We start from the raw sequence: 115,343 nt of genomic DNA on the forward strand, positions 1-115,343 counted from the left end.
CTGGGAGATCCAACAAAAGCGAAAACGTTATTAGGTTGGAATCCAATAAAGACATCATTTGAAGAGCTTGTTCGTATTATGGTAGTGGAAGACATGAGGAAGGTTGCGAAGGAAGAAAAGCTAAGAAAGATGTTTGATTAATATCCTGTTTTTTATTTAAAACATAGTTTTAGAAAAAGACTTTAGCAAGGATTTGTTTTTGAGAATATATAGAAAGTTTGTACAAAAGATAAGTTTATTATTAAACTTATCTTTTGTACTTTAATATAATGGTGAAAAAATGATTAAACAAAAGCAAATGAGAATGTGTTTATTTTTTTCTTTTATAATAGGGATCCTAGTGCCTATATATATTTATTACTCTAATTATGGGTTTTCTTTTGGTTATGGATATATATGTATATTAATGTCTAGTTTTATTATAGCAATTTCAATAGGCTATCATGTGAGAGTACAAAAAACCTTCGATATATTTTCTCCTTTTATTATTCCAAATGTATTGTTTATTTTTATATACATTTTGAAACCTGTATATATTCTGTTTACTGGCGAGGTAGGTGTAGGGGAATTTGACGTACATCCTATAACTGATGTTGAAATTAGGGCATTTAATGAGGCAAATCTCTATTGTCTAATATCAATATTTGTTTATAACATAACACTACATTTCTTCCTATCGGCTAAAAGACATGACTATTTTGAAAAAATAAAACCTAAATTTAAGGAGAATTTGTATTCTGTGTTACAAAGTAGGATTTTAAATATACTTGGTGTAGTTTCAATAATCTTTACATTAAGTACAATCCTATTTTTATTTGAAAGAGCTGGTGGTATAACAAATTATTTAGATTCCTTGGCATTGAGGAATGTGTATTTGAAAGATTTAGGATACTTGTTAATGATTGCAAATATGTCGAAAATTTTATTGTTTGTGTACACTGCGAGGATATTAAGTGAAAGAAGATATAATAAAAAAAACCTGTTAATATGGCTTATATTTTTAATAGTTTCAATCGCCCTATTGCTGTTAACAGGTGGAAGATCCGCAATTTTATACGGAGTAATGACACTTTTTATTATGGTGCACTATTTGAAGAAGCAAGTAAGTGTTACAACCTCAATTATAGGTGGTGGCACGTTATTTTTTTTCGTAGTAATAGTATACCGTGTTGTTTTGAGAGATAAGTATTTCAAAGCTAATGATGATTTATCAACGTTTACGATCTTAATTAATGCAATTAAAGATTTCCCGAGGTACTTCTTTGGAGGATATGATGTTTTACAGTTTGATGCTTTATTGACTTTACTAGCGAATAAGGCACAATATACTTTTCTATACGGCGAGACTTTGTTAGCTGCATTAGTATCACCAATACCTCGAAGTTTATATCCGGAAAAAGGGCATGGAGCTATGGCATATTTCACAAAAACCTTTTTCCCGCATTTTTATTATCCTAACAATGTTGAAGTGAATGTTTCTTATATTGGAGAGATGTATTTAAACTTCGGCCTATTGGGAATAATAGTAGGAATGTTCATTTTGGCTTTAGTTTTAGGAGTAATGTATAAAAGATTTATCATGAATCAGAGTGTAATTTGTTTCTTTATTTATACCATAACTATAGTAAGGGTTATTAGTTTAATCCGTGGGGATATATTTAATTTCTGGGTTTATTATATACAGGATATAGCACCTATAATCCTAGTATTGCTTTTCTTAGGAATTGGTAATAAGAAAAAGAAGACAGAATCTATGGTTAGGATGAATACAGATGTTAATGCTAAAGCTCAAAAAAATATTACTTAATAAAGGGTTAATCGAACAATCCTTAACTTCTCTATTGAATTTTATTATCATAATAGTTTACGGAAATTTGTTGAATCCTAATGAATTTGCAAAATTTATTATTATATTTTCAGGTATAGGTTTAGTTTTTTTAATTGTGACGGGTATTTGGGCTTCTCCCATTTTAGTTTTTTTACCAACAAAATTCAAAAGTATGAAAGAGCTATATATCAAAAATTTATTGCTTTTTAATATAATCAGTAGTTGTTTTTTTGGTGTAATTTCATTATTAATTTTGCATGTATTTGTCAAATCAATGGATATATATGAAATGCTTTTTGGGATTTTGATCGTTATTGTGTGGAGCATATATGAATTAATACGCAAAGTATTTTATGCTATTGATAAACTAGTGTACATACTAATTGGAAGTATTACGTTAGTTTTAACATTCTTATTGGGAAATATAATTATGCAAACAAAATTAAATGTTAGCAGCAGCTTGTTCATTTTATTTATAAGCTATCTTACTGCTATCTTAATAGTGTTTATTTTAGTCAGACGTGAAAGGAAAAGAAATGGAGGAGAAGGCTCTACTTTTAAACCTCAAAAGAGAGTCTTATTTATACATTGGGAGTATGCTAAATGGACTGTGATTGGTAGCGTATGTTATTGGGCGTGTACGCAAGGATATTTCGTTTTAATAGCTAATATTATATCGGATGTTGAACTAGGTGGATTACGTACAAGCATGAATTTGTTAGGTTTAGTAACAATTTTACTAGTGCTTTTTGAAAATAAGGCTACACCAAAAGCTTCAAAGATTGTTTTTAATCAAGGTACTTTGGAATTGAAAAAATATATTAATAATTTTTATAGAAATAGGATGTTCCCCCTGTTTATAGTTATTGTAGCTGCGACAGTGATAGCTTATTTTATATATCCATTCTTATTTGGAAATAGTTATGGTGAATTTGCTTATTTAACAATTTTCTTTGGTCTATATCAACTTTTATTAGGAGCGAATAGACCATCAGTAATTGGGTTAAGAGCGATGAATATTACTAAGCCATTTTTTGTAGGAAATTTGTTATGTGCATTTATTACGCTAAGTGCAGGCGTTTCTTTGACTAGCTTATATGGCATAAACGGGGCAATTATAGGGATTTTAATAGCAACTTTCATATTAACTGGATACTTTATTTTGATTTTTTATAAAGTCATCAGTGTTCGTAGTTAGTTTTGCTTACGTTATAGTTAGTATAAATATATGAAAAAGGTAAAGGTGTAAAATGAAAAAAAAGAAATACTTACTTGTAAATGCTTATTCTGTAAATAATAGGGGAGATGCAGGGATAGTTGTATCAATGATTCATTTAATTAGGGCATATGATAAAAATGCTGAAATTTACGTAATGTCGTCCCATTGGAAAGAAAATGAAGAATTTTATAAAGAGTATGATGTTCATTCAGTCCCAGCAATTTGGGCATTAAATAAAAATGAATCAAGCTTACAAAGATACTTTAGTGGTTTAAAGAAATATATGAAATTTTCAATCAGTAGGAATTCAGACGTCTTAAAATACTATGAACAGGCAGATATAGTATTTAGTGTGGGGGGAGGATATATCTATTCCTCAAGAAAAGGGCCATTAGGAGTAGGTTTACTTAATTCTTTATTTCATGTTTGGCTTGCTAAGAAGATGAATAAAAAAGTTATCTCTTTCCCCCAAAGTGTAGGACCATTACCAAGTAAAATTGATAAACTGCTAGTAAAAACAGTATTGCAAAATGTGGATACATTTATTAGTCGGGAAAGAATCACTACAGAACTTTTAGATAACTTAGGGTTGGAAAATGTAAGGCAAATTCCTGATATTGGTTTTATTTTGCCATCCAGAGAAGTTAAATGTACAGAAATTGAGACAGATACATCTACATATAAGGTAGGCTTAACACTTTTAGATTGGAGATTTGCTAGGAAAAATTCTGATTTTAATGATATAGAATCATATGTTAATAAAGTCGCTGATTGCTGTAAAAGTTTAATAGAAAAATATAAAAATGTAAGTTTTTATATTTTTCCACAAGTTACAGTGGGTGAAGGAGATACTGATGTAGAGGTTTCAAAACTATTATTAAATAAAATTGGTAGCGATAAATGCTCTATTATAGATTTAGATAAAATAGTTGATGTGCCAGAACAATTAGTAAATTTATATGGAAAAATGGATGTGTTTATTGGAAGTAGAATGCACTCTACAATATTTGCCTTAGCTAGCGGAACACCTACACTAGCTCTTGCTTACCAATATAAGACAAAGGGTACTTTTGAATTAATGGGCGTAGGAGACTATGTTTTTGATGTCCAAGAATTTTCATCACGAGAGGTTTATGATTCAATTATTAATATACTTGAAGCTGGAAATTATCCAATTGATAATGTACATCGAGAAATTTCAAATATTCAATCGGAATTATTACGAGAAATTGGTAGGAACGAAGCGTAATACACGGTATATTAAAAAATAAGGAGAATAGTCTTGAAAAAAATATTGGTTATCGGTCCAGTGCCCCCGCCTATTCATGGCGAAAGTGTAGCAATTAATTCTATAATTCAGTCGGCTGATATAAAGCGTAAATATAATGTGAATATTTTAGATACAAATAGAAAAAATGTAAAAAAAGCAGGGAAATTTTCTGTAGGAAAAATCTTAAATGATCTATTTTTGATAGTTAAGTTATTTAAAATATTGTTATTTAGTAAAATTGATATTATGTATTTGTCAATATCTCAAACAAAATTAGGGTTAATAAGGGATTTAATCATGTTAGTTTTGGGTAACCATTTTTGTCAAAAAACAGTTACTCACTTGCACGGAAATAATTTAGGACATGTGTTAGATAATTTATCTAATAGGGAATTTAGGTTTGCTAAAAAGGTGCTTGGAAATGTTAGTGTGGGAATTGTGTTAGAAAAATCACTTATTTCTAATTATAGAGGATTAGTAAAGTGTGTCGAAATAGTTCCTAATGGAATAGATGAGAATTTCATAAAAGAGGAAGAGAAGAGTACCTATCAAAAAAATGATTATTTTAGAATTGTATATTTGAGCAATCTTATGAAAGAAAAAGGATATATTGAGCTAGTTAAGGCTGTTATGGATTTGACTAAAGAGGGATATAAATTAAAGCTTGACTTAGCTGGTGGTATTCATGACCAAGAAGAATTTAATGAGATTTGGAGATGTATAGAAGAAAAAAATCTAAATGCTTTTATTACATATAAGGGGATTGTGACAGGACAAGAGAAAAAAGAATTGTTACTCAAATCACATGTAATGATACTACCATCTAATTATCCTATTGAGGGACAGCCGATATCAATAATTGAAGGTATGGCAGCGGGATTACCTATTATTTCAACAAACAGAGGAGCCATCCCTGATTTAGTGGAAGATAATGGGATTATAATTGAGCAAGGAAATATAGAGTCAATAAAACAGAGCATTTTAAAACTCATCAATGATAAGGATTTATTAGATAGATATGCCAGTAATAGTAGGTTAAGATTTCAAAGGGAATATACAATGAAACAATATATAGGTAAGATCATACAAATACTTGATAGGAATTAAGAGGGAATTGAAGTATGAAAAAGAAAATTGTATTTGTTATTAATTACTTTTATCCAGACTTTGCATCAACGGGACAATTAATGACGGAACTTTGTTTAGAGTTACAAGATAAATTTGATATTACAGTAATTGCAGCTCAACCAGGATACGCTGGAGAGGCTATAAAGACTAAAAAAATCTTCGAAGAAGATAAATTAGAGAAGATAAATATTGTACGCGTTCGCGTCCCTAAAGTGGATAAAAAATCAAAAATGAGTAGGGTGAAATATATTTTATCTTACTTCACATTAGCTACTATAGCATTATTAAAACAAAGGAATGTTGATATAATCTATACTATTTCACAACCACCGGTCCTAGGTGGAATAGTTGGTACTATAGGGAAATTCTTCAAAAAATCAAAACATGTATACAATATCCAGGACTTTAATCCTGAACAAGCTGAGGCAGTAAGTTATACTAATAAAAAATTTATTTTTAATATTGCTAGAAAAATAGATAAAATAAATTGTAGTTATTCTGATCACGTTATAGTTGTAGGGAATGATATGGCTAAAACTTTAGAAAAACGATTTGATGGCAAAAAAGTTCCAAATCATTCTGTTATTAATAACTGGACTAACGAAGGTGAAATTGTTCCAGTAAGTAAAGATAATCCTATGGTAGCTCAGTTTATTAAAGAAAATAAGTTAGACAATAAATTTATAGTTATGTACTCAGGAAATATAGGGTTATTTTATGATTTAGAAAATATAATTAAAATAACTAAGGAATTTAGTCATTATGAGGATTTAGTATTTTTATTTATTGGCGAAGGAGCTATGAAGGAAAATATGAACGCCTTTGTGATGGAAAATGGAATAGAGAATGTTCTATTCCTTCCATATCAGCCTAAAGAGTTTATAAAATACTCTTTAAATGTTGCGGATATACACCTAGTTGTTAATCAAAAAGGTATTAAGGGTGTTTCAGTTCCTAGTAAAATTTACGGAGTTATGGCTGCAGGAAAGCCAATTCTTGGTGTACTAGAGAGGGAAAGTGAAGCAGAAATATTAATAACAAATAGTGACTGTGGTGTTGTAGTTGAACCTCAAGATTACAATGGAATTATAGAAGCAATTAAGCATTTTTATAATATGAAAGACCAGGAAAGAAAAGAAATGGGTATAAGAGGAAGAGATTATTTAGAACAGAATCTAAAAAAAGAAACTTCAATTCAAAAATACAATGAAGTTTTACAATCTCTATAAAAAGGACTATGTTAGATAGTCCTTTTTATATTTTGGGAGGTCATTATTAATGAAATTAATTCTTTTATCGGGTGGTTCTGGAAAACGCTTATGGCCACTATCAAATGACACTCGTTCGAAGCAATTTCTAAAAGTTTTAGAAAACGAAGAAGGTATGCGTCAGTCAATGGTACAACGCGTATGGGGACAATTAAAATCAGTTGGTTTAAATGAATCGGCAGTTATTGCTACATCAAAAACCCAAACAGAGATGATTCATAACCAATTAGGAATGAACGTTCCGTTAATTGTTGAACCGGAGCGTAGAGACACATTCCCGGCAATTGCTCTTGCTAGTGCTTTTCTATTTTCTGAACAACATACTAATTTAGATGAAACGGTTATTGTATTACCAGTAGATCCATATGTTGAAGATAGTTTTTTTGAAAGAGTAAAAGATTTAGAGCTAGCGTTGCAAAATTCAGATGCTGATTTAGCGCTTATGGGAGTCGAGCCCACGTATCCATCTTCTAAGTATGGTTATATTGTACCAACTGAAGAAGTTACTGCATGTGAACATTTTAATGTATCGCGTTTTACAGAAAAACCTAGTGAAGAAAAGGCCATAACATTAATTGAACAAAAGGCTTTATGGAACTGTGGCGTATTTGCCTTCAAGCTACGTTATCTTATTAATATTTTGGAAGAAAAGAATCTTCCAATTTTATACCATGATTTATCTAAGCATTATAGTGATTTACCCAAAATTAGTTTTGATTATGAAGTGGTAGAAAAGGCAAATCATATTGTTGCTTTACCTTATAGTGGATATTGGAAAGACCTAGGGACATGGAATACATTAACGGAAGAAATGGCTACAACCCAAATTGGTAAAGGTGTAATTAGTGAGGACTCTCAAAATACACATGTAGTCAATGAATTAGAGGTCCCAGTAACAGTTGTTGGACTTTCTGATGTTGTTGTTGCAGCGAGTCCAGATGGTATTTTAGTCTCAGATAAGGCTTCTAGTCCAAAAATTAAAGATTTAATTGGTTCATTTAATCAACCACCGATGTATGAAGAGCGCATTTGGGGATGGTCAAAGGTGCTAGATTACGCAAAATATGAAAATGAAGAAATGGTAACAAAAAGAATTTGTATAGAAGAAAATCAAAATTCTACTTATCATTACCATAATCTGAGGAATGAAGTGTGGACAATTATTCGTGGTGAAGGAGAACTTATTTTAGAAGATCATATTCGCCGTGTAAAGGCGGGTGATATTGTACATATTCCGGCTGGTAAAAAGCACTCTATTCGTGCATTGAGTGAATTAGAATTTATTGAAGTACAAACGGGGAAAGAAGTAGTGGATACAGATTTCGTTCGCTTGTATACAAAGTGGGACGATATTTTAAAACATTATTATCAATCACAAGCGCAAGTAATTATGTAACAGCTAGTATATTCTAGCTGTTATTTTTTGAGGGTAAATTTATGAAAACATTTGTTTTTTATGTTTCAGAATATGGATTTGGACATGCAACAAGGTGTATTGCACTTATTCGAGAGATGTTGAGTGTAAGAAATGATGTACAGATTATTGTTTGTAATTCATTTGCCTTACAATTTATTCGCACATCATTAACTGGGTATGGAGATAGGGTTATCTTTCATGATATGGAGACTGATATTGGTTTTATTCTAAAAGAGCATTCGTTAAATTTAGATATAGAAAATTTGGAACAGTCGTATGAAGAATTTTGTGCGAAATTACCACAGAAGATTAATGATGAAATTGATTTTTTAAGTGCTTTTTCTGTGGATTGTATTATTTCTGATATTTCACCAATTGCTTTTGAAATAGCAGATAAGTTGGGAGTCCGGTCTATAGGTATTTCTAATTTCACGTGGTATACAGCTTATAAAAATATTATTCCGGATAATTCGCTTCAAGTATTTAAAAATATGTATAAAAAAATGGATTACTTTTATACGTTAGCGGGAAGCAATGAAGAAAATTTTGCAAGGATAAATACATCTCCGTTTCATTTTTATAGTAGAATAATTAACCCCTTAGAAGTAAAGAAGCTAAGGACAAATTTAAATCCGACAGGTGAAAAACAAATTATATTTATACCATTAGGAATGAAAATTGATATAGGAGATATAACTACATTTCCACTTTGGGATGATGAAAGATATGTTTTTATCGTGTCTCATAATATGAAAATTGAACATAATAATGTGCACAAAATCCAAAGGAACTATACGGAATCACAAAATTATGTAGCAGCAGCTGATTGTATTATTTCAAAAGCAGGTTGGGGTACTGTTAGTGAAGCGATTCTTCAAAATAAACCGTTATTAATTATTGATAGAAAAGGCATGAGTGAGGACCAAAACACGATCCGATTTCTAAAAGATAATAAGTTATGTAACTTAATTACTTGGGAAGAGTTGCAGAGTATAGATATTGGAAGGTACATGGATACCGAGCGTTCTATATATCAAAATGAGGTTCATACTGTTGTATCGCACATTTTTGAATCTGTTATATCTTAATTTTTAGTAGGAAAGAAGGTTTTATACAAGAATGAAATCACCGTTATTTTTACAACCTATTCTTCAAGAAAGAATTTGGGGAGGTAAATCACTACAGAAATTTGGTTATGATTTATCCTGTGAATCAATTGGAGAATGCTGGGGGATTTCAGCTCATCCGAATGGAATGAGTGTTGTAAGGGGAGGCCTGTACGAGGGGAAAACTCTTGGGGAATTATGGGTAGAAGAAAAGCATCTTTTTGGAGATTGCTCATCAGATAAATTTCCATTACTAACAAAGATATTAGATGCTAATAAAAATCTATCTGTACAAGTGCATCCAAATGATGAATTCGCAAAGGTTTATGAGAATGGAGAGCTTGGGAAAACAGAATGTTGGTATATTATTGATTGTAAAGAAGATGCTCAATTAGTATATGGCCATAATGCTTATACAAAATCTGAATTTGAAGAGATGGTTAACGATGGGAACTGGGATGATTTACTTCGTAAAGTTTCTATTAAACCAGGCGATTTCTTTTATGTACCAAGTGGAACAATCCATGCTTTATGTGAAGGAACAGTAGTATTAGAAACACAACAAAGTTCGGATACTACGTATAGAGTATATGATTATGATCGAATAGGTGCGGATGGTAAGAAAAGAGAATTGCATTTAGATAAAGCTATTCAGGTTACAAATATTCCACATGAAGATTATCACATTCAGCCAGAAATTATTGAGAGAAATGGTGCGTTAATTACAACTTATGTGCATGAAGAATATTTCTCGGTATATAAATGGGAAATTGAAGCGGAAGCATCATTTCAGCAAAGGGAAATCTTTCAATTAGTGAGTATAATTGAAGGGGAAGGCGTATTGGTCACTATTGATGGCGAGTTTTCTATTAAAAAGGGTAATCACTTTATTTTACCAATAACAATTGAAAACTTTATTATAAAAGGGACCATTGCCGCTATTGTATCTCATTTGTAGAATGATAAATTCTCTTTTATTTTTAGTCAGTCTTAAGGTAATATAATGAGGTAGTGAAAAATTATTGTGTTATTTATAAATATTGATAAAGAAGGTAAAAAATATGAAGAAGAAAATTTTATTTTGGATTTTGGGTATAATAGGTTTTCTGGTAATTGCAGGAGGGGCATATGCATACTATGTGTATTCTAATGTGTCAAATACATTAGATGCAGTGCATAAACCATTAGATCGTGATAAGTCGGATAAACGTTCAGAAAAAGTTGATGTATCAGATAAAAAACCTATTTCTATTTTAATGATGGGTGTTGATCAGCGTGGTGCAGATCAGGGGCGTTCAGATTCATTAATGCTATTCACACTAAATCCTAAAACAAAATCAATGAAGATTACTAGTATTCCACGTGATACTTACACAGAAATTGTTGGAAAAGGAAAGAAAGACAAAATTAATCACGCTTATGCTTTTGGTGGGATTGATATGTCTGTAAAAACAGTAGAAAACTTTTTAAACGTACCAGTTGACCATTATATTGAAGTTAATATGGAAGGTTTTAGAGACATTGTAGATGCTGTTGGTGGAATTGATGTTTATAATGATTTAGAATTTGTACAAGAAGGTATGCATTTCTCAAAGGGAGATACTCACTTGAATGGGGAGCAAGCTCTAAAATATACTCGTATGAGATATAATGACCCACGCGGTGACTTCGGCCGCCAAATGCGTCAACGACAAGTTATCCAAGCGGTAATTAAAAAAGGTGCAAGTGTATCTTCTCTAGCAAGTTACGGTGATGTATTAAAAGCAATTGAGAAAAATGTTAAAACAAGTTTAACGCAAGATCAAATGTTTGATATTCAAAAGAACTATAAAGATTGCATGCAAAACAGTGAAGAAATCCAAATTCCAGGTGACGGTCACAAAGCCGCTGATGGTATTTGGTACTACTATGTTCCAGATGCAGCGAAACAAGATATTACGAATAAGTTAAGAGCGCATCTTGAAGTGACGAAGTAATATGTAATAACCCAACTCCTTTGGTAGGAGTTGGGTTTATTTTTGCGTGAATATATATTAGTATTATATATTGTGAGATTAATAGATGAGGTGAATCGATGAATAAGAAAGCAGTACTTGTCCTAGTTATTTTTGTATTGTTTGTCGCTTCGGTTGTGAGCGGTAAATTGTACTGGAATAAGAAGATTGCAAATGCGACGGGACAGACGAGTGAAGTAACGAACACGAAGTCTGAAGTGAAAGATAGCGGAGCGAAGAAAACAGAGAAAAAACAAGATGCGAAGTCATCTTTTAATGAAGCATATGCGAAGAATTTACCAGATGCAGTGAAAGAGAAGTTAAAGAAAGCTGCTGAGGATAAGAAGGCAGTAAATCTTGTTATTGTTGGTGATGAAGCTTCTTCATCTGAAAAAGATGCTTGGGCAGCTAAGTTAACGGCTAATTTAGAGACTGCTTACGGTAAAGGTTTATGGAATGTGACGGTAAAGGAATATAAGGGTGAAAGCACAGAAGAGTTAATCGCAAATAAGCGTGATAAAGAGATTGCGAAAGATAATCCAGATGTGATTTTATTCGAGCCACCATTTATTACTGACAATGGTAAAACTGGTAATGGAAATTCTGTTGCGAGTACGCAGAAATTTGTTCAAGCACTTTCTACTAGTGCAAAGGGTGCTACGATTATGATTCAACCACCAAACCCAGTGTATGGTGCGAAGAATTATCCGAAGGCGATTGAGGCGTTAAAGCAATTTGCAACGCAAAATGGTTATACATATGTGGATCATTGGAGAGCATGGCCGGATGCATCAACGAAGGCTATCCTACCATACTTAACAGAAGAATTCGGTTTCCCAAGTGCTAAAGGGCATGAAGTTTGGGCACAATATGTAACGGATTATTTCGTTGCTAAGTAATAAAGGTACACAAAAGGTATACGAGCAATCGTATACCTTTTATAATAAGAGAGTGAATAATAAATCCTAATATATGTAGGAGGAAGACAATGAATTCAATTCTAATCTGCGGCGGAGCTGGTTATATCGGTTCTCACGCTGTGAAAAAATTAGTAGACGAAGGTTTATCTGTAGTAGTAGTAGATAACTTACAAACGGGTCATGAGGATGCAATTACGGAAGGTGCGAAGTTTTATAATGGAGATCTTCGTGATAAAGCATTTTTAAGATATGTTTTTAAACAAGAGAGTATTGAGGCGGTTATGCATTTCGCAGCTGATTCTTTAGTTGGAGTTAGTATGGAGAAGCCTCTTCAATATTATAATAATAATGTGTATGGCGCGCTTTGCTTATTAGAGGTAATGGATGAGTTTAAGGTAGATAAGTTTATTTTCTCTTCTACTGCGGCAACGTATGGCGAGGTAGATGTAGAACTTATTACTGAGGAAACGATGACAAATCCAACGAATACGTATGGAGAGACGAAGTTAGCAATCGAGAAGATGCTTCATTGGTATAGCCAAGCTTCTAATTTACGTTATAAGATTTTCAGATACTTTAACGTGGCTGGTGCAACTCCAAATGGTATTATAGGGGAAGATCACCGCCCAGAGACTCATTTAATTCCTCTTGTACTGCAAGTGGCGTTAGGTCAACGTGAGAAGATTATGATGTTTGGTGAGGATTATAATACACCAGATGGTACTTGTATTCGTGATTATATTCATGTTGAAGATTTAGTTGCAGCTCACTTCTTAGGGCTTAAAGACCTACAGAACGGCGGAGAGAGTGATTTCTATAACTTAGGAAATGGTAATGGTTTCAGTGTAAAAGAAATCGTTGATGCAGTTCGTGAAGTTACAAATCATGAAATTCCTGCTGAGGTAGCGCCACGCCGTGCAGGAGATCCAGCACGTCTAGTTGCTTCTTCTCAGAAAGCGAAAGTGAAGCTAGGTTGGGATCCTAAGTATGTAAATGTGAAGACAATCATTGAGCATGCTTGGAATTGGCATCAGAAGAAACCTAATGGGTATGAGAAGTAATAATTTTTTAAACCTCAAAAAGTAGTTTTAACTACTTTTTGAGGTTTTTTTGTTTATGTAAAAATGAATAAATTTCAAACAATAGAATCTTACATTTCATGAACCTGCCGATATGTTATGATAAATGCACTAAGTTAGTAACATATTGGGTACAAAGGATAGAAGAAACAGGTGAAGCAGATGAATAAAAGACAACAGGAAATTTTACAAGTTTTATTATCTGAGTCTAATGAGTATTTGTTAGTGCAGGAGCTTGCTGATAGGATAGGCTGTTCGGAGAAGACGATTCGTAATGATTTTAAGGTGATTGAGGAATATTTAGAGAAGTATTCAGATGCACTTCTTATTCGGAAGCCGGGTTTAGGTGTCTGTTTAGAAATTAAGGATTATGATAGGACGAGTTTGTTTAATAAATTGTATGCTGTAAAACAGAATGTAAGCTATGCATCAGACGAGGAGAGAGTGTTGCAAATAGCGTATAGTTTGTTGATGAATGTTAAGCCAGTTACGGTGCAGGAGCTTGCTGAGCAGTATTTTGTTAATAGAGCTGCAGTTAAGAAAGATTTAGATAGAATTGAAAAGTGGCTTGAGGAACTGGGATTAGAGTTAATTTTAAAGCAGAGGGTAGGCTTAACGGTAGAAGGCGATGAGAGAAATAAGAGGAAAGCATTAGCTAAACTATCAGATTTAATTCATAATCGGGAATTAATGAACCAATTTATTAAGGAGCAGTTTTTGTATCATGAAATTGAATTTGTAATGACTGAATTGAAAGCGTTACAAAAAAGATACGCTATATTCTTTACGGATGATACGTTAGAAAATCTTTTATTACATACGTTAATCATGGTGCGGAGGATGAAGTTAAAACAACCAATTTCAATGTCTACAGATGATTTAAACATTGTGCGAGAGACGAAAGAGTATGGGTGGACATTGGATTTCTTAACAAGGTTAGAGTTTGTTTTTACGGTTCATTTTACTGAAGAAGAGATAGCTTATTTAGCCATTCATATTTTAGGTGGGAAGTTTCGCTATCAAGATGAATGGGAAAAAAGTAAGCTAAATGTGGGTAGCCCCGTGCTTTCACAAGTTGTATCGCATTTAATAGATCGTATGTCTAGGTTGAATGAAATCGATTTCGATAAGGATACATTTTTAGTAGAGGGATTACAGATGCACCTGTATACTACATTAAATCGTTTGCAATATAATCTTTCTGTCTCGAATCCGATGCTTCATGAAATTAAGCGTATGTATCCGTATATGTTTGATATGTTAATTCATGAGCTAGATGATATTAATACATCATTAAGTTTACAAATCCCTGAGGAAGAGGCAGCCTATCTTACTTTACATTTTCAGGCGGCAATAGAGCGTTTGAATGATAAAAAGGTATCAAAAAATGTGATTATTGTTTGTCATATGGGGATAGGGATGTCGCAATTATTACGGACAAAAATTGAAAGGAAATTCCGGCATGTCCATGTAATGGATTGTATCGCAAAGTCCGATTTGGAAGAATACTTAATGAAAAATAAAAAGGTAGAGCTTATTATTTCTACGATAGATCTTCCACAGTTAAAGATTCCTCATTTTGTTGTATCTCCTTTATTAGAGCGGAGTGAAGAAAGTAAGTTAGAGGATTTTATGAAGAAATTAGATGAACTACCATCTAACGAAAATAAGGACTTTGTTTTATTGAATTATACAACTCCTTTTTTAGTTTTTTTACAACAGGAAATAGAGCATCGTTACGAGTTAATTGAAAGATTGGCGAGATCTCTTTATGAAAAGGGATATGTAGAGAAAGAGTATATTGTAAGTGCGATTGCTAGAGATAGAATGTCAGCAACGACAATTGGTGCAGGAGTCGCCATTCCGCACGGAAGTCCTAAGTTAATTAAACAATCCGCAATTGCAGTGGCTACGCTTAAGGAGCCGCTAGACTGGGGAGTAGAGAAAGTATCGCTTGTATTTATGTTAGCAGTTAAGAGTGATGGTAAGGAAGTTACGAAACAGTTATTTCATGAGTTGTCTTTTATAAGTGAACAGCCTGTTTTTGTTCAGAAGCTTATAAAGGAAAAGAATATAATGAAGTTTTTATCTTATTTAAGATATGAATAGGTAAGGCGAGAAGCCTTACTTTTTTATTTGCTTCGGTAAAATAATGTTTTTTCCGGAGGTTACGGTAAAAAAGAAAACTTTTATGAATCAAATATTGATATATAGTATTTGTAGGCGCTTACATAAGGGTTGAGGAGGATTAAAATGAAAGTACTAGCGATTACATCGTGTCCAAATGGGATTGCCCATACGTATATGGCTGCAGAAAACTTGCAAAAAGCAGCGGATAAATTAGGAATTCAAATGAAAGTTGAAACACAAGGTGGTATAGGTGTTGAAAATGAACTTACTGAGCAAGAAATTCGTGAAGCGGATGGCATCATTATAGCTGCGGATCGTGCTGTAAATAAAGATAGATTCATAGGTAAAAAGGTACTAGTTGTAGGAGTTAAAGATGGCATTCGTAAACCAGAGGAGCTCATTCAAAAAGTAGTAGAGGGTAATGTTCCTGTTTATCATTCAGATGTGAAAGAGGCAAGGGATGACTCGCAAGGAAAAAAACAAAATCCTATATACCGCCATTTAATGAATGGCGTATCATTCATGGTTCCTTTCATTGTTGTAGGAGGATTGTTAATTGCAATTGCATTAACACTTGGCGGCGAAAAAACTCCTGGTGGTTTAGTAATACCAGAAGGTTCTTTTTGGAAAACAATTGAGCAAATAGGTGGAGCTTCATTTGCATTTATGGTTCCGATTTTAGCTGGTTATATTGCGTATAGTATAGCTGATAAGCCTGGACTTGTTCCTGGTATGATCGGTGGATATATTGCAGCAACGGGAAGTTTTTATGGTAGTGAGAGTGGAGCGGGTTTCCTAGGCGGCATTATCGCAGGTTTCTTAGCTGGTTATGTAGCTTTAGGGATTAAAAAGTTAAAAGTGTCAAAAGCGATTCAACCAATTATGCCGATTATTATTATTCCGGTATTTACATCACTTATTGTTGGTTTAGCATTTGTATTTATTATCGGTGCTCCTGTAGCACAAGTATTTGAATCGTTAACGGCTTGGTTAGCTGGTATGCAAGGTTCAAGTTCAATTCTTTTAGCATTAATCTTAGGTGCAATGATTTCATTCGATATGGGTGGTCCAGTAAATAAAGTGGCATTCTTATTTGGTTCGGCAATGATCGGAGAAGGAAATTATGAAATTATGGGACCGATTGCAGCAGCAATTTGTATACCGCCAATCGGGATGGGACTTGCTACATTTATCGGAAAGAAAAAATTCCAAGAGTCTGAAAAGGAAATGGGGAAAGCCTCATTTACGATGGGCTTATTCGGTATTACAGAAGGGGCTATTCCTTTTGCAGCGCAGGATCCATTGCGTGTTATTCCAAGTATTATGGCTGGTTCTATGACAGGTGCAGTTATTGCAATGATTGGTAACGTAGGAGATAGAGTAGCACATGGTGGACCAATTGTTGCGGTACTAGGAGCTGTAGATAACGTATTTATGTTCTTTGTTGCTATTATTGCAGGTTCTCTTGTTACAGCAGTTATTGTGAATGTATTAAAGAAAGATATTTCGAAAGTTGAAGAAGTCCAGGAATTAAAAGAAATGAAAGAAGTTTCAGCAACAAAGGAAGTAACGGAAGTTCAAGAGCAAGTGATAGAAAAGAAAGATGAAAAGATTGAAATTCAGAAGTTAACAGATATAACGAGTCTGGAGTTAATAGATATTCATTTAGCAGGAGAGACACGTGACGATATTATTGATGAAATGATTGGGAAATTAAATGCTGTAGGTGCTTTACATTCTGATTCGGAGTTTAAGCAAGCTATTATGAGTCGCGAAGCAGAGAGTAGTACAGGTATTGGAATGAATATTGCGATTCCTCATGGAAAGTCAGATGCAGTAAAAAAACCGAGTGTTGTATTTGGGATTAAACAATCGGGGGTAGATTGGAACAGTTTAGACGGAACGGATGCAAAGTTAGTATTTATGATTGCAGTTCCAAAAGAGAGTGAAGGAAATGAACATTTGAAGATTCTTCAAATGCTTTCACGAAAACTTATGGATGATAGTTACAGAGAGAGATTAATATCTGTCCAAACGAGAGAAGAAGCACATAAATTATTAGACGACATCGTATAAAATGGAGGATTTTAATCATGACAGAACCGTTATTTTTTGCACCCATTTTTAAAGAAAGAATTTGGGGTGGTACGAAATTAACTTCTTTCGGATATGAAATACCATCAGAACAAACGGGAGAATGTTGGGCTTTTGCAGCACATCAAAATGGACAAAGTGTAGTGAAAAGTGGAAAGTATAAAGGCTTGTCTTTAGGACAATTGTGGAATAATCATCGAGAATTATTTGGGGATATTGAGGGGGATCGCTTTCCTCTCCTTACAAAAATTTTAGATGCAAATCGCGATTTATCTGTTCAAGTGCATCCGAATGATGAATATGCACGTATAAATGAAAATGGTGAGCTAGGAAAGACTGAATGCTGGTATGTCATCGATTGCAAAGAAGGTGCTGAGATTATTTATGGGCACCATGCAAAAACAAAGAATGAACTAGTAAATCTGGTTGAACAAGAAGAGTGGGACAAGCTATTACAACGTGTAAAAGTGAAACCGGGTGATTTCTTCTTTGTTCCAAGCGGCACAGTTCATGCAATTGGTGAAGGTATTTTAATATTAGAAACGCAACAAAACTCTGATACTACTTATCGATTATATGATTATAATAGAAGAGATTCAGAGGGGGAATTGCGTGAACTTCATCTTGAGAAAAGTATGGAAGTAATAGAAACACCATTTGTTTCAAAACAACAAGTTGTACAATATGAAGAAATAGAAGATTTACATGTAACAAAACTTATTGAGTGCTCTTATTTTTCAGTGAGAAAATGGGAATTAGACGGGACGGTTAACTTAACACAAAATAGTCCATTTCTTCTCTTAAGTGTAATAGATGGAGAAGGAGAGCTAATACATGGGACTGAAAAGTATCAAATTGAGCAAGGGGATCATCTCATATTGCCAAGTGATTTTGGGGAATATAGAGTTGTAGGACGTGCTGAATTTATTATTGCGAGCGTGTAAGCGAAAAATATAAGTGGAGAGAGTATCGTCGACAAAATATGTTCGACAATACCCTCTCTTTTTTTGTATGATTTTTGCTATACTAAACTGTACTATAATACGAGATGGAAGGAGGAGAATAATGAAAATACTTGTAGTTGATGATGAATCGAGTATTCGTAATTTGATTCGGATGCAGCTTGAGATGGAAGGATATGAAGTGCTCACGGCGGCTGATGGAAGAGAAGCTTTAGCGAAATGGAATGAAGGGCCGGATGTACTGATTTTGGATGTTATGCTTCCAGATACAGATGGGTATGAGTTGCTTCGCTTGTTTCGTGAGCAGAATAGGGATATTCCAGTGCTCATGTTAACTGCAAAGAGTCAGATGAATGATAAATTGCTTGGTCTGCAGCTTGGTGCGGATGATTATGTGACGAAGCCATTTAATTATGCTGAGCTTATTCTTCGGATTAAGAATATGACGCGGCGTGTGATGAAGGCAGAGGTAACGGTAAGTCATGAAGTAATTGGGGCAGGAGAGATAACGATTTGTCCTAAGGAAAGAAAGGTACATGTTAGTGGACAAGAAATTCAGTTAACGTACAGAGAGTTTAATTTATGTCAGTTGTTTGTTTCCAATCCGCAGCGTGTATTTATGAGAGATGAGTTACTTGAGAAAGTATGGGGGTTTGAGTATATCGGAAATACGAGAGCGGTTGATATTATGGTGCAAAGACTGCGGAAGAAGCTAGGGAATAGCGGGGAATATATTAAGACAATTTATGGCGTTGGCTATAAACTAGATTGTTAAGTGGTGATGGTATGTCTTTAAAAAGGAATATGGTGTTTGGAATAGTGGGACTGTTAATCCCGATTTTTGTTCTTTTGTACGCAGTTGTTTATATTACGTTAGAAAAGAATATGTATCATAACGCGGCAAATTCTTTAGAGAAATTAAGTGTAGAAGCACAAATTTATACGATGAATTATTTAGAGAAGGAAGCAGAGGTAGAGACGCTCGGTCCGAATTCACTTTTAATTGCTTCGTATTTAGCGAAGCGCATGGATGTACGTGTACAGATGATTGGGAAGAATGGAGATGTTGTTGCGGATACGCAAAAAGGAGCACTTCTTCATCGGAACATTGATATTGAGAGCTCTTTGAAGGGGAAGAAGTCTTATGTTTTTGAAGAGGGAGACCCAGCTCCAATTCTTTTGTTTTCAAGCCCAGTTTATTATGGAAACGATGTCATCGGAAGTGTTCGTTTTATAAATGAGTTAACGGGTGAGAAGGAAGTTTTAACAAATGTTGGCTGGACGTTCTTAATGACGTCTCTTTGTCTAGTAGCTGCGGGTATTTTCTTTGCAATTCGTTTGGCAAAGTCTCTTCATAAGCCGATTGATCAGTTAAGACAAATGGCAAAGCGGCTTGCGAATGGGGATTATAAAAGCAAGATTGAGCTAAATGAATATGTGGAAATTGCTCAGCTTTCAGCATCTTTTAATGCGATGGCTGATGGAATTGAACTGCATATTAAGCAATTGAAAGAGGAGAAAGAGAAGCAGAAAGATTTCTTAGACCGCATTACGCATGAGCTAAAAACACCGTTAACGGCGATTATTGGCTATGTGGATTTAATTCCGAAGTTAAAGGCGAAGGAAGATGTAAAAGAGAGCCTGCGATATGTGGCTGTAGAGAGTGAGCGTTTATTATCACTTGTAGAGGAATTACTTAAGTCTTCAAAGTACGGGACGAGTACGTTTGAAGTATCACCTACAGTTGTGAACATAAAGGAATTAGCAGAAGAAGCAGTTTCAATTGTGAAACCTCGTCTGCAGAAATTTGAGATTGAAGTGATAAATGAGTTAACCGATGTACATGTCGTTGCCGATTTCGATAAGACGAAACAGATTTTCTTAAACGTGCTTGATAATGCGATAAAATATAGCGATGCTACACAAATTCGTATGAATGTAATTGTAAATGAATGCGAGGCAAAGGTTTTTGTTCATGATGATGGCATTGGTATAGATGAAGGTGTGCTTGCAGAGTGGAATGAATCACCAGAAGGGAAGGTACTGCCTTCTAGTTACGGGAATGGTTACGGTTTGTATATTTGTCAGGAGATTATGAATAAGCAGGGCGGAAGTATGCGAATTGAGAGTAGTGAAGAGATTGGTACTACAATATTTATTACATTTTTGCTTCCGAGACGGATGGAAGACATAAAAAACTTGAAAGCGGTTAAATGATACATTTATGAAACAATTATGCGGTATTTTCGAAACAACGTTTTTTTATCTTGGAGGTAGGCAGAAATGAAAAGGCTATCATTTCAAATTCTTATGTTTGTTCTTTGTATAATTGTTTCTCTTATTTTGTTTTATGTGATGGAGAAGCAAATATATAATCGGATCACAATAGTGAATGACAAACAAACTGTTTTACAAAGAGTGAATGAATCCCTGCCTACTGAAATGAAGGTTAGGCATGAAAAGTGGGGAGAAATTGTTATAACGGATGAAGTTCGTTTGCATACGATTGTTTCATTCTTTGACCGAATTCAAATAGAACCGAGAGAAGCTAAGAATCAAGAACAAGTATTTACTGGAGAAGTAACGTACTTGAATGGAAATAAACGTACTTTTGCAGTAGGTGACTTGTTCCAGTACGGGGCTGATATGTACGGAAAGAATGGTACGGATCCAATGATTTCAGCATTTCAAACGTATTTGTTAAGCCTGTATTATACACCAGAACGTATTAGTGATTTTTTTGCGTCAGCGCAGGATGTCATAGTGCGCCAAGGTGATGTAGAACGTGCGATGAATCTTACCCACATACTTGATTCGATCCGGTACGCAAAGCAAATTACAGATTACGGAGAAATACAGAAATTATTACAATCACAGAATGAACCGATTGCTTATATTACCGCTTATAAAACAAGGAAGCGTATAAAGAATGAGCGGGAAGACATTCTTACTATTTCTGTATATCCATCGTACTTTGTTGTGCAATATCTCGGCGATAATAACGGGAATGTTATGTATATGAAAAGCTCCCTCGCAAATTTATTTGTAAAGGAGAATGTGTCATGAGAAAGATAGCCTTTTTCTTCTTTTTGCTAGTAATTGGAGGAGCGATGTCTAGTTGCTCTCGAGATACAACCTCTATTAAATATAATAAAAGTGGTCTCCCTGTTTTGGATGATCGTCATCTTGTTGCGTATGTAGCAGCTCGTGAGGAAGTTGGTGAAGCTTTGCTTTCATCATTTTGTAAACAACGCGGCTGTACGTATGAATTTATTCGTCTTTCGACGGAAGAGCTTCTTCGGAGGGTAGAAGAGGAAGCTGGAAATCCGAAAGCAGATATTATTATTGGTGGTACGGTAGACGCGCATCAAATGATGAAGCAAAAAAATCTATCTATTCCTGTTATGAGTCAGCATGCGAACCGTATTTCAAAAACTGTTAAAGATAAAGACGGTTATTGGTACGGTTATGAAGTGGAGAAGCTGGCAATTGCGATCAATAAAGAGCGGTGGAATGAAGAAATAGCGCCGCTCGGACTTCCTTATCCATCAAGGTGGCAAGATTTATTAAATCCAGCATATAAGGGAAAGGTTGTAATGCCAAATCCAAATGTCTCAGGAACAGCATATACGTTTTTTCAATCACTTATTGATACTGTAGGTGAAGTAGAAGCGAAGGAATATGTGAAGAACCTTGCAGGGCAAGTTGGTGAAGTAACGGTGAATGGTTACATACCGGCAGAACTTGTTGCAAGCGGTGAGTATATGATAGGCATCAATTTCATGGGAGATCAGAGAATGCTTCAAAAACAAGGCTTTCCAATTGTAAGTATTGTACCTGAGCAAACAGGGTTATCTGTTAATGCGATTTCGAAACTAAAACGTGCACCGAATGGTATTATTGCGGATTTATTTATTGATTATTGTTTATCAGAAGAAGCGGGTCACATTTTAGAAAAAGTTTCGTTTGGCGTACCAACGATGTTTGCGAAGAATGAGCAAGAAATAGAAGGACAGCCGGTTAGAAGAACAAATAAAAATATATCAAATAGCGGAATAATCGAGATATGGAATAGACAGCGTCTCTCTCAGAAGTGAGAAAAGGAGACGAAAATATATGTTTAAATGGCTTAAGCCAGCACCTGCAATTGAGAGATTGCCAGCGGATATGATTGATCGAGTATACAAATTATTACGTATTCGTGTATTGATGGGAATTTCAGTTGGGTATGCTGCTTATTATTTAGTTCGTAGTAACTTTACGTTATCAAGTACGTATTTAGTACAAGAATATGGGTTTAGTACAGCTGAAATTGGACTACTAGGTTCAATTATGGCAATTGTTTATGGGTTTAGTAAGTTCTTTATGGGGAATTTGTCAGATAAAGCTTTCGCCCAGCGCTTTATCGCAGTCGGTTTATTCTTATCAGGACTTGTAAATATTTGTTTCGGTTTTGCATCGTCATTTGGAATGATTGTTACACTACTTGTTCTAAACGGTATTGTACAAGGTATGGGAGCACCCCCTTGTAGTATCGTTATGACGAAATGGTTCTCGAAGAAAGAACGCGGTACGAAAACAGGTATTTGGAATATTTCACATAACGTTGGCGGAATGCTTGTGCCACCACTTGTCGGAATTGGTGTAGCTATTTTTGGTGAAAATCATTGGCAAGGCGGCGTGTTTATTTTCCCTGCGATTATCGCAATGGTAATTGCAGTTCTTGTTTGGATTAATGCGAAGGATACACCAGAATCAGAAGGTCTTCCTCCAATTGATGAGTATCGTAATGACTATGAAAATCTTGAAAAAGCAGATAATGCTAACAAGATGTCACCAAAAGAAATTTTAATGAAGTATGTAGTGAAAAATAAATTTGTATGGTTCTTATGTATTGCAAATGCATTTGTGTATTTAATTCGTTTCGGCGTTATTAACTGGGTTCCGCTTTATTTAACGACAGTTAAAGGCTTCTCAAAAAATGAAGCACACGCGGCATACGCAATCTTTGAAGGTATGGCAATTCCAAGTTCATTAATCGTTGGTCTTTTAAGTGATAAATTATTTAAAGGAAAACGTATGCCATTATGTATCATTAGTATGGTCGGAGTTGTTATTGGTACGTTTGTATATTGGCAAGCAACTAGCATACTTGTTGTAAGTATTGCAGTTTCTATTATCGGTTGTTTAATTTATGTACCACAGTTCTTAATCGGTTTAAGTGCGATGGAATTAGTACCGAAATTTGCAGTAGGTACGACAGTTGGTATGTGTGGTCTGTTCGGTTATGTAGGTGGAAGTCTTGTAGCAAACGCAGCAATCGGTGTTATTGTTGATCGTTCTGGCTGGGACGGTTGCTTCATCTTACTATTAACAGGTGCAATTTTATCAACAATCTTCTTGTTCATCGTTCAACGTGGACATGAGGGGAAAAAAACTAAAGTAGCATAATATTTTGTCTAAAAAGCTATCCAGTTGTTATATTGGATGGCTTTTCTTATATTCATATAATCTTTCCTTAAATCTATCTTAAAAGACAATATGTCATATTTCTAATCATTGGAATTTTTGTTACAATATAAATGGATGTGTAAAACTTTGTAAAAAGAATGTAATAATATGTAATTTATTTTCAGAAAGTTTTATACAATTTTTATATTAAACTATTAAGTTATAAAGGGAGCGAGAAAATGATACCAAATACGGTTCGTACTCCAAACAAGAAGAAGAAATGGATTATTATCGGGGTTATTGCACTAATTGTTATTGTAGCAGCAGTTAATATTTTTATTATGCAAGGTAAGAAGAAGGGAGCATCAACATCTGCTGATGCTGTAAGCTTTGAGAAAGTAACGGAGCGAAAGCTTAATAATACGAAGTTAATTTCTGGTCAGGTGAAGCCTGGGAATATTGAAAGTTTTTATGCAGATCCAACTAAAGGAAAAGTGAAAGATATTGAGGTAAAAGAAGGACAAGAGGTTGAGAAAGGTGCGAAGTTATTCTCTTATGATAATGAAGAGATTAATTTGCAAATGAAGCAAGCTGAGCTTGATCAGAAGATGGCGGATATGCGTTATGATCAAGGGAAGAAAAAGATTGATTCGCTCAAGAAAGAAATTAAGAAGGTGAAAGATAGCGGAGCTGGGAAAGAAGTAACAGATCCGATGGAAGAGCAAGTAAGTGAGTTAGAGATGGCGCAAAAGACAACTGATCTTGAGAAAGAAAAAGGGAAGTTGCAGAAAGAAGAGTTAAGTAAAAAGCAGAAAGAGCTTACGATTTATAGTAATTTTACTGGTGTCGTTCAAAAGTTAGATAAAGATGCGGCGCAAAGTTCATCTCAAGCGTTAGGCGGTCAAGGGAAAGCATTTTTACAAGTGGCGTCTAAAGATCCATTCCAAGTGCAAGGGACGTTAACTGAGCTTCAAAAGTCACAAATTCAACCAGATCAAACATTTACTGTCACTGCGAAAGCAAATAGTAAGAAGAAGTGGACAGGTAAAATTACAGAGGTAAGTGAATTCCCAACGAGTGCAGAGATGGCTCAAGCTGGTGGTATGGGTGAAGCGACTCAAAATATGTCCCAATATACATATAAAGCAAGTCTTGATAGTCAAGATGGTTTATCTCCAGGTTATCACGTTTCTCTGCAAGTAAATTTAGAGAATAAGACGATGATTGCTGTTCCAACTAAGAGCATTGTAGAAAAAGGCGATGATGCATTTGTTTATATTGAAGAGAAAGGGAAGCTTCGTAAACAAAATGTGAAAAAAGGTTCTACTGATGGAGATTGGACAGAGATTGTTGAAGGCGCAAAAGTGGGGCAAAAGGTGGTTAAAAATCCTTCCGACGACGTGTATGACGGAATGGAAGTGAAAGAGAAATGATTACGTTAAATAATATTGCTAAAACGTATTATCAAGGAAAGTTGGCAGTGCCGATCTTACATGATATTAGTTTAACGATTCAAAGCGGTGAGTTCGTTTCGATTATGGGACCGTCTGGTTCTGGTAAATCAACGCTTATGAATATTATCGGTTGTTTAGATCGTCCAACAGAAGGCGAATATATGCTGAATGATGTGAATATCTTAACAGCAGACGAGTCAAAGCTTGCTTTAATTCGTAATGAATATATTGGCTTTGTGTTTCAGCATTTTAATTTGCTGCCGCGTCTTTCAGCAGTAGAAAATGTTGAACTTCCGCTCGTATACGGTGGTGTGAAGAAAGCAGAGCGTCGCCAAAGGGCTCTAGAAGCGCTTGGTAAAGTCGGTTTGTCAGACAGGGTTCACCATTTACCGAATGAGTTATCAGGTGGACAGAAGCAGCGTGTAGCGATTGCAAGATCGATTGCGAATAATCCAACGTTCATTATGGCCGATGAGCCTACAGGCGCGCTTGATACGAAGTCCGGTGAGCAAGTTATGGATATTTTCACGAAGCTTAATGCAGAAGGTACAACGATTGTTATGGTTACGCATGAAGAGGAAGTAGCAGCGTATTCTTCCCGCCGCATTGTACTGCGAGATGGGAAAATTACAGAAGATAGAAGGTGTGCGGTATGAGTTTACTAGATAGTATAAAAATTGCCCTATCTTCTATTTTAGCTCATAAACTGCGTTCAGCGCTTACGATGCTCGGTATTATTATTGGGGTCGGTTCAATTATTACTGTCGTTGCAATCGGGCAAGGCGGGGAAGCCATGCTGAAATCGAAATTCGCAGGTTCTGGTGGTAATAACCTTATGCCAATTCAATTTAAACCAGATATGAATGATGAGTTTGCTATAGGCGGATTTGAAATACCGAAGTTAACGGAAGAGGATATTTTAGAAGTAAAACAAGTGAAAGATGTTTCACATGTTATTACGACAAATTCGACGACAGAGATACTAGATGTAAATGATAAAAAAGCAAATCTGAATGTTATTGGTCTTGATAATGAATATTTTGCGGTTAATAAAGTAAAGGTCGTAAAGGGACGTACTTTAAATGAATCAGATATTTCTCATGCAAATAACGTTGTGATGATTAGTACAAAAACAGAAAAGACGTTATTTAAGGACGTAAACCCAGTTGGGCAAATTATTGAGATGAAAGGACAACCGATGCAGATTGTCGGTGTGTATACATCTGATAATGAGTTTATGGGATTTGAAATGGAAGAAGCGTTAATCCCCCTTACATTATGGCCTGTTTTATTCGGAACAGATGATATTCAAAATATCGCAATTCAAGCTAAAAATGTAGACGATTTAGAAGCAGCTGGGAAACAAGCTGTTGATGTATTAAATAGTCGTAAGCCAAGTGAAATTCCAGGTAAATATGAACTAGTGAATTTAAAAGAATTCCAAGAAAATGTTTCTAAAGTAACTGGTATTATGACGATGATTATCGGTGGTATCGCGGGTATTTCATTAGTCGTTGGTGGTATTGGTGTTATGAACATTATGCTTGTATCTGTAACGGAGCGTACGCGTGAAATTGGGATACGTAAAGCGCTTGGGGCAACACGTAGTAAAATTTTATTACAGTTTTTAATTGAAGCAGTTATGTTAACGCTTCTAGGTGGTTTGATCGGAATTGGTCTTGGATATGGTGGGGCATATATCGTTTCCACATTTGCGAAATGGCCACCACTCGTTTCATGGGAAGTTGTTGTTGGAGGCGTACTATTCTCTATGACACTTGGTATTATTTTCGGATTAATTCCAGCGAACAAAGCTGCAAAGTTAGATCCAATTGAAGCATTACGTTATGAATAAGTTAGTAGTGTAGTAGAGAGTGGGCTCTCTACTATACATTACCGTTCTAGTGGGCGGTTCGTAGCCTCATGTGAGGAAGTGAACCACCCACTAGAACGGATTATATAAATAGAAGGAGGCGTTATAATGGAAGCGAATTTGAATACACAAAAAGCTGGCGGAGAGAAGCCATCATTGTTTGGAATGATTACCTCTCCTAGTTTACAGTTTGAGAGAATGAAGACGAGCGAGAAAGTTTGGGGTATGTTCTTCTTAATGGCGCTATTACAAGGGCTGTTAAGTGCTTTTACTACATACGTTACGAATACGTCACCTGAGATGTTGAAAGTGAAAAAAGAACTAGGTGAATTTGCAGGACAGAGTTCACTGACGTCCGATGTTATTTCCAGCATTGTGTCTGGTACTATAGGGGGTATGTTGGTAACGTTCGTTGTTGCAGCTATTTATAAAGTATTTATGATGTTCTATGGGAATGATACCTCTTATAAAAAATTAGTAACGATTATTGTATATGCGAACATTGTTGTTATTATTGGTGGATTTATTAATGGTAGTATAGCTTTAATTTTAGGTGTCGCACCAACTGCATATACAAGCTTAGGACCACTATTTGAGCAAGGTTCAGTTGCTTATGGAATAGGGAGTTCGATTGAAGTATTCTATTTATGGAATATCGTTTTAATTTGGTTAGGACTGCAAATTACAGCGGGAGTAAGTAAAGTGAAAGCAGCAATTCCAATTATCGTTTTATTCATCATTAAAGCGTTATTCTTAGCAGCGATTGTTATGTTAATTACAGCATTTTTACCAAATATGCCAGTATAAATAAGGGGGCGTTATAATGGAAACGAATATTAATACGCAAGATGTAGATTCGAAAAAGCCGTCATTATTAGGGATGATTACATCTCCAGGTGAACAGTTTGAGCGAATGAAGACGAAAAGTCCGGTTTGGATAGCTTTCCTTTTATTTGTTCTAATTGGGACGGTTACGACAGCTGCGGTATTTTATTTATCAGTGGTTAATACCCCAGAAGTGGCAAAAGAAATGAATGGCCAAGATGGGGAAATGATAAAATGGTTTGCACTTGGTGGCGGAGCACTTTTCGGATTATTTGGAACACCTATCGGCCTCTTTATTGCAGCAGGTTTCTATAAAGTGATTATGATGTTAATGGGCAATGATACTCCTTACATGAAGATATTATCTATTTACTTATACGCTAATCTTGTTTTCTACATTGGGAGCTTGTTAAATGTAGGATTAGGTTTGATTTTTGAAGGAAATGGAACGGATGCTTATACAAGTTTAGCTCCTTTATTTGAAAAAGGGACAGTTTTAAATGGCATTGCATCTTCAATTGAGATTTTTAATATTTGGAGTTTAATTTTAACAGGATTAGGGTTACATATTGTGGCTGGTTTAAGCAAGAAACAAGCGACAATTTTAATTGTAATTTTCTTTATTCTAACAATAGGGTTAGGTTTTTTAAAGGGTTTAGGAAACAGTTTTGGCGCATAATATATTTTTATGAAAAGGTGGCTCTCTCGGGAGTCACCTTTTTTATTTTTACCCTTATTTCAAATACGACCAGCAGAATTTCAAATTCTACTTCGTGTAATTTAAAATTTCGGCGATAGTATTTGAAATTACTCACAGTGAAATCACTTCTTTATTTTTATATTGTGGAGGTACCGGCGGAATAACAAAGAGGTATACCTTTTAGAAGTGGGTACTGTGTGAAACCAGCAACTTTTAAAGAGGCAGTTGTTTTGTATGAAGGTATGATTGTAAATCAAATAAAGAAGTTAGGTATTTATCAAGATCATGAAGAGTATTATCAATGTGGTTTAATTGGTCTTTGGTATGCATATGAAAGGTATGATGCGGAGAAAGGAAGCTTTCCTGCATATGCAGTTATAACGGTGCGTGGTTATATATTAGAAAGATTGAAGAAAGAGTTTGCAGTGCAAGAAAAGTGTGTATATGTAGGAGAGTATGAGGATATCTTTCATTTTGAAGATATTGAAATGAAAGCGAAAGATTTTATGAGTGTGTTAGATGAGAAGGAGAAGTACATTATTTTTGAACGCTTTTTTGTAGGGAAGACGATGGGGGAGATCGCTAGTGAGATGGAAATGACTTATTATCAAGTGAGATGGGTGTATCGGCAAGCACTTGATAAAATGCGAAATAGCTTAAGAGAATAAATAGTATCATAAGAATGGAAGGCAAAGTATATTGCTTTCCATTCTATTTATTTTTGTTAAGGTAGTAAATGTAATAAGAGGTTTTTGAATTGTAGTGAATCTTGCATGTTCATACGTGATAATACGTATCCAGCTTTTAATAATTGTTGTTTTAACTTATGGGGACTGATATGTATTGTTGTAGTAGTGCCATTTGAAAAATGAATGTTAGTTTTTTTGCTCTTTTTGAAAAATTCTATGTCATCTATATGGTTATAAAATAGCCATATACAGTTTGGAGAAGAAGGAGATTCTGTCGGGAAAGCACAAATATATTCTCGATGATTAATTGGAATTGGGACATTTTGTTTGAATTTAAAGTTTGTTTGGACTGCATTACGTCTACCTTGATAAGTAGAGTGAACATTGGTTAGACAAGATTGCTTGATGAGTTGGAGAGCAGTTTGACAGGAGTAAAGATGGTTCCCGCTACTGTCGATAATTTTGGTGCGATAATAAGGGTGCTTGTAAGGTTCCAGCATCATTGTAGAATTAGAAATAATAATATCATTTTCTTCATTCATAAATTTGATTCCTCCCTTATAAATGATAGTAATACCAAATATAATTATATACGAATTAAGTAAATTGATTATTAATATTCTGTTTCATATTGTAAATTTTGACTATTCGTTTACAATCAATAGATGTTAGTCTTTCTAATTTGCATCGCTTGTACATATATATGAAAATAGAAAAGAGTAGGCGGTGAGATAGTATGAAGAAAAAGTATATTATTATGGCTCTAGTTGTTGTTCTTCTAGTATATTTAGCAAATAGTAATCCGAGTAAAGGTGAATATACGGATTGGGCAGCGAAGCAGTTTATGAAACGTAATGATGTAAGTAAGAAGCTAGACGAAGTTCAAAAGGAAAATGAAGAAGGTCTCCTTGGCGATTTAGCATCGGCTGGTAAGAAGTTGGCGAAAAAATATGTTGAGCCACAAGTTGGATTATTAATCGAGAATTATACAAAGCGAAATGATTATATTTTCTTCTCAACATATACGACCGAGTTTGATATAGGCGGAGAACATTATAAATATGTATGCGTCGGTTTTTCAAAAATCTTTATTCCGATTGAAATGCCGAAGAAAAAAGACGAATCTGCAAAATGATGCAGATTCGTCTTTTTGTTTATAAGTTAATTGGAACTTCAGATACTTTCTTTTCTACGAGACGGGCTCCTTTTTTTCGGGTATTTTCATTAATTGATGAAAATACAGATGAGGCAAGGATGGTATCCATTACTTGATTTACGACTTGTGCATCGACGGGTGTGATAGGTTTCTCGATAGAAAAAACAACTGTTTTTCCATCTTCTTTCGCGAAAATTAATTCTAGTACTTGCATACTTTATTTCCTCCTTTTTATTTATCGTGTTATATGCGGGTAGGGCGATCGGTGTAATCAGCGGAGGATGCCCGCCACTGATTAAAGTTCCACCTTATAGGGTAGAAAGATCTGATGTGCTAACAAGTTGTATAGCGTGAAGCGGTGATGCTTGTAAAGAAGCAAGAGCACGTGCTACGTTTTGTACTTGCTCTAAGTTTGCGTTTGTTTTAACACGCTTAAATTGTTTTTGCTTAAAAGCTGTTTTTCCGTTCTGATCTAATCCATTGTTTAAGACAAGACGTAAAGTTAAGTCCGTTACGATTGTTTCGACTGCCATGTTTATCACCCCCTTTCACTTTATAAATAGGGTGCAAATGTCATGTTTTGGCGTGAAATTTATTCTTTTTTTTGGTACGCTTAAAAGACTAAGAGAGGGGTTTCGGAAGAATGAATCGTAAATGGTTATTTTGGATTCCTGTTTTACTATGGATGGGGTTGATTTTCTATTCCTCGGCACAACCATATAAAAAGCAGGATATGCGTTCGGATATTGAACAATATGTAAATGTTGAGTTTGTGAAAGAGCATTTCTCGTGGGTATCTATCGATTATGGTGGTGGTACACCTGTTAGCATTGCAAATAAAGGTGTAGGCGGATTTATTGAGTTTTTCCTTCGTAAAGGTGCTCATTTTATGGTGTTCTTTATGCTCGGTTCATTGACGTATTATGCTTTTCATCGATCGGGTTATTCGAGAAAAAGGTGCTTCCTATACGCTCTTCTATTCGTTGCGGGATATGCAACATTTGATGAAATTCATCAATGGACTACGGGAGATCGTACACCGATGTGGCAAGATTCATTACTGGATACGTGCGGCGGATTAACAGGAATTATAATAAGCAATTGGTTTTGGAGTAGAAAAAGGAGCTAATCTTTTGAGATTAGCTCCTTTTGTTTATCCCGCTTTAATGGGCAGTAAGACCCCCACCTCAAAATTCAGCGAGAGCAAAGAAGTTAGGTGGGGGATCAACTGCCCATAAAAGTCCGATTGGTTCAACTAATAATCAGTGTGGGATGAAGAAAACCCCCACTGATTAAAGTTTCACTTTATACACCAAGCAATTCTTTTAGTTCATCTGTAGATAGTTCGGTCATCCAACTATCGGTTGTAATGACGGCATTGTTTAAGGATTGCTTTCTTTCTAACATTTCATCAATTTTCTCTTCGAGTGTCCCCGTTGTAATAAGTTTATGAACGTGAACGAAGCGTTTTTGACCAATACGATATGCGCGGTCTGTTGCTTGGTTTTCTACAGCTGGATTCCACCAACGGTCGTAGTGAATGACATGGTTGGCAGCGGTTAAGTTTAAGCCAGTTCCACCTGCTTTTAACGATAAGATGAAAATGTCATACGTTCCGTTTTGGAACTGCTCGATCATTTTGTCACGTTCCTTCTTCGGTACACTACCGTTTAAGAAGAGGACGCGCTGACCGAAATGTTCTTCTAACACATTTTTTAGCATGTTCCCCATACCGATGTATTGTGTGAAGATTAAACAACTTTCATTTTGATCTTTTATATTTTCAATTAGTTCCATTAGTGTGCTCGTTTTCATGGAACGTTCGATGATGTCTTTTGGTTCTGTTTCTTTTAAATAAAGAGCAGGATGGTTACAAATTTGTTTAAGTTTGTTCAGCATGAGTAATATAAATCCGCGTCTTTCAATCCCGCTTAATCCTTCTACATTTTGCAATGTATCTTGAACAAGTTGTTCATATAAGGAAGCTTGTTCACCAGTAAGTGGACAGTACGCTTTCTGTTCTTGTTTATCAGGCAAGTTTAATGCGACGGTTTGATCTTTCTTCGTACGACGCAGTAAAAACGGCGAGATAAAACGTTGAACTTGTTGGATTTTTCCTTCGTCACGGTCCTTTTCAATTGGTGAGACGAAGCGGCGCTGGAATTGTCCTAAGCTGCCGAGATATCCATGATTAATGAAGTCAAAAATAGACCAAAGCTCGGCAAGTCGGTTTTCCATCGGTGTACCGGTTAAAGCGATTTTGTGATTTGCTGGCAAGTTTCGTACTGCTTTCGACTGTTTCGTATGTGGGTTTTTAATATTTTGTGCTTCATCCAAAATAACAGCATCCCAGCATAACGTACTAAGTTCTTCTTCATCAAGCTGAGCTAATGCATAAGATGTTAATACAACATCTGCTGATTGAAGGAAGTCTTTAAATGATTCGCCTTTCGCTCGGTTACTTCCATAATGTAACTGAACACGTAAATTTGGTGCGAAACGCTCAAATTCTTTTTGCCAATTTCCAAGAACAGATGTCGGTGCCACGATTAAAGCAGGGCCTGTTTGGAGATTGTTCTCTTTTATATATAGTAAGTAAGTGATCGTTTGAATGCTTTTTCCAAGTCCCATGTCGTCAGCTAATAATGCTCCGAATCCAAGCGTTCTTAAATATAATAACCACTCAATGCCATGTTGTTGATACGGACGGAGTGTTGCGTTTAGTGCAGAAGGGACATCTACTTTTGGAATATCTCCAATGTGCAATAGTTTTTGGAATAGCTCTTCATAATATCCATCTAGCTCGATTTCAATATCGGTAAATGGATTATCTTCTTCTACAATTTCTGTTTCAGCAGTGTTTGATAAATGTTGCTGAAGGACATCTTTCATTTCGAGTCCATATTTATCGGCACGGTTCATAAGCTTTCGTACTTCTTCGATAAAGGCTGGGTCCAGTCTCATCCATTGACCATTTATATTGAATAATCGTTTGTTTTGTTCAACGAGTTCGAAAAATTCGTTTTCTGATAAATCAATGCCGTTCGTTGAAATTCGCCAGTCAAAATTAACGAGTGTATTCATGCCAAAGAAAGATTGCGTTTGCGTGGCATTTTGCTTCAGTTGCACACGTAATTTTGGTTTTGTCGCTTTTAAATTTTGCCACCAGGATGGCAGTAAAATCGTAATACCTGCAGCGAGTAATTCGTTACTTGCTTCTGTTAAGAAGTTCCACGCTTCTGTTTCAAAGAGCTCACTTCGGAATGCATCGCCTTCTTTTAACCACGGTACGAGCTTACTGAATCCTTCTTGTGTTTCAAGAATACGTTCTTCATAATCGTGCCATCGTTTTGGCAAAGAATCGATACTTTCATATACATATATGCGATGTGCCCCGCGCTTTGGTGTAACAATTGTCTCAAGCTTCCACATTTCAAATTCTTCTTGCGGCTCTTGTAGCCGTAGTCCAATTGTAAAGGGAAGGTCATCTTCAATGTAACCGATTTTTCGAAGCCAATCTTCTTCATGTAGTGCTGCATCCAATTGTCTTTTCGTAAAGTCGTAATGTTCATAAAGTCTCTTTGCATCTTCCCATCCATCGTTTGAACGGTTATCTTGTAATATGCTTTCATTTACCGCGGCCGAGAAAAGAGATGCCAATGTGTCATCTTCGATTGGGGTATTTTGCACTTTCCAAGATGGTTGTTTGGGCCAACGCTCCATATCAGGTACGAAGCTACCGCTTGTGAAGGCATCCCATAATTCGTTCGCATCTTTCGTAAGTGCTGTAATAGGGCCATTCATTTGAATATGGGCAAAGGAGTTCATCGGTTTATTAGCGATGTATTCAAATGCTTGTGCGTTTGTTAGCATAACACCTTGTTTTCCTTCAAAGGTTGCTTCCTTTAGAAACGTGCCGTAGAAGGAAGTGGAGTGCCACGTAAATGCATTTCGTTTCCAACTTGTTACGGATAATGGAGTACCGCTGTCATCTTCTCCCCAAAGGAACCAACCTTGACTAACGTGCTGGAGCCTAATTGTTACTTCAGTTTGATTGATCATCGATTAATTTTCCTTTCCGTAATTCCTCTTGTAGTGCACGCAGACGTGAATGTAAGTTTGCGATGTGAATAATGAAAGCATCCCATTCATCAGTGCGCTTTAATCGTTTATATAATGTACGTAATTTCTTTAAGTAACGAACTGCACGTCTATATGATTTGCGGTTTCGCTCTTCAATGGCCTCGGTAGCAGCAAGGTGATAAAGAGGAAGGGCTGCTTCTGGTGCTTCCTTTTCAATATCTTTCAGCGGCTCTTTCAAAAGTTCAATTGCTTCAAACCCATGTAAGAGCTGAAGTTCTGCCCATGTACGATATTGCTTTTTCGCGAGTACGTATTGCTCATAGTTTGCGAAACTATATGGTAGTAGCTCTTGCAAAATCATTTCGAGTCCGGCTTGTTCATTTGTATGGGTTGCATACGTTTCATACATGATGACAAATAAGCGAACGATATCTTTTATGAAAATCGTATTTTCGTGCTCATGTATCGTTTTCTTCACTTGTTTATACGTAAAGGAAAGCCAGTTTTTCGCACGATCCCACTCCATTGTATTTAATAGCTCTTCTAACCAATAGAAGTACAGACTTACAACAGAAGCAGGCTGTTTTTTTAGTAAGTCCATCGCTAATAGGTCTTCGTCATTTAAAAAGAGTAGGTGAGAAGATGCTAATGCTTTGGAAAGTGGATTGATTTTCGTATCTATGCGCTTTTCTTCTTCTTGCAGTTTCTCTTTATTGTGTAAGAGTTCACTCCATATGTGACGATAAATAAAAAATCTTTCTTGCGTATAGGCGTCAGTGGAGAAGAATACTTCGTGAACGAGACGAGCTGTTTCTTGCAAAATTGCTTCAGACTCTGAAGGAATCGCTTCTGATTGTAAGTCCCGAACGATGGATTCCACTTTATCTACAAATAAGCGAACGACGTTAACAGGCTGGTGATAAGAATACGTTTTATTTGCTTCGAAGTCCTGAATTTCTTTTAATAATTTTTGAAAGCAATAAAGCGCTGCGTGTAGCCTGAACAACTCATGTATCGCAACGATACGCGGAGCTTTCCGCTCGAGTTTCGTATAGAAGTCTGTAAAAATACTCATAAGAAAATACATTTGTTTATAAGTAAGCCGAGCTTGTTCTTTTTTAAATGATTCATATTCGTTGTCAAAATACGATTGCCAACTTTTATAATCCGTTTCTTCAAACGCTGATGATTGCAATACTTGTCTTGCAGTTCGAATAGGAGGAAGGGAAGGTTTCGTATTATTTTTAAATAAAGTTAATACATCCCCTACTTGCCCGAAACTAGATGCTGCAGATAGTAAAACAGCGAGCATATGCTCACATTGCGTTGGTGCAAAGCAATCGCAATAGCTTTCAGCGACGTTACGAATCGGGATATGGACGCTATATACGCTGCCTGCAGCATCTACAGTTCCTGATAGCGTATAACCATCAAAGTCAACGTTGTAGACAACACCACTACGATATAGGTGCCGAGCTGTAGCGACATGTTCCTGATCAGCTGTTTGCTGTGGATCTAGTCCTTGAACGAACTCATTCGCAATCATCATAATTTCATCTTTCGTAATTGAGTGTTGCAGCATAATATTCCTCCGTACACATATTTCTTTCCTTTACCATTATAAACAAAAAATGCTCAAAACAGAAAAAATGAAATTTGGATTATCATATTGTAACTGTGAATGGAGATGGAAAGGTGTTTTTCAATATTTTTGAACGGCATCTTTTTTGTAGTTTACTTCTCTTGTCAATCTTTGTCGGTAAATCGATATTTCGTGTCGAACCGTTAATATATTTTTCTCTACTCTTGTTTACGAAGGAGAAATAAAAAGGATATCACTTAGCCGAAAAAATCCGGCGAGGTGATATCCTTTTTTACAATTATGAGCGCGTTTCCTTTAATATCGCTTGCACATATGGATCATGTAATATTTGTTCTATAATTGGTAACATGTTTTGTTCGAATGGAATATCGATAGGAAATGGCTTTTGTGAGCCGGGTTTGATTCCATATTGGATAATTTTGTAATGTGTATTTTCTTCAAAGCTGAGCACAATTAATTTATATCGATTGTCATCGCCAGCGAGTGAAAAGTCAATGGAAGTAGCGTCGTATGTTACTTCATCTTTATATATATACGGTTTTGGTGTACCGATCCAGTCTATTTTTGCTTGTACATTCATGAACATAACCTCCTTATAGTTATTATAAAAAAATAAAAGCCAGCTCTCAACAAAGAGAACCGGCTTTAGCAGTCATTGGTTATTTTAAAATTTTCACTTTAACAGTTTTGCGTCCCCATTTTTGAGCAGCGCTATCTGATCCAAGTAGAATGTCGATACGGTTACCTTTAATTGCACCGCCAGTATCTCCAGCGATAGCTTCTCCGTAACCTTCAACCCATACTTTAGATCCTAATGGAATTACTTTCGGGTCAACAGCGATCATTTTCATGTTTGGGTTCGCTGTTAAGTCATGACCCATTGCAGTTAATACACGGCCACCGTATGTGCCACCGTTTTCGCTCGGGTGAGCTGTATATGCTGTAGCTACAACTGTTAACTCACGACCATTAGAAGGTTCGCTAGTCTCAGCAGCTTTCACAGCAGGCTTAGCAGCTGGTTTTGCTTGTGCTGCAGGTGCTTGCGCTTTAGCTGGTGCTACAGTTTTAGCAGGAGCAGGTTGTTCTTGTTTCTCGATAACAGGTGCTGTACCTGTTAAGAAAGGAACGTGAACATAAGCTGTTTTCCCGTTATATTCAAATTGTAACCACTCATTTTGTACTTGGTTCGTTGTTTCGATCATATCGTCTTTCTTCAACGTTCCAAGAATTTCTGAGTTTGTGTTCGCTTCAGCACGTACGTTTAATACGTTAGCTGTTACGTAGTAGATGCTTTTTGTAAACTCTGTACTTACGAATGCGTCTTTACCATCTAAAGTGATTTTTGACCATCCGTTCTCTGTATTTTGAACATCTATTTTATTCCCGTTTAGTAATTTACCGACAACTTTTGATTCCGTAGTAGGGTTTTCGCGTACATTTAGTACGTCTGTTGTTACAACAGTTTCTGCATTAGCAGATGATGTGAAAATCCCAAGACCAAAAACTGCTGCTGTTGCTATTCCAATTAATTTTTTCATGATAGCCTCCATTGCGTTTGTTTTCGTGTCCTCATTATAGCAACAGATTTTTTCGGATTTCGGGAAAACACACAATTACAAACCATTCGTAATCAGTCGTTAACATCCTGTAATATAACAAAAAATATAGGAAAGCGTTTTTCATTCTATGTGATTAGTAGGTTTCTACTTATATTCAAAATATTTAATACAACATATATTTTTCGGCGTAAATAAAAATATTACAGGAGTGTTACATAATGTTTACTAAACGGTTACATTCCTTGAGTATTTTGCCGTTTTATGGGTAATATAGTTATATAAACATAAACATTTCGTTTGTGAAACTATAAACACGTGCTATATACTAGCAAAAAAACCGCATAATTGTTACAAAAAGAAAGGGTTGCAAGGAAGAAAAATGCCCTTTTTTACATCTGTAACACATCCTTTTTTGGGAAAATACATTCCCATCCGCATTTTTCTCACACAATTTGACAGCAGTATTTCGATCTTATAGCTCTTGCAGAGTGAAAAGGTTATACGGAAGGTAAGGCTGTCCATAAGAATTCGAATTGGTGAAGGTGAAAGTAAGAAAATCACCGTAAAATTATAGTTTTCTATCCGATTTTACATATCGGAATTTATGTTATTTACAAAAGTGAAACCTACGAAGGGGGATTTGATGAGGAAACTGACAAAAACATTCATCGTTTCATTAACATTATGTATTGCATTTACAATTTGGGGGATTATTCCCGAATCTATTATTGGAAAAGGTAGCCTAGGAAATGTGACGACTGCGATTCAAACGGTATTGGTTAGTAAGTTTGGATGGTTCTATATTATTTCTGTTTCTATTATTTTAGGTGTGTCTATCTTTTTAATTGTTTCGAAATACGGTTCTATTCGTTTAGGTAAAGATGATGATGAACCTGATTATAGTTATATGACATGGTTTGCTATGCTATTTAGCGCTGGTATGGGTATTGGTTTAGTTTTCTGGGGCGTTGCCGAACCATTAAACCATTTGTACGCACCTCCGTTTGGAGAAGGTGCAACTGAGGAAAGTGCGCGTCTTGCACTACGTTTTTCATTTTTCCATTGGGGATTACATCCGTGGGGACTATATGCATTTGTAGCGCTGTGTATTGCTTACTTTACTTTTAGAAAAGGAAAAGCAAGTACGATTAGTGCGACAGTAGGTCCGTTATTTAAAGGTGGGGAACATGGACGTATTGCTCATTCATTTGATGTGTTAGCTGTTTTCGCAACTGTGTTTGGTGTTGCAACATCATTAGGTCTTGGTGCGAAACAAATTGCTGGTGGTGTTAGTTATTTAACATCTATCCCGAATTCATTGCCGACACAGTTAGTTATTATTGCAATCGTAACCGTGTTATTTATGTTATCTGCGCAAACAGGTCTTGATAAAGGAATTAAATATTTAAGTAATGCGAATATTATTTTGGCGTTTGCACTTATGATTATTGTATTATTTGCAGGTCCAACAAACTTTATTATGAATTACTTCACTTCAACAATCGGTTCTTATATTCAGGAATTGCCAAGCATGAGCTTCCGTTTAAGTCCATTAGATGAAGGCGGAAATCAATGGGTTCAGTCATGGACAATTTTCTATTGGGCATGGTGGATTGCATGGTCACCATTCGTAGGTACATTTATTGCCCGTGTTTCACGAGGACGTACGATTCGCGAGTTTGTTATCGGTGTGTTACTCGTACCGACTGTAATCGGTGCGCTTTGGTTCTCTGTTTTCGGCGGGACTGGTATTCATATGGAACTGTTTGGTGATGCACATATCTTTGAAAAAATTAAAGAGATGGGAACAGAAGTAGGGTTATTCGCTATGTTTGATCAGATGGGAAGCTTTGGATCGGCTTTATCTGTGCTAGCAATTCTTCTTATTTCTACATTCTTTATTACATCTGCAGATTCTGCGACATTCGTTTTAGGAATGTTAACGACACATGGTAGTTTAAATCCACCAAACCGCATTAAAATGATCTGGGGTATCGTTCTAGCAGCGTTAGCTTCTATCTTATTATATGTAGGGGGATTAGAAGCCTTACAAACGGCAGCTATCATAGCAGCATTCCCATTCGTCTTCGTTATTTTCTTTATGATGGCAGCATTATTTAAAGAGTTACAAAAAGAAGGACGTATGAAGCGTCATTAATAATAGAAGGAAAAGGAGCTGATTATGTATCAGCTCTTTTTTATATAGAAGGAATTTGAACTCCACGTAAGGGAAATAAAATACTTTACTATATAAGTAGTATGCCTTTTATACGAAGATAAATCGATGAATTTCGACAATGTTCGATATCTTGCGGATTCTATTTGTATTTTTGACAAAAAATTGTCGGAAATGTGTTGTCACGTTTATGTATATGTGCTATATTATTTCCTGTAAGCGATTTCAAATAGTTTTAAAGCGCATTCAAGGGGGACATCTAGAATAATGAAACGTTACGAAAGAAAGTGGAAGCATATTTGTTTGAAACGTGTGGCACATCGTAGTGTCCAAGAAAGCACGGAACCTAAGACTGAAACGCGCAAAGAACAGCAAGAGAAGCAATTGGTTCTACAAAAATAGCAATCACTTTTTCGTATATAAATGAAGGTCAATCGTTCGTTGGGGGATGGACGTGAAATTACTTTCAGCTAAGGGGTATTGTCTGATATATATAATTTATACGGCAATAAATCAGCACAGAGCATACGGCGCTCTGTGCTGATTTTTATTTACAAAATAAAAATCAGTGGGAGAACTCCCACTGATTAAAGTTTTACTTTTCTTTTTTGAATCGAACTGTTTTATCCCAGCCAATGACTTGTTTCTTGCTCTTTGCACGTAAGTATAAAATTAAGCTGCGAATGAATAAGTACGTAAAGAGCTGTGCGTACGTAAAGTACATGATAACACTAATAAAAATATTAGTTGGTGTAAAGGTTCGTTCCACACTCTGGGCACTAAATAATTGAGAAACATATGTAATATATGCGACATACCACATAAATAGTAGCGGAATGCTATATTGAATTTGGAATATCCCGAGTAACCCAATTACAAACCAAACGTTCGAAATGATTAAGAATAGCCAAAATACAACATACACTAAAACTTGTTGTAAGGAATGGACGAGAAGTTTTCCTTTAAAGAAACTTAAGGAAGAAAACATTTTTTCTAAAATGTACAAGTTCCCTTGGAGCCAACGTGTACGCTGCTTAATAAGGATTTTTAAATGCTCAGGTTCTTGTTCCCATGTAATTGATTCTGGAACGATCGGTAAGAGATAGCCTTTTTGTGTAATTCGTAATGTTAATTCAGCGTCTTCTGCAATTGCATACGGGTCATAGCCGCCAAGTTCTTCTAATGCAGAGCGACGAAGAAGCATATTTGTTCCTGTTAGTGAACCTGTTTGGAATAGTAACCAACGTCCTGATTGCATAAGGAGCTGGAAGATTTGAAATTCTAATGAAATCATTCGTGTTAGCCAGTTTCTGTTTTCATTTACAGTACGAACGTGACCAACAGCTCCAACAGCATCCTCGGTTGTTTCAGCGTGTTCTACAAGCATTCGCAGTGCATGTGGTTCAGGCTGGTTATCTGCATCATACACACAGAAGTATTCACCATCTGAAATACTAAGACCATAGTTTAATACACGCGATTTCCCTTTTGGTTCACCCGCCGGAACACGAATGTGACGAATATGAGCATAAGCTTTGTCAAAATCGTCACCAATTTCAGGTGTCTCATCTTGAGAGTTATCGTTTAATAAATAAACAGTTAGTTTACCTGGATATTCAATCTTTGCCATCGCCTCTAAGGTATCTTTAATAACGACCCCTTCATTGTGGGCTGGTATTAAAATGTCGACGCTTGGATAATGTTCTAGCGTACGATCCTTTCGTTTACTATTTCGGTGAACTAAACCTGCGAGTGTTAAGAAAGAATAGTAAACAAGTAAGGCAGAGAATAGAAAGGCTGTAAAGATAAGTATATACTTAATCGAAAATGTGATACTAATCCAAAAAACGAGTACGCAAAACAGAAGGAATAAAAGCAGTATAACGAGTGTCATCATAATAACGTCTTTCCTTTGTTCCCAATTTGCTCGCGTGAAATTTGTATATCTTGGATCGCTTCAGCAGCAAGCCATTGCTCCATTTTTGGCTTTAGACGGTTCATTACAATGTCAGCACCGGCTTCATTTGTGTTTTGTAATAAAATAACTAGCTTATTATTATCGTATTCAGCAGCAAGATCAAAGTCATCTCTTATCGTTTCAACTAATAATGAAGCTACACGGTTCATAACACTTTCCTTTGTATATTTACTAAAGGAATTGAAATCAAAGTAAATAATAACACCTGTTTCATTACGACGATTCATTGCAGTGATTAATAATGCTTGTCGTCTTTCGAATTCTTGTCTTGTTAATAATTTTGATTCTCCAATGTATTGTTCTAATATTCTCACACGTTCGGTTAATTCTTTATTTTCATGAATAACCTTCTTTAATAAATGAGTGGAGATATATACGATGAAGAAGTTTGCTGCCATTAGGAAGTGAGTAATAATGTATTCCCATTGTTCTGATGTGCTCCATAAGTAAAGCCATGCTTGGTAGAACAGATAGAATACCGAAGTAATGGTTCCTAATATAAAAAGAACAAATGCGGTTTTATCAGTTAATAATAGAAATAGTACATTAACAATTACATATATAATTGTAAAAATGAGAGCATGCTCATATTGCGTTACATGTACAGTTGTAAAATAAAATAAAATTTGTAAAATCCACATAGAGAGGACTTTATAGAAATTATTTTTCACAAAACTTTCCTCCTTAAAGGTAATTCATGCAAGGATACTTGTAGTATGCGCAATTATTAAGAAATAGACCGGATGACTAGGTTATTTTGGAGAGCAACAACAAGTAGTATCTCTCTTTTGCAAGAAAAAATAAACAGACTTATTAATTATTGTATCATAATGTTCTTATATTTAAGCATAAAGTATTTAATATATACCAAAAAAATATACAACATATAATAAAAAGCCCCCTCTTTAGAAAGAGGAGACTTTGCGTCATTTTATAGGAACATCATACCTGCAACTGCTGCATTTAAGAAGTTTGCTAATGTACCAGCGATAACTGCTTTAATCCCTAACTGTGCAATTTGTTTACGGCGAGTAGGAGCTAACGTTCCTGTTACACCTAATTGAATTGCGATAGAAGAGAAGTTTGCGAATCCACAGATTGCGAATGTTAAAATTAAGTTTGTTTTTGCAGAGAACTCTGCCATGTGTGGTCCTAAGTTTGCATATGCAACGAATTCGTTGATTGCAAGTTTTTGACCGATAAAGCTTGCTGCTTGTACAGCTTCACCAGGAGAAACCCCGATTAAGATTGCAAATGGTGATAGTAAGTAACCAAAGATTAAATCAAGGCTAAGTTTAATATGGAACAGAGAGCCAATTAATCCTAACAGACCATTTAATAAAGCGATTAATGCGATGAAAGCCATTAACATTGCTGCTACGTTAATAACAAGTTGCATACCTTCAGATGCACCACGTGCCGCTGCGTCAATAACGTTTGCATCTTCACGTTCTGTAGAAAGCTCAACGTTATTATCTACTTCTTCTGTTTCTGGCATAATTAGTTTTGCAATTAATAAACTTGATGGAGCTGCCATAATTGCTGCTGCTAATAAGTGTTCTAACGGAATACCCATTGCTGCATAGCCGACAAGAACTGATCCGGCAACAGCTGTCATACCGCTTACCATAATAGTGAAGAATTCACTATTTGTTAAACGTGCTAAGTAAGGTTTAATTAAGATTGGAGCTTCAGTTTGTCCTAAAAATACAGTTGTTACTGAGTTTAAACTTTCTGCTTTAGAAGTTCCAAGAAGTTTACTTAATGCGCCACCAACGACACTAACAAATCTCTGCATAATACCGAAATGATATAAGATTGCAACTAATGAACTAATAAATACGATTGGAAGTAGTGCTTGAATGAAGAAAACAAATCCCCAAGGGCCTTTTGCGTTGACTAAATCCCCAGCAACGAACTTAATTCCCTCGTAAGAAAAATTAATTAATCCTTGAACGCCATCTGCAGCGTATTTTAAACCTGCTTTTCCGGCATCCCATCGTAATACGATAAATGAAAATGACATTTGTAATGCTAGCGCGATTAAAATTGTGCGCCAATTAATAGCTTTGCGGTTGGAAGATAGTAAGAAAGCAATTGCTAATACTCCAATCACGCCGCCAATTCCCCATAAAAGATTCATGCAGTGTATGCTCCTTCCTCATAGTAAAAAAGTGTATAAACCAGTTGTCTATACGTTTACGAATATAACATCTTAAGTAACTTATCATAATGGACATCGGAGGTCAAACGTCTAACGAAAAGTTTAAATAAAAAGAAAATTCTTTAAAAAAACACATATAAAATGATTAAACATGAAATAGGTTATGTTTTTTATGTAAAAATATACATTATGATAACGTTATGGAGTATTTTTGTAGAATATAGTGTATGAAATAGGGAAATAGATACATTATTTTTTTCGGGGATATAGGTGACATATATTAAAAAGAGCCTTCTAGTAATCTAGAAGGCTCTAAAATATAACTTAAGGTGCTTTCGTATAACCTAAGAAGTGCTTACTCCAATAAGAATTGCTTAATGAAGCGATTGCGACACCTTTATCTCCGGCTTGGATAAATGATCCGCCCCCAAGATAAATACCGATGTGAGAAGGTCCTGCTGTATAAGTATTTTGGAAATAAATTAAGTCACCTGGTTGTGGATTTGAAGTTTTCGGTAAGCTATTCCAATATCCTGCAACATTTGTACGGCTCATTTTATGACCAAATTTCTTATATACGTGGTAGATATAACCACTGCAGTCAACACCGTTAGCAGAACTACCGCCCCAAACGTATGGTACGCCTTGCATTGATTTTGCATATGCAAGAATGGCAGAAACATCACCGCTGTTATTACCTGTATTGTTGTTATTGCTTGTATTATTGTTATTTTGATTAGTATTGTTGTTAGGTTTATTATTTACAGCGCCGCCAACTGGTGTTTTTGATAGGAACTGTGTTCCGATGTAACCAGTTTTACCACTGTAGTTAATTTTACTCCATCCAGAGTTTTCAGAGATTACTTGCACCTTCTGTCCTTGTGAAAGTGCTCCTATGATTCTATAATTTGTACCTTCGCCACTACGTACATTTAGTGCAGAAGCATTAATGTAGTAGTCACCAATTGCGCCTTGGTTAGGCTTTTCAGGTTGTTTTGGTTGTTCAGGAGTAGCAGTGCCACCTTTAACGAATTTTACAAACTCGCTACTAACGAAACCTGTTTTTCCTTGATAGTTTACTTTAAACCAACCGTTTTCAGATCCAACTACGTTTAATGTAGTCCCATTTAACACGCCACCAATTACACTATGGTAAGCAGCAGGGCCTGTACGAACGCGTAGAGATGTTGCGTTAACAACGTAAGTACCACCAGTTTGAACGGTTACATTATTATTTTGTTCTTGTTTGTTACCTTGTGTAACGTTGTCGCTAGAACCGCCTTTTGTTACGTAGTCTTTGCTTACGTAAGCAGCTTGTCCAGCGTAATTGATTTTGAACCAATCTTGAACTTCGCCAACAACTTGTACAACTTGTCCTTTTGTAACAGACCCTACAGTTGTGTGAGAAGTGCTAGGACCTGTACGAACACGAAGGGAAGATACATTTACTGTATAGTTTCCGCTTGCTGGTTTTACAGATTCTTGGTTGTTATTATTCGTATTGTTGTTTGAAGAACCTGCATTAGAAGAAACACCAGATACGAATTCGCCACTTACATAGCCAACTTGTCCATTATGGTTGATTTTCACCCAACCATTTTCTTGACCAATTACGTTTAATGCTTGTCCTTCATATACACGTCCTGAAACAGAACTAGAAGTGTTAGGAGCGGTACGTACACGTAATACATCAGCAGTAACTTTATTGTTTCCACCTGTTGTACTTACATTGGAATTGCTTGCACCATTTTTTGATACAAATTCACCGCTAACAAAGCCTGTTTTTCCATTAATGTTAATTTTGAACCAACCATTTTCTTCGCCAATCACGTTTAGTGATTGACCGTTATAAACGCGAGAGATGATGTCGTGAGAAGTACTTGATCCTGCACGAACATGTAATACGCTAGCGTTTACCGTATAAGATGAGCTGTTTGATGCAGAAGCTAGGACAGTTGTAGCAGCTTTTTGTGTATTTTGTTCAGGGGCAGCTTGAACACTATCAAGTGTAGGTGCTGCTCCTCCTGCTACAGACACTGCCGCAAGACCGGCAAGGTATTTTTTCATAATTTGTCGATTCCTTTCTGTCTGTAATGTAGTTAAGAAATATTTACCAACTGTTAAAAATTCTAAAGAGCATGTCGATTACTGTCAAGACTTATGCGGGAATCTGAATATGACAAAAAGATTACAAGAAAAAATCAAGGCATAAATTACACCTTGATTTCCATTTAAATACATATATTGAATGTAGAAAGGTTAGAAATTATTCGTATTTAAGAAGATGACATATTGGATTGTAACAAGCTTTGAGAAAATGACCTTTGTAGCATTTTTGTGATAGGGCCAACTTGACCATCTTGAATTGCAGTTCCATCAAGGTGAGTCATCGGCAAAATTTCAATCGTCGTTCCTGTAAAGAAACATTCATCCGCTTGATAAACATCGCGAATGCTAAACAGTTCTTCTTTTACCGGAATGCGAAGGGTTTTCGCTAAAGAAAGGACATACTGACGAATGATGCCATTTAAAATAAGGTGATTGGCTGGATGTGTGTAGAGAGTTCCGTTTTTTATGAGAAAGAAATTAGAACAGCTTCCCTCAGTTACAGTACCATTTCGTACGAAAAGAGCCTCTTTACAACCTTTACGTTCAGCTTTCGTAGCGGCTAATACATTAGGTAATAAATTTAATGATTTGATATCACAGCGTAGCCAGCGCGTATCTGGTTCTGATATAGCACGTACACCATATTCAATCCATAACGCTGGTCTTTCTTTCTTCGTAATATAGGCATAGATTGTCGGAGGGACGTCATATGAGAATGTGTGGGTACGAGCTTGTACACCGCGAGATACTTGCAAATAAATCGTTCCATCTTCGTAGAAATTATTATTTTCAATTAGTTTGTAAAGTAGGATAATAAGTTCTGCTTTTGAGAAAGGGAGTGATAATTCTATTTCTTCCATGGAGCGATATAGTCTTGTGATATGCGGATCTAATAAGTGAAAGTTTCCTTTATATAGGCGAATAACTTCGTAGACACCATCTCCAAACTGCAAGCCTCTTTCTTCAAGTTCTATGTACGTTTTTTGTTTCGTTGTATCAATAACTGCATCATTCCAAAGTACAAATCTTTCATATGCCAATTTCCGTCCCATCCTTTCGTAAGTGCATAAGTAAAGTGAAGCTTTCATTCGGAATAAAAATCACTATAGTAATTTCTATGTGAGTACTTCTTTACATATGACGTATATGTATTTGTAAATGGTAGAGAAGTAGTAATGATTTACCTCGCTATTTGTGGGCAGTAAAACTCCTGCTAAAAATTCGGCTGGAGCAAAGAAGTGAAGAGGGCGAATAACGGCCCGTAAATGCCCGATTGGTGAGGGCTGATTAAAGTTTCACTTTTACAGCATTTTGTATATACAAATTCGAAAATGAGAAATAAGAATCCTGCTTTTGAATAAAAAAAAGCAACATTCTGATGGAATGCTGCACAAGGAGGGTAGCTATCTTTCATAGGGACATCGTCTTATTGAATGTTTTGTGTATGGAAACAAAACATATTGAAAGACAATTATAAGAAAGTAGAAATAAACGATTCATATATTTCTTTAAGGGATCTTATTACAAATGAGAGATAAGAAATATATAGAACCTTGCTTACATATTTTATTATAGAGATGTTTCGTTAATCCTATGTTAATATTTGGTAAAGGTTATGTAATGTTAAAGTTAATGAATATAAGTGATTGTATGGAGAAATATAAAAAAAAGAGGCTGAGATTACTCAGCGCTCTTCTTTTCTTCTTTAATAGCCGTCTTTACTTCACCAGTTTTGGTCTTATTACTTTCAGAGAAGCGAAGTAAGTCACCTTCAATGATTTTGTCAGACATGTTCAATTCATTTTGGGCACGATCAATGAGTGGTTGAGATTCTTCTTTTGGTAATTGTACAACTTCGCCAGTAGTACGGTCGTAGAATGTACTGTTCGTGTACATGTACTTATCTGTAACGAAGCTACCGTCACGAAGAACAACGAATCCTTTATTATCAGGTGAGAATACATCATGACCGAATTGAACTTGATTCGTAGAATCTACACCAAGTAAGTTTAGAATTGTTGGTTTAATGTCAATTTCACCAGTTGGTTTTGAAATTGTTTTACCTTCTTTTTGACCTGGAACGTGAATAAACATCGGTGTTTTTTGTAAGTTCATATGGTCAAATGCAGTGATTTCTTCTTTTCCTAAGAACTGTGCCATTGCACGGTTATGGTTTTCAGAAATACCGTAGTGATCACCGTAGAATACGATAACTGAGTTGTCGTAAATGCCTTCTGCTTTTAGACGCTCAATAAAGTGTTTCATTGCTTCGTCTAAATAGCGAGCAGTTACCATGTAACGGTCAAATACGCCATCACCAGAATTGTATTCATCGATTAATTTCGTGCTGTCATCATAAGTGAATGGGTAATGGTTTGTTAAAGTAAGGAAGCGAGTATAGAACGGTTGCTTCACTTCTTTTAACATATCGATAGATTGATCGAAGTATTCGATATCTTTTAATCCCCAATTTAATTTTGTTTCTGGCGTAATCTTGTAGTCAAGCTCGTTGTAGTAACGATCATAACCAAGTGCCGGATACATAATGTTACGGTTCCAGAATGTTGCGTTGTTCGCGTGGAATACCGATGTGTGATATCCTTGCTCACGTAAAATTTCTGGTGTTGCTGTATATTCGTTATTACCGTGTGTGAAGAATACAGCACCACGGTCTAGTGGATACATGGAAGTATCTACTAAGAATTCAGCATCAGATGTTTTTCCTTGCCCAGTTTGATGGAAGAAGTTATCAAAGTAATAACTTTCTTTCGTAAATTGGTTTAAGAATGGTGTAACTTCTTGTCCGTTAACTGTTGCACCAATTAAGAATGTTTGTAATGACTCAAGAGAGACAACAATTACGTTTTTCCCTTTTGCAGTACCAAACATATTTGGATCTGGTTTGCTTTGCGTTGTTTTTACGTAGTTCTCTGTTTCCTGTAATTTACTACCGTCAGCAAAAGCTTTTTGTGAACTTGATTTTGCTTGTAAGCCAAGATCATACACTTGGTGTACATATAAACCTAAGTTTTTAACAAGCATAACGCGGTCGAATGAACGTGTTAATAGTTCAGGACGTTCAGCTTCTGCAAGTCCTAAGTTTGCGAAGAAAATAGCAACTGTTGACACGAAGTATAGGGAACGCATTGGGCGTGCTACACGTTCTGTCGGTGCAAAATTCTTCATCTTCTTCAATAAAATGAAGAATACAATAATATCAGCAAATGCAAGGATAATTTTGTAGTTAAACAATTCTTTCACACTAGAACCTAAACTTCCAAAGTTAGATGTTTGTCCTAGTACTGGTAAAGTAACGAAGTCATTGTAGAATCCGTAGAACATTACGTTACCAACAAGAACGATTGTTAAAACAAAATTAATTCCAAGTGCTATATAGTTACGTTTTTTCCCTTTTGCAAATAATGCAAGACCAACAAGCAGTAATGATGCTGCTAATGGGCTAAGGAATAAAATGAATTCTTGCATGAAAGATTCAAGTTTTAAATCAAAGCTTGTGCGTGTAATAAGATACGTCTTCAGCCATAAAGCTAAAGCTACGAATACAGTGAAACGCACATTTTGAAATTGTGATTTCAAGGTTTCTTTCATTCATTTCCACCCTTTCTCTATCAGGCTTGGTCGATTTTGGAGCGAAAAATGCTAAAATAAAAAATACATAGTTTTCTTGGCCATAATTAGAGGTTCTATATTCACCCATATACGACTATAACTATGCATACCCTTTTGGTTTCTTGTGCTGCTCATAAGCATAACGTCATTTCTGTATTATACAACAAAATTCATTTCTGAGAAACACTATAACATTTTACATTTTTTGTATGAGATTTGTCACTACCAGAGAAAACTTTAACATTCGTTTATATGTCCGTCAACTAGAAAATATAACAAAGGTAGAGCAGAATGTTCAGTGAAAGTGAAAATTTTCTTGTTGAGAAATAAGAAATGACAATGGGTGAGTGGTTATCTAGAAACCTATTATATGAAGGGAAGTATGTAAAAATTAACGAACACTTGTTCTTTTTTCGTTTGTTTGTTACAATGAAAGTTCATTGATAGATTATGTGTAATTTTGATGAACTTTTACTGATAACATATTGTAGCTTATTTCTTTAAAAAAATAGGGAGGCTTTTACATGGAACAAAAATTTTCAGTTGAAGCGTTTTGGAAGAAAGCAAAACATGTTTCAAAGCAAGCGGGACAGTCGGTCATTTATGCAAGTCTATTATTGTTTTATGTTTTGCAAAGACCTGATGTTCCAAAGCGAGTGAAAATTATTGTGATTGGAGCACTTGCTTATTTTATTGCACCAATTGATGCCATCCCAGATTTCATTGCTGGAGTTGGTTATACAGATGATTTAGGGGCGTTAATGGCTGCTCTATTACAAGCGTCGTTATACGTCAATGAAGAGGTGAAAGATAAGGCACGAGTGAAGTTGGCAGAATGGTTTGGTTCGGATATAGACACATCCTTTATCGATCAGAAATTAGATCAATAGGTGAGAACTGTCATATGGTGACAGGGCGAACGTAAGCGAGGAAGTGCATTATGCCATCAGGAAGAACGCATACGAAAATAAACTTAATATCCCTTCCGGTTGTTTTGTTTATGCTCTTTTCGTATGGATTAACAAACTTGGATTTTTTATTAACTTTTGCAATTGGCTTTTTAGTAGGTACTTCATTTTTAACGCCGGATTTAGATACATATAGTAATGCGTATAATAAATGGGGGTTCCTACGTATATTTTGGTATCCGTATAAGAAGGTCATGCCGCATCGATCCTTCTTTACACATACAATTATACTTGGTGATGTGATTCGTATTGCATACATGTTAATTGTGTTTTCTCCGTTTTTATTCCTATTAAATGTAATCGCGCTTGATGGGAATTTAATAGAAATTGCGAAGGAACATGAAGTTGAAATTGTAACGTTCATAATGGGAATTGTTGTGGCAAGTACGCTTCACATTATAGCGGATAAAGTGAATACGCGCCGCAAGAAAATGATGAGAAAAAAGAAGAGACGCAGAAGATAAAAAAACCGTCCCAAAAGGTATTTTGGGACGGTTTTTTTCTTATTAAAAGATTGTCGTATCGCCGATAAAACTTCATTTATTATGATGCGTACTGTTTTAATCAAACGTTTGTTTAAACTTAAGCTTTCAGCACTTTAATACCTTTTACGATGTTCCAAATGAAGTAGTATAAGCTAATAATGCCGCAAATACATAAGACAATCATTGCTCCAATGCCAAGTGTTACGTCTGGTTGATTCGATCCGATACCCATAATTCCTAGAATAATAAATCCAATAAATGCCGCGATGGTTGGAATGATGTGTGTCCATAGAGCGCGTTTTGCGTGCGGTTTCGTTTCAGAATCGCCCACAATCCACACAATGATAGGGAATAAGATAGGGGCAAATAATACACTAAAGTATGATAAAGCTGCTAATATTTTGTTTCCATTCATATATATCACCTCATAAATAATATCCGTTGTTATACCTTTATTATGCAGGAAATGTAGCGAGCTTCCTATCGATGAACATTACAAGAACGTGACGTTTTTGTAAGATTTCCATGATAAATAATAAAATTTTCAAAAAAATCTTTTTTAGTGGAAAGTGTTGTGATAAAATTAATGAAAACGTTTTCTTTGGCGTTTTTTTATTTTTAGGCTTAAAGGTATGATGACCTGATAGTCTATTGATGAGGTTATTCTATTTAAAAGGGGATTCTTTAGGGGGAGAGAACAATGAACACATGGACACAAGTTTATGATCCGTTCGGAAACATTTGGATTTCGGCAGTGGTCGCACTTATTCCGATTATCTTTTTTTTCTTAGCTTTAGCAGTTTTCCGCATGAAGGGGTATGTGGCAGGATTTATTACAGTTGTACTTACAATTTTAGCTGCATTATTCGCTTATAAGATGCCGTTCACGATGGCGATGGCAGCGACGGGATATGGTTTCTTATACGGACTATGGCCAATTGCTTGGATTATCATTATGTCGGTATTTTTATATAAAATATCTGTGAAAACAGGTCAATTCGATGTGATTCGTGCATCTGTATTATCCATTACGAATGACCATCGTTTACTCGTTATTTTAATCGGTTTTTCATTTGGAGCATTTTTGGAAGGGGCAGCAGGATTTGGTGCACCAGTAGCGATTACCGCAGCGCTTCTTGCAGGTCTTGGGTTAAATCCTTTATATGCAGCGGGTCTTTGTTTAATCGCAAATACGGCACCCGTAGCGTTCGGAGCGATGGGAATTCCGATTACAGTTGCTGGACAAGTAACAGGTATTGATCCGCATAAAATTGGACAAATGGCTGGGCATCAATTACCGTTCTTATCATTATTTGTTCCGTTCTTTATCGTATTTTTAATGGATGGATTTAAAGGGGTAAGACAAACATGGCCTGCTCTATTTGTAGCAGGTAGCTCATTTGCAATTACGCAGTTCATTACAGCGACATTCTTAGGACCAGAACTTCCGGATATTACGTCAGCACTAGTAAGTTTAGTGAGTTTATCGCTATTCTTAAAAGTTTGGCAGCCGAAAGAAATTTATCAGTCTAAACAAGCAAATAGTGAAGTAGCTGCGACAACGACGGCAACATCTATGCCAAAACTAACGGTAGGAAAAGTAGTAAAAGCATGGTCTCCATTCATTATTTTAACTGTGATGGTAGTCATTTGGAGCCAAAGTTTCTTTAAAGCGTTATTTGCTCCAGGCGGTGCTTTGGAAAGCCTTGTGTTTAAGTTTGAAGTTCCAGGCTTACACAATTTAGTAATGAAAGCAGAGCCAATTGTAAATAAACCGACGCCTTATGAAGCAATCTTGAAATTAGATATTTTATCAGCGACGGGAACAGCAATTTTAATTGCTTGTATCATTTCTATCTTTATTTTGAAAATGAGTGCAAAAGATGCAGTAGTAACATTTAAAGAAACGTTAAATGAGCTTAAGATGCCAATTCTATCTATCGGATTCGTATTAGGATTTGCGTTTATCGCAAACTATTCTGGTCTATCTTCTACATTAGCATTAGCACTTGCAGGAACTGGCGGACTATTCCCGTTCTTCTCACCATTCCTAGGCTGGATCGGTGTATTTTTAACAGGATCCGATACGTCAGCGAATGCACTGTTCTCGAATTTACAAGCGATTACAGCGCAGCAAGTCGGTGTATCTGAAGTACTTCTCGTTGCAGCAAATACAACGGGCGGTGTAACAGGAAAAATGATTTCTCCGCAATCGATTGCAATTGCTTGTGCGGCAGTTGGACTTGCTGGAAAAGAATCAGATTTATTCCGCTTTACAGTGAAGCATAGTTTATTCTTCGTAATTATTGTTGGTATTATGACGTATGTACAGGCATATTATTTAACGTGGATGATTCCATAAACAACAAAAGAAATAAAGTTTGCATTTTTCAGATTATAGTGTATGATGGGAAAGTATTGAAAATTAAATCAGTGATAAACTAGGGGTGCCTAACGTATGCGTAGGCTGAGAGAGAAGCGTGTGAACTTCTTAACCCTTTGGACCTGATCTGGCTCGTACCAGCGTAGGGAAGTTAACGGCTTTACATAATGATGTCTTTATGAGCCAGGTCCTTATTTTTTTATGGACCTGGCTCTTTTTATTTTGGCATACGCTGGCCATATCTCGTCCTTGTCACGTACAGGGGGGCAACAAAGGTTATGAAACAGCCTGTTTCAGCTGAGCAAATTGAATTGAAATCGAGTTTACCAGGAAGTAAGAAAGTGTATGTGGATGGACCATGCGCGGGTATGAAAGTGCCGATGCGTGAGATTGAACAAAGCGAAACGAACGGTATTCCGAATCCGCCAATTCGTGTATATGATACGAGCGGTCCTTATACTGATCCTGCGTATAAGGTGGAACTGGAAAAGGGATTGCAGGCGCCGCGCCACTCTTGGATCCTGGAGCGCGGAGATGTAGAAGCATACGAAGGGCGCGAAGTGAAACCAGAGGATGACGGTGTGAAAGTGGCTTTGAAACATACGCCTGTTTTCCCGCAAATGGATCGTCAGCCGCTTAGAGCAAAGCAAGGGGCAAACGTTACGCAAATGCATTATGCGCGTAATGGCATCATTACGTCTGAGATGGAATATGTTGCGATTCGTGAAGGAGTAGAGCCTGAGTTTGTTCGTAAGGAAATCGCGGAAGGTCGTGCCATTTTACCGGCGAATATTAACCATCCGGAAGCAGAACCGATGATTATCGGCCGTAACTTTCACGTGAAGGTCAATGCAAATATCGGAAACTCTGCTGTATCTTCTTCAATTGCAGAAGAAGTAGAGAAGATGACGTGGGCAACGCGCTGGGGTGCGGATACGATTATGGATTTATCTACAGGTAAAAATATTCATACGACGCGTGAGTGGATTATTCGTAACGCGCCTGTACCAGTTGGGACTGTACCGATCTATCAAGCGCTGGAAAAAGTAAACGGAATTGCAGAAGATTTAACGTGGGAAGTGTATCGTGATACGTTAATTGAGCAAGCTGAGCAAGGTGTTGATTACTTTACGATTCACGCGGGCGTATTACTTCGTTACATTCCGATTACTGCAAAGCGTACAACAGGTATCGTTTCACGTGGTGGTTCAATTATGGCACAGTGGTGTTTATTCCATCATAAAGAAAACTTCTTATACACTCATTTTGAAGAGATATGTGAAATTATGAAGCAGTACGACGTTTCGTTCTCTCTTGGAGATGGATTACGTCCAGGTTCGATTGCAGATGCAAATGACGAAGCACAGTTTTCTGAGCTTGAAACACTTGGTGAATTAACGAAGATTGCTTGGAAACATGATGTGCAAGTGATGATTGAAGGACCTGGGCATGTACCGATGCATTTAATTAAAGAGAATATGGAGAAAGAGCTTGATATTTGTCAGGGTGCGCCGTTCTATACACTTGGGCCGTTAACGACAGATATTGCACCAGGTTATGACCATATTACATCGGCAATTGGAGCGGCGATGATTGGCTGGTTCGGAACGGCGATGCTTTGTTATGTAACGCCGAAAGAACATTTAGGTTTGCCGAATAAAGATGATGTTCGCACGGGGGTTATTACGTACAAAATTGCTGCACATGCAGCTGATCTTGCGAAAGGGCACAAAACGGCTCATCAGCGTGATGATGCACTTTCAAAAGCTCGCTTTGAATTCCGTTGGCGCGATCAATTTAATTTATCTTTAGACCCTGAACGTGCGATGGAATATCACGATGAAACATTGCCAGCAGAAGGCGCGAAAACGGCTCATTTCTGTTCAATGTGTGGACCGAAGTTTTGTAGTATGAGAATTTCAAATGATATTCGTGAATATGCGAAAGACAATGATTTAGAAACGACAGAAGCAATTGAAAAAGGGATGAAAGAGAAAGCGAAAGAATTTAAAGACACTGGTAGTCATTTATACCAATAATACGTTACACCTCTTTACTTGATTGATCACACTGTAGTACCTAACTTAAATATAGAAGAAGCCCCCTTTGCTAAGACGGTAGCAAAGGGGGCTTCTATTTTCTATAAGGCGAAGAATAATTGTACCCAGTAGTATAAGAGGAATAATGTGACGGCTGTTGTAAGTGGGATTACGATGAGAGATACGCTTAAATAATCTTTCCATTTCACTTTAATTTTGTTTTGTCTTAGGATATACATCCAAATGAGGGAAGCTAGCGTACCGATTGGTAATAATAGTGAACCGATGTCACTACCGATGATATTTGCGAGATAGATAGTTTTTAATGTGACTGGATCTAGGCCCATTTCTGTTAACGTAATGGTACCAATCATAAGTGCAGGGTGATTATTAAAGACGTTAGAGAGGATAGATACAAGTCCGCCCATTGCAAAGCTAGCATAGAGTAGATGCTGACTTACAACTGGTTCGAGCCAACTTACAAGCGCCGCTGTTAACCCTGCATTGTGAAGCCCGTAAATAATTACATACATAGAGAATGCGAAAATTAAAATGTGCCACGGTGTCTTTTTCAAAATATCGACTGGGTTTGTTCGTAAGTAGTACCATCTCCAGATGAGAAGAACGAGTGAACCGAGTACAGCAACAATTTCGATTGGAATCGATAAGAAGGATGCAACGAATAGAAGGCAGCGCATAAGGAAGACGAAGCCTAATACTTTTAGCATGAATCTTGTCCGTTTTTGTTTCGTATCAACTGAATTTTTTCCTTTTAACGGATGGAAGTTTTTCGTGAAGAATATTTCTTCGATATCATATGAAGAAACAGGTAATTTTTTTGGAAGTTTTTTCTTTAACACTGTATACATAAGCCATGACATAAACAATAGTCCTAATGTTGCAGGTACAAACATCATAGCAGTATGCATGTAAAGAGTCATATTCACGATATTTAATGCGATTAAGTTTACGATATTACTTACACCAATTGGTGCACTAGATGCAGTAGCGATTAAAGCACCACTTAATAAATAAGGAATTTGTTGATGTGGTTTTAATTGAAGGTTTTTTAGAAGAAGAATTAAAATTGGAGTTGTAATTAAAATACTACCGTCGTTATTAAATAAAAGAGTCATAAGAAAACATAATAATTGAATATACCAGTATAGACGGCGACCAGAGCCTTTTGCTAAATTTGCAAGTTTCGCTGCGGACCAGTGGAAGAAGCCGAAGCTTTCTAATATAACCGCCATAACGATGGTCGCTAATATTGTTATAGAGGCACCGCCAATTTTACTAATAATATCTATGACGTCTGGTCTTGATACAAGTCCAGTAATCAGGATAATGCCAGCGCCAATTGCTGCCGGCCAAGCCTCATTTAAGCCACGGGGTCGCCAAAAGATAACAATCATCGTTAAGAAGAATACAATAATAGTAATCCATATTTCAATGCTCATATTTTACCTACCTTTCTACTTTTCCTTAAACCAATGTAGCTTGTCTCAAGGTCTGTATTGGTAGTATATTCAGCAAAAAATAAGAAGAACTAGGCATATAATGGAATGAAGTGAATATGTGTTTTTCAAGCGAAAGGACAAGTGTCACGAATAGTGAAATAACTATTATGAGAGGAGTCTATAAATTAGATTGGCAGTAAGATAGTAAATGAAATTTATATGGGCGATTATGGAGATATATTGGTGCAGCTTAAAATATATCAGCGCAACTCAAAATATATTAGCGATTTTTAAAATATATCGACTTATCGACAAAACATGACAAAAGGAGCCCATCCCAAATGCCTTTTGGAACAGACTCCCCCGAATATATTATTTTCCCTTCAAAAAAGTTCGATCCTTCAAGAATAAATTCCAGAAGAAAATAAATCCTGGTAGTAAAATTGCGATTCCAATTGCGTATAGGATAAGCAATGCATAGAATGTTTCTGTCGTTGTAAAACTTGTAAATACAGTTACATCAGGATAAATAATATAAGGTAAATGCGCGACACCGTAAGCGTAACTTGCAAATGCATATTGAGCGACGACCGCTAAAACGGCGATGCGAGGGTATCCTAGTGTGCCGTACTTCTTGTTTGTCCACCAAAGAGAAGAGTATCCGATAACGAATAAAACGATAGAAACTGTAAACCATGGGAATTGCTTTATTAGTCCTTGCATAAGCCAGTGTGTTTCCGGATCCATTACAACGAGGGCGATAATCGCCGTAACGAGTGTTGCAGGACCGAGGATGATGGCGTTTCTTCTATAAATTCTATACGAATCTTCTGAACCTTGCTCTCTCGCAAAATCAGCAAGAAAGAGAGAGGAGAGAAATAGTTCCGAAGTTAGCCCAAAGAGCATATAGCAGTAGATAACCGGGCTAGAAAGAAGTTTTCCATACAGGAGTACTTCTTTTCCTTCAGAAATTGTAATATAAGCCCCCTCTGTAACGGGTAAAACAGTAATTAATAAGGCTGGAATTAAGAGCCCAGTAATACCTGAAATCACCCGAAGGAGGAATTGATACTTTGGCAGAGAGTAAGCAAATACCATGAATGTACTGCGAATTGCAATGAGTATTAAAATTAACATAACTGGCACGAACATCACTGTCGCAAGGGTGAAAGCAGCTTTCGGAAAGAAACCGAGAAAAGCGACAACGACAAAAACGAGAAATGTATTTGTTACTTCCCAAGTTGGTGATAAGTATCGATTGGCAAGTTTGGCAGCGAGCGTTGGATGTTTTGCGTATACCATGCCCCAAAAACCTGCTCCAAAATCGATGGACCCTAATATACTGTATACGAAAATAAGAGCCCATAAGATGATGATTGCAATACTTTCCTCATGCACGAGAATCGCCTCCTTCGTGATGTAAATCATTTGTAAGCGGATGTTTCTTAAAGAATGTCCGTAGTACAAAAACTGTTAAAATGCCGAGTCCAATATATAAAATGATGAATAGAATAAATAAAGGACCGACAAAATCAGCGCGTGTAGAAGCGTCCACTGTCCGTTGCATACCATAAATGGTCCATGGTTGACGACCACTACAGCTGAAAATCCACCCGAATTCAATACCGAGCATCATAATTGGTCCACATGCTGCAGCTCCCCAAAGAAGCCACTTCGGTAATTCTGCACCTTTTTTTCGGTAAACAAAGTACCAATATAAGAGGGCGATTGCTGCAACTGCAAAAGTAAAGGCAGCGGTGCCGACCATTAAGTTGAATAGTGTATGTGTGTAAAATGGTGGCCATGTTTCTTGTGGGAATTCCTTTAGTCCTTTTACGACGGTGCTAGGGTCGAGTCCCACTAGTAGGCTAAGCATGTTCGGGATTTCTAGTGCATAGTTTAGTTCAAGTGTGTTAGGGTCTACAACTCCGCCAATTGATAACGGTGCATGTGATGTCGTTTCAAATAAAGCTTCAGCAGATGCAAGTTTTTCAGGAGAATGCTTATGTAAGGCAATCGCCGATTCGTGTCCCGAAAGCCACATCGTAGCACCTGTAATAAATGTCACGACGAGTCCTAACAGTAGTCCCTTTTTATGATAAGCAATTTCACGTTTACTTAAGTTCTTCTTTAATAATTTAAATCCAGCGATAGAGGCAATGACGGCAGCTCCAGTTGTATAGGCTGTAATCACAACGTGGAATGCGCTTGTACCAAAACTCGGATTAAAGAAAGCTTTCCATGGATCAACGTTAAAAACTGATCCATCTGGCCCCATTGAAAAGCCTGCGGGTGTATTCATCCATGTATTTGCTGATGTAATAAGCACGGCAGATGCCGTGGCACCAATCATGACGAAGAATAGCGAGATTAATCTCATGAATGGAGGTAGTTTGTCAGCTGCATATACATAAATAGACATGAACAACGCCTCTAAAAAGAAGGCGAAAATCTCAATTTGAAAGGGAACAGAAATAACCTGCCCAACAATTTTGGCAAAACCAGGCCAAAGAAGTGAGATTTGCACACCAACAATTGTTCCAGTTGGAATTGCTACACCGAGAAGGATGGCAAAAGCCTTCGTCCATCTTTTCGCCATAATGGCGTAATCGGAATCTTTCTTCCAGTGATAGAGTATTTCACTTATAAAAATCATTAATGAAAGTCCGACACCAAGTGTTGCAAAGATAATGTGAAATGCTAATGAAGAACCAAAAAATGCTCTTGCTAATGTTACCGTATCCATATGTAAACTCCTCTTCTTTTTGCCATTATTTTCTGATTGAATTGGAAGATTTATTCAGAAAAACTACCAAAAATATATATGTATTTAAAAAGTGGATATGGTAATATAATGTTTGAATATTCTAAATAGAAAGAAGTTAATTTTTAATAATATTTTGTTTGTTTTTTAGTAAGGAATATTTTATAATCTTTTATGCGAACATAAGTTCTGTTTTTCGAGGTGAAGAAGTTTATGTGAAATGGAGAGGATGTTTTATGTATCCTGAAGTCATTAAAAAGATGGCATTTTCAAAAGAGCATAGAGATTTATTATTGAAGCTGTATAATAAAGAGATTACGCGTCGTGAATATGATCGACTTGTGGCATCGCTATATAGACCTTCTAAAGAGGCTTGTGAGGGATAGAGGCAAGGGAGACAATCTAATAGATTGTCTTTTTTAATTTTACGTATGTTCTGGTAAAATTAAGGCTAGCCTTATTAGGGAGGTGAAAAGATTGCGGAAACGTTTATATATAGGGATTGGAGTTATTCTCTTAATCGCTTTAGGTGGCATTGTATTTTGGTCAGCTATACAAGGAAACCGTACAGAACATTTTATTTTAAGACATATGGTGAATGAAAATGGGACGCTTGCCACATATCGTTTAGCGGATACAAAGGCAGGTACGGGTGAAGCGAAAGGCCGTGAAGCTTTATCGGAATCAGCAGGACTGTGGCTACAATATACATTGGATAAAGACGATCAAGCGTTATTCGATGAACAAGTTAAGGTTATTCAAAATAACTTTGTACATAAGGACCAAATTGTTTTATGGAAAATCTCTGAAAAGGGAGAAATACAGTCAGCTACAAATGCACTTATAGATGATCTTCGTATTATAGAACAATTATATCGCGCTTATGAAATGTACAAGGAAGAGCGTTATAAAAACTTGGCAGATCAATTGAGTGACGCTGTAATTCGTTATAATAAGAAAGATAATTATTACGTTGATTATTATGATGCAGATGCAGGTAAACAAAATAATTTTGCAACAACATCATACTTAAATCCGCACGCATTCTCGTATATGAAAAAGTACGGGAAAGTTTCTGATCAGCAATATCAGGACGTGGTTCAATTTTTAGCGGATTACCCAAGGCATGGCTGGGCATTCCCGAAAGAGTATAAAGAAGATGGTACTTTTACGTACGATAAAGAAGTGAATCTTATTGACCAATCATACGTCGCATATCATCGTAGTTTAGGTGGCCTTTCATCAGATGCTTACATGGAATTTATAAAGAAAAAATTCCATGAGGATGGAAAGCTATACGGTCGTTACAATTTAGAAACGGGAAAACAAACTGTGAATTATGAATCGCCAGCTGCATACGGACTAACGATCTTGTACGTACTACAAACAGGTGATACAAAGTTTGCAAAGGAATTATATAATCATATGGCCACATTCCGAAATGACAACGTATTTAGTAGATATTACGGTGGATACGTAACAGGCGAAAATAATAATACACATATTTTCGATAACGTATTGCCACTTTTAGCGGAAATGGAATTAGAGAAGAGTAAGAAATAGAAGGTGCTATCCTCTGAAGGTGGCACCTTTTATTTTTTACTAAGTCGATATAATTTTACGTTCTAATATTGGAGAAGTAGTCAATTACGAATTTACGGAATTGCTGAGCGGTTTTTGATAAGTAGCGTTTCTTCGACCAACTTAATCCGATAGTTCGCTCGCAATTCGGTTCAATAATACGTAACTTATTTAATGCTAAAGTAGAGTTTTTTAATAAAGTTAAACTTGGGACGAAAGCGATGCCGAGACCTTGCTTAATAAGGTCGCTAATTACGGTTGGTTCATCTACTTCAAAAGCGATATGTGGAGTGAACCCAGCTTCCTTGCAAAATTCATCTGTTAAGTGCCGAAATCCGTAACCAGTGTTCATACTAATAAATGGTTCATCTTTTACTTCATGCAGGTGAATACTGTCGCGTCCTGATAAACGATGACCTGAGGGGACGACTAAGAAAATTGCTTCTGTAATAAGTGGTTCCCACATAATTTCCTCGCCTTCAATTGGCACAGAAGAAATGCAAAAGTCAATTTCTATATTATCTAGTTGTCGTTTCATAGAAGGAGTAGATGCGAGAAACTGTTGGAATCGAACGTTAGGATGTTCTAGTAAAAAAGAACCGAGTAGTTCTGGTAATATTCTCGGAATAGAAACTGCCAGTGTAATAGAGCTTTGTTGTAATTCAGCTAAGTCTTTAATTTCTCGTTCGCCTTCACTTAATTCATGAAAAATGCGCTCTACTCGTTTTAAAAATACTTTCCCAAAAGAGTTTAATGTAATGTGTCGACCTTGGCGATCAAATAGCGAGACGCCTAAGTCCTTTTCTAATCTAGCGATTGTTTTGCTGAGCGAAGGTTGTGCGATATGCAATTCCTCAGCCGCTTTTGTCATATGTTCTAATCGTGCGACTGTCTGAAAGTATTTTAGTTGCAGAAGTTCCATTTTGACTCTCCTTTCTATAGACCAAAAGGAATGAATTAATAATTAAATATGTATTATACAGTATGGAAAGTGGCGTGTATAGTAAATCTGTTAAACCATTGTAATGGTGTGAAATTAGGAGAAGGAGTATGTTTCATGAAGGGTAACTAACTGTTACGATTTATTTAACCAATTATAACGAAAGTTAATTAAATATATCAGTAAGCCCTGCTAGTCAAGTGATTGGCTAGTAGTGAGGGTTAACTGCGGGCAATCCCTAAAGCTGATTGAACTACAACGTGGCTAGAAATGGTGAGCGTGAATGTCGCGAAAGCAGAAAAAATCAATCAGATGGTGCAAGGTTAAATCCTAAACACTAGAACAATGGGTCTTCCGCCTCGAATCATCTAAGTCAAAATGGATAAGATGAACGTTCAACGACTATCTCGTATAACTGACGAGAGTACATCACAAGCCTATGGTGATGGAAAAATCCTCTATCTTTAAGTAGATAAACATATAGTCTGCGCTCATGTGAAAACATGAGAAGTTCATAAGAGAACTGGCTAAGGAATTGCGCCCTTAGTTGAACAAGATAAATTTTATTGAATCTATCAAACTTCATTGAAAATACCGAACGTACGTGCTATGTTAGGTTCAATGAGGTGAGAATAATAATGAAATTTTCACGAGTTAGTCAAGTATCAGAATTAACAGGTTTGCATCCGATTAGTCTAAGGAGAATGCTGGTGGAACACGCTACTATTCAGAAGAACAAATCTTTCATGCAATGTTTATCATACAAGTGCGAGAAATATGGCATTGCGTATGTAAAAGCTGATAAATGGTTCGCCTCAAGCAAGATTTGCTCATGTTGTGGAGTAAAATACGACCATTCCGTTCAACCAGAAGGACAGTGGAGTTTAAAAATACGTGAGTGGCGTTGTGCTTCATGCAATAGCCATCATGATAGGGATGCAAATGCTTCGATAAATTTATCAAGATGGGTAAAATAAATGCTTGATAATAGGAGGTAACGATACTGCCTCGTGTGGAGTGTTATACCCCTCGTCCCTTCGGGGTTGCGAGAACACAATGAAGCACTAACTCGTGTAAATTTGATTGAATTGTATAGATTTAGTTAAGTTTATCGTATCGGAATTCAACTTATATTTAAAGATTGGAAAGCGATGTGGCACCATAAACATGGACGTATCGCTTTAATTTTTCTATTAATCGTTCCTTTAATTTATTCAGGATTCTTTTTAGCTGGATACTGGGATCCATATGGAAAATTAGATAAATTACCTGTTGCGATTGTAAATTTAGATAAGGGTGCTGCGATGGATGAAAAAACAATTCATGCAGGAGATGATTTTGTAAAAAATTTAAAAGAGAATAAGGAACTAGCTTTTCATTTCGTATCAGAAAAACATGCTGATGAAGGGTTAAAAGAAGATAAGTATTATATGGTTGTTACGATTCCAGAGGATTTCTCTCAAAAGGTAAGTACACTAATGGATGAGAAACCAGAGCCAGCACAGCTTCAGTACAAAGTAAATCCAGGTAAAAACTTTGTAGCAGCTCAAATTGGAACGACAGCTGTTGAAAATATGAAAACAAAAATTTCAAATAGTATTACGAAATCTTATACAGAAGGTGTCTTTTCAAAGTTTCAAGACTTAGCACAAGGATTGAGTGATGCAAGTAATGGGGCTGAGAAGTTACATGAAGGAACGACAGATGCAAGAAACGGAGCCAATCAGCTTGCAGATGGTATTCATCGTTTAAGTGACGGGACATCCAAAGTGAAAGAGGGAAGTGAAAAACTTGCTGCTAGCCAATCAGCCTTAACTGGCGGAGCAAACGAGCTAAGTCAAGGAGCAAACTCGCTTCATAGCGGGATGGAATTATTGGTGCAAGGTGAAAAAACTCTACAATCAGGGGTTAGTGAATTAAGTGCGGGTACAAATGAATGGGTGAACGGAAGTGAGAAACTTGCTGAAGGGCAAGTGAAAGCGGACAATGCAGCAAATAGTGTAAAGCAACAATTAGAAGAGTACGTGAAAAGTCATCCAGAAGTGCAACAAGATCCTGCTTTTCAAAAGATCATTGCTACTTCTAACGGATTAGCTAAAGCAGCAAACACTTTACATAATAGCCAACAACAATTGACACAAGGTGCGAAGAAGCTTGCTGACGGTCAGAATAAGATTGAAGAAGGTATGAATATATTCGGAGTTAAGTTAAACGAAGCTACTGCTGGAACGAAAAAGATAGCAGATGGTGCAGCGAATGTAGCTGACGGATTTACGAAATGGGGAAATGGATTTACATCATTACAAGAAGGTGTAAATCACCTTGCGAGTGGCGGAACAGAGCTGAATCATGGTGCTGATAAATTAACGAACGGACTTGTTAAACTTGACGATGGTGCGAAAGAACTTTCTACGAGATTGGGAGAGGGCGCAGAGAAGATAGCGGATGTTCGCAATGATGATGCACGCAATACGATGTTCTCAGAGCCAGTTCAGTTAGTGAAGTCAACAGTTTCGGACGTACCTAACTACGGTTCAGGTATTGCGCCATATTTCTTATCCCTTGCATTTTATGTTGGCGGAATTATGGCATCGAATATTTTACCTCTTGGCCGTAGACAAAATATGAAGGTAAGCGGAACAGTACATTTTATTAATAAACTAGGATTGGTATATTTAATTGGACTTATTCAAGCATTACTTGTGGATGTGGCTGTGCTAGGAGTTATGAAATTAGAAGTTGCAAGTGTGCCACTCTTTGTTTTATCAAGTATTGTTATTTCCTTTACGTTCATGACATTTATTCTCATGTTAGTAACGGTATTTGGTCTTGTTGGAAAATTTTTAGCGGTAACGCTTCTCGTCCTGCAATTAGCGACGAGCGGGGGTACTTTCCCAGGAGAATTAAATATAGCTGTTCTTAGCAAGATTGGACAATTTCTTCCAATGTCCCATTCTCTTAGAGGGCTACAAGATGTGATTTCTTTAGGAGATTGGTTGCAATTACAAATGCAAATTTTAATATTGTTATGCTATCTCGTTGTTGCTGGCGGAATTGCTTGGATCACGAGTCATATACAACATAGGGAAACAAATGCAGAACAAGTTTCTTAAAATGAAAGAAGCTATCCGAAAAAACGGATAGCTTCTTTTTTATTTGCGTTCCATTACCGCAAAGTAATTGTTTTCATTATCAGCAAAGTTGAATGCTCTACCAGTAGGTAAATCTACAACTTGTCCAACTGTAACGTTTTTCTCAGAAAGATCTTTATACAGTTGATCTAAGTTATTAGAGAAGAACATAAGTGAAGGTGTATGTAAGTTTAATTCAGGTTGCATCTTCGCAATTAACGCTTTATCGTGAAGGACGATGCTTGTGCCTCCTTCTTTCGTTGGTGCAATTTCAATCCAGCGAAAGCCTTGTCCGTTATTTTCTTCCGCAATAATTTGGAATCCTACTGTCTCAGTCCAAAATTGTACTGCTTCATCTTGATTATTTACATATAACATAATTTGTCCAATTTGATTAATCATAGGTGTGTCCTACTTTCTTTTCTTGTATGGAATTCTATTATATCAAAGATATGGTTTGAATACCTTTTCGTGATTTTTCTGAAGTACAATCTTAGCCCATTTCACATTTTTCGTAGGAGAAGGTCCTGTAATCCATGTATGAAATGGTAGTGTACTACAAATGACCATTGCTGAAATTGAGATTGTGGCCGTTATTGTAAATAATAATAGGCTATATAATATTGTGTTTTCTTGCAGTGTGAACAAAGAAAGGAATTTTGTACATAGTTGCAAGAAGAAAAAATGAGCTAAATAAGCACCATACGTGTAACTCCCAATAAATCGTAAAGCTTTATATAAGAAACCTCGTCGTTGTACGATTGTAATAGACAGCACGTAAAGTATAATAATTTCGCATACGATATATATAAACATAGACGGTTTTAAATAAGTCGAAACGGTTAAATGAATAGAGTTTGCTCCGTAAAAACTAAATAACTCATAATTGATGAATAGAAATAAGACGAAAAATAACATTGTTATAAGCGGGATATGTTTCATGACAAATGTACGCCACGCTTTTAGTGCGACAGCAGCGATTCCTCCCATGACGAAATAGAATGAGTAGAAGAAGAAGGAACGATCTGTATAATGTAAAATGGTTGAGCTAGTCAATTTCTCTCCATTAAAAATGTAGTGGGAAGAATACCACATTAAGAGGAAATATAGACAAGCAAAGATGGTCATATATTTATATATGTCTTTTTTATTTTCTGTTCGTTTTTGAAACCAATAAAATAGTGTGCATAGCAAAGGGAACAATAAGTGAATTTGGAACATCATAATAACGTACCAAAGATGGGGCGCGGCTGTTCCGAGTAATAAACTTTTGATTCCGCTTTGTAGTGTAATCATATCGTTTGTTGTTAATAAGTAAAGAATAGACCAGAAGAAATAAGGAATGAGTAAATGTGCGGCTTTTTCATAAATATATTCTGTGTAGACCAGTTGCTTCGTATATTGCCGAATTAAGTGAAAGCCAACGATAAATATGAATGCAGGTGCCGAAAATTTTGCAAGGTTGAATAGCATGCCCATAATGAGGGATTGCTCAAGTGAAACATTTCCTTGATTCATTGTATATAATAAGGAACTTTGCAAAACGACAGCGAGGAATGCAATGCTTTGCAAAACTTTAAATTCTGGTGCGCTTTGAGTCATATTGTCCATCTCCTTTTCCATACATGATTATAGTACGGAGAATGGATAATGAGTGTGGAATATTTGTGAAGGTTTTAACAAATTTGTGGCGGAATGGATTATATCGACTTATCAACAAAAGAGGATGCTCAAAATGAGCATCCTCTTTCTATTTATTAAGCAAATTTATTTTTGATCCAGTTCTTACCTTCTACAAGGCGAGCTGTCATTACGGCACAAGCGTTATCTCCTGTTACGTTTAACACTGTTGCAGGAGGGTCAATGATTGTACTAATTGCTGCGATAATTGGCAATGCTTCTGGCGGGAAGCCGTATAGAGAAACGATTAACATTTCACCAATCATACCACCACCTGGGATAGCGCCCATTACTGTTCCTACTAATAGAGAAACAACAAGTGCAATTGCTAATGTTTTCGGTCCTTCGAATTCCATGTTGAAAATACCGAATAAGAAAGCAATTTTTAATACGCCACCTAAAACAGATCCATCTTTATGAAGTGTAGATCCAAGAAGGACAACTGTTTCACGAACGTCAGAAGAGATACCCATTTTCTTCGTTGCTTCCAAGTTCGCTGGAATACTAGCAGCACTACTACAAGTTGCTAGTGATGTAACTGTAGGAGAGACCATGTTCTTCCAAAAGATTTGTACACCTTGTTTGCGACCGGCAAGGTATGCATAGAACGTGAAGAATACAAAGAAGTAAATGAGAGACGCTGGATAGTATACCATTGCTGCTCGGAAGTAAGTTCCAAGAAGTTGTGGTCCAAATTCACCAACTAATGCCGCGAAGTAAGCAGCAAGTCCGATTGGAGCGTAGTACATAATGAAAGATACAACTTTCATTGAAATTTCTGCACCAGCTTGTAAGAATGTAGCGAATGGCTTTCCTTTTTCACCAACTGCTGAAGTTGCAACCCCCATTAAAATAGAGAAGAAAATAAGAGCTAACATATTTTCACGAGATAGTAACTTCGAGAAGTCAGATACTGTTATAATACCAACGATTTGATCCGCAACACTAACCGCTTTTTCAGCCTTGTCAGGTTGTGTTAGTTCTAATACAACACCTTGTGCTGGTGGGAATACTTTCACGACAATAATCATAAAAATAGCAGCTAAAATACTTGTAAATAAGAAAGTCCCAGCCATACTCGACATAATTTTACCGAAACGTTTTAATCCATCCATATTAGCAATAGATGACGCGATGCTAAAGAACACTAAAGGTACAACAATTGTAAACATTAAGTTTAAGAAAATGTCACCAAGCGGCTTTAAAGCAACTGCATCGGCACCCATGAAATAACCAATGAAACCACCAATTAGGATAGAAGATAATAAAATAAGTGGAAAGCGATATGCCTTCATAAATATATCCTCCTATCAATTAAAAAAATCATACTGAATTATTATAGCGAGTTAGAGTCCTCTTTACTAGGAGAATAATGATAGATGGAATAGCGTGAAAACCGAGAAATTTTTGTTTTTAAGCTCGGCATACAGCAGGAAATCTAGACATATATATTTGTAACCTAGTGGTGGCAAAGGATGCACCGTAACTTAGGTTTGGAAAAAGGGGGAGGGAAAAGGGATGAATATTTTACTTTGCTGTGCAGCGGGAATGTCTTCCAGTTTGATTGTTACAAAAATGGAGAAAGCAGCAGAGGCAAAAGGGATAGAGGTAAAGATTTGGGCTGTATCAGGTTCTGAAGTCAATAGTCACATAGATGAAGCTGATGTACTTTTACTAGGACCGCAAGTACGTTATTTATTACCGAAAATGAAAGAATTATGTAAGGAGAAGGGAATACCTGTTGATGTCATTCAATCTGTCCATTACGGGCTTTGTAATGGAGAAGCTATCTTGCAAGCAGCTTTGTTAATGAAACCATGAGGAGTGTGGGATAGATGATACGGTTTTTAGAGAAATATGTAATGCCAGTAGCGGGGAAAGTTGCAGAACAGAGGCATTTGCTAGCAATTCGTGATGGACTTGTTTTGACGATGCCGTTCTTAATTATAGGATCAATTTTTCTTATTATTAGTACATTACCAATCCCCGGTTATAATGAATTCATGGCGAGTTTGTTCGGGAAAAATTGGAACGTAGCATTAGGGTATCCAGTTAGTGCAACTTTTAATATAATGGCTTTAATAGCTGTTTTTGGAATCGCTTACAGACTTGGAGAGTATTATAAAGTGGATGCTTTAGCATCCGGGGCATTGTCACTTGTGACATTTTTACTTGCAACTCCATTTCAAGTTGCATATATCGTTCCAGGTACGAAAGAAAGTATACTGGTAGATGGCGTAATCCCAGCAGCATTAATGGGAAGCCAAGGTTTATTTGTAGCGATGATTATTGCAATTATATCTACTGAAATATACCGATTTCTTGTGCAAAAAAAGATGATTATAAAGATGCCTGAGACAGTTCCACCAGCAGTAACGCGTTCATTTGCAGCACTTATTCCGGGATTTATTGTTGTGACAGTTGTTTGGATTATTAGGTTAATCTTTGAACACACGACTTTCGGTAGTATTCATAATGTTGTAGGGAAGCTTTTGCAAGAGCCACTTAGTATACTGGGGGCTAGTCTTTGGGGCGCAGTAATTGCAGTTATTCTCGTTCATGTCCTTTGGGCATGCGGAATTCATGGGGCTACAATTGTAGGTGGTGTAATGAGCCCAATTTGGTTATCGTTAATGGATCAAAACCGAATTGCTTTTCAGGCTGGGCAAGACGTACCGAATACGATTACCGCACAGTTTTTTGACCTATGGATTTATATGGGGGGATCTGGTGCCACACTTGCTTTAGTTGTCGGAATGTTATTGTTTGCGCGAAGTCAGCAATTAAAAAGTTTAGGACGTTTGTCGATTGCACCTGGTATTTTTAATATTAACGAGATGGTGACCTTTGGTATGCCAATTGTCATGAACCCACTGTTACTAATTCCATTTATAGTAGTTCCAGTTGTATTAACGGTTGTTTCTTATTTTGCAATGGAATGGGGATGGGTAGCTCGCCCAAGTGGTGCTGCTGTAACATGGACTACACCTATTCTATTTAGCGGATATTTAGGATCGGGCGGAAAAATTTCAGGTGTTATTTTGCAACTTGTGAATTTTGCACTGGCATTCTTTATTTATTTACCATTCTTAAAAATATGGGATAAACAAAAATTAGCGGAAGAAAAGGGGGCATAAAGAACTAAAATGGATACGATAGAAACGAAGGCCTTTCATTTAATTTTGCATGGGGGAAATGCGAGAAGTTGTTCAATGGAAGCAATTGATTGCGCAAAGCGTGGAGAATTTATAGAAGCAGAAGCTAAATTACAAGAAGCGTTAGAGGAATTAAAAGAGGCGCACCGTGTACAAACGGAGCTTATACAGAAAGAAGCTGGTGGTGAAAAGACTGAAGTTACCCTTCTGATGGTGCACGCGCAAGATCATTTAATGAATGCAATAACGGTGAAGGAATTAGCGAGTGAATTTGTAGAATTATATAGGAAGATGTCGATGTCTGAATGAACCTTGCGTATGCAAGGTTTTTTTATGTATGTGTCTGTACCATCAGTGGAGTGTTCGTTCCACTGATGGTATTTATAATCCTCCTTTTTACAAATGAGTAAGAGTGATATTTAATCGGTAGTAACAATCTCCCCTATACCACGGATTAGCTTTTTTATATGCATCTCATTTGGTTTTAATATACTTACGATATAATCAATCGCTATTTGCGGTTCAACGGTCGTACCACACGTATAACAGTCAATGGCTGCAAAGTTTTTTTCTGGATAAGTGTGAATAGAAAGGTGGCTTTCAGATAGTAAAACTAAAACAGTAACGCCATGCGGATCGAATTCTTTTGTACTTACGTTTAAAACAAGTGCACCAGAGCGATCAGCAGCGGTAACTAAATGATATTCTAAAAAGTGAACATCATCTAATAAAGAAAAGTCCACTCCCCATAAATCTACTATTATATGCTTACCGAAAGTAGAGTATTCCATAAGGTAGCACTCCTCACTATAATATCGTCAAAACTCCATTTCTTTTTTGTAACATTGATGTAGGATAAGGTTTGATTCTGAGTTTAAAAGAGCGAGATTACGTTGTTCTAAATGTTCTTCTTGAAATTGAAACAAAGGAGCAAGAAGAGAAGGTAATGTTCGAGGAGTTGGCACAACATATAATTGTTCAATTTGATCGAGTACATAGGCAGAGTTAGCAGCAATATGAAATCCCCAGTCAGTTCCGAAAGAAGGAACGATTGTATGATAACTTTTCACAGTCAATCCAGCATGTTCGATTGTGTTACCGATGCTCCAATATACAAGAGGTGCATCAGCAGGTGAATTAGATTGGCAGACGAATGCTCCATCTTCTGTTAAAAATGTAGCTATCCGAGCAAAAAGTTCGCTTGTATATAAAGTACTTAAAACTTCTGTTGCTGGATCAGGAAAATCAATAATAATTACATCGTATAGAGGGGAAGAAGAATTTAGAAATTCTTTTGCATCGCATACGTGTACATTTACACGACTATCAAAAAATGCACTTTGATTTAAAGAAACTACTTCCGGAACATTACGTGCCATATTAATCATTGCCTCGTCTAAATCAACAAGATCTACATGTAGCAAAGTTTCATATTTTAAAACTTCTCGCAGGGCAAGACCATCGCCACCACCTAATATAAGAACACGTTTTGGATCAATTACCTTTGACATAATTGGATGAACAAGTGCTTCATGATAAATTTGCTCATCGACGGAACTAAATTGTAATTGCTTGTCCAAATATAAACGGACATCACTTACTTGTAACAAAGTAATATTTTGATAATTACTTTGTTCTGCAAATAAATTTGTATGCTCACCAGCTTGTATTTCTTTAAGAGAAATTTCATCCCATATATCTAAGCTGTGTGAATTTGTGGGTACTATGATTACATTTTCCGATTGTTCTTGTTTGTTCTGCTTATCCTGTTTATCTTGCTTGTCCTGTTTATTTTCCATTTCCTGTTGTTCTAGTTCAAATTTATCAGAGTCTAATTCAGAGCGCTTGTCTTTTTTATAGCTTGTTATTCTATAAATCTTTATTTTGTTCTTTTTTCTATGTTTTGGCATAGGAATCCCCTTTCGAATTGTGTTATTTTATTCTATGTAATTTAGTAGAGTCGGCTTGGACAATAATAGATAGAAGAGTGTGTTTAAGAGGGATTTATTTTTTACTAGATTTTCACGCTAAAAAAATTTTTTAGCGTTTTTTTGTTTTAAACACAACTAGACAACTAAACACTAATCTATTTTCATACAGTTATGTGTTAAAAGCGTGTTGTTTTATAACACACTGTGTGTTTTTTAGGTGACACACTAATTGAAAGCGTTAACACACAAAGAAAACAGTCGAAAAAGTGCTGATTTTAGTGGTTTTAAAAAGTTGGCACGCTAATTGCATTAATAAATAGCGTAAAGAAAAATAAATAAACATAAATTTTTTATACTACACAAGGGGGATTTTCAAATGAATATTTTATTATGTTGTTCAGCAGGGATGTCTACAAGTTTACTAGTTACAAAAATGGAAGCGGCTGCAAAAGCTCGCGGTCTAGAAGGAAAGATTTGGGCTGTATCTGGGGATGCAGTAAAAACAAATATCGATCAAGCAGATGTATTATTACTAGGACCACAAGTTCGTTACATGCTTTCTTCAATGAAAACGCTTGCTGATGAGAGGAACGTTGGAATCGACGTTATCAATCCAATGCACTACGGCATGATGAATGGAGAAGCAGTTTTAGATCACGCGTTAACACTTAAAAAATAATTAGGGGGGAAGCGAAATGCAAAAGTTTATTGCATTCATGGAGAAATATTTAGTTCCGGTCGCAGGAAGAATCGGATCGCAACGCCATTTAGTTGCAATCCGTGATGGTTTTATCGCAGTTATGCCTCTTATTTTAGTTGGATCGTTTGCAGTACTTATAAATAATCTACCGGTTGATGCATTCCAAAAACTTATGAAGGGTGCATTCGGAGATGTTTGGAAAGATATCGGCGGTGGTATGTGGACGGGGTCCTTTGCAATATTAGCTCTCATAGCCGCAGTTGGGATAAGTTATAATTTAGCGAAATCTTACGGTGTAGACGCGTTGTCAGCAGCAATTATTACATTCGGTGCATTAATTATTATATCTCCGACAACGCCGAAAGAAGGCGGTATTGATTTAGCCTGGACAGGATCACAAGGTTTATTCGTTTCTATCATTGTAGCTCTTCTTGTAACGGAGGTATTTCGATTCTTTGTTCAAAGGGATATTACAATTAAGATGCCAGACGGTGTTCCACCAGCAGTAATGAAGTCCTTTGCAGCATTAGTACCAGCATTTGTTATTTTAATCGCAACAGCAAGTATTCAGTTAGCAGTGAAATTAGCAGGAACAAGTATTCATAAATTCGTATTTGAAACAATTCAATTACCATTACAAGGTTTAGCAGGTACATTACCAAGTGCAATTATTATCGCATTACTTATTCACGTACTATGGTTCTTCGGATTACATGGTCCTAATATTATCGGTGGTATTATCGACCCAATCTATTTACCAGCACTAGAAAAGAACATTAAATTATTTAACGATGGTATGTCTGCATATGATGTACCACACATTTTCACAAAGCCATTCTTTGATGTATATGTATACATCGGTGGATCGGGTGCAACATTAGCATTCCTAGTAGCGGTAATGCTTGTTGCAAAAAGTGCACAGCTTCGTGGTGTAGGCCGCGTATCTATCGGTCCTGGTTTCTTCAACATTAATGAACCAGTTATTTTCGGTACACCAATTGTATTAAACCCAGCGTTAATCATCCCATTTGTACTTACACCAGTTGTATTAGTTATTACTTCTTATACAGCAATTTCTTTAGGATGGGTACCAAAAACAGTTGCTCTAGTTCCATGGACAATGCCACCAATCTTTAGTGGTTATCTTGTAGCGGGCGGAAGCATCGCTGGTGCTGTACTACAGCTTGTGAACTTTGCAATTGCGGTAGTTATTTACTATCCATTCGTATTAATGTGTGACCGTACGTATGTACAAGCTTCAAAGGCTGAAACAAAAGGAAATGACAATTCAGTATCACTTTAAAAAGTATTGTTCTGACGAGTTTTTATAGCTCGTCAGAACAACTAACTTTTATATCATGTTCAAAAAGATGAGACCCATCTAGAAGAACACTAAACTATCATTAATAAAATAATAATTTAATAGACATGTTCAAACTGAAGGGGTATTTAAATCGGTTGAACCTTATAGAGAGGGCGGTAATTATGATGACTACAGCAGAACAAATTCCATTCCAATTAATTTTAAATAGTGGTAATGCACGAAGCTTTGCAATGGAGGCACTTCAATTTGCCAAACAGGGGAAAATGGCAGAGGCTGATGAAGCGATGGTAAAGGCGAAAGAAGCGATCAATGAAGCGCATCATTTCCAAACAGAGCTCATACAATCAGAAGCAAGAGGAGAAAAAACAGAGATTAGCGTTCTTTTAATACACGCACAAGATCATTTAATGAATGCGATTACAGTAAAAGAATTAGCAGCAGAATTTATTGACCTTTATAAAAAATTAGAAGCGAAAGGGGAATAAAGCATGACTGGAATTAAAATTGCTACAATCGGCGGTGGATCTAGTTATACACCAGAGTTAATTGAAGGATTTATTAAGCGTTATGATGAGCTTCCTGTTCGTGAAATTTGGTTAGTAGATATTGAGGCAGGAAAAGAAAAGTTAGAAATCGTTGGTAACTTAGCGAAACGTATGGTGAAAAAATCTGGTTTACCAATCGAGGTACATTTAACACTGGATCGTCGTGAAGCATTAAAAGGTGCTGACTTTGTAACAACGCAGCTTCGCGTAGGTTTATTAGAAGCTCGTGCAAAAGATGAAGCAATCCCGTTAAAGTATGATGTAATCGGTCAGGAAACGAATGGTCCTGGTGGTTTATTCAAAGCGCTGAGAACGATTCCTGTTATTTTAGATATTTGTAAGGATATGGAGGAGCTTTGTCCAAATGCATGGTTAATTAACTTCGCGAACCCAGCTGGTATGGTAACAGAAGCTGTCCTTCGTTATACAAATATTCAAAGAGTAGTTGGTCTATGTAACGTTCCAATCGGAATCCGCATGGGTCTTGCAAGATTACTTGAAGTAGATGCAAGTCGTGTCCACGTTGATTTTGCAGGTTTAAATCATATGGTATACGGACTAGATGTATACTTGGATGGCGTAAGTGTAATGGATCGTGTGTTGGAGCTTGTAACAGATCCAGAAAAGCAAATTACGATGGAAAATATTGCAGCGCTTAACTGGGAGCCAGACTTTATTCGCGGCCTTCGTGCAATTCCATGTCCATACCATCGTTATTACTACAAAACACGTGAAATGTTAGAAGAAGAGAAAGAAGCTTCAGTTGAAAAAGGTACACGTGCAGAAGTAGTAAAACAATTAGAAGATGATTTATTCGAGTTGTATAAAGACCCGAACTTACATATTAAACCACCACAATTAGAAAAACGTGGCGGCGCTTATTATAGTGACGCAGCATGTAGCTTAATTACGTCTATTTACAATAATAAAGGTGATATCCAGCCTGTTAATACACGAAACAATGGAACAATTGCAAGCTTACCACATGATTCGGCTGTTGAAGTGAACTGTATTATTACGAAAGAAGGTCCAAAACCAATTGCAGTTGGAGACCTTCCCGTACCAGTTCGCGGTTTAGTACAGCAAATTAAATCATTTGAGCGCACAACAATTGAAGCTGCTGTTACAGGGGATTATCATAAAGCGCTGCTTGCTATGACAATTAATCCACTTGTACCATCAGATAAAGTTGCAAAACAAATTTTAGATGAAATGTTGGAAGCACATAAAGAATATCTTCCACAGTTCTTTAAAAAGGTAGAGAAGTAAAAGCGGCGCTATTTAGCCCGCTTTTTATTTTATTAGGAGGTATTACGATGATTAAGTTAATTGTAAACGCAGATGATTTCGGTCTTACAGAAGGTACAAATTACGGCATTATTGATGGACATATAAATGGACTTGTAAATTCAACGACGATGATGATGAATATGCCAGGAACAGAGCATGCGGTACGCTTAGCAAAAAAATATAACCTACTCGGAGTAGGCGTACATCTCGTATTAACAGCAGGAGAACCGCTTCTTGGAGACGTACCATCACTTGTAAGTAAGGATGGAGTGTTTCATAAACAAAGTGTCGTATGGGAAGGGAAGGTAAATCCGGAAGAAGTCGAGCGAGAATGGACTGCTCAAATTGAGAAGTTCTTATCTTACGGATTGACACCAACTCATTTAGATAGTCATCATCACGTGCATGGATTACCGATCTTGCACGATGTTCTTGAGAGATTAGCGGCTACATATAATGTTCCAATTCGTCGTTGTGAGGAAGAGCGAGCAGTACGCCCGTTTTCTGACGTGTTTTACAGTGACTTTTACGCCGATGGTGTGACGGAAGATTACTTTTTGAAGTTAAAAGAAAGAGTACAAGATGAACAAACGGTAGAAATTATGGTTCATCCAGCTTATATTGATCCAGAGCTTGTGAAGCGTTCTTCTTACGTAATGGATCGTGTGAAAGAATTGTGTATTTTAACAGAGAGCGAGTTGCCTGAAGGAATAGAACTTGTGAAGTTTTAATAGAAAAACGACGGCTACATAATGCCGTCGTTTTTTTATTTACAAAATGGATAGAATATATCCGCCAAAGGCTCCGAGTATAACGATAACCCAAGGTGGTGTTTTCCAAAAAGTGAGCAAGCAAAATAGAAGAGATGCAAAAACAAAATCTATAGCGTTCATAATTGTGCTCGTCCAAATAGGATCATAAAAAGCTGCTAATAAAATACCGACAACAGCTGCATTGATTCCAAGTAGTGCGCCTTGTATGTAAGATATTTTTCTCACACTGTCCCAAAATGGTAAAACACCAATAACGAGCAAGAAAGCAGGAAGAAAGATCGCAATTGTTGCGAGTATTGCCCCAAGCGTCCCGTTTAACACAGTTCCTATATAAGAAGCGAATGTAAATAGTGGACCTGGTACAGCTTGTGTTAATCCGTATCCAGTTAGGAACTGTTCTTTCGTCATCATTCCGTTTTGTACGAACTCACCTTCAAGAAGGGGTAGCACGACGTGTCCGCCTCCAAATACAAGTGCGCCAGAGCGATAGAAACTATCAAATAAAGCGATGTAATATGAGAACGGTCTTAATATTGGTAGCAACAGTAATAGTCCGAAGAATAAGATGAGACAAGAAACTGCTATCGTTTTTGAAATAGGTACTTTTATATGTTGAGATTGACTAATTGGTTGGTTGCGATATAAAAACCAGCCGATAAAGCCAGATACTATAATGAGAATGACTTGTGTCCAGCTACTTGGCCATAATAAGGCGATTGCGGCAGTTACGATAGCAATCGTCGCACGATTTCGGTCTGGCGTTAATTTTTGCGCCATTCCCCATATGGCATGAGCAACAATGGCGACTGCTACAAGCTTTAGTCCATGAATCCAGCCAGCACTTCCAAGGTCGAACTGATTAAGGAACGAGGCGAAGAAAACTAAAACAAGCACAGACGGTAGAGTGAATCCAATCCATGAAATAATAGCTCCTAATACCCCGCCTCTTAATAATCCAACCCCCATACCGACTTGACTGCTAGCAGGACCAGGAAGGAATTGGCATAGTGCTACTAAATCTCCATAGCTTCGTTCATCCATCCATTTTCTTTTTTGTATGTATTCGTGGTGGAAATAGCCAAGATGGGCGACAGGACCACCAAATGAAGTAAGTCCTAATTTAAATGAGACGAGAAAAATCTCTAATAATGTGTGAAAAGTGTATTTGTTATTTTCCAAAATGACCTCCTAGAATGTTTTTCTAAGTGCATTATACAAGAGATAGTAAAGCGAAAGGAACGATTCTAATGTAAAGATTGTGTGAATCTTTTCTTCGTAATTAAAACTTGAAAAAGTCATAAATGATTATGTATAAACCATAAAGTAGTAGAAGTAGTGCTGGGAAATTTATATAAGGAGAATGCCCGTATGACAACACATTTCTTTGCGAGGTTAACAGGGAAGAGGGAACTACCTCCTGTAAATACAGAAGCTTATGGTGTAACAGAGTTTATATTTAGTGATGATTTAAAGAAATTACAATATCGGATCATATTGAAAAACATCGAAAAAGTTACATCATGCCAAATTCATTTAGGAAAAGCGGATCAAATTGGTCCAGTGGTTTTAAATTTGTTTGGCCCAATAAAGCAAGGAATTAGTGTAAATGAAGGAGTCGTGACCGGTGTAGTCAATGTGGAGGATTTTGAAGGGCCTTTACAGGGGAGAGCGTTTGATAGCTTACTTCAAGAAATCATTCAGGCAAATGTATATGTAAATGTTTATACGAAGTCGAATAAGAAGGGCGAAATCAGGGGGAGAATCAGAAAAGTAAAGAAGTAGAAAAAAGGCTGTCCATTTTGGAACAGCCTTTTTTTCTATAAGGTGCAAATTTTAGCGGTTATTGTCGGTAAATCGATATATTGTGAAAATCGCTAATATAATTCGCGTTACGGTCGATATATTTAAAACACTGCTTCGATTAATTTTTTACAGGCTGATTTTTAATGAAGAAGTCCATGATATAAAACACTTCATCATCAGGGATTTGTATTTCAAATGTATTTTCAATTGGTTGTAATGCTTTTTTCACTTTCATATACATCCAGTACTCATCTTGTCTTCGTTTCTCTTTATCTGGATGAGGGAGGAGGCTTTCTCCTTTTTGAAGACGGTCAACCATACAGCTCATATGCAGAATCACACCCATTAAGCTGTCAGGAGTTAGCTGTAAGGAAATTAATTCTTGAATTGTATTTAATGAGTAACGAATTGTTTTAATAAGTAATGCTCCGTCGTTCCGCTGCATTTGTTGTTCCAGAATATCAGCCATTTTTGCATATGTTTCTTCATACGTAATTAATTCTTGAATTGGCTGAATCGCTGTGTAGTTTACAATGTCTTGGAAATGGTATGTTAAGCATGGCACCTGCACATCGAAATTTGTGACGATACAAATGATATTCCGCTCTTTTTTTATGTTCTCAATCATTTTCGTTAAATCTTTTTCATGGACGATACTAATCGGAATAATTTCAATTAAGTCTTTGTCAAATCGCAAATAGTTCTCTAACATTTTTTGAATAGCTAAAGCACTGCCTTCCCCAGTTAAACAAGCTGTTAAAATAACAGACTTCATTGGTGATAGTGGCTTTTTCTTTTCTTCTTGTACGTTTAAGTAAAACGGTGTTAAGTTCTTCACTGTCTCATACAATGCATCTAACGAGTAGCCAAGTTGAGCTTTTCGAGCTGCTTCTAGTGCATGTGGAGTGCTTGTCATGGAAAGAACACGTACCGGAATTTTGAACTCAGTTTCTAATATATCACCAATATAAGCGAGTGAGCCCATATCGACGAGTAAGAGAAGTCCATTTACATTTTGGAGTGTTTTCATATACACTTTCACACGCTCTAAGAAATCTTTCGGCGATTCATGTAACGGCATATCGATACCGGTTACTTCCTCAATGCCGAGCAGTTCGTTTGCGACGTTTGCCATTTCTGTTGCGATGCCGTTGCCGTGCGCTAATATTAATACTTTTACTTCTGTTTGTGAGGCAGGAATTGGATCAACAACGAAGAACATTGTTAAAAATCCTGCTTCATCAATAGGCATTGTTATTTGTAATTCGTCCTCCAGTAGTTGAATGCATTGCATAGCTACGGAAAAAGCGTCTTTATATTTCGTACGAATTTGATTTAATTGTGGGTGATGAATTTGTTTCCCAGCTTGCAAACGTTGTAGAGTTGTCTGTACATGTAAGCTTAAAGCGAGAAATACTTTTTCATCAAACGTCTTAGATAAATGCTTTTCAGCAAGTTCCGCAATTCTTTCACATACGGAAACGATATTACGATCCACAATTTTAAAAACATTTTCATGACTTGTTTTTTTAGAAATTTGGTTAAAATATTGTACGAAAAAGCTTTGAATATCATTTTCTATTAGTAATTCTAATTCGTCTTCTTCAATACCGCGAGCTTGAAGTTCTTCGTATTTATAATCAATATAATCGTAAATAGAAGACCGTTTTTCATTCTCAATTTTATGATTACTCCAACCTTCATCACCTGTAAATATAAATGTTTCATTTGGTATTTGGTATAGATGACGGCTCTTTCTTTCAATGAATAACCCTTCTTTCATATACCAAGGTAAATCTGTACTTGAAACATAGACAGAGTCACGTTTCTTTGTCACAAGGTCAGAATAGGCTTTCGCACAGGCAATTTGTACATCCGTTTTTAATTGCCCGATGTTATTGGGACAATTGTAAAAGACGAAAGCGCGCATTGTATTCGGACTAACGTGAATTTCTTTTCGCAGACGGATTGCTTCATTTGTGAAAAATAGTTGCAGTAAAGCAAATCGTTCTTTATGTGTACGCTCACGAAGTGGTGGCAGCGTAACAGTCATTGGTATACGTCTTGTAAATGTTTTTAATAAAAATGAATTTGGTTCTTCTGTTGTTGCAGTAATGATTAATACTTGTGCTTTACGCTCGTTTTCTGTTTCTCCAAGGCGGCGGTATACCCCGCGGTCAATAAAGGTGAAAAGCATTTCTTGTCCCTCTGGAGGAAGGCGATGTACTTCATCTAAGAAAAGGATCCCTTCATGTGCTTTTTCAATTAACCCTTTTTGATCACTTGCCCCTGTATAAGCTCCTTTTTTAATCCCAAATAACTGCCCCAGTAGTAGCTGTGGATTATTTGCGTAATCGGCACAGTTAAAGACGATAAATGGTGCATTTTTAGGAAGCTGTTCAACTTCAATTGCATATTCGTGCATTAAAGAAGCGAACATAGATTTTCCGACCCCTGTTTCTCCTAGCAGTAAAGTATGCATACCGTTTGGAGGATAGAGAATAGAAGCTTTCGCTTTTTCGATTGGGATTTTAAGGCTTGTATTTTCAATTGCAAATGTATCTAATGAAGTCATTTCCTTTGAATGCGTTTCCAACGAAGCGTTCGTTTCTATATAAAAACGAACAGGACGCGTATTTGTTTTTAATAAACGTTTATCTTTTACAAGTTTGTTTAAGTCGCTACTTACATTGGCACGATCTAGTTGCAACAGGGTAGCGAGTTCTGATGCGGTTACACCTTCTATATAATTGCCTTCTTGTATTGCGTTAAAAATGAGATCTATTCGTTTCATTTCTATTCACCTCGAAACTTCATCACTATTTAAAATTTTACACAAAAATGGGAAGGGTGGGAAGAGAAAAATAAAACAGCTTTAGCATATAGGCACTAAAGCTGTTACAATCTTGTGTCTTTCCAAAAGTTCACTTCGAGATGAGAAGATGGATTATAGGGAAGAAGTTTGTATCCTTGTGACTGTAAGTAATCAATTACTTTAGGCAGTATTTGTACGGTTACACTCGAATCATGCATTAAAATCACTTCGACTTGTTCATCACTCTGATTACGTACTCTTTCTAGTATGGCAGAAGGATTGTCATAGCTTTTCCAGTCATATGTATCGATTGTCCAATCCCACATTTTATACTGGGCGGATACAAGTGCATCACGGTAATTCTTTTTTAAGTAAGGCATGCTACCATACGGGACACGAACGAGATGTGTATTTAATTTTGTAACTTGCTGAACAATATTTTGTGTTTGTTCCATTTCTGTAATTAAAGCGGATGGATCACCAGTGTAAAGGCGTTTTACATCGTGTGACATACTGTGAAGTCCGATATAATGCCCCTCTTTAATTAATCGTTGCATTGTTTTTTTATAATGTGGTACTTTTCCGCCAATAACAAAGAAAGTTGCTTTTCCGTTCTTTTCCTTTAAGATGTTTAAAATTTGCGTAGTATATTTGTTTGGTCCGTCATCAAATGTTAAGTACGCGATTTTTTGGATAGGAGAGGTAGTTTCAGTATTTGGATGATGTTCAGCAGGGGGCATTGTAGTTGCTCCTGCATGAGATGACACGTACATAGTAATTGTTAAAAATAAAATAACGTATTGAAATACTCGCTTGATCATAACATTCACCCTCAGTTTGACAATCAAGATGTAAAAAAGAAAATATAATCCTTTTCTTATTATGTATATCTTTCTCCAATAGTGGAGCTCTCAAACAATCTATATTTTGGAAATATAAAATGATGAATAAAAAATAGCATCCTCTTATAAGAAAGAGGATGCTATTTGAATATTTCATAATTGTAAAGTCTATACTACAATTAGTCTTCTCTTTTTTTAACCTTTTTATAGAAGGAAATAATTGGTTTGTAACGGTCGTGTACAAGACCGATTACTTCAGCGACTATTTCAGTAATGAAAATTAAAGCAAACAGAAGAATCATTGATATCCATAGCGTCGCTTTAGTGAAAAAAATAGCATTTACACTAAAAAAAATACCAAATGCATAAATGATGAGCACCGTCGTACGATGAGAGAATCCCATTGCTAGGAGACGGTGATGTAAATGAGATTTATCTGGTGCTGAAATTGGTTTTTTATTTACAATACGACGAATAATCGCAAAAGTTGTATCAAATATAGGTACACCTAAAATGATAATTGGAACAAGGAAACTAAATAGCGTTACACTTTTGTATAATCCCAATAAAGATAGGATGGAAATACAATAACCTAAAAATAGGGCGCCGGTATCTCCCATGAAAATCTTTGCTGGATGGAAATTATAGAATAAAAATCCAAGCGTACTTGCAAGTGCGATAAGTGCTAATGGCAAGATAATAACTGCACCAGTACCCATAGGGCTGGTGAGGGCCATGTAAGCCAATGTTGCTAGAACGATTGATGAAATTCCAGCGGATAATCCATCTAAACCATCAATTAAGTTGATGGCATTTGTAATGCCTACAATCCAAAAAACTGTAATTGGATATGCGAGCCATCCAAGTTCAGTATCCCCGATAATTGGTATATATAGTACCTGTACTAATAATCCACTTTTTACAATTAATATAGCAACTAATAGCTGGCCACCAAATTTTACTTTTGCTGATAATTCATACATATCATCTAAAATCCCAATGATAATGATGATGATAGCGCCTAAGCTTATTGATAACATTCTTTGTTCGTATAACCCACCAACAACAAAACCTACAGCTACACCGATAAAAATTGCTAATCCGCCAAGACGGGGCATGATTTTTTGGTGTACTTTACGCGCGTTTGGTTTATCTGTTGCTCCTATCTTAAATGCTAATTTAATAACGAAAGGAGTAACGCCGAGTACAGTGATAAAGGATGCCAAAATGGCATAAATCACTTGTGAGTCCATTAATACCCCACCTTTTATATTTAAACGTAATTTTTAGATGTTTTTTCTGAAAATTTCGATGATTATTTACAGGCTCATAACATATGGTATCACAAAAAGATTAGAATTCAATCTTTTTTTCTTTGTACGGCAAATGGAAGCAGATAGAATATATGACAATTGTATAAAGAATGTTGAATCGTTTGAGAAGGTTAATCGTATTGTACTTTAGAATATGACATTTTATCTGTTTCTTCGATAATGAATATTTTTATTTCAGTATTATAAGTGTTACACGTAGAAATGAGTAAATTCCATGTTAAAATGTGGGAATTTATTCACATGAACGGGCAGTAAGGCTTCCACCTCAAAATTTAGTTGAGGCAAAGAATTTAGGTGGGAACCTTAATTCCTGTAAAATCTCGATTGGTTTAACTAATAATTAGTAGAGGATGAATGCCCCGCACTGAATAAAGTTTTATTTTATATTCTTGCATGTAATTTTACAAAAACTTAAAAAAGAATGGAAAAAGTAATTCATATAATAAAGAAGTAAAAGAGTTTTCTCATTTTTAATGTGAGAGGGGGAAGCACAGGGAGAATTCTATGTATTCGTGTATTTTCTATTGTATATTCCTGTGCGAAAAGGAAATGAAAATTACGATAATAGGTACCGGATACGTTGGATTAATTACAGGAGTAGGATTGGCAATGTTAGGCCATTCAGTCACATGTTTTGATATAAATGATGAGAAAATTGAACGGATAAAGCAAGGAGATCTGCCTATTTATGAAGCGGGTTTATATGAATTAATAAATGATGCACGTGAGAATGATTGTTTAACTTTTACAACAAGTAGAGTAAAAGCATTTTACGATGCAGAATTTATATTTATTGCAGTTGGAACGCCATCTTTATTAGATGGGACAGCGGATTTAACATATATTCGAAGTGCTTGTGACGATATTGGAACATATACGACGAATGACATTATTGTCGTTACGAAAAGTACGGTTCCTGTAGGTACAAATGATGTTATGAGGGGATGGATTGAGGAGAAATTACAAAATAGATATGAATTACATATCGTATCGAATCCGGAATTTTTACGGGAAGGTTCAGGGATTTACGATTTTTTTCAGGGAGATCGTATTGTAATTGGAGCAGATAATGAGGAAGCGGCACGAAAAGTGGAGAATTTGTATAGTGAATTACGCTTAAAAACGTATGTTACAAATATAAAAAGTGCAGAGATGATTAAATATGCATCTAATGCTTTTTTAGCTACGAAAATTAGTTTTATAAATGAAATTTCTAATATATGTGAGCAGGTAGATGCAGATATATTAGATGTAGCTATAGGGATGGGAATGGATAAGAGAATTGGAGCGTCTTTTTTAAATGCGGGCATTGGTTATGGGGGTTCGTGTTTTCCGAAAGATACGAAAGCCCTTGTGCAAATTGCAGGGAATGTTTCTCATGATTTTCGTTTGTTGAAAGCGGTTATTGAAGTGAATAATAAACAACAGTTGTTACTGGTTGAAAAAGCAAAGAAAATAATAGATATGAATAAAAAGCAGATTGCAGTTCTTGGCGCAGCGTTTAAACCGAATACTGACGATATAAGAGAAGCACCGTCCCTTGTTATAATAGAAGAATTAATTAATATGGATGCAGATGTGATTCTATATGACCCGCAGGCTATTCAAAATGTAAAAGGTGTGTTTGGAGAGACTATACGCTACACCGGATGCATAGATGAAGCGATTAGAGAAGCTGATGCTGTTTTTATTTTAACAGAATGGGAATCAATACGAACTTATCCGTTAGAGAATTATGTAAAGCTTATGAAGGAGCCCATTCTATTTGATGGGAGAAATTGCTATACTAATGAGGATGCCAAGAAGCAGGGATTAGATTATTACTCGATCGGGCGAAAAAGCATCCGTAATAGTAATACTTTTTTTATTAGTTAAAAAATGCGTGTATCTAGGTATGGTGATATATGTAAGGTGGGAAATTGTAACTAGTGAAAGAAAAGAGGTAATAAAATGACTGAACGTTTAAAAGTAATGACAATTTTCGGGACACGTCCAGAAGCAATTAAAATGGCACCTCTTGTGTTAGAGTTGCAAAAACATCCAGAAAAAATTGAGTCGATTGTGACTGTAACAGCGCAACATCGTCAAATGTTAGACCAAGTATTAAGTATCTTTGGAATTACGCCAGATTTCGATTTGAATATTATGAAAGACCGCCAAACTTTAATTGATATTACAACGCGTGGTTTAGAAGGTTTGGATAAAGTAATGAAAGAAGCAAAGCCGGATATTGTACTTGTACATGGTGATACAACGACAACATTTATTGCAAGTTTAGCTGCTTTCTACAATCAAATTCCAGTAGGGCATGTTGAAGCAGGACTTCGTACATGGGATAAATATTCTCCATACCCAGAAGAGATGAATCGCCAATTAACAGGCGTCATGGCAGATCTTCATTTCTCACCTACAACAAAATCAGCAACGAACTTACAGAAAGAAAATAAAGATGAGTCACGCATTTTCATAACAGGGAATACAGCGATTGACGCACTAAAAACGACTGTAAAAGAAACATATAGTCATCCTGTACTAGAGAAACTTGGAAACGATCGTCTTGTACTTATGACAGCTCACCGCCGTGAAAACTTAGGAGAGCCAATGCGTAATATGTTCCGTGCAATTAAACGTCTTGTTGATAAGCATGAAGACGTACAAGTTGTGTATCCGGTTCATATGAACCCAGTTGTTCGTGAGACAGCGAATGATATTTTAGGCGATCATAGCCGCATTCATTTAATTGAGCCGCTAGATGTAATTGATTTCCACAATGTTGCAGCTCGTTCATATTTAATGTTAACTGATTCTGGTGGTGTACAAGAGGAAGCGCCGTCACTTGGTGTACCGGTTCTTGTTCTTCGTGATACAACAGAGCGCCCAGAAGGTATTGAAGCAGGTACATTGAAATTAGCAGGAACAGACGAAGAGACAATCTTTGGTCTTGCTGATGAGTTGTTATCAGATAAAGAAGCTCATGATAAGATGTCAAAAGCATCTAATCCTTACGGTGATGGCCGTGCATCAGAGCGCATTGTAGAAGCAATTTTACAACACTTTAATAAGTAAATAAAAAAGAGCCAAATCATATGCGATTTGGCTCTTTTTGTTATTGCTGATTTCTCATAATCCACTCTGCATGAGCATTCGTAGAAGGAGGTGGTTCAGTTGGTGTTTTTTTCTGATTCTGATTCGTTTCTTTCTTTGCCTTTTCGTCAGAGTTAGAATTTGAAGAATGGTTTGATTCGGTTTTTGTAGTTGGATTTTCTTGAGTGTTTGCTGTTTCTCCTAATTCTTTTTTAATTTCGTTACGTACTGTCTCTACACCGATTGGATCTGGAAGGAAGTAATAAATACCACCTATTTTTTTGTCTTCTCCTTCAAGTTTGAACGTTTGCATTGTAGAAGGATCAAATCCAGATAGTTTATTGTAAAGAGCCAGTCCGTCTGAAATAGGAATGTCAGTTTTTATATATTTTCCAACGACTGCTGTTAAATCTTTAATTTTAAATACGGTAGAGGCTGAATTTAGTTTTTGAGCAACAGCGGCTAGTAATTGTCTTTGTCTAGCGGCCCGACCATAATCGCCGTTTGGATCCTGCTTTCGCATACGTACGTATGCGAGTGCTTCTTCCCCATTTAAGTCTTGTTGTCCTTGCTTAAATTCGATTTTTTTGTAGTAATCCACGTCTGAACGCTCCCAAAAATCGAAGGGGACATCAACAGTAACACCGCCAACAGCATCAACAATTCCTTTAAAGCCTTGGAAATCAATTTTAATATAATGGTCTACAGGAACTTTTAGAAAACCTTCGATAGTTTTGATTGCCATTTCTTCTCCGCCGTAAGCGTGCGCAGCGTTAATTTTGTCTTCTTTGTTCTTACCAACAATTGGAACGCGACTATCACGAGGGATACTCATAAGCGAAATCTTTTTATTTTTAGGATTGACGGTCGCAAACATTAATGAATCTGTACGACCGTTTTGACCGTCCGTTGCATAATCTTCTATACCCATAATGAGGAGTGTAAAAGGCTCCTTTGTAATTTCTACATCTTCGGTTCTCAAGTCCGATTTTTGACGAGTAAAACCACTATACATCCCCATGAGAGAAGAGTAGGAATTTAATATATAAAGTCCTACACCACCAAATAAAAATACGAAAATAAGGAAGTAGAAAAACTTTCTTCTTCGTTTCTTTTTTATTCTGCTATTTTGGAGATGATAATAACGTTCTTCCATATATAATCTCCTTAGTTCATTTGTAGGAAAGTAATTCACTACATTAATCTTTAAAGTTGAGGATGTAGTTATTCTTAGATAACATCTTGTTCTAAGTACAACATATCTCCTTCTGTAATTGTACATTTCCCATTTGTTAACTCAATCATCCAATCTGTGAATGCTTGTTTTCCGTCTTCTTCTACATACGTATCAAATGTGACATTTTCGAGATAATGTATATCTTTAATGGCATATTTCGAATTACGTAATTCATTTTCAATTTTGCCAAGTAATGTGTAATCAATTTCGGTCTGCATAACACGCATTAGTTTTCGCTGAACAACACCGACATGATTAATGCCTTCGCTTGTACATTTTCCATATGCGCGAATTAATCCACCTGCGCCAAGTTTGATGCCACCAAAATAACGTGTAACGACAACGACGGTATCTTTTAAACCGCGTTTTTTTAGTACCTCTAACATAGGTACGCCAGCTGTACCGCTAGGTTCTCCATCATCATTTGCTTTTTGGATTTGATCTTGTTCGCCAATCAAATACGCAGAACAATTATGTGTGGCATTCCAATTTTGTTTTTTTATTTTTTGTATAAATTCTTGAGCTTCTGCTTCGGTTGTAGCTCTGCTAACATAACAAATAAATCTTGATTTTTGAATGACAATTTCGTGCTCACCGTAGTCTTTGATTGTTAAATATTGTAATAACACTCGTATACGCCCCTATCTACCAAAATGACTAGTACTTTACATTTTAAAAGCGAGCGTTTTTATATTCAAACATTTTTTATAAATAAGTTGAAATTTTTGGTGAGTATTTCAACTTTTTGTTGTAATTTGTCGAGATGGTAAGTATTATTTCAAATCGGCATTTTTATGTATGGATGCACCATTTTTAGTTTTCGTGTAAACTTAGGGAATAAAAACTTTTTTATAAGGCAGGTACGCAAATGAAAACAGCTATTGTTACTGATAGTACAGCATATATACCGAAGCATATTCGTGATGAACTCAATATATATATGATTCCATTAAACGTTGTGTTTGGAACGGAATCTTATCAAGAAGAAGCTGAAATTTCAGTAGATGATTTCTATGTAAAAGTACGTGAGCAAGAAGAACTTCCGAAAACTTCTCAGCCAGCAATCGGAAAGTTTGTTGAGTTATTTGAAGAACTATCTAAGGATTATGATGCGGTTATTAGCATTCATCTTTCAAGTGGGATTAGTGGTACATATCAAACGGCAACGACAGCCGGGCAAATGGTAGAGGGTATTGATGTATATACGTACGACTCTGAAATTAGTTGTGAAGTACAAGGATTCTATGTACGTGAAGGGGCAAAATTAGCAAGTGAAGGAAAAGATCCGAAAGAGATCGTTGCCCGTTTTGATGAAATGAAGGAAACGATGGACGCTTATTTTGTAGTGGATGATTTACATCATTTACAACGTGGAGGACGATTAAATAGTGCACAAGCTTTCATTGGTAGTTTGTTACAAGTGAAGCCAGTTTTATATTTTAGAGATAAAATCATTATTCCATTTGAAAAGATTCGTACACGTAAAAAAGCGTTAAAACGAATTGTTGAAATTTTTGATGAGCAAGCAAGTCAAGGTGTACCTATGGAAGCAGTTATCATTCATGCACAACGTGAAGAGGAAGCGAATGAATGGAAGGCAGAATTAGAAGCAAAATATCCCCATGTTACAATCCGCACAGGTTATTTCGGTGCTGTAATTGGTACGCATTTAGGCGAAGGTGCACTAGGACTTGGATGGTATACGAAGTAATAAGATATAAAAAGCTCTCTTTTTGAAGAGGGTTTTTTTACGGATATTTTACGTGTGGTTGACAAGTTAATATTTGGAAATGGTAAAATGTACGTAAAATAAAATAATGAGGAAAGTTTTATAACTTACTTTTTACAAGAAACTATATTATAATAGAAGAGAGGTGAAACATATGGAGCATAATTCTTGTTTATGTCCAAAGTTTGAGTCAGCTTTTACTTTGCTTAGTAAAAAATGGACTGGCTTAATTATTAAATCTTTGCTTGAAGAGTCAAAACGTTTTAGAGAAATCGCAGATATTATACCGAATATGAGCGATCGTATGTTATCAGAGCGTTTAAAGGAATTGGAAAGTGAAGGCATTGTAGTTCGTAATGTTTATCCAGAAGTACCAGTTCGAATCGAGTACGGCTTAACTGAAAAAGGGAAAGCATTAGAAAGTGTTATGGATGAAGTCCAAAATTGGGCTGAGAAATGGATGAAATAACGTTTTGATTTCATTCGTATTAGTGTATTTAACAAAACGTAAGGGAAACCTTGCGTTTTTTCTTTGCTTATAAAATGCTTTTAAAATTCTACACGTATATACAAAAATATGCATATTTTGCGATAGAGTTACATATAATATTACATTTGTTTTACAATAGCGTAACATTAGCAAAAAAAATCCCGAATTATGGTATAAATTTTATAGGTTATATACGGAAAAAGACAAAAGAAAGCGGTGTAAAAAATAAAATGAAAAAGCTAAAAATGGCATCTTGCGCATTAGTTGCAGGGTTAATGTTTTCAGGACTAACACCAAATGTATTTGCAGAAGATAAAATTTCTGACGTGAAATCACAAATTAATACACAAAATGACACTTTACATAAACAACAACAAGAACGTGATGTATTACAAAAGCAAATGAATGACTTAAACAAAACAATTCAAGGTTTGGATAAATCTGTTCAAGAGAATGCTTCAAAACTTGATGAAACAACGAAAAAAGTTGCGGATACTGAGCAATTAATCGAAAATAAAAATAAAGATATTGCAGAACTACAAACGAAAATTGCAAAACGTGAAGAGTTATTAAGAAAACGTTTAGTTGCACTTCAAGAGCAACCAAACACGAACGTTGTAACAGAAGTTCTTGTAAACTCTAAAAACGTTGCAGATTTAGTTGATCGTTTAACTTCTGTTTCTAAAATTCTTGAGTCTGACGAAGATATCATGAAAACACAACAAGAAGACCAAGCGAACGTGAAAAAAGATGTTGAAACGGTAAAAACAAAGCAAAAAGAATTAAAAGAAGCACAAGCTCAAATTGAAACTGCTAAGAAAGAACTTGACGCTGAAAAAGCGAAAAAAGCAACAGCAGTAAACGATTTAAGCGGTAAAATGGACACAGTTGTAACTTCAATGACAAGTACGGAAAGTCAATTGAAAGATCTTGAAAAACAAGCACTGCAATTACAACGTATTGCTGAACAAGAAGCACAAGAGAAAGCGGCACAAGAAGCTGCTGCTCAAAAACAAGCAGAACAAGCTGCTAAAGATGCGCAAGCGCCCACAGCACAAGCACCTGCAGCACAAACTACACCAGCAAACAATGGTGGACAAGCTCAAAAAGAAGAGTCTAAAAAGGAAGAACCTAAAAAAGAAGAGCCTAAGCCAGAAACGAAAAAACCAGAGCCAGCACCAACTCCAAATGCGGGTGGCGTAATTGGTAAAGCACAAGGTTACTTAGGCTTACCATATGTTTGGGGAAGTGCATCTCCATCAAACGGTGGTTTTGACTGTAGTGGATTTATTTCTTACATCTATGGTGTAGGACGTCAAGACGTTGCAGGTTACTGGAATTCAGTTTCTAAAGTAAGTAGCCCACAACCTGGAGATTTAGTATTCTTCCAAGGTACTTATAAACCAGGTCCATCTCACATCGGTATTTACGTTGGGAATGGCCAAATGATTCATGCTGGTGATAAAGGGATTGCTTACGCTAGCTTAAGCAGTAGTTATAACCAAAAACATTTCTTAGGTTACGGAAGATTATAGGATTACAATTCAATAAAAAAACGTGTATAAAGTCGATAGCTTACTATTTTATAAGTAGGTTATCGGCTTTTTTGAGTTTTTACGAGATCATGAGAAAGGTTTATAGTAGTGCTGGAGGTGGTTGCTGATGTTAGCAGGGAAACAGTTACTATTAGAGGAACTCTCTTCAGATTTACGGGATACATTACAAGATTTGAAAAAGAAGCGGAAGGTCGTATGTGTACAAGGTGTAAAAAAGAAAGCTTCTAAATATATGTGTCAGCGCTGCGGAAATATAGAGCAGCGACTATTTGCGTCATTTTTATGTAAAAGGTGCAGTAAAGTATGTACGTATTGCCGGAAGTGTATAACGATGGGGAGGGTAAGTGAATGTGCTGTACTCGTTCGTGGAATCGCTGAAAGAAAAGGAGAAAAAGGTTTAAATTCGTTACAGTGGAAGGGGGCCTTGTCTACTGGTCAGGAGTTGGCGGCGCAAGGTGTTATAGAAGCTATTAAAAAGAAAGACTCTTTTTTTATTTGGGCTGTGTGCGGGGCTGGAAAAACTGAAATGCTATTTTACGGTATTGAAGAGGCACTTCAAAAAGGAGAAAGAGTTTGTATCGCAACACCAAGAACAGATGTTGTACTGGAATTAGCACCGAGATTACAAGAAGTGTTTCCACATATAAATGTAGCTGCTTTATACGGAGGGAGTGTAGACCGGGAAAAAGATGCAGCGTTAGTCGTTGCAACGACTCATCAACTGTTACGTTACTATAGAGCGTTTCATGTCATGGTTGTAGATGAGATCGATGCCTTCCCGTATTATGCAGATCAAATGTTACAGTATGCAGTGCAACAAGCGATGAAAGAGAAAGCGGCGCGTATTTATTTAACGGCAACTCCCGATGAAAAGTGGAAACATAATTTCAGAAGTGGTAAACAAAAAGGTATCATTGTCTCTGGACGATACCATCGTCATCCGTTACCAGTTCCTCTATTTTGCTGGTGCGGAAATTGGAAGAAAAGTCTCCACCATAAAAGAATTCCTCGAGTGTTACTACAATGGTTAAAAATGTACGTAAGCAAAAAGTATCCCATTTTTTTATTTGTTCCTCATGTGCGATATATAGAAGAATTGAGCCTGATATTGAAAACGTTGGATCTTAGAATCGATGGTGTACATGCAGAAGATCCGATGAGAAAAGAAAAAGTAGTAGCTTTCAGAAAGGGAGAAATTCCGTTATTAGTTACAACGACAATTTTAGAGAGAGGAGTAACTGTGAAGAATTTACAAGTTGCAGTGTTAGGGGCGGAAGAAGAAATCTTTTCAGAAAGTGCGCTCGTACAAATTGCCGGCCGAGCAGGTCGCAGTTTTGAAGAACCTTATGGCGAGGTCGTTTATTTTCATTGCGGTAAGACAGAGGCGATGGTACGCGCGAAAAGGCATATTCAAAGTATGAACAAAAAGGCGAAAGAACAAGGATTAATCGATTAATGCATTGTCTACTTTGCGATGAGTATATGTTGGAAACAGTTAGTTGGTACACCTTCTTTGTAAAGTCTCGCAAAAAATATATATGTGATGGGTGTGAGCGGAAACTTTCCTATATTATAGGAGAGATTTGCATGGAGTGTGGGCGACCTTTAGAGGACTTGCCTTCCGAATATAAAGAAAATGATATTTGTATGGATTGCGTAAGGTGGATAAATGAGGAGAATTATCGTCCTTTTAAAAATCGTTCTTTGCACGTGTACGATGATGAGATGAAAGAAATATTAACACAGTTTAAGTTTCGGGGGGATGCGGAGTTGGTTCATATTTTTCATCGATCGTTTCGAGAGCTATTTCAAAAGCATTTTACGAGCGTTTCAAGTGTTATTGCTGTTCCGCTTAGTAGGGAACGGGAATATGAACGTGGTTTTAATCAGGCAGAGTTATTAGCAGCATGTTTACCTGTCAAAATTTCTTATCCCTCATTAAGAAGAAGGGAAACAGAAAAGCAAAGTAAGAAGACACGTAAAGAAAGGCTTTCGGGAAGTAATCCTTTTTATTTTCAGGGAGAAGATATGTTTCATGATCAACATATCTTACTCGTTGATGATGTATATACGACAGGAATTACAGTTAGACAAATTGGAAGTCTTTTATACGATAGAGGAGCAAGGGAAGTTTCTAGTTTGACGCTTTGTAGAAGTTGATCTGTAACTGTCGAAAGGGATAATAAAAAGACGATAAGTCTTCTTTGACTTCGTAAGTTGTCATTCGTTATAGTCAAAGTATGGGGCGAATGCCCTGATTTTTAGAGTGAAGGGAATGGAATGAACATGCAAGGAAGAGTGAAATGGTTCAATGCAGAAAAGGGATTTGGGTTTATTGAGCGTGAAGATGGTGATGATGTATTTGTTCATTTTTCTGCTATTCAACAAGATGGATATAAGTCATTAGAAGAAGGGCAACAAGTTGAGTTTGACATTGTAGATGGAGCACGTGGACCACAAGCAGCTAATGTTGTAAAACTGTAGGAATATTGTTTTTGGGAAGAGAGAGCTGCGTTTGTGGCAACGTTATATATATGGTAGAACCTCTTGTTTTTTGCAAGGGGTTTTTGTTATGAATCAAGTTGTCAAAAAGTTGTTTCTTTTCTGTAACGAATTGTCCACAGTTATATTCGTTATTCACGATGTTAATAGGATAAAATAAAGATAGAAACGATGCATCTTTTCATTTCAACAAAAAACGATAAAAAAATCGCAATTCCACTAATTTTTTTAAAAAAGTTAGAAGGAGTTTTTAAGCCAATGTCGAAATTATAGTACATAGGCTTGAAAGGAGGAATTCATCTATGAAATTCAACATTCGTGGTGAAAATATTGAAGTAACTCCAGCATTAAAGGAATATGTAGAGAAAAAACTAAGTAAGTTAGAGCGTTATTTTGATACATTCCCAGAGATTAAAGTTAATTTAAAAGTATACTCTGACAAGCAACGTGTCGAGGTAACAATTCCATTTACTGATTTATTACTTCGTGCAGAAGAAACTAATAGCGATATGTACGCTGCTATCGATTTAGTAGTTGATAAACTTGAGCGACAAATTCGTAAACATAAAACAAAGGTAAATCGTAAGTTACGTGAGAAAGGTTCTATGAAAACGAACTTTATCCTTCCAGAAGCAGTAGCTGTTCTGGATGCGGTAGAAGAGGATGAATTAGAACTTGTACGTACAAAACGATTTGATTTAAAACCGATGGACGTTGAAGAGGCGATCCTACAAATGGATATGCTAGGACATAATTTCTTCGTCTTCACAAATGCTGATACAAATGAAACTAATGTTGTATACGGCCGTAAAGATGGGAAATATGGTTTAATCGAAACTAAATAATAATTCAAAAGCGCAGCCGAAATGGCTGCGCTTTTTTTGCTGAAAATAGATTTTTTTAAAAATTTTTCTTAATTTAGAACGAGACATTCGGCCGATTGTTGTCATAGTTATAAGACAAGTGTTACAATTATCATTAGGTATATACATTTTAGTTTTTTTAATTAGGAGAAAAATTGGCATAACATACATTTGATTTTTATAACGACTGATTGTAATAGAAAAAGAAAAAACAATCGGAAGTTTTATTTTAATAAAAAAGAGGAGCGTATTTCCTATGATCGGTATTTTAAAAAAGGTATTTGATGTAAATCAACGCCAAATTAAACGTATGCAGAAGACAGTTGAGCAAATTGATGCATTAGAATCATCTATTAAGCCACTAACAGATGAGCAATTAAAAGGAAAGACGCTTGAATTTAAAGAACGTTTAACAAAAGGTGAGACAGTAGATGATCTACTTCCTGAAGCTTTTGCAGTTGTTCGCGAAGCTGCGACTCGTGTTCTTGGAATGCGTCCGTATGGCGTGCAGTTAATGGGTGGTATTGCCTTACATGAAGGGAATATCTCTGAGATGAAAACGGGTGAAGGTAAAACGTTAACATCTACATTACCTGTATATTTAAATGCTTTAACAGGAAAAGGTGTTCACGTTGTTACAGTCAATGAATACTTAGCACAACGTGATGCGAGCGAAATGGGACAACTTCATGAGTTCCTAGGCTTAACAGTAGGAATTAACTTAAACAGCATGTCACGCGAAGAGAAACAAGAGGCTTATGCTGCTGATATTACGTATAGCACAAATAATGAGCTTGGATTCGATTACTTACGTGACAACATGGTTTTATATAGAGAACAGTGCGTTCAGCGTCCACTTCATTTTGCTATTATCGATGAAGTTGATTCTATTTTAGTCGATGAAGCACGTACACCGCTTATTATTTCGGGACAAGCTCAAAAATCAACAGAGTTATACATGTTTGCAAATGCATTCGTTCGTACATTAGAAAATGAAAAAGAGTATTCATTTGATGTGAAAACGAAAAATGTAATGTTAACTGAAGATGGTATTACGAAAGCAGAGAAAGCTTTCCATATTGAAAACTTATTCGATTTAAAACATGTCGCACTTCTTCACCATATTAATCAGGCACTTCGTGCACACGTTGTCATGCACCTTGATACAGATTATGTTGTACAAGAAGGCGAAATCGTAATTGTAGACCAATTCACTGGTCGTCTTATGAAAGGTCGTCGTTATAGCGAAGGTTTGCACCAAGCTATTGAAGCAAAAGAAGGCGTAGAAATTCAAAATGAAAGTATGACACTCGCAACAATTACGTTCCAGAACTATTTCCGTATGTATGAAAAGTTATCTGGTATGACTGGTACAGCGAAAACGGAAGAAGAAGAATTCCGTAGTATTTACAATATGAATGTTATCGTAATTCCAACGAACAAAGATATTATTCGTGATGACCGTGCTGATTTAATCTTCAAATCAATGGAAGGCAAATTCAATGCAGTTGTTGAGGATATTGTAAATCGTCATAAACAAGGGCAACCTATTCTTGTTGGTACAGTTGCAATTGAAACGTCAGAGCTTATTTCAAAAATGTTAACACGTAAAGGTGTACGCCATAACATTTTAAACGCGAAAAACCATGCGCGTGAAGCAGATATCATTGCAGAAGCTGGTATGAAAGGTGCTGTAACGATTGCGACGAATATGGCTGGTCGTGGTACGGATATTAAGCTTGGAGACGATATTAAAAACGTTGGTCTAGCAGTTATCGGTACAGAGCGTCACGAAAGCCGTCGTATTGATAATCAGTTACGTGGTCGTGCTGGTCGTCAAGGGGACCCTGGTGTAACGCAGTTCTACTTGTCTATGGAAGATGAACTAATGCGCCGATTCGGTTCTGACAATATGAAAGCGATGATGGATCGTCTTGGTATGGATGATTCACAGCCGATTGAAAGTAAAATGGTTTCTCGTGCGGTAGAATCTGCACAAAAACGTGTAGAAGGAAATAACTATGATGCACGTAAGCAGTTACTGCAGTACGATGATGTACTTCGTCAGCAACGTGAAGTTATTTACAAACAGCGTCAAGAAGTAATGGATTCTGAGAACTTACGCAGTATTATTGAAGGTATGATGAAATCTACAGTAGAACGTGCTGTTGCGCTTCATACACAAGAGGAAATTGAAGAAGATTGGAACATTAAAGGTCTTGTTGACTACTTAAATGCCAACCTTCTGCAAGAAGGCGATATAAAAGAAGAAGAGTTACGTCGTCTTGCTCCAGAGGAAATGAGCGAGCCAATTATCGCGAAATTAATAGAGCGTTACAACGACAAAGAAAAGCTTCTGCCAGAAGAGCAAATGCGTGAGTTTGAAAAAGTTGTTGTATTCCGTGTAGTAGATACGAAATGGACAGAGCATATTGATGCGATGGATCATCTTCGTGAAGGTATTCATTTACGTGCTTACGGTCAAATTGATCCACTTCGTGAGTATCAAATGGAAGGATTCGCAATGTTCGAGTCAATGATTGCTTCTATTGAAGAGGAAATTTCTCGTTACATTATGAAAGCTGAAATTGAACAAAACTTAGAGCGTCAAGAAGTTGTTCAAGGTGAAGCTGTTCATCCATCTAGCGATGGCGAAGAAGCGAAGAAAAAACCAGTTGTAAAAGGTGACCAAGTAGGCCGCAACGATTTATGTAAATGTGGTAGCGGTAAAAAATATAAAAACTGCTGTGGTATCGGGAAGTAATACAGGGCGGTAGCCCAGATTACTTTGCAAAATTTTACATTAAAAATGTATAATTAAGAAAGATTAAACTCTCTCCGTCATAAGTGGAGAGAGTTTCCCTTGTTTTCATAAGAAAGTAACAGCAATTACATAGAGGTGAAGGAAATGGAATTAGTAGAAATTAGACAAGAATTAGAGAAAATGGCTAAGCGATTAGCGGCTTTTAGGGGGTCTCTTTGACCTTCCTACTAAGGAGAAACAAATTGCAGATTTAGAAGAGACAATGATGGGTGCAGGATTTTGGGATGACCAACAAGGCGCACAAGCTGTAATTAACGAAGCTAATGCACTGAAAGAGATGGTTGGAAAGTTCCGTCAGTTAGATGAGACGTTTGAAAATTTAGAAATCACGCATGAGCTTTTAAAAGAAGAGTATGATGAAGATTTACATGAGGAGCTTGAATCAGAAGTGAAGGGTTTAATTCAAGAAATGAATGAGTATGAGCTTCAGTTACTACTAAGCGATCCTTATGATAAAAATAACGCTATTTTAGAATTACACCCAGGTGCTGGTGGAACAGAGTCACAAGACTGGGGTTCTATGTTATTACGTATGTACACACGTTGGGCTGAAAAACGTGGGTTTAAAGTAGAAACGGTTGACTACTTACCAGGTGATGAAGCAGGTATTAAGAGTGTTACTTTATTAATTAAAGGTCATAACGCTTACGGTTATTTAAAGGCAGAGAAAGGTGTACACCGTCTTGTACGTATTTCGCCATTCGATTCTTCAGGCCGTCGTCATACATCGTTTGTATCTTGTGAAGTTGTACCTGAGTTCAATGATGAAGTTGAAATCGAAATACGTTCAGAAGACTTAAAAGTTGATACGTACCGTGCAAGTGGTGCAGGTGGACAGCATATTAATACGACAGACTCAGCAGTTCGTATTACACATACACCAACAAACACAGTTGTAACATGTCAGTCAGAGCGTTCACAAATTAAAAACCGTGAGCACGCGATGAAAATGTTAAAAGCGAAATTATACCAAAAGAAATTAGAAGAGCAACAAGCGGAGTTAGATGAAATTCGCGGTGAACAAAAAGAAATCGGATGGGGTAGCCAAATTCGTTCTTACGTATTCCACCCGTATTCTCTTGTGAAAGACCACCGTACAAATACAGAGGTTGGTAACGTACAAGCAGTTATGGATGGAGAAATTGATCCATTTATTGATGCTTACTTACGTTCTCGCATCTAATAAGCGAAAAAAAGCCAACAAAGTTGTCGGCGTATGCTGAGGATAATCGAGGATATAAAGAATTTGATTTTATTTCTATAGATGAAATAAAGAGGAAGAGAAGTTGGAAACGACAACTTCTCTTTTTGATGAGATTATATGTAGCATACAATGTTGTATATTGTATTGTAAAAAGTAGAGAATAGTAAAACAGAGCGGCAATAGAGTAAGACTTGAACAGAACTTTTCTGATTTTCTGTTCAACAAGAATTCTTTATAGAAGTTTTTACGTTGTTCACAGAATTGAAACAAATTATGAAAGCTTTATATTATCAGGGTTCTTACTGTATTTTTGAAAAATATGAAATATACCTTAGTTTTTCTATATAAAGATAATGCTTATAATGAAAATGAGTGTGTTAGGAATGAAAAGAATATCAACAATGGGGAGCGATAGAAGTGAAAAAGAAATTGTTGGCTATTGCGTTAGGAACATCAGTCGTTTTTGCTTTAGGAGCATGTGGAAATAAAGAAGAGAGTAAGCCTTCGAAACAATCTGCAAGCACAGATAGCGCAGAGCAAATTTACCAAAAAAGTTGTATAGGTTGTCATGCGAAAGATTTATCGGGAGCAACTGGACCGGATTTACGAAAAGTGGGACAGAAATATGATGCAGCAGAGATTGAAAAGATTATTGAAAAAGGTCGCGGTTCCATGTCACCAGGAATCATTCAAGGTGAGGATGCGAAAAAAGTAGCTGAGTGGTTAGCTGAACATAAATAAAAAAGGTAAAGTGGACGAGTTGGTTATATAATCTTATTCCAAAATGATTTTGGGTAAGAACTATGACGACTCGTTTCCTTTTTTTTTGAGTGTAACATAACTGTAACAAAAATGTATCCGAACTGGAAACCGTTTGATGTTACAATGGGGTTTGTAGAATTTTGCTGAAATATATTACATAGAGTAGCGCTGCTAATAAAAAGCATGAATAGAAGCTACCTTCAACAAGAATGGTTAAGTGAGAATAAAGTTTTTATTTTCAGATGTACAGAAAAGTATTTCGAAAAAAATCATTAAGTATTGGGTGATAAATAATGATAAAAATGACGAATGTTTATAAGGAGTACCCGAATGGTATGAAAGCCATTGCTGGTCTCACAGTTAACATTAAACAAGGTGAGTTTGTATACGTAGTTGGACCGAGTGGAGCCGGGAAATCTACATTTATTAAAATGATGTATCGTGAAGAGAAGCCATCTACAGGATCAATTAATGTAAATGGACTTGTTATTGAAACATTAGCAGAAAGAGATGTTCCATATTTCCGTCGTCAATTAGGCGTAATTTTCCAAGATTTTAAATTACTACCTAAGTTAACGGTATATGAGAATGTTGCGTTTGCCTTAGAAGTAATTGAAGAAGAAAAAGAAGCCATTCGTGAGCGTGTAACAGAAGTTTTAGGTCTTGTCGGTCTTGAGGATCGTGCAGACGCACTACCAAGTGAACTTTCGGGTGGAGAGCAGCAACGTGTTGCGATTGCGAGAGCAATTGTTAATAGACCAAAGGTTGTAATTGCCGATGAGCCAACAGGTAACTTAGATATTGAAACAGCTCTTGATATTATGAAGATTTTTACGCGTATTAACGAGCGTGGTACAACGATTGTTATGGCGACACATAACTCAGATATCGTAAATACAATTCGTCATCGTGTAATCGCGATTGAAGGCGGAAAAATTGTTCGAGATGAGATTGAGGGAGGATACGGATATGAAGGCTAAGACCCTTAGTCGACATTTGCGAGAAGGTGTAAAGAATCTATCACGTAACGGATGGATGACATTTGCTTCTGTTAGTGCAGTAACAGTTACATTATTACTTGTAGGTGTCTTTTTAACAGCGATTATGAATATGAACCATTTTGCGACGAAAGTAGAGCAAGATGTAGAAATTCGTGTACACATTGATCCAGCAGCAAAAGAAGCTGATCAAAAGAAATTAGAAGATGATATGAGTAAGATTGCAAAAGTAGAATCTATTAAATATTCTTCTAAAGAAGAAGAGCTAAAACGCTTAATTAAAAGCTTAGGTGATAGCGGAAAAACGTTTGAGTTATTTGAACAAGATAACCCACTTAAAAACGTATTCATTGTAAAAGCAAAAGAACCAACAGATACAGCGACAATCGCGAAAAAGATTGAGAAAATGCAGTTTGTAAGTAATGTTCAATACGGTAAAGGTCAAGTTGAAAAATTATTTGATACTGTAAAAACAGGACGTAATATCGGGATTGCGTTAATTGCAGGTCTTTTATTCACAGCGATGTTCTTAATCTCTAATACAATTAAAATTACAATTTATGCTCGTAGTACAGAAATCGAAATTATGAAACTGGTAGGTGCAACAAACTGGTTTATTCGTTGGCCGTTCTTATTAGAGGGATTATTCCTAGGAGTATTAGGATCAATTATTCCAATTGGCTTAATTCTAGTTACGTATAATTCACTACAAAGTGTGTTTAACGAAAAACTTGGCGGAACAATTTTCGAACTTCTACCATACAGTCCTTTCGTATTCCAATTAGCTGGTTTACTAGTGTTAATCGGGGCTTTAATCGGTATGTGGGGAAGTGTAATGTCAATTCGTCGCTTCTTAAAAGTATAAAAAGTTGCAAACATAATTCGTACAAGCTTATCATATAGTAGAAATAGGTAAAGGCATCACACACTGTGTGATGCCTTTTGCTACACCACCTGTGTGTTTTGGAAAGGGGAATTCCGCATTGAAACGTAGAGTTGCAATTATTGGAATGGTTGTTGCATTTTTAATTGGTGCTGGCGGAATGTTTGCAGGTATGTCTTTATTTGGGGTTAACCCAGCAGAAGTAACGCAAACGATTTCGAGTGGAAACGCTAGCACCTCACAAGGGAATTTGGCAAAAATTAATGAGGCGTATGCACTAATTGATTCACGTTATGTGGAAGACGTGAAGGATGACAAGTTAGTCGAAGGTGCAATACAAGGCATGTTGTCTACGCTGAAGGACCCTTATTCCACGTATATGGATAAAGAAACGGCTAAACAGTTTAGTGAATCACTTGATCCTGAGCTAGAGGGGATCGGGGCTGAGGTGAACAAAACGGACGGTAAGCTTATTATCGTATCTCCAATTAAAGGCTCACCGGCAGAAAAGATTGGAATTAAACCGAATGACCAAATTTTATCTGTAGATGGAAATAGTGTGAAAGATTTATCACGTGAAGAAGCAGTATTAAAGATTCGTGGTAAAAAAGGAACGACTGTCGCGATTGAAATTAAGCGTGCAGGAGTAGCTGATCCGATTGTATTTAAAATTAAGCGTGAAAAAATTCCAATCTTCACGGTGTTTAGTTCTGTGAAACAAGAGAGCGGAAAAGATATCGGTTATATGCAAATCACTTCTTTTGCTGAAAATACAGCGAAAGAATTTAAGGATCAGTTAAAAGAGTTAGAGAAGAAAAACATAAAAGGCTTAGTTATTGACGTGCGTGGTAATCCTGGTGGCTACTTAAATAGTGTAGAAGAGATACTAGGGGAAATTATGACGGATAAAAAGCCGATGCTACAAGTAGAGCAACGAAATGGTGAGAAAAAGAAATTCTCTACGGAACTGAAAGAGAAAAAGCCATATCCAATTTCAGTATTAATTGATAACGGAAGTGCTTCTGCTTCAGAGATTTTAGCGGGTGCGCTCAAAGAGGGAGAAGGATACGATTTAATTGGTGAAAAAACGTTTGGTAAAGGTACTGTTCAGCAAGCCGTTCCATTTAAAGATGGCAGCAACATTAAATTAACGATGTTTAAATGGTTAACACCGGATGGAAACTGGATTCATAAAAAAGGAATCGCGCCAACAGTAGAAGTGAAGCAACCAGATTATTATCATGCGACACCAATTCAAATTGAAAAAACACTTTCATACAATTCAAATGATGTGCAAGTAAAACATGCGCAAGAAATGCTTAAGAGTTTAGGATATGTACCGGGGCGTGAAGATGGATACTTTAGTAAAGAGACAGAATCAGCGCTGAAAGCATTCCAAAATGCGAATGAGATGGAAGCGACAGGACAGCTGGATAAAAAGACAGCTGAGGCGATTCAAACTAAAATTATTGAAAAAATCCGTTCTGGAGAAAATGATCTACAATTACAGTCCGCATTAAAATTAATAGTGAAATAAAGTGAAACTTTAATCAGTGGGGGTTTTCTTCATCTCCACTGATTATTAGTTGAAACAATCGGACTTTTATGGGCAGTGGATCCCCCACCTAAATTCTTTGCTTTCGCTAAATTTTGAGGTGGAGGTCTTACTGCCCATTAAAGCGGGATAAAAAGAAATACAGGCAGTTTGCTGCCTGTATTTTTTTGTGTTAAACAAACGTTTGTCCAGTTATGATAATATAAAAAGAAAGAATGATATAAATGGTGGTGAATGGAGTCGTGGAGGCATGGATTTTTGAAATAATGCGGGCGGTTGGACGTTTTTTCTTACACCCTGCTGTCTATGTATTTTTAATAAGTAGTATCTTCGTTGGATACTTACGTATGTTACGAGAACGAAAGGATTTTTCCTTTAAAGTTTATGATATTTGGTTTGAACTGCGAACATCTTTATTCCCAGGAGTTAAATACGGACTAATCGTATCTATTCTTACAATTGGACTTGGACTTGTTGTTTCTAAAGCAAGCTTATGGGCCATCTTATTATGGACGTTATTATTTGGATTAACGGCTATGTATCGATATTTATCAGCAGCTTATACGTTTAGTATCGCGATTGTATGTGTTCTATTATCTTCTAAGCTACCAGTTTCCTTCTTACAGCTTGGAGAAGGGGAAGAGAGTACGATTGTATCTCTTGCTATTTTGCTAGGCGTCATGCTCGTTGTAGAGGGCTTGTTGATTTCTAAAAATGCAGTAGGATATTCGACGCCGAAGATGAGGAAGGGTAAGCGTGGATTAAAGGTCGGCTTACACGAATCAAAGCGTTTATGGATCGTTCCTATTTTTATTCTTGTACCAGGTGACGCGGTAACGCAGTTTATTTCATGGTGGCCTGTCGTTTCAATTGGTTCACATACATATTCTTTATTCCTCGTTCCATTTTTAATTGGATTTATGAGAAGGATTAGAAGTTATGAACCGACGGAAGCTTTATTATTTACAGGAAGACGTGTATACGGATTAGCAGGACTTGTGCTAGTTTTAGGAATCGCAAGTTATTGGTGGCATGTACTTGCAATTATTGCGATGGGCGTTGCGATGCTTGGACGTTTCACAATTTCCATGCAAGAGAAAATTGCGGATGAAACAAGACCAGCGTACTTCGCTGCACGTAATGATGGACTCGTTGTATTAGATACAATCCCGAATACAATTGGGGCAGAGCTGAATTTACTACCTGGAGAAATGATTACGAAAGTAAATGGAGTCATTCCAAGAAGCACAGAAGAGTTTTATGATGCACTTCAAACGAAGACGACAGGAGCATTTTGTAAATTAGAAGTATTAGATACAAACGGAGAGCTTCGCCTTGCTCAAACGGCGTTATACGCCGGAGGACATCACGAATTAGGTATTGTATTTGTTCAGCAGGAGCATGAGTGGGATTCGGAAGCTATGTAATAGAAGTGGGGTGTCACCAATAGGTGATACCCTTTTTGTATTGGATGAGGGCAGTAGAGTAGTAAACGAAATTTATATCGGCGATTATTGGGAGATATCAGCGTAACTTGAATTATATCGGCGATTATCGGGATATATCAGCGCAACTCGAATTATATCAGCGATTATTCAAATATATCGACTTTCCGGCAAAAAACGACAACTATCGCAAACCTTCTTTTGAAGTTTCATAGACGGATAACTTGAATAATTATTTGATAATGGTTATCATTTAGGGAGTCTTTTTAATTTTGGAAAATGGAGGTAAGATATGCTACGTAAATTTTTTTCTTACTATAAACCGTATAAAGGTTTATTTATACTCGACTTTTCTTGCGCAGTTGTCGCAGGGTTACTAGAACTTGGCTTCCCGCTTATCGTAAATCAATTTATTGATAAGTTATTGCCAGGACAAAACTGGACGCTTATTTTATGGGCTTGTTTCGGTTTACTTGCAGTGTATATATTAAATGCAGGCTTACAATATGTCGTTACATATTGGGGACATATGCTTGGTGTTAACATTGAAACGGATATGAGACAGAAATTATTTGATCACATTCAAAAGCTATCATTCAGATTTTTTGACAATAATAAAACAGGTCATTTAATTTCACGTCTTACAAACGACTTAATGGAAATTGGAGAAATTGCTCACCATGGGCCAGAAGATTTATTTATCGCTGTTATGACTTTAGTTGGGGCATTCTCATTTATGATGATGATCAACTGGAAGTTAGCGTTATTAACGTTCTTCGTTATTCCATTCCTATTGTGGTTGGCACTTTACTTCAATAAAAAAATGACAGGTACGTTTAGACGTTTATTCTCAGACGTTGCTGATTTCAATGCATGTATTGAGAACAACGTTGGCGGTATCCGTGTTGTACAAGCATTCGGAAATGAAAAGTTTGAGAAAGAGCAATTTGCTGTAAACAATGCTCGTTTCCGTACAACGAAATTAATGGCGTATAAAATTATGGCGTTAAATTCATCGATTAGTTATATGCTCATGCGTCTCGTAACGCTCTTCGTCTTAATATGCGGTACATGGTTTGTTCTGCAAGGTGAATTAACGTACGGTGGATTTATCGGATTCGTTCTATTAACGAATATTTTCTTCCGCCCAATTGAAAAAATTAATGCGGTAATCGAAAGCTATCCGAAAGGGATCGCTGGTTTTAAGAGATATGTAGAGCTTCTTGAAACAGAGCCAGATATTGTAGACTCTAAAGATGCGATGGAAGTTAAACATGTACATGGTGATATTCAATATAGCAACATTACATTCGGATATGAAAATAAAGAACCGATTTTAAATGATATTAGTTTGAAAATACATGCAGGTGAAACAGTTGCTTTCGTAGGACCATCAGGAGCTGGAAAAACGACGTTATGTAGTCTATTACCACGTTTTTATGAACAATCGTCTGGATCGATTCAAATTGATGGTATTGATACGAAAGATATGACGTTATCTTCACTTCGTAAGCAAATTGGAATTGTGCAGCAAGATGTGTTCTTATTCTCAGGAACAATTCGTGAAAATATCGCTTACGGAAACTTAAAGGCGTCAGAAGCTGAAATTTGGCAGGCAGTAAAACGTGCGCAGTTAGAAGACTTAATTTACTCACAACCAGACGGTTTAGATACCGTTATCGGTGAGCGTGGGGTGAAACTTTCTGGTGGACAGAAGCAGCGTCTAGCGATTGCTCGTATGTTCTTGAAAAACCCGCCAATTTTAATATTAGATGAAGCGACTTCCGCATTAGATACAGAGACGGAACTGGCGATTCAAAAATCACTTGCTGAACTATCTGTGGGCCGTACAACATTAGTTATCGCTCACAGACTTGCAACGATTAAAAATGCAGATCGTATCGTCGTTGTAAATAAAGATGGTATTGCAGAACAAGGTTCACATGAGGAACTAATTGAACAAGGCGGAGGATACAGCAGGTTATACGAAGCACAGTTCAGTTCGTAAATATAATTTCTGCTGAATTAGTGCACCATAAGTAAGTGAAAATCTTATATGGGAGGCTATGAAGCATGATTGTAACAACAACGTCTACAATTCAAGGAAAAGAAATTATTGAGTATATCGATATCGTCAATGGAGAAGCGATTATGGGCGCGAATATCGTTCGTGACCTTTTCGCCTCTGTCCGTGACGTTGTCGGCGGTCGTGCGGGCGCTTATGAAAGTAAATTAAAAGAAGCGCGCGACATTGCAATGGAAGAGATGAAAACTTTCGCAAGACAAAAAAATGCGAATGCAATTGTTGGTATCGACGTGGATTACGAAGTAGTTCGCGAAGGAATGCTAATGGTTGCAGTGAGCGGAACTGCTGTCCGTATTTAAAGTGAAAAGCCGTGCTGATGCACGGCTTTTCACTTTTATTAATGCTATTCTATGTCGAAGTTCCAATATTTCTTGGGAAATGCGGAAGGCCCTGTCGATATATAGGGAAGACATTAGAGCGCTTCTTTACATTTTTGGATTTGAACTAATAATGTTTCGTATTCTTGTTCGAGAGATGGGATATCATCGTGATGATTTGGCATGGAAATTCGGCCGATAATTTCTGTTAATTTTGTTTGTAATCGTAATAATTCTTGTTCAGTTACGTTTACAGAATCCCCGGTGGTTCTTTTTGTGTATTGCTCGTAATTACCGTGGAATATTCTTGGTTCACTCTCATCTACTTGTAGAATATGGTCTGCAACAGAGCGAATAAAGGCACGGTCATGGCTAATGAAAAGTATTGTGCCAGGATATTCTTGTAACATGATTTCTAATTCTTCTTGCGTCGCTAAGTCTAAATAGTTTGTCGGTTCATCGAGCAGAAGCATATTATAGTTTCCTAAAAATACTTTTGCGAGTGCGACCTTCATTCGTTCGCCGCCACTTAAGACATGTACAGGTTTATGAACATCTTCACGGCGGAATAAAAGCCGTGCAAGTATTGTTCGAACGAATGCTTCTGTATAGTTGGTTTCTTCTAGAACGTTCTCTAAAATGGTTTTATCTGTTTTTAAAATTGATAGTGTTTGTTCAAAGTATCCAATTTTACAACTTTTCGAAAGCTGAATGCCACGCTCGTTTGCGAGAAGCATGTTGAACAAAGTTGTTTTGCCGCTTCCGTTTGCACCTAAAATAGCAAGTTTTGCACCAGGGGCAATAGTTCCATTCATATTTTTAAATAGTGTGCGGTCGCCTATTTTCTTTGTTGCTTTATTGAACTGTACTGCCACTTTACTATGAATGGGTGTATGGTATTGCACGTCAAACTGAGTCTGAGAAAGATCCTTTGGCTTTTCTTTCTTTTCTAGTTTTTCGAGACGTGTTTCTAATGCTTTCGCTGCTTTGCTAACCTGTTCTTGGCCATGAGCCCCGCTTAACTTATAAAGTTTAGATTCAGATGAACTGAAGCGAGTTGGGATTTTTGTCATATTAGAAGCACGTTGCTTTTTTTGTGAAATTGATTGCTCTAAACGATTTTTTTCTTGTATATATTGATCATATTCTGCTTGTTTTTGTGTTCGTTCACGTTCTTTTTGCTTTCGATAGTTGGAATAGTTTCCTTTATACTCTTGAATCGTCCCGTCTTCAATTTCAATAATTTTTGTACATATATTATCTAGAAATTCACGATCATGTGATATTAAAACAAGTGACCCTTTATAAGATAAAAGTGCCTTTTCTAATTGCTCTGTACCAACCATATCTAAGTGGCTTGTTGGTTCATCAGCAAATAAAATTCCTGCATCTTGTTCGAGAGCATGAGCAATCTTTAGCCGCATTCGTTCACCACCGCTCATTGCATCTGTAACGTTTGAAATACTCCATTTTCCTTTTGCGAGAGCAGAAGTGGTTTCCGGTAGTTCCTCGCTAAGTTGAGGAATGATGCTGATAGAACTATGATGAGTTACTATGCCTTTGTCAGCTTCTGTTTCTTTACTTAATATTTGTAATAACGTAGATTTACCAGCTCCGTTGACTCCGACAATCCCTATGCGATCCTGTGCTTGAATTTCCAGTGATGGTAACGTAAATAGTGTGCGATCACCAAAGCTCTTTTCAATATTGCGTGCGAATAAAATAGTCATAAAAAAACCTCCCTAGTTTCACTAGAGAGGATAAACGTCGCCCTTGCATGTAAAAAATCGTACATAAATAAACGATTTTTTTACATGATCGTTTCGAAAGAAAGTATCGACAAATGGACAGACTAATCCTCTGCTAGTTTTCATCATTTTTTGTTCACTATTTGTGATGGATGAAATAAATAAGAGAATTAGAACTTCATTGGTCAAAGTACCTTCCTTTCATAATGTTACTTTTATTGTATGCGCATACAAAATGGTTTGTCAAACTTATTTCTATTTACTATTTTTGAACTTATTATTATACAATTGTACTTTTGCTAGAGCCTCAGCATCATTTTTGATTTCATCCAATCCATTCGCATCCCCAATAACATACCCTTCAAATGATGAACCAACAAAATCAAAGATATATTGGAACTGAGCAATAAGCGGTAATGCTTTCAGCTTTGGATCGTCTCCGCCAACGATGACAACGTACATTTTTTTACCTTTCATTTTTTCTTTGAAATGAAGAGATGTATCGCGCAAGCTTTGTGACCAGCGATCGACGAAGTTTTTCATATGACCGCTCATTCCATACCAGTATAGCGGTGTAGCAAAGATAATTGTGTCGTGCTCTAACATACGCTCGATTAACTGCTCGTAGTCATCATTTACAGGTTGGAATCCTTCTGCATCATGGCGCTGATCTATGATTGGGTGGACGATATGATCACGCAAGTAAATTTGTTCTGTTTCAATTCCATCAATCACCATATGTGTTAAAGCTTCTGTATTTCCGTTTTGTCTTGAACTGCCATGTATAACAAACATGTAATCATCCCTTTTCTTTTGTTTGCTTTAGGAGTGAAACGTGTTTTTGCAAATTCGTTTGAATGCTAGAAAGTAATGAGATTTGCTTCGTTACTTCATTAAGTTTATCTTCATAAAGCGTAAGGATACTGCTGCAAGGATTTTCGTACAGGTGCGGCTCTATTTCGAGGCAGCGCAGCATCCTTGCCGTCTCTTCTAAATTTAAGCCAATTTGTAAGTACATTTGAATAAGCTCCACTTTTTCAATGGCACTTTCATCAAAATCACGATAGCCATTTGCGAGGCGCTTCGAAGGGAGTAATCCCTTTTCTTCGTAATGTCTTAGTGATCTTTCGCTAACGCCAGTTTCTTTTGATAACTCCCCGATTCGCAATGCGTTTCACTCCTTCTACATGTATTGTAAACCTTCACACTAATGTGAGGGTCAACTCTGTTTTTTCGCAAAAGAATCTACATGATTTAAAAACACTTGAATAGCTTTAGACGGGATGAAGTATTTGCCGCGCACGATGGAGAATGGACGGATGAGTTGTTCATTTGGAACTTCGACGTGAAATAGCTCTTTTGCCAGTAACTCTTTCCGTACAGTCCAATCAGAAAGTATAGCGATGCCAAGCCCAGCACTAACTGCTTCTTTCACGCTTTGGATACTACTGAATGTAAAGAAGCGCTTCAATTTTAAATGGTGTTGATGAATAAAGCGGTCACTATAAGCGCGTGTTCCAGAACCACTTTCTCTTAATACCCATACTTGATCTTGGAGTGTGCTTTCATTTATTTCATTTGTGCGGAGCAGTGGATGATTTGGCGGGACGACGAGCTTCATTTCATCTTGCATAAACGTTTCAACGTCCACGTCGGCGTATACGACTTGCCCTTCGACTAAGCCGATATCGATTTGATTAGAGCGAAGGCTTTGCAAAACGTCTTCTGTATTTGAGATAAAGGTATGAACTTCAACGTGTGGATTTTCATTCGCATAGTTAGCCAGTATTTTTGGAAGTAAGTATTCGCCAATTGTGAAACTAGCACCGATGCGAAGAGTTCCTGTTACAACGTTATGTAGCTCGTTAATTTCTTGTTTGGCTTCTTCGTAAAGAGAGAGCATTTGCTTTGCGTGTATATATAATATGTTTCCAGCTTCCGTCACTTGAACGTGCTTCGGAGAGCGCTGAATAAGAGTAGTGCCAAATTCGTTTTCTAAGTTGCGTATGTGCATACTTACGCCAGGCTGTGAAAGGTTTAATAATTCTGCTGCACGGGAGAAGTGTTTCTGTTCAACGACAGTAACAAAGATTTTTAAAATGTCTACGTTCATGTAATAGGCTCCTTTCTTTTTCTATCATCTTATCATAAGTATTTCTAATGATAGAGATTCAATATTGATATTAAACTTATTATAGAAACTCTCTTATAATGTAAGTAGAAAGAACATGCATGTTCCAATACGATTATTGGAGTGGTTCAAAGTGGAACAAACACTTGTTATACAAAAGAAGAAGGGCTTTGGATTTTCACAAGGAATTGGGATTACATTATTAATCGCAATTGCTGCGAAATATTTAGCAGAGCTTCCATTTTTAAATATTATGGGACAATTAGTGATTGCTATTCTAATTGGGATGGTTTGGCGTGCGGCAATTGGAGTTCCTCATGATGCGATTGCCGGGACGAACTTTGCGAGTAAGAAGTTGCTTCGCTTTGGGATTATCTTACTTGGAATGCGGTTAAATCTTGTTGATATTGCGAAGGCAGGGCCGAAAGTATTGGTCATCGCTGCCGCTGTTATTACATTTACGATTTTCGTTGTATATGGGCTAACGAAAGTATTTAAGGTAGAAAAGAAACTCGGAATTTTAACAGCGTGCGGAACAGCAATTTGCGGCGCGGCTGCGGTCGTGGCAATTGCACCGCAAGTGAAAGCGAAGGATGAAGAAACGGCAGTTGGGGCAGCGATTATTGCAATTTTAGGTACAATATTTACACTTATTTATACGCTATTATACCCAGTGCTTGGCTTCTCACCGTATGGATACGGTGTATTCTCAGGTGCGACGCTGCATGAAATCGCCCATGTCATCGCAGCTGCGGCACCAGGAGGAAGTACGGCTGTAGACATCGCAGTTATCGTGAAATTAACGCGCGTTGCAATGCTTGTGCCAGTAGCCATTTTAATTGGATTATGGTTTGGTAAGAGTGAAGGTAGCGAGGAAAAAAAATCGTGGCGCGACCTTCCAATTCCGTGGTTCATCTTCGGGTTTTTAGCAATGAGTGCAGTGCATTCGCTCGGGGTTATACCAGAAGTTGTTGCTGGATATATTGTTGTTCTTGCTTACATGCTTATTGCAATGGCGATGGCGGGGCTTGGTTTAAATGTAGAGTTTAAAACGTTCCGTAAGTTAGGAAGTAAGGCATTCGTGGCGGGGCTGATCGGCTCGGTTTTCCTTTCTATTCTTGGATACGTTCTTGTATATGCATTAGGATTTATGTAGTAGGACGAAGAAGCTGTTCCAAAAGATATTTTTGGACAGCTTTTTTATGTTTATAGTGCTACGGGTGTCGATATATTAAAAAAATAGCTGATATAAATTTAATTACGCTTGTACTTTGTTAGAGAAGGTGATCAGTGAAACGTTTTTCTAAAATTTGTAAAGATATCTTTACTTATAACTGGAAAATATTTATAATTAAAGTAAAGATATCTTTACTTTCGAAGGTGGAGCCTATGGGTGTGAAAAATAAAATAAAAGAGTTAAGAAAGCAACATCATATAACGCAAGTTGAAATGGCAAAGGCGATGCAGGTGACGCGGCAGACGATTGTGGCGATTGAAAACCATCATTATAACCCGAGTCTAGAGTTATCCCTAAAAATCGCCAAATATTTTGGGGTGAAGGTGGAGGAAATATTTACGCTAGAGTAAGGGGAGAAAAAATGAACGATACTAAAAAGTTATTTATCGGTGCGACTTTTGGATTGTTTTTGGGAGACATTGTAGTTCATAGTATGAATCCGGCTATACCAATTTTACCGCTCGTCGTGAGTAACGTTTTAGCAATTGTATTTTTAATGGTGTATTCGTATTACAAAAAGCGTAAGTACAAAAAAGAAGAACTTCCAGATATAGATGAGCGAGTAAATGAAAATACAAAAAAATATGTAAATGTCTCATTTATATTCGCGTTTCTATTGCTTATTGTTTATATTGTTGCGAGTAAAGCGATAGGCAGAGCTGTTATACCAGTGCAAGAAATATTTATGATATGTAGTTCCTTATTTGCGGGTAGTCTCATCATAGGAGTCATGATAGGGAAACGAGCATAGCGATAGGAGGAATGAAAAATGCAAGATGAGTTTGAGAGATTTCAGTCAGATAAAGCGTTTAAATATGTAGGGTTATTTTTTTCGATTAGTTTAGCGATATGGAGTTTATATAATTTAATTGTTGATGGAAATGCTGGTATGCCGTTTGTTTTATTTGTACTAGGGCAGTGGGTGTATTTTCTCGTAAACTATTGGCCGAAGTGGAAATATAGAAATCAAAAAGAGGCTGATCATGTATGAGTAAACAAGATATTATACGGTTCATAGGCAGTTTATTTTTAGCGGGTCTTATTTTAAATGTGAGTTTAATGATTTTAAGTATTTCGTGGGGAACAATCTTCATATCGAATGTAGCACTAGTCATTTTATATAGTATTGCGGAATATAGAGAACAGAAGCGTTTGAAAGAAGAGGGAGTACCGTCGATTGATGAGCGAGTTGTGAATAAGATGAAGTCATATTTTACGATTAGTATTACAAGCTTCGTGTTCTTGTTCATTATGTATCTTTGTGTAAATAAGTATTTAGATAGGCAAGCAGTACATGTAAATGAGTTATTATATATTGTCATTTTTGGTTTATTAATAAGTATGGCATCGACGAGTGTGTTAGCAACAAGGAATAGGTAGAAAAAAGGGGAACTGGGATGGGATTACCGGTATTATGTGTCGCTACGGCTATTTTTGCTTTGTTTTGGGGAATGCAGAATTTCTCTCGTAATCCAGTACCGAGTATTTTTATTATGCTTGGTACTGTAGGTTTATCATATTATTTATTAGTTTCAGCTCATTATCATAAAACAGCAACGAGTGTTGTTGTTGGCGCACTTATTTTATTTTGTGGGCGTGCTGTACAAAAAGGGTTATTTCCGTAAAAGCTGTTTATACGAAGAGTATAAACAGCTTTTTGTATTTTTTTTACAAAAGGCTTGAAAGTGACGTTACGTCATCTTTTATAATGAAGAGGAAGAGGTGATGGTAGTGATTTCAATACAACAATTGACGAAAGAAACAGGGGTAACAGTACGTACATTACGTTATTATGATCAAATAGATTTATTAAAGCCGAGCGGGAAAACAGAAGGCGGGCATCGTTTATATAGTGAAGCTGACGTAATAAGGCTGCAACAAATTTTATTTTTAAAGGAAATGGGATTTTCATTAAAAGAGTCTGCGAATATGTTAGTAAAAGGTGAGCTTAACTTAAAGGATTCGCTTGAAAAACAACTTAGATTTGTAAAGGAAGAACAAAAGAAATTCAATCGAATGGAGCGCGTATTACAAGCTGTTGTTTATTCGGTAGATGTGGAAGGGGAACTTGATTGGAAAGTTATGTTTGAACTGATCCAGCTTTCGAAACAGTCGTCTCGTATACGTGAAATATTTCAAAATGAAGTATTTTCAAAGGAAGAACAAAAATTGCTTCATAACTTGCCAAATATGAGTGAAGAAGATCCGAATGTTTTAGAATGGGTAGATTTATTAAAGCAATTACGTACTTTTATGAAAGACGGCAAAGAAGCAGCGAGTGATGAGGTACAAGGGGCAACGAAGAGATTAATGCAGAAATGTTTAGAAATGGCCAATGGTGACGAAGCGTTTTTAGATAAGTTATGGGAAGTTAGAAAATCGAAGGAAGATTCACAGAAAATGAGCATGTATCCAATTGAAGAAGAACTTTTATTATATATGGAAGAAGCTTTTCGTATATATGATGAAAAGGAGATGGATAAATGAGTATACTTGCAGAATATCGTTGGTATTTTTTAATTGGGGCAGAGATTGTATTTTGGTTATCGGCTATCGGCTTCTTTTTACTTCGTTACGGATTCCGTTTGAAGAAGGCGAGCTTTATTATGGGGATTGTACTCCTCGTAAATGAAGTGTTTATTTTAACCTTAGGGGTAGTGGACTATTATCAAACAGGGAAGTTCTCTAACTTTCAAATCATTACGGTAATTATTTTATTGTATGCAGTTTTCTACGGGAAAAAGGATTTGAAGAAGCTTGATATGTTTGCGCAAAAGCTAGTTGCGAAATGGCGGAATGAACTAGCGCCAACTATGGAAGAGCACGTAGAATTAACAGGTATGGCCTATGCGAAACAGGAAATAAAAAATTGGTTATTACATCT

104 protein-coding genes, 1 pseudogene and 1 riboswitch (2 of these 106 only partly in view) are annotated in these 115,343 nt (G+C 36.5%); of the genes and pseudogenes, 72 read left to right on the forward strand and 33 right to left on the reverse strand.

Annotated elements, in window-relative coordinates:
- The 26 genes from gmd to AC1Q8N_RS19840 all read left to right on the forward strand — a co-directional run.
- Positions 1 to 141, forward strand: partial view of a GDP-mannose 4,6-dehydratase gene (gene gmd, locus AC1Q8N_RS19715; RefSeq protein WP_493521332.1) — the end only. Its footprint begins 936 nt before the window's first position; the window shows 141 of its 1,077 coding nt (coding positions 937-1,077); the start codon falls outside the window, past its left edge; it ends in the stop codon at positions 139 to 141.
- A 139-nt stretch (positions 142 to 280) separates the two neighbouring features.
- Positions 281 to 1,807, forward strand: coding sequence for an O-antigen polymerase (locus AC1Q8N_RS19720; protein WP_493521333.1), 1,527 nt, complete (start codon positions 281 to 283; stop codon positions 1,805 to 1,807).
- Positions 1,773 to 3,026 (forward strand): lipopolysaccharide biosynthesis protein, encoded by a 1,254-nt coding sequence (locus tag AC1Q8N_RS19725; RefSeq protein WP_493521334.1) that lies wholly within the window; start codon positions 1,773 to 1,775, stop codon positions 3,024 to 3,026. The genes AC1Q8N_RS19720 and AC1Q8N_RS19725 overlap by 35 nt, the downstream gene beginning before the upstream one ends.
- Positions 3,027 to 3,078: 52 nt before the next feature.
- The gene (locus AC1Q8N_RS19730) at positions 3,079 to 4,296 is read left to right on the forward strand and encodes a polysaccharide pyruvyl transferase family protein (RefSeq protein ID WP_120451017.1); all 1,218 of its coding nucleotides are present in this window, start codon (positions 3,079 to 3,081) and stop codon (positions 4,294 to 4,296) included.
- A gap of 33 nt (positions 4,297 to 4,329) precedes the next feature.
- The gene (locus AC1Q8N_RS19735; protein ID WP_120451016.1) at positions 4,330 to 5,424 is read left to right on the forward strand and encodes a glycosyltransferase family 4 protein; all 1,095 of its coding nucleotides are present in this window, start codon (positions 4,330 to 4,332) and stop codon (positions 5,422 to 5,424) included.
- Positions 5,425 to 5,438: 14 nt separating this feature from the next.
- Entirely contained in the window at positions 5,439 to 6,674 is a 1,236-nt protein-coding gene (locus tag AC1Q8N_RS19740) for a glycosyltransferase family 4 protein (protein ID WP_340421456.1), read from the forward strand.
- 49 nt (positions 6,675 to 6,723) lie between these two features.
- Entirely contained in the window at positions 6,724 to 8,109 is a 1,386-nt protein-coding gene (locus AC1Q8N_RS19745) for a sugar phosphate nucleotidyltransferase (protein ID WP_493521335.1), read from the forward strand.
- A gap of 41 nt (positions 8,110 to 8,150) precedes the next feature.
- The gene (locus AC1Q8N_RS19750) at positions 8,151 to 9,218 is read left to right on the forward strand and encodes a glycosyltransferase (protein ID WP_340421458.1); all 1,068 of its coding nucleotides are present in this window, start codon (positions 8,151 to 8,153) and stop codon (positions 9,216 to 9,218) included.
- A gap of 31 nt (positions 9,219 to 9,249) precedes the next feature.
- A complete protein-coding gene (gene manA / locus AC1Q8N_RS19755; RefSeq protein WP_493521336.1) occupies positions 9,250 to 10,194 on the forward strand; it encodes a mannose-6-phosphate isomerase, class I in 945 nt (314 codons plus the stop codon).
- A gap of 103 nt (positions 10,195 to 10,297) precedes the next feature.
- The gene (gene tagU / locus AC1Q8N_RS19760; protein ID WP_340421460.1) at positions 10,298 to 11,212 is read left to right on the forward strand and encodes a polyisoprenyl-teichoic acid--peptidoglycan teichoic acid transferase TagU; all 915 of its coding nucleotides are present in this window, start codon (positions 10,298 to 10,300) and stop codon (positions 11,210 to 11,212) included.
- Between the two features lie 98 nt (positions 11,213 to 11,310).
- The gene (locus AC1Q8N_RS19765) at positions 11,311 to 12,129 is read left to right on the forward strand and encodes an SGNH/GDSL hydrolase family protein (RefSeq protein ID WP_493521337.1); all 819 of its coding nucleotides are present in this window, start codon (positions 11,311 to 11,313) and stop codon (positions 12,127 to 12,129) included.
- An 89-nt stretch (positions 12,130 to 12,218) separates the two neighbouring features.
- On the forward strand, positions 12,219 to 13,211 hold the full coding sequence (gene galE, locus AC1Q8N_RS19770; RefSeq protein WP_493521338.1) for a UDP-glucose 4-epimerase GalE: 993 nt from the start codon (positions 12,219 to 12,221) through the stop codon (positions 13,209 to 13,211).
- A 180-nt stretch (positions 13,212 to 13,391) separates the two neighbouring features.
- Positions 13,392 to 15,338 carry a BglG family transcription antiterminator gene (locus tag AC1Q8N_RS19775; RefSeq protein WP_493521339.1) on the forward strand — a complete coding sequence of 649 codons (1,947 nt, stop codon included), beginning with the start codon at positions 13,392 to 13,394 and terminating at the stop codon, positions 15,336 to 15,338.
- A 144-nt stretch (positions 15,339 to 15,482) separates the two neighbouring features.
- The gene (locus AC1Q8N_RS19780) at positions 15,483 to 17,435 is read left to right on the forward strand and encodes a fructose-specific PTS transporter subunit EIIC (protein ID WP_493521340.1); all 1,953 of its coding nucleotides are present in this window, start codon (positions 15,483 to 15,485) and stop codon (positions 17,433 to 17,435) included.
- 17 nt (positions 17,436 to 17,452) lie between these two features.
- Positions 17,453 to 18,397 carry a mannose-6-phosphate isomerase, class I gene (gene manA, locus AC1Q8N_RS19785; protein ID WP_048542616.1) on the forward strand — a complete coding sequence of 315 codons (945 nt, stop codon included), beginning with the start codon at positions 17,453 to 17,455 and terminating at the stop codon, positions 18,395 to 18,397.
- A 121-nt stretch (positions 18,398 to 18,518) separates the two neighbouring features.
- Positions 18,519 to 19,190 (forward strand): response regulator transcription factor, encoded by a 672-nt coding sequence (locus tag AC1Q8N_RS19790; RefSeq protein ID WP_493521341.1) that lies wholly within the window; start codon positions 18,519 to 18,521, stop codon positions 19,188 to 19,190.
- A gap of 11 nt (positions 19,191 to 19,201) precedes the next feature.
- Positions 19,202 to 20,632 (forward strand): HAMP domain-containing sensor histidine kinase, encoded by a 1,431-nt coding sequence (locus AC1Q8N_RS19795; RefSeq protein ID WP_098819855.1) that lies wholly within the window; start codon positions 19,202 to 19,204, stop codon positions 20,630 to 20,632.
- Positions 20,633 to 20,698: 66 nt separating this feature from the next.
- Positions 20,699 to 21,481, forward strand: a complete 783-nt coding sequence (locus tag AC1Q8N_RS19800) for a DUF3919 family protein (protein ID WP_098048766.1) — start codon at positions 20,699 to 20,701, stop codon at positions 21,479 to 21,481.
- Positions 21,478 to 22,512: an ABC transporter substrate-binding protein gene (locus AC1Q8N_RS19805; RefSeq protein WP_493521342.1), complete on the forward strand. Its 1,035-nt coding sequence runs from the start codon at positions 21,478 to 21,480 to the stop codon at positions 22,510 to 22,512. The genes AC1Q8N_RS19800 and AC1Q8N_RS19805 overlap by 4 nt, the downstream gene beginning before the upstream one ends.
- Before the next feature lie 19 nt (positions 22,513 to 22,531).
- Positions 22,532 to 23,866, forward strand: a complete 1,335-nt coding sequence (locus AC1Q8N_RS19810) for an MFS transporter (RefSeq protein WP_098633357.1) — start codon at positions 22,532 to 22,534, stop codon at positions 23,864 to 23,866.
- 239 nt (positions 23,867 to 24,105) lie between these two features.
- Entirely contained in the window at positions 24,106 to 25,299 is a 1,194-nt protein-coding gene (locus AC1Q8N_RS19815; RefSeq protein WP_064460102.1) for an efflux RND transporter periplasmic adaptor subunit, read from the forward strand.
- The gene (locus AC1Q8N_RS19820) at positions 25,296 to 25,976 is read left to right on the forward strand and encodes an ABC transporter ATP-binding protein (RefSeq protein ID WP_061673557.1); all 681 of its coding nucleotides are present in this window, start codon (positions 25,296 to 25,298) and stop codon (positions 25,974 to 25,976) included. Before AC1Q8N_RS19815 ends, AC1Q8N_RS19820 begins: the two co-directional genes overlap by 4 nt.
- The gene (locus tag AC1Q8N_RS19825) at positions 25,973 to 27,175 is read left to right on the forward strand and encodes an ABC transporter permease (RefSeq protein WP_000054368.1); all 1,203 of its coding nucleotides are present in this window, start codon (positions 25,973 to 25,975) and stop codon (positions 27,173 to 27,175) included. Before AC1Q8N_RS19820 ends, AC1Q8N_RS19825 begins: the two co-directional genes overlap by 4 nt.
- Before the next feature lie 126 nt (positions 27,176 to 27,301).
- Positions 27,302 to 28,000, forward strand: coding sequence for a YknW family membrane protein (gene yknW / locus AC1Q8N_RS19830; protein ID WP_098075971.1), 699 nt, complete (start codon positions 27,302 to 27,304; stop codon positions 27,998 to 28,000).
- Between the two features lie 16 nt (positions 28,001 to 28,016).
- Positions 28,017 to 28,697, forward strand: coding sequence for a YknW family membrane protein (gene yknW / locus AC1Q8N_RS19835; protein ID WP_000449616.1), 681 nt, complete (start codon positions 28,017 to 28,019; stop codon positions 28,695 to 28,697).
- Between the two features lie 218 nt (positions 28,698 to 28,915).
- Positions 28,916 to 29,386 carry a sigma-70 family RNA polymerase sigma factor gene (locus AC1Q8N_RS19840; protein WP_098642136.1) on the forward strand — a complete coding sequence of 157 codons (471 nt, stop codon included), beginning with the start codon at positions 28,916 to 28,918 and terminating at the stop codon, positions 29,384 to 29,386.
- A 56-nt stretch (positions 29,387 to 29,442) separates the two neighbouring features.
- On the opposite strand, the gene AC1Q8N_RS19845 is transcribed toward AC1Q8N_RS19840, so the two are convergent.
- Positions 29,443 to 29,949, reverse strand: coding sequence for a competence protein ComK (locus tag AC1Q8N_RS19845; protein WP_098847573.1), 507 nt, complete (start codon positions 29,947 to 29,949; stop codon positions 29,443 to 29,445).
- Positions 29,950 to 30,143: 194 nt separating this feature from the next.
- Here AC1Q8N_RS19845 and AC1Q8N_RS19850 point away from each other — a divergent pair, with 194 nt between their 5' ends.
- Complete coding sequence (locus tag AC1Q8N_RS19850) at positions 30,144 to 30,542, forward strand: DUF4359 domain-containing protein (RefSeq protein ID WP_000731403.1); 399 nt, start codon at positions 30,144 to 30,146, stop codon at positions 30,540 to 30,542.
- A 19-nt stretch (positions 30,543 to 30,561) separates the two neighbouring features.
- Here the strand turns inward: AC1Q8N_RS19850 and AC1Q8N_RS19855 are convergent, their stop codons facing one another.
- The gene (locus AC1Q8N_RS19855) at positions 30,562 to 30,777 is read right to left on the reverse strand and encodes a DUF2922 domain-containing protein (RefSeq protein WP_048542594.1); all 216 of its coding nucleotides are present in this window, start codon (positions 30,775 to 30,777) and stop codon (positions 30,562 to 30,564) included.
- A gap of 94 nt (positions 30,778 to 30,871) precedes the next feature.
- Complete coding sequence (locus AC1Q8N_RS19860) at positions 30,872 to 31,096, reverse strand: DUF1659 domain-containing protein (protein WP_087985939.1); 225 nt, start codon at positions 31,094 to 31,096, stop codon at positions 30,872 to 30,874.
- Positions 31,097 to 31,206: 110 nt separating this feature from the next.
- Between AC1Q8N_RS19860 and AC1Q8N_RS19865 the strand changes: the two genes are divergently transcribed.
- Positions 31,207 to 31,692 (forward strand): VanZ family protein, encoded by a 486-nt coding sequence (locus tag AC1Q8N_RS19865; protein ID WP_048542591.1) that lies wholly within the window; start codon positions 31,207 to 31,209, stop codon positions 31,690 to 31,692.
- Positions 31,693 to 31,868: 176 nt separating this feature from the next.
- On the opposite strand, the gene AC1Q8N_RS19870 is transcribed toward AC1Q8N_RS19865, so the two are convergent.
- The 4 genes from AC1Q8N_RS19870 to AC1Q8N_RS19885 form a co-directional block, all read right to left on the reverse strand.
- Positions 31,869 to 34,625: a DEAD/DEAH box helicase gene (locus AC1Q8N_RS19870; RefSeq protein ID WP_048542590.1), complete on the reverse strand. Its 2,757-nt coding sequence runs from the start codon at positions 34,623 to 34,625 to the stop codon at positions 31,869 to 31,871.
- On the reverse strand, positions 34,609 to 36,228 hold the full coding sequence (locus AC1Q8N_RS19875) for an SWIM zinc finger family protein (RefSeq protein ID WP_493521343.1): 1,620 nt from the start codon (positions 36,226 to 36,228) through the stop codon (positions 34,609 to 34,611). The genes AC1Q8N_RS19870 and AC1Q8N_RS19875 overlap by 17 nt, the downstream gene beginning before the upstream one ends.
- Before the next feature lie 298 nt (positions 36,229 to 36,526).
- Positions 36,527 to 36,829, reverse strand: a complete 303-nt coding sequence (locus AC1Q8N_RS19880; protein WP_098076503.1) for a DUF3910 family protein — start codon at positions 36,827 to 36,829, stop codon at positions 36,527 to 36,529.
- Positions 36,830 to 36,908: 79 nt separating this feature from the next.
- Positions 36,909 to 37,787, reverse strand: coding sequence for a cell wall-binding protein EntA (locus tag AC1Q8N_RS19885; RefSeq protein ID WP_000733337.1), 879 nt, complete (start codon positions 37,785 to 37,787; stop codon positions 36,909 to 36,911).
- Positions 37,788 to 38,451: 664 nt separating this feature from the next.
- Here AC1Q8N_RS19885 and opuD point away from each other — a divergent pair.
- Positions 38,452 to 39,966 carry a glycine betaine transporter OpuD gene (gene opuD / locus AC1Q8N_RS19890; RefSeq protein WP_048542583.1) on the forward strand — a complete coding sequence of 505 codons (1,515 nt, stop codon included), beginning with the start codon at positions 38,452 to 38,454 and terminating at the stop codon, positions 39,964 to 39,966.
- Positions 39,967 to 40,579: 613 nt separating this feature from the next.
- Here the strand turns inward: opuD and AC1Q8N_RS19895 are convergent.
- The 6 genes from AC1Q8N_RS19895 to AC1Q8N_RS19920 form a co-directional block, all read right to left on the reverse strand.
- Complete coding sequence (locus tag AC1Q8N_RS19895; protein ID WP_000988744.1) at positions 40,580 to 41,881, reverse strand: glycosyltransferase family 2 protein; 1,302 nt, start codon at positions 41,879 to 41,881, stop codon at positions 40,580 to 40,582.
- Positions 41,878 to 42,633, reverse strand: a complete 756-nt coding sequence (locus AC1Q8N_RS19900; RefSeq protein ID WP_000794329.1) for a GGDEF domain-containing protein — start codon at positions 42,631 to 42,633, stop codon at positions 41,878 to 41,880. The genes AC1Q8N_RS19895 and AC1Q8N_RS19900 overlap by 4 nt, the downstream gene beginning before the upstream one ends.
- Positions 42,634 to 42,893: 260 nt before the next feature.
- The gene (locus AC1Q8N_RS19905; RefSeq protein ID WP_098076500.1) at positions 42,894 to 44,105 is read right to left on the reverse strand and encodes a NupC/NupG family nucleoside CNT transporter; all 1,212 of its coding nucleotides are present in this window, start codon (positions 44,103 to 44,105) and stop codon (positions 42,894 to 42,896) included.
- A 345-nt stretch (positions 44,106 to 44,450) separates the two neighbouring features.
- A complete protein-coding gene (locus AC1Q8N_RS19910) occupies positions 44,451 to 46,193 on the reverse strand; it encodes a C40 family peptidase (protein ID WP_048542576.1) in 1,743 nt (580 codons plus the stop codon).
- A gap of 209 nt (positions 46,194 to 46,402) precedes the next feature.
- Positions 46,403 to 47,287: a D-amino-acid transaminase gene (locus AC1Q8N_RS19915; RefSeq protein ID WP_002008975.1), complete on the reverse strand. Its 885-nt coding sequence runs from the start codon at positions 47,285 to 47,287 to the stop codon at positions 46,403 to 46,405.
- A 628-nt stretch (positions 47,288 to 47,915) separates the two neighbouring features.
- Entirely contained in the window at positions 47,916 to 49,844 is a 1,929-nt protein-coding gene (locus AC1Q8N_RS19920; RefSeq protein ID WP_048542574.1) for an LTA synthase family protein, read from the reverse strand.
- Positions 49,845 to 50,389: 545 nt separating this feature from the next.
- Here AC1Q8N_RS19920 and AC1Q8N_RS19925 point away from each other — a divergent pair.
- On the forward strand, positions 50,390 to 50,755 hold the full coding sequence (locus AC1Q8N_RS19925; protein ID WP_098643164.1) for a YkvA family protein: 366 nt from the start codon (positions 50,390 to 50,392) through the stop codon (positions 50,753 to 50,755).
- Positions 50,756 to 50,805: 50 nt separating this feature from the next.
- Complete coding sequence (locus AC1Q8N_RS19930) at positions 50,806 to 51,297, forward strand: metal-binding protein (protein ID WP_098643163.1); 492 nt, start codon at positions 50,806 to 50,808, stop codon at positions 51,295 to 51,297.
- A 118-nt stretch (positions 51,298 to 51,415) separates the two neighbouring features.
- Here the strand turns inward: AC1Q8N_RS19930 and AC1Q8N_RS19935 are convergent, their stop codons facing one another.
- Positions 51,416 to 51,733, reverse strand: a complete 318-nt coding sequence (locus AC1Q8N_RS19935; RefSeq protein WP_098049196.1) for a magnetosome magnetite crystal formation protein family — start codon at positions 51,731 to 51,733, stop codon at positions 51,416 to 51,418.
- Positions 51,734 to 52,018: 285 nt separating this feature from the next.
- Here AC1Q8N_RS19935 and lldP point away from each other — a divergent pair, with 285 nt between their 5' ends.
- Together lldP and thiC are read left to right on the forward strand one after the other, a co-directional pair.
- On the forward strand, positions 52,019 to 53,680 hold the full coding sequence (gene lldP / locus AC1Q8N_RS19940) for an L-lactate permease (RefSeq protein WP_493521344.1): 1,662 nt from the start codon (positions 52,019 to 52,021) through the stop codon (positions 53,678 to 53,680).
- Positions 53,681 to 53,751: 71 nt separating this feature from the next.
- Positions 53,752 to 53,867: riboswitch (TPP riboswitch) on the forward strand.
- A 112-nt stretch (positions 53,868 to 53,979) separates the two neighbouring features.
- Positions 53,980 to 55,740 (forward strand): phosphomethylpyrimidine synthase ThiC, encoded by a 1,761-nt coding sequence (gene thiC / locus AC1Q8N_RS19945; protein ID WP_493521345.1) that lies wholly within the window; start codon positions 53,980 to 53,982, stop codon positions 55,738 to 55,740.
- A 101-nt stretch (positions 55,741 to 55,841) separates the two neighbouring features.
- Here thiC and AC1Q8N_RS19950 read toward each other — a convergent pair whose 3' ends face one another.
- The 3 genes from AC1Q8N_RS19950 to cydA all read right to left on the reverse strand — a co-directional run bounded on the left by AC1Q8N_RS19950 (position 55,842) and on the right by cydA (position 59,946).
- Positions 55,842 to 57,200 (reverse strand): arsenic transporter, encoded by a 1,359-nt coding sequence (locus AC1Q8N_RS19950; protein ID WP_098076491.1) that lies wholly within the window; start codon positions 57,198 to 57,200, stop codon positions 55,842 to 55,844.
- 372 nt (positions 57,201 to 57,572) lie between these two features.
- Entirely contained in the window at positions 57,573 to 58,598 is a 1,026-nt protein-coding gene (locus AC1Q8N_RS19955) for a cytochrome d ubiquinol oxidase subunit II (RefSeq protein ID WP_098076488.1), read from the reverse strand.
- On the reverse strand, positions 58,591 to 59,946 hold the full coding sequence (gene cydA, locus AC1Q8N_RS19960) for a cytochrome ubiquinol oxidase subunit I (RefSeq protein ID WP_000381970.1): 1,356 nt from the start codon (positions 59,944 to 59,946) through the stop codon (positions 58,591 to 58,593). The genes AC1Q8N_RS19955 and cydA overlap by 8 nt, the downstream gene beginning before the upstream one ends.
- A 254-nt stretch (positions 59,947 to 60,200) precedes the next feature.
- Between cydA and AC1Q8N_RS19965 the strand changes: the two genes are divergently transcribed.
- Both AC1Q8N_RS19965 and AC1Q8N_RS19970 read left to right on the forward strand, forming a co-directional pair.
- Complete coding sequence (locus tag AC1Q8N_RS19965; protein WP_000283173.1) at positions 60,201 to 60,350, forward strand: hypothetical protein; 150 nt, start codon at positions 60,201 to 60,203, stop codon at positions 60,348 to 60,350.
- 91 nt (positions 60,351 to 60,441) lie between these two features.
- The gene (locus AC1Q8N_RS19970; protein WP_493521346.1) at positions 60,442 to 61,527 is read left to right on the forward strand and encodes a transcriptional regulator; all 1,086 of its coding nucleotides are present in this window, start codon (positions 60,442 to 60,444) and stop codon (positions 61,525 to 61,527) included.
- A 55-nt stretch (positions 61,528 to 61,582) separates the two neighbouring features.
- Here AC1Q8N_RS19970 and AC1Q8N_RS19975 read toward each other — a convergent pair whose 3' ends face one another.
- The gene (locus AC1Q8N_RS19975; protein WP_048542563.1) at positions 61,583 to 62,467 is read right to left on the reverse strand and encodes a LysR family transcriptional regulator; all 885 of its coding nucleotides are present in this window, start codon (positions 62,465 to 62,467) and stop codon (positions 61,583 to 61,585) included.
- Between the two features lie 746 nt (positions 62,468 to 63,213).
- Between AC1Q8N_RS19975 and AC1Q8N_RS19980 the strand changes: the two are divergent.
- A pseudogene (locus AC1Q8N_RS19980) lies at positions 63,214 to 63,462 on the forward strand (zinc ribbon domain-containing protein); the annotation flags it as partial.
- A gap of 174 nt (positions 63,463 to 63,636) precedes the next feature.
- The gene (locus tag AC1Q8N_RS19985; RefSeq protein ID WP_493521347.1) at positions 63,637 to 65,598 is read left to right on the forward strand and encodes a YhgE/Pip family protein; all 1,962 of its coding nucleotides are present in this window, start codon (positions 63,637 to 63,639) and stop codon (positions 65,596 to 65,598) included.
- A 39-nt stretch (positions 65,599 to 65,637) separates the two neighbouring features.
- Here AC1Q8N_RS19985 and AC1Q8N_RS19990 read toward each other — a convergent pair whose 3' ends face one another.
- From AC1Q8N_RS19990 to AC1Q8N_RS20000, 3 genes are all read right to left on the reverse strand, one after another.
- Positions 65,638 to 66,018, reverse strand: a complete 381-nt coding sequence (locus tag AC1Q8N_RS19990; RefSeq protein WP_048542560.1) for a VOC family protein — start codon at positions 66,016 to 66,018, stop codon at positions 65,638 to 65,640.
- A gap of 42 nt (positions 66,019 to 66,060) precedes the next feature.
- On the reverse strand, positions 66,061 to 67,218 hold the full coding sequence (locus tag AC1Q8N_RS19995; protein WP_493521348.1) for an acyltransferase: 1,158 nt from the start codon (positions 67,216 to 67,218) through the stop codon (positions 66,061 to 66,063).
- Between the two features lie 155 nt (positions 67,219 to 67,373).
- Positions 67,374 to 68,591, reverse strand: a complete 1,218-nt coding sequence (locus tag AC1Q8N_RS20000) for a dicarboxylate/amino acid:cation symporter (protein ID WP_048542556.1) — start codon at positions 68,589 to 68,591, stop codon at positions 67,374 to 67,376.
- Between the two features lie 223 nt (positions 68,592 to 68,814).
- On the opposite strand from AC1Q8N_RS20000, the gene AC1Q8N_RS20005 reads away from it, so the two are divergent.
- Genes AC1Q8N_RS20005 through AC1Q8N_RS20015 form a run of 3 tightly spaced genes read left to right on the forward strand, consistent with a single transcriptional unit; the run spans position 68,815 to position 70,760 of the window.
- Positions 68,815 to 69,117 (forward strand): PTS sugar transporter subunit IIB, encoded by a 303-nt coding sequence (locus tag AC1Q8N_RS20005; RefSeq protein WP_048542554.1) that lies wholly within the window; start codon positions 68,815 to 68,817, stop codon positions 69,115 to 69,117.
- A 14-nt stretch (positions 69,118 to 69,131) separates the two neighbouring features.
- The gene (celB, locus tag AC1Q8N_RS20010; RefSeq protein WP_048542552.1) at positions 69,132 to 70,433 is read left to right on the forward strand and encodes a PTS cellobiose transporter subunit IIC; all 1,302 of its coding nucleotides are present in this window, start codon (positions 69,132 to 69,134) and stop codon (positions 70,431 to 70,433) included.
- Positions 70,434 to 70,442: 9 nt separating this feature from the next.
- Positions 70,443 to 70,760: a PTS lactose/cellobiose transporter subunit IIA gene (locus AC1Q8N_RS20015; RefSeq protein ID WP_048542550.1), complete on the forward strand. Its 318-nt coding sequence runs from the start codon at positions 70,443 to 70,445 to the stop codon at positions 70,758 to 70,760.
- 110 nt (positions 70,761 to 70,870) lie between these two features.
- On the opposite strand, the gene speD is transcribed toward AC1Q8N_RS20015, so the two are convergent.
- Both speD and AC1Q8N_RS20025 read right to left on the reverse strand, forming a co-directional pair.
- A complete protein-coding gene (gene speD, locus AC1Q8N_RS20020; protein WP_048542548.1) occupies positions 70,871 to 71,242 on the reverse strand; it encodes an adenosylmethionine decarboxylase in 372 nt (123 codons plus the stop codon).
- A gap of 27 nt (positions 71,243 to 71,269) precedes the next feature.
- The gene (locus AC1Q8N_RS20025) at positions 71,270 to 72,361 is read right to left on the reverse strand and encodes a polyamine aminopropyltransferase (RefSeq protein ID WP_048542546.1); all 1,092 of its coding nucleotides are present in this window, start codon (positions 72,359 to 72,361) and stop codon (positions 71,270 to 71,272) included.
- A gap of 397 nt (positions 72,362 to 72,758) precedes the next feature.
- Between AC1Q8N_RS20025 and AC1Q8N_RS20030 the strand changes: the two genes are divergently transcribed.
- The 5 genes from AC1Q8N_RS20030 (at position 72,759) to chbG (ending at position 76,972) form a co-directional block, all read left to right on the forward strand.
- Positions 72,759 to 73,061 carry a PTS sugar transporter subunit IIB gene (locus AC1Q8N_RS20030; protein ID WP_001023569.1) on the forward strand — a complete coding sequence of 101 codons (303 nt, stop codon included), beginning with the start codon at positions 72,759 to 72,761 and terminating at the stop codon, positions 73,059 to 73,061.
- Positions 73,062 to 73,077: 16 nt separating this feature from the next.
- The gene (gene celB, locus AC1Q8N_RS20035) at positions 73,078 to 74,385 is read left to right on the forward strand and encodes a PTS cellobiose transporter subunit IIC (protein ID WP_098721483.1); all 1,308 of its coding nucleotides are present in this window, start codon (positions 73,078 to 73,080) and stop codon (positions 74,383 to 74,385) included.
- A 182-nt stretch (positions 74,386 to 74,567) separates the two neighbouring features.
- On the forward strand, positions 74,568 to 74,891 hold the full coding sequence (locus AC1Q8N_RS20040; RefSeq protein WP_000989050.1) for a PTS lactose/cellobiose transporter subunit IIA: 324 nt from the start codon (positions 74,568 to 74,570) through the stop codon (positions 74,889 to 74,891).
- A 3-nt stretch (positions 74,892 to 74,894) separates the two neighbouring features.
- The gene (gene celF / locus AC1Q8N_RS20045) at positions 74,895 to 76,220 is read left to right on the forward strand and encodes a 6-phospho-beta-glucosidase (protein WP_048542541.1); all 1,326 of its coding nucleotides are present in this window, start codon (positions 74,895 to 74,897) and stop codon (positions 76,218 to 76,220) included.
- A gap of 47 nt (positions 76,221 to 76,267) precedes the next feature.
- The gene (gene chbG, locus AC1Q8N_RS20050; protein ID WP_493521349.1) at positions 76,268 to 76,972 is read left to right on the forward strand and encodes a chitin disaccharide deacetylase; all 705 of its coding nucleotides are present in this window, start codon (positions 76,268 to 76,270) and stop codon (positions 76,970 to 76,972) included.
- A gap of 39 nt (positions 76,973 to 77,011) precedes the next feature.
- Here the strand turns inward: chbG and AC1Q8N_RS20055 are convergent, their stop codons facing one another.
- Positions 77,012 to 78,193 carry a chromate transporter gene (locus AC1Q8N_RS20055; RefSeq protein WP_098819714.1) on the reverse strand — a complete coding sequence of 394 codons (1,182 nt, stop codon included), beginning with the start codon at positions 78,191 to 78,193 and terminating at the stop codon, positions 77,012 to 77,014.
- 189 nt (positions 78,194 to 78,382) lie between these two features.
- On the opposite strand from AC1Q8N_RS20055, the gene exsM reads away from it, so the two are divergent.
- The gene (gene exsM, locus AC1Q8N_RS20060; RefSeq protein WP_048542536.1) at positions 78,383 to 78,796 is read left to right on the forward strand and encodes an exosporium regulatory protein ExsM; all 414 of its coding nucleotides are present in this window, start codon (positions 78,383 to 78,385) and stop codon (positions 78,794 to 78,796) included.
- Between the two features lie 139 nt (positions 78,797 to 78,935).
- On the opposite strand, the gene AC1Q8N_RS20065 is transcribed toward exsM, so the two are convergent.
- From AC1Q8N_RS20065 to tagO, 3 genes are all read right to left on the reverse strand, one after another.
- Positions 78,936 to 81,611, reverse strand: a complete 2,676-nt coding sequence (locus tag AC1Q8N_RS20065; protein ID WP_493521350.1) for a sigma-54-dependent transcriptional regulator — start codon at positions 81,609 to 81,611, stop codon at positions 78,936 to 78,938.
- A gap of 104 nt (positions 81,612 to 81,715) precedes the next feature.
- A complete protein-coding gene (locus AC1Q8N_RS20070; protein ID WP_098047293.1) occupies positions 81,716 to 82,453 on the reverse strand; it encodes a polysaccharide deacetylase family protein in 738 nt (245 codons plus the stop codon).
- A gap of 200 nt (positions 82,454 to 82,653) precedes the next feature.
- The gene (tagO, locus tag AC1Q8N_RS20075; RefSeq protein ID WP_048542533.1) at positions 82,654 to 83,727 is read right to left on the reverse strand and encodes a UDP-N-acetylglucosamine--undecaprenyl-phosphate N-acetylglucosaminephosphotransferase TagO; all 1,074 of its coding nucleotides are present in this window, start codon (positions 83,725 to 83,727) and stop codon (positions 82,654 to 82,656) included.
- Positions 83,728 to 84,312: 585 nt separating this feature from the next.
- Between tagO and AC1Q8N_RS20080 the strand changes: the two genes are divergently transcribed.
- Together AC1Q8N_RS20080 and wecB are read left to right on the forward strand one after the other, a co-directional pair.
- Positions 84,313 to 85,683, forward strand: coding sequence for a UDP-glucose dehydrogenase family protein (locus AC1Q8N_RS20080; protein ID WP_493521351.1), 1,371 nt, complete (start codon positions 84,313 to 84,315; stop codon positions 85,681 to 85,683).
- Between the two features lie 75 nt (positions 85,684 to 85,758).
- A complete protein-coding gene (gene wecB, locus AC1Q8N_RS20085) occupies positions 85,759 to 86,874 on the forward strand; it encodes a non-hydrolyzing UDP-N-acetylglucosamine 2-epimerase (RefSeq protein ID WP_000140139.1) in 1,116 nt (371 codons plus the stop codon).
- A gap of 40 nt (positions 86,875 to 86,914) precedes the next feature.
- Here the strand turns inward: wecB and AC1Q8N_RS20090 are convergent, their stop codons facing one another.
- Together AC1Q8N_RS20090 and AC1Q8N_RS20095 are read right to left on the reverse strand one after the other, a co-directional pair.
- A complete protein-coding gene (locus tag AC1Q8N_RS20090) occupies positions 86,915 to 88,048 on the reverse strand; it encodes an LCP family protein (protein ID WP_493521352.1) in 1,134 nt (377 codons plus the stop codon).
- A gap of 74 nt (positions 88,049 to 88,122) precedes the next feature.
- On the reverse strand, positions 88,123 to 88,758 hold the full coding sequence (locus AC1Q8N_RS20095; protein WP_000926678.1) for a YigZ family protein: 636 nt from the start codon (positions 88,756 to 88,758) through the stop codon (positions 88,123 to 88,125).
- Positions 88,759 to 88,997: 239 nt separating this feature from the next.
- On the opposite strand from AC1Q8N_RS20095, the gene AC1Q8N_RS20100 reads away from it, so the two are divergent.
- From AC1Q8N_RS20100 to AC1Q8N_RS20175, 16 genes are all read left to right on the forward strand, one after another.
- On the forward strand, positions 88,998 to 89,840 hold the full coding sequence (locus tag AC1Q8N_RS20100) for a DegV family protein (RefSeq protein WP_048542527.1): 843 nt from the start codon (positions 88,998 to 89,000) through the stop codon (positions 89,838 to 89,840).
- Between the two features lie 172 nt (positions 89,841 to 90,012).
- Complete coding sequence (locus AC1Q8N_RS20105) at positions 90,013 to 90,327, forward strand: winged helix-turn-helix transcriptional regulator (RefSeq protein WP_000400858.1); 315 nt, start codon at positions 90,013 to 90,015, stop codon at positions 90,325 to 90,327.
- A 146-nt stretch (positions 90,328 to 90,473) separates the two neighbouring features.
- A complete protein-coding gene (locus tag AC1Q8N_RS20110; RefSeq protein WP_098047356.1) occupies positions 90,474 to 91,883 on the forward strand; it encodes a C40 family peptidase in 1,410 nt (469 codons plus the stop codon).
- Positions 91,884 to 92,010: 127 nt separating this feature from the next.
- A complete protein-coding gene (gene comFA / locus AC1Q8N_RS20115; RefSeq protein ID WP_048542525.1) occupies positions 92,011 to 93,360 on the forward strand; it encodes an ATP-dependent helicase ComFA in 1,350 nt (449 codons plus the stop codon).
- Positions 93,360 to 94,064, forward strand: coding sequence for a ComFC family protein (locus tag AC1Q8N_RS20120; RefSeq protein ID WP_098078584.1), 705 nt, complete (start codon positions 93,360 to 93,362; stop codon positions 94,062 to 94,064). Before comFA ends, AC1Q8N_RS20120 begins: the two co-directional genes overlap by 1 nt.
- A gap of 126 nt (positions 94,065 to 94,190) precedes the next feature.
- A complete protein-coding gene (gene cspC, locus AC1Q8N_RS20125) occupies positions 94,191 to 94,388 on the forward strand; it encodes a cold shock protein CspC (RefSeq protein WP_001990088.1) in 198 nt (65 codons plus the stop codon).
- Between the two features lie 320 nt (positions 94,389 to 94,708).
- Complete coding sequence (gene hpf, locus AC1Q8N_RS20130) at positions 94,709 to 95,251, forward strand: ribosome hibernation-promoting factor, HPF/YfiA family (RefSeq protein WP_000671189.1); 543 nt, start codon at positions 94,709 to 94,711, stop codon at positions 95,249 to 95,251.
- 274 nt (positions 95,252 to 95,525) lie between these two features.
- Positions 95,526 to 98,033: a preprotein translocase subunit SecA gene (secA, locus tag AC1Q8N_RS20135; RefSeq protein ID WP_048542521.1), complete on the forward strand. Its 2,508-nt coding sequence runs from the start codon at positions 95,526 to 95,528 to the stop codon at positions 98,031 to 98,033.
- A gap of 144 nt (positions 98,034 to 98,177) precedes the next feature.
- A protein-coding gene (prfB, locus tag AC1Q8N_RS20140; RefSeq protein WP_097908205.1) for a peptide chain release factor 2 occupies positions 98,178 to 99,276 on the forward strand; the annotation gives its coding sequence in 2 pieces (ribosomal slippage) (positions 98,178 to 98,249 and positions 98,251 to 99,276; 1,098 coding nt in all).
- Between the two features lie 438 nt (positions 99,277 to 99,714).
- Entirely contained in the window at positions 99,715 to 100,038 is a 324-nt protein-coding gene (gene cccB / locus AC1Q8N_RS20145) for a cytochrome c551 (RefSeq protein WP_000727965.1), read from the forward strand.
- A gap of 314 nt (positions 100,039 to 100,352) precedes the next feature.
- Entirely contained in the window at positions 100,353 to 101,039 is a 687-nt protein-coding gene (ftsE, locus tag AC1Q8N_RS20150; RefSeq protein ID WP_000594325.1) for a cell division ATP-binding protein FtsE, read from the forward strand.
- Entirely contained in the window at positions 101,029 to 101,922 is an 894-nt protein-coding gene (gene ftsX / locus AC1Q8N_RS20155) for a permease-like cell division protein FtsX (RefSeq protein WP_000645020.1), read from the forward strand. The genes ftsE and ftsX overlap by 11 nt, the downstream gene beginning before the upstream one ends.
- A gap of 118 nt (positions 101,923 to 102,040) precedes the next feature.
- A complete protein-coding gene (locus AC1Q8N_RS20160; RefSeq protein WP_000830301.1) occupies positions 102,041 to 103,477 on the forward strand; it encodes a S41 family peptidase in 1,437 nt (478 codons plus the stop codon).
- Positions 103,478 to 103,737: 260 nt separating this feature from the next.
- Complete coding sequence (locus AC1Q8N_RS20165; RefSeq protein ID WP_141522829.1) at positions 103,738 to 104,922, forward strand: PDZ domain-containing protein; 1,185 nt, start codon at positions 103,738 to 103,740, stop codon at positions 104,920 to 104,922.
- A 310-nt stretch (positions 104,923 to 105,232) separates the two neighbouring features.
- Positions 105,233 to 106,948 (forward strand): ABC transporter ATP-binding protein, encoded by a 1,716-nt coding sequence (locus AC1Q8N_RS20170; RefSeq protein ID WP_000944610.1) that lies wholly within the window; start codon positions 105,233 to 105,235, stop codon positions 106,946 to 106,948.
- A 65-nt stretch (positions 106,949 to 107,013) separates the two neighbouring features.
- Positions 107,014 to 107,325 (forward strand): heavy metal-binding domain-containing protein, encoded by a 312-nt coding sequence (locus tag AC1Q8N_RS20175; RefSeq protein ID WP_000637523.1) that lies wholly within the window; start codon positions 107,014 to 107,016, stop codon positions 107,323 to 107,325.
- A 113-nt stretch (positions 107,326 to 107,438) separates the two neighbouring features.
- Here AC1Q8N_RS20175 and abc-f read toward each other — a convergent pair whose 3' ends face one another.
- From abc-f to AC1Q8N_RS20195, 4 genes are all read right to left on the reverse strand, one after another.
- The gene (gene abc-f / locus AC1Q8N_RS20180) at positions 107,439 to 109,073 is read right to left on the reverse strand and encodes a ribosomal protection-like ABC-F family protein (RefSeq protein ID WP_493521353.1); all 1,635 of its coding nucleotides are present in this window, start codon (positions 109,071 to 109,073) and stop codon (positions 107,439 to 107,441) included.
- Positions 109,074 to 109,346: 273 nt separating this feature from the next.
- A complete protein-coding gene (locus tag AC1Q8N_RS20185) occupies positions 109,347 to 109,886 on the reverse strand; it encodes a flavodoxin family protein (RefSeq protein WP_098068798.1) in 540 nt (179 codons plus the stop codon).
- Between the two features lie 4 nt (positions 109,887 to 109,890).
- Entirely contained in the window at positions 109,891 to 110,259 is a 369-nt protein-coding gene (locus AC1Q8N_RS20190; protein WP_046955576.1) for a MerR family transcriptional regulator, read from the reverse strand.
- A gap of 51 nt (positions 110,260 to 110,310) precedes the next feature.
- Entirely contained in the window at positions 110,311 to 111,204 is an 894-nt protein-coding gene (locus tag AC1Q8N_RS20195) for a LysR family transcriptional regulator (RefSeq protein WP_098047301.1), read from the reverse strand.
- Between the two features lie 151 nt (positions 111,205 to 111,355).
- Between AC1Q8N_RS20195 and AC1Q8N_RS20200 the strand changes: the two genes are divergently transcribed.
- The 8 genes from AC1Q8N_RS20200 to AC1Q8N_RS20235 form a co-directional block, all read left to right on the forward strand.
- Entirely contained in the window at positions 111,356 to 112,378 is a 1,023-nt protein-coding gene (locus AC1Q8N_RS20200; RefSeq protein ID WP_048542509.1) for a YeiH family protein, read from the forward strand.
- Positions 112,379 to 112,611: 233 nt separating this feature from the next.
- Positions 112,612 to 112,809: a helix-turn-helix transcriptional regulator gene (locus tag AC1Q8N_RS20205; RefSeq protein WP_000538359.1), complete on the forward strand. Its 198-nt coding sequence runs from the start codon at positions 112,612 to 112,614 to the stop codon at positions 112,807 to 112,809.
- A gap of 11 nt (positions 112,810 to 112,820) precedes the next feature.
- Positions 112,821 to 113,210, forward strand: a complete 390-nt coding sequence (locus AC1Q8N_RS20210) for a hypothetical protein (RefSeq protein WP_098131610.1) — start codon at positions 112,821 to 112,823, stop codon at positions 113,208 to 113,210.
- 18 nt (positions 113,211 to 113,228) lie between these two features.
- Positions 113,229 to 113,450, forward strand: a complete 222-nt coding sequence (locus AC1Q8N_RS20215) for a hypothetical protein (RefSeq protein ID WP_048542505.1) — start codon at positions 113,229 to 113,231, stop codon at positions 113,448 to 113,450.
- Positions 113,447 to 113,839 (forward strand): hypothetical protein, encoded by a 393-nt coding sequence (locus AC1Q8N_RS20220; RefSeq protein ID WP_048542503.1) that lies wholly within the window; start codon positions 113,447 to 113,449, stop codon positions 113,837 to 113,839. The genes AC1Q8N_RS20215 and AC1Q8N_RS20220 overlap by 4 nt, the downstream gene beginning before the upstream one ends.
- A gap of 17 nt (positions 113,840 to 113,856) precedes the next feature.
- Positions 113,857 to 114,084, forward strand: coding sequence for a hypothetical protein (locus AC1Q8N_RS20225; protein ID WP_098047304.1), 228 nt, complete (start codon positions 113,857 to 113,859; stop codon positions 114,082 to 114,084).
- Positions 114,085 to 114,184: 100 nt separating this feature from the next.
- Complete coding sequence (locus AC1Q8N_RS20230; RefSeq protein ID WP_098088767.1) at positions 114,185 to 114,946, forward strand: MerR family transcriptional regulator; 762 nt, start codon at positions 114,185 to 114,187, stop codon at positions 114,944 to 114,946.
- Positions 114,943 to 115,343, forward strand: the 5' portion of a protein-coding gene (locus AC1Q8N_RS20235) for a hypothetical protein (RefSeq protein WP_493521354.1). It continues 220 nt past the right edge of the window; the window shows 401 of its 621 coding nt (coding positions 1-401); the start codon lies at positions 114,943 to 114,945; its stop codon lies off the right edge, out of view. Before AC1Q8N_RS20230 ends, AC1Q8N_RS20235 begins: the two co-directional genes overlap by 4 nt.

This window comes from Bacillus sp. GW823-FHT06B01 (assembly GCF_058952315.1).

Bases quoted from the DNA above. Each gene is read 5' to 3' on its own strand.
- AC1Q8N_RS19720 (WP_493521333.1), top strand. From the start codon at position 281: ATGATTAAACAAAAGCAAATGAGAATGTGTTTATTTTTTTCTTTTATA.
- AC1Q8N_RS19725 (WP_493521334.1), top strand. From the start codon at position 1,773: ATGTTAATGCTAAAGCTCAAAAAAATATTACTTAATAAAGGGTTAATC.
- AC1Q8N_RS19730 (WP_120451017.1), top strand. From the start codon at position 3,079: ATGAAAAAAAAGAAATACTTACTTGTAAATGCTTATTCTGTAAATAAT.
- AC1Q8N_RS19740 (WP_340421456.1), top strand. From the start codon at position 5,439: ATGAAAAAGAAAATTGTATTTGTTATTAATTACTTTTATCCAGACTTT.
- AC1Q8N_RS19745 (WP_493521335.1), top strand. From the start codon at position 6,724: ATGAAATTAATTCTTTTATCGGGTGGTTCTGGAAAACGCTTATGGCCA.
- AC1Q8N_RS19750 (WP_340421458.1), top strand. From the start codon at position 8,151: ATGAAAACATTTGTTTTTTATGTTTCAGAATATGGATTTGGACATGCA.
- manA (WP_493521336.1), top strand. From the start codon at position 9,250: ATGAAATCACCGTTATTTTTACAACCTATTCTTCAAGAAAGAATTTGG.
- tagU (WP_340421460.1), top strand. From the start codon at position 10,298: ATGAAGAAGAAAATTTTATTTTGGATTTTGGGTATAATAGGTTTTCTG.
- AC1Q8N_RS19765 (WP_493521337.1), top strand. From the start codon at position 11,311: ATGAATAAGAAAGCAGTACTTGTCCTAGTTATTTTTGTATTGTTTGTC.
- galE (WP_493521338.1), top strand. From the start codon at position 12,219: ATGAATTCAATTCTAATCTGCGGCGGAGCTGGTTATATCGGTTCTCAC.
- AC1Q8N_RS19775 (WP_493521339.1), top strand. From the start codon at position 13,392: ATGAATAAAAGACAACAGGAAATTTTACAAGTTTTATTATCTGAGTCT.
- AC1Q8N_RS19780 (WP_493521340.1), top strand. From the start codon at position 15,483: ATGAAAGTACTAGCGATTACATCGTGTCCAAATGGGATTGCCCATACG.
- manA (WP_048542616.1), top strand. From the start codon at position 17,453: ATGACAGAACCGTTATTTTTTGCACCCATTTTTAAAGAAAGAATTTGG.
- AC1Q8N_RS19790 (WP_493521341.1), top strand. From the start codon at position 18,519: ATGAAAATACTTGTAGTTGATGATGAATCGAGTATTCGTAATTTGATT.
- AC1Q8N_RS19795 (WP_098819855.1), top strand. From the start codon at position 19,202: ATGTCTTTAAAAAGGAATATGGTGTTTGGAATAGTGGGACTGTTAATC.
- AC1Q8N_RS19800 (WP_098048766.1), top strand. From the start codon at position 20,699: ATGAAAAGGCTATCATTTCAAATTCTTATGTTTGTTCTTTGTATAATT.
- AC1Q8N_RS19805 (WP_493521342.1), top strand. From the start codon at position 21,478: ATGAGAAAGATAGCCTTTTTCTTCTTTTTGCTAGTAATTGGAGGAGCG.
- AC1Q8N_RS19810 (WP_098633357.1), top strand. From the start codon at position 22,532: ATGTTTAAATGGCTTAAGCCAGCACCTGCAATTGAGAGATTGCCAGCG.
- AC1Q8N_RS19815 (WP_064460102.1), top strand. From the start codon at position 24,106: ATGATACCAAATACGGTTCGTACTCCAAACAAGAAGAAGAAATGGATT.
- AC1Q8N_RS19820 (WP_061673557.1), top strand. From the start codon at position 25,296: ATGATTACGTTAAATAATATTGCTAAAACGTATTATCAAGGAAAGTTG.
- AC1Q8N_RS19825 (WP_000054368.1), top strand. From the start codon at position 25,973: ATGAGTTTACTAGATAGTATAAAAATTGCCCTATCTTCTATTTTAGCT.
- yknW (WP_098075971.1), top strand. From the start codon at position 27,302: ATGGAAGCGAATTTGAATACACAAAAAGCTGGCGGAGAGAAGCCATCA.
- yknW (WP_000449616.1), top strand. From the start codon at position 28,017: ATGGAAACGAATATTAATACGCAAGATGTAGATTCGAAAAAGCCGTCA.
- AC1Q8N_RS19845 (WP_098847573.1), bottom strand. From the start codon at position 29,949: ATGAATGAAGAAAATGATATTATTATTTCTAATTCTACAATGATGCTG.
- AC1Q8N_RS19850 (WP_000731403.1), top strand. From the start codon at position 30,144: ATGAAGAAAAAGTATATTATTATGGCTCTAGTTGTTGTTCTTCTAGTA.
- AC1Q8N_RS19855 (WP_048542594.1), bottom strand. From the start codon at position 30,777: ATGCAAGTACTAGAATTAATTTTCGCGAAAGAAGATGGAAAAACAGTT.
- AC1Q8N_RS19860 (WP_087985939.1), bottom strand. From the start codon at position 31,096: ATGGCAGTCGAAACAATCGTAACGGACTTAACTTTACGTCTTGTCTTA.
- AC1Q8N_RS19865 (WP_048542591.1), top strand. From the start codon at position 31,207: ATGAATCGTAAATGGTTATTTTGGATTCCTGTTTTACTATGGATGGGG.
- AC1Q8N_RS19870 (WP_048542590.1), bottom strand. From the start codon at position 34,625: ATGATCAATCAAACTGAAGTAACAATTAGGCTCCAGCACGTTAGTCAA.
- AC1Q8N_RS19875 (WP_493521343.1), bottom strand. From the start codon at position 36,228: ATGCTGCAACACTCAATTACGAAAGATGAAATTATGATGATTGCGAAT.
- AC1Q8N_RS19880 (WP_098076503.1), bottom strand. From the start codon at position 36,829: ATGAATGTACAAGCAAAAATAGACTGGATCGGTACACCAAAACCGTAT.
- AC1Q8N_RS19885 (WP_000733337.1), bottom strand. From the start codon at position 37,787: ATGAAAAAATTAATTGGAATAGCAACAGCAGCAGTTTTTGGTCTTGGG.
- opuD (WP_048542583.1), top strand. From the start codon at position 38,452: ATGAGGAAACTGACAAAAACATTCATCGTTTCATTAACATTATGTATT.
- AC1Q8N_RS19895 (WP_000988744.1), bottom strand. From the start codon at position 41,881: ATGATGACACTCGTTATACTGCTTTTATTCCTTCTGTTTTGCGTACTC.
- AC1Q8N_RS19905 (WP_098076500.1), bottom strand. From the start codon at position 44,105: ATGAATCTTTTATGGGGAATTGGCGGCGTGATTGGAGTATTAGCAATT.
- AC1Q8N_RS19910 (WP_048542576.1), bottom strand. From the start codon at position 46,193: ATGAAAAAATACCTTGCCGGTCTTGCGGCAGTGTCTGTAGCAGGAGGA.
- AC1Q8N_RS19915 (WP_002008975.1), bottom strand. From the start codon at position 47,287: ATGGGACGGAAATTGGCATATGAAAGATTTGTACTTTGGAATGATGCA.
- AC1Q8N_RS19920 (WP_048542574.1), bottom strand. From the start codon at position 49,844: ATGAAAGAAACCTTGAAATCACAATTTCAAAATGTGCGTTTCACTGTA.
- AC1Q8N_RS19925 (WP_098643164.1), top strand. From the start codon at position 50,390: ATGGAACAAAAATTTTCAGTTGAAGCGTTTTGGAAGAAAGCAAAACAT.
- AC1Q8N_RS19930 (WP_098643163.1), top strand. From the start codon at position 50,806: ATGCCATCAGGAAGAACGCATACGAAAATAAACTTAATATCCCTTCCG.
- AC1Q8N_RS19935 (WP_098049196.1), bottom strand. From the start codon at position 51,733: ATGAATGGAAACAAAATATTAGCAGCTTTATCATACTTTAGTGTATTA.
- lldP (WP_493521344.1), top strand. From the start codon at position 52,019: ATGAACACATGGACACAAGTTTATGATCCGTTCGGAAACATTTGGATT.
- thiC (WP_493521345.1), top strand. From the start codon at position 53,980: ATGAAACAGCCTGTTTCAGCTGAGCAAATTGAATTGAAATCGAGTTTA.
- AC1Q8N_RS19950 (WP_098076491.1), bottom strand. From the start codon at position 57,200: ATGAGCATTGAAATATGGATTACTATTATTGTATTCTTCTTAACGATG.
- cydA (WP_000381970.1), bottom strand. From the start codon at position 59,946: ATGGATACGGTAACATTAGCAAGAGCATTTTTTGGTTCTTCATTAGCA.
- AC1Q8N_RS19965 (WP_000283173.1), top strand. From the start codon at position 60,201: ATGTATCCTGAAGTCATTAAAAAGATGGCATTTTCAAAAGAGCATAGA.
- AC1Q8N_RS19975 (WP_048542563.1), bottom strand. From the start codon at position 62,467: ATGGAACTTCTGCAACTAAAATACTTTCAGACAGTCGCACGATTAGAA.
- AC1Q8N_RS19985 (WP_493521347.1), top strand. From the start codon at position 63,637: ATGTGGCACCATAAACATGGACGTATCGCTTTAATTTTTCTATTAATC.
- AC1Q8N_RS19990 (WP_048542560.1), bottom strand. From the start codon at position 66,018: ATGATTAATCAAATTGGACAAATTATGTTATATGTAAATAATCAAGAT.
- AC1Q8N_RS19995 (WP_493521348.1), bottom strand. From the start codon at position 67,218: ATGACTCAAAGCGCACCAGAATTTAAAGTTTTGCAAAGCATTGCATTC.
- AC1Q8N_RS20000 (WP_048542556.1), bottom strand. From the start codon at position 68,591: ATGAAGGCATATCGCTTTCCACTTATTTTATTATCTTCTATCCTAATT.
- AC1Q8N_RS20005 (WP_048542554.1), top strand. From the start codon at position 68,815: ATGAATATTTTACTTTGCTGTGCAGCGGGAATGTCTTCCAGTTTGATT.
- celB (WP_048542552.1), top strand. From the start codon at position 69,132: ATGATACGGTTTTTAGAGAAATATGTAATGCCAGTAGCGGGGAAAGTT.
- AC1Q8N_RS20015 (WP_048542550.1), top strand. From the start codon at position 70,443: ATGGATACGATAGAAACGAAGGCCTTTCATTTAATTTTGCATGGGGGA.
- speD (WP_048542548.1), bottom strand. From the start codon at position 71,242: ATGGAATACTCTACTTTCGGTAAGCATATAATAGTAGATTTATGGGGA.
- AC1Q8N_RS20025 (WP_048542546.1), bottom strand. From the start codon at position 72,361: ATGCCAAAACATAGAAAAAAGAACAAAATAAAGATTTATAGAATAACA.
- AC1Q8N_RS20030 (WP_001023569.1), top strand. From the start codon at position 72,759: ATGAATATTTTATTATGTTGTTCAGCAGGGATGTCTACAAGTTTACTA.
- celB (WP_098721483.1), top strand. From the start codon at position 73,078: ATGCAAAAGTTTATTGCATTCATGGAGAAATATTTAGTTCCGGTCGCA.
- AC1Q8N_RS20040 (WP_000989050.1), top strand. From the start codon at position 74,568: ATGATGACTACAGCAGAACAAATTCCATTCCAATTAATTTTAAATAGT.
- celF (WP_048542541.1), top strand. From the start codon at position 74,895: ATGACTGGAATTAAAATTGCTACAATCGGCGGTGGATCTAGTTATACA.
- chbG (WP_493521349.1), top strand. From the start codon at position 76,268: ATGATTAAGTTAATTGTAAACGCAGATGATTTCGGTCTTACAGAAGGT.
- exsM (WP_048542536.1), top strand. From the start codon at position 78,383: ATGACAACACATTTCTTTGCGAGGTTAACAGGGAAGAGGGAACTACCT.
- AC1Q8N_RS20065 (WP_493521350.1), bottom strand. From the start codon at position 81,611: ATGAAACGAATAGATCTCATTTTTAACGCAATACAAGAAGGCAATTAT.
- AC1Q8N_RS20070 (WP_098047293.1), bottom strand. From the start codon at position 82,453: ATGATCAAGCGAGTATTTCAATACGTTATTTTATTTTTAACAATTACT.
- tagO (WP_048542533.1), bottom strand. From the start codon at position 83,727: ATGGACTCACAAGTGATTTATGCCATTTTGGCATCCTTTATCACTGTA.
- AC1Q8N_RS20080 (WP_493521351.1), top strand. From the start codon at position 84,313: ATGTATTCGTGTATTTTCTATTGTATATTCCTGTGCGAAAAGGAAATG.
- wecB (WP_000140139.1), top strand. From the start codon at position 85,759: ATGACTGAACGTTTAAAAGTAATGACAATTTTCGGGACACGTCCAGAA.
- AC1Q8N_RS20090 (WP_493521352.1), bottom strand. From the start codon at position 88,048: ATGGAAGAACGTTATTATCATCTCCAAAATAGCAGAATAAAAAAGAAA.
- AC1Q8N_RS20100 (WP_048542527.1), top strand. From the start codon at position 88,998: ATGAAAACAGCTATTGTTACTGATAGTACAGCATATATACCGAAGCAT.
- AC1Q8N_RS20105 (WP_000400858.1), top strand. From the start codon at position 90,013: ATGGAGCATAATTCTTGTTTATGTCCAAAGTTTGAGTCAGCTTTTACT.
- comFA (WP_048542525.1), top strand. From the start codon at position 92,011: ATGTTAGCAGGGAAACAGTTACTATTAGAGGAACTCTCTTCAGATTTA.
- AC1Q8N_RS20120 (WP_098078584.1), top strand. From the start codon at position 93,360: ATGCATTGTCTACTTTGCGATGAGTATATGTTGGAAACAGTTAGTTGG.
- cspC (WP_001990088.1), top strand. From the start codon at position 94,191: ATGCAAGGAAGAGTGAAATGGTTCAATGCAGAAAAGGGATTTGGGTTT.
- hpf (WP_000671189.1), top strand. From the start codon at position 94,709: ATGAAATTCAACATTCGTGGTGAAAATATTGAAGTAACTCCAGCATTA.
- secA (WP_048542521.1), top strand. From the start codon at position 95,526: ATGATCGGTATTTTAAAAAAGGTATTTGATGTAAATCAACGCCAAATT.
- ftsE (WP_000594325.1), top strand. From the start codon at position 100,353: ATGATAAAAATGACGAATGTTTATAAGGAGTACCCGAATGGTATGAAA.
- ftsX (WP_000645020.1), top strand. From the start codon at position 101,029: ATGAAGGCTAAGACCCTTAGTCGACATTTGCGAGAAGGTGTAAAGAAT.
- AC1Q8N_RS20170 (WP_000944610.1), top strand. From the start codon at position 105,233: ATGCTACGTAAATTTTTTTCTTACTATAAACCGTATAAAGGTTTATTT.
- AC1Q8N_RS20175 (WP_000637523.1), top strand. From the start codon at position 107,014: ATGATTGTAACAACAACGTCTACAATTCAAGGAAAAGAAATTATTGAG.
- abc-f (WP_493521353.1), bottom strand. From the start codon at position 109,073: ATGACTATTTTATTCGCACGCAATATTGAAAAGAGCTTTGGTGATCGC.
- AC1Q8N_RS20185 (WP_098068798.1), bottom strand. From the start codon at position 109,886: ATGTTTGTTATACATGGCAGTTCAAGACAAAACGGAAATACAGAAGCT.
- AC1Q8N_RS20195 (WP_098047301.1), bottom strand. From the start codon at position 111,204: ATGAACGTAGACATTTTAAAAATCTTTGTTACTGTCGTTGAACAGAAA.
- AC1Q8N_RS20205 (WP_000538359.1), top strand. From the start codon at position 112,612: ATGGGTGTGAAAAATAAAATAAAAGAGTTAAGAAAGCAACATCATATA.
- AC1Q8N_RS20210 (WP_098131610.1), top strand. From the start codon at position 112,821: ATGAACGATACTAAAAAGTTATTTATCGGTGCGACTTTTGGATTGTTT.
- AC1Q8N_RS20215 (WP_048542505.1), top strand. From the start codon at position 113,229: ATGCAAGATGAGTTTGAGAGATTTCAGTCAGATAAAGCGTTTAAATAT.
- AC1Q8N_RS20220 (WP_048542503.1), top strand. From the start codon at position 113,447: ATGAGTAAACAAGATATTATACGGTTCATAGGCAGTTTATTTTTAGCG.
- AC1Q8N_RS20225 (WP_098047304.1), top strand. From the start codon at position 113,857: ATGGGATTACCGGTATTATGTGTCGCTACGGCTATTTTTGCTTTGTTT.
- AC1Q8N_RS20230 (WP_098088767.1), top strand. From the start codon at position 114,185: ATGGTAGTGATTTCAATACAACAATTGACGAAAGAAACAGGGGTAACA.